General features: G+C 60.0%; 110 protein-coding genes and 1 tRNA gene (2 of these 111 cut by a window edge). 43 read left to right on the forward strand and 68 right to left on the reverse strand.

What is annotated here, in order from left to right; all coding sequences use genetic code 11:
- Positions 1-757: the 3' portion of a LysR family transcriptional regulator gene (locus tag AEQ67_RS04145; RefSeq protein WP_059402625.1), read on the forward strand. It extends 155 nt beyond the left edge of the window; only the last 757 of its 912 coding nucleotides appear in the window; its start codon lies off the left edge, out of view; its stop codon occupies positions 755-757.
- On the opposite strand, the gene AEQ67_RS04150 is transcribed toward AEQ67_RS04145, so the two are convergent.
- The 10 genes from AEQ67_RS04150 to AEQ67_RS04190 all read right to left on the reverse strand — a co-directional run bounded on the left by AEQ67_RS04150 (position 677) and on the right by AEQ67_RS04190 (position 9,648).
- Complete coding sequence (locus AEQ67_RS04150; RefSeq protein ID WP_059402626.1) at positions 677-1,921, reverse strand: MFS transporter; 1,245 nt, start codon at positions 1,919-1,921, stop codon at positions 677-679. The two genes, AEQ67_RS04145 and AEQ67_RS04150, sit on opposite strands and share 81 nt — an antisense overlap.
- Positions 1,922-1,949: 28 nt before the next feature.
- The gene (locus AEQ67_RS34725; protein ID WP_152974796.1) at positions 1,950-2,231 is read right to left on the reverse strand and encodes a hypothetical protein; all 282 of its coding nucleotides are present in this window, start codon (positions 2,229-2,231) and stop codon (positions 1,950-1,952) included.
- 116 nt (positions 2,232-2,347) lie between these two features.
- Complete coding sequence (locus AEQ67_RS04155) at positions 2,348-3,565, reverse strand: YbfB/YjiJ family MFS transporter (RefSeq protein ID WP_236710271.1); 1,218 nt, start codon at positions 3,563-3,565, stop codon at positions 2,348-2,350.
- Between the two features lie 128 nt (positions 3,566-3,693).
- Complete coding sequence (locus tag AEQ67_RS04160; protein WP_059402627.1) at positions 3,694-4,995, reverse strand: MSMEG_0569 family flavin-dependent oxidoreductase; 1,302 nt, start codon at positions 4,993-4,995, stop codon at positions 3,694-3,696.
- Between the two features lie 51 nt (positions 4,996-5,046).
- Positions 5,047-5,382, reverse strand: a complete 336-nt coding sequence (locus AEQ67_RS04165) for an MSMEG_0570 family nitrogen starvation response protein (protein WP_059402628.1) — start codon at positions 5,380-5,382, stop codon at positions 5,047-5,049.
- A 1-nt stretch (position 5,383) separates the two neighbouring features.
- Positions 5,384-6,415, reverse strand: coding sequence for a sll0787 family AIR synthase-like protein (locus tag AEQ67_RS04170; RefSeq protein ID WP_059402629.1), 1,032 nt, complete (start codon positions 6,413-6,415; stop codon positions 5,384-5,386).
- Positions 6,408-6,968: an MSMEG_0567/Sll0786 family nitrogen starvation N-acetyltransferase gene (locus AEQ67_RS04175; protein ID WP_059402630.1), complete on the reverse strand. Its 561-nt coding sequence runs from the start codon at positions 6,966-6,968 to the stop codon at positions 6,408-6,410. Before AEQ67_RS04175 ends, AEQ67_RS04170 begins: the two co-directional genes overlap by 8 nt.
- 14 nt (positions 6,969-6,982) lie before the next feature.
- On the reverse strand, positions 6,983-8,065 hold the full coding sequence (locus AEQ67_RS04180) for an MSMEG_0568 family radical SAM protein (RefSeq protein WP_059402631.1): 1,083 nt from the start codon (positions 8,063-8,065) through the stop codon (positions 6,983-6,985).
- Positions 8,052-9,029, reverse strand: coding sequence for a Nit6803 family nitrilase (locus AEQ67_RS04185; protein ID WP_059402632.1), 978 nt, complete (start codon positions 9,027-9,029; stop codon positions 8,052-8,054). Before AEQ67_RS04185 ends, AEQ67_RS04180 begins: the two co-directional genes overlap by 14 nt.
- 136 nt (positions 9,030-9,165) lie before the next feature.
- A complete protein-coding gene (locus tag AEQ67_RS04190) occupies positions 9,166-9,648 on the reverse strand; it encodes an MSMEG_0572/Sll0783 family nitrogen starvation response protein (RefSeq protein ID WP_025859346.1) in 483 nt (160 codons plus the stop codon).
- A 254-nt stretch (positions 9,649-9,902) separates the two neighbouring features.
- On the opposite strand from AEQ67_RS04190, the gene AEQ67_RS04195 reads away from it, so the two are divergent.
- From AEQ67_RS04195 to scpA, 3 genes are all read left to right on the forward strand, one after another.
- Positions 9,903-11,804 (forward strand): sigma 54-interacting transcriptional regulator, encoded by a 1,902-nt coding sequence (locus tag AEQ67_RS04195; RefSeq protein ID WP_059402919.1) that lies wholly within the window; start codon positions 9,903-9,905, stop codon positions 11,802-11,804.
- A gap of 426 nt (positions 11,805-12,230) precedes the next feature.
- A complete protein-coding gene (locus AEQ67_RS04200; protein WP_063854411.1) occupies positions 12,231-13,085 on the forward strand; it encodes a Pnap_2097 family protein in 855 nt (284 codons plus the stop codon).
- Positions 13,082-15,178 (forward strand): methylmalonyl-CoA mutase, encoded by a 2,097-nt coding sequence (gene scpA, locus AEQ67_RS04205; protein WP_059402634.1) that lies wholly within the window; start codon positions 13,082-13,084, stop codon positions 15,176-15,178. The genes AEQ67_RS04200 and scpA overlap by 4 nt, the downstream gene beginning before the upstream one ends.
- An 8-nt stretch (positions 15,179-15,186) precedes the next feature.
- On the opposite strand, the gene AEQ67_RS04210 is transcribed toward scpA, so the two are convergent.
- From AEQ67_RS04210 to AEQ67_RS04285, 16 genes are all read right to left on the reverse strand, one after another.
- On the reverse strand, positions 15,187-16,329 hold the full coding sequence (locus AEQ67_RS04210) for an acyl-CoA dehydrogenase family protein (protein ID WP_059402635.1): 1,143 nt from the start codon (positions 16,327-16,329) through the stop codon (positions 15,187-15,189).
- A 12-nt stretch (positions 16,330-16,341) separates the two neighbouring features.
- Positions 16,342-17,535 (reverse strand): acyl-CoA dehydrogenase family protein, encoded by a 1,194-nt coding sequence (locus AEQ67_RS04215; protein WP_059402636.1) that lies wholly within the window; start codon positions 17,533-17,535, stop codon positions 16,342-16,344.
- A gap of 171 nt (positions 17,536-17,706) precedes the next feature.
- The gene (locus AEQ67_RS04220) at positions 17,707-18,792 is read right to left on the reverse strand and encodes a Zn-dependent alcohol dehydrogenase (RefSeq protein ID WP_059402637.1); all 1,086 of its coding nucleotides are present in this window, start codon (positions 18,790-18,792) and stop codon (positions 17,707-17,709) included.
- 29 nt (positions 18,793-18,821) lie between these two features.
- Positions 18,822-20,174 (reverse strand): coniferyl aldehyde dehydrogenase, encoded by a 1,353-nt coding sequence (locus AEQ67_RS04225; RefSeq protein WP_059402638.1) that lies wholly within the window; start codon positions 20,172-20,174, stop codon positions 18,822-18,824.
- Positions 20,175-20,349: 175 nt separating this feature from the next.
- Positions 20,350-22,533, reverse strand: coding sequence for a LuxR C-terminal-related transcriptional regulator (locus AEQ67_RS36555; protein WP_059402639.1), 2,184 nt, complete (start codon positions 22,531-22,533; stop codon positions 20,350-20,352).
- 135 nt (positions 22,534-22,668) lie between these two features.
- Positions 22,669-24,036 carry a DUF1329 domain-containing protein gene (locus tag AEQ67_RS04235; RefSeq protein ID WP_059402640.1) on the reverse strand — a complete coding sequence of 456 codons (1,368 nt, stop codon included), beginning with the start codon at positions 24,034-24,036 and terminating at the stop codon, positions 22,669-22,671.
- A 26-nt stretch (positions 24,037-24,062) separates the two neighbouring features.
- Positions 24,063-25,895: a DUF1302 domain-containing protein gene (locus AEQ67_RS04240; protein WP_059402641.1), complete on the reverse strand. Its 1,833-nt coding sequence runs from the start codon at positions 25,893-25,895 to the stop codon at positions 24,063-24,065.
- Between the two features lie 166 nt (positions 25,896-26,061).
- The gene (locus AEQ67_RS04245) at positions 26,062-26,850 is read right to left on the reverse strand and encodes a crotonase/enoyl-CoA hydratase family protein (protein ID WP_059402642.1); all 789 of its coding nucleotides are present in this window, start codon (positions 26,848-26,850) and stop codon (positions 26,062-26,064) included.
- An 11-nt stretch (positions 26,851-26,861) separates the two neighbouring features.
- Entirely contained in the window at positions 26,862-27,863 is a 1,002-nt protein-coding gene (locus AEQ67_RS04250) for an acyl-CoA dehydrogenase family protein (protein ID WP_059402643.1), read from the reverse strand.
- A gap of 26 nt (positions 27,864-27,889) precedes the next feature.
- A complete protein-coding gene (locus tag AEQ67_RS04255) occupies positions 27,890-29,047 on the reverse strand; it encodes an acyl-CoA dehydrogenase family protein (protein WP_059402644.1) in 1,158 nt (385 codons plus the stop codon).
- Positions 29,044-30,252 carry a lipid-transfer protein gene (locus tag AEQ67_RS04260; protein WP_059402645.1) on the reverse strand — a complete coding sequence of 403 codons (1,209 nt, stop codon included), beginning with the start codon at positions 30,250-30,252 and terminating at the stop codon, positions 29,044-29,046. Before AEQ67_RS04260 ends, AEQ67_RS04255 begins: the two co-directional genes overlap by 4 nt.
- Positions 30,253-30,282: 30 nt before the next feature.
- Positions 30,283-31,422 carry an acyl-CoA dehydrogenase family protein gene (locus tag AEQ67_RS04265; RefSeq protein ID WP_059402646.1) on the reverse strand — a complete coding sequence of 380 codons (1,140 nt, stop codon included), beginning with the start codon at positions 31,420-31,422 and terminating at the stop codon, positions 30,283-30,285.
- 856 nt (positions 31,423-32,278) lie between these two features.
- On the reverse strand, positions 32,279-33,811 hold the full coding sequence (locus AEQ67_RS04270; RefSeq protein WP_059402647.1) for an acyl-CoA synthetase: 1,533 nt from the start codon (positions 33,809-33,811) through the stop codon (positions 32,279-32,281).
- A gap of 4 nt (positions 33,812-33,815) precedes the next feature.
- A complete protein-coding gene (locus AEQ67_RS04275; protein WP_059402648.1) occupies positions 33,816-35,372 on the reverse strand; it encodes an acyl-CoA synthetase in 1,557 nt (518 codons plus the stop codon).
- Positions 35,373-35,425: 53 nt separating this feature from the next.
- Complete coding sequence (locus AEQ67_RS04280; RefSeq protein WP_059402649.1) at positions 35,426-36,229, reverse strand: enoyl-CoA hydratase/isomerase family protein; 804 nt, start codon at positions 36,227-36,229, stop codon at positions 35,426-35,428.
- Between the two features lie 52 nt (positions 36,230-36,281).
- Complete coding sequence (locus AEQ67_RS04285; RefSeq protein ID WP_059402650.1) at positions 36,282-37,436, reverse strand: CaiB/BaiF CoA transferase family protein; 1,155 nt, start codon at positions 37,434-37,436, stop codon at positions 36,282-36,284.
- 198 nt (positions 37,437-37,634) lie between these two features.
- Between AEQ67_RS04285 and AEQ67_RS04290 the strand changes: the two genes are divergently transcribed.
- From AEQ67_RS04290 to AEQ67_RS04330, 9 genes are all read left to right on the forward strand, one after another.
- Complete coding sequence (locus tag AEQ67_RS04290) at positions 37,635-40,454, forward strand: LuxR C-terminal-related transcriptional regulator (protein ID WP_059402651.1); 2,820 nt, start codon at positions 37,635-37,637, stop codon at positions 40,452-40,454.
- 319 nt (positions 40,455-40,773) lie between these two features.
- Positions 40,774-41,874, forward strand: a complete 1,101-nt coding sequence (locus AEQ67_RS04295; protein ID WP_236710277.1) for an acyl-CoA dehydrogenase family protein — start codon at positions 40,774-40,776, stop codon at positions 41,872-41,874.
- A gap of 26 nt (positions 41,875-41,900) precedes the next feature.
- Positions 41,901-43,085 carry a lipid-transfer protein gene (locus tag AEQ67_RS04300; RefSeq protein ID WP_059402653.1) on the forward strand — a complete coding sequence of 395 codons (1,185 nt, stop codon included), beginning with the start codon at positions 41,901-41,903 and terminating at the stop codon, positions 43,083-43,085.
- Positions 43,086-43,114: 29 nt separating this feature from the next.
- Positions 43,115-43,555, forward strand: coding sequence for a MaoC family dehydratase N-terminal domain-containing protein (locus AEQ67_RS04305; RefSeq protein ID WP_059402654.1), 441 nt, complete (start codon positions 43,115-43,117; stop codon positions 43,553-43,555).
- A 14-nt stretch (positions 43,556-43,569) separates the two neighbouring features.
- Complete coding sequence (locus tag AEQ67_RS04310) at positions 43,570-43,986, forward strand: MaoC family dehydratase (RefSeq protein ID WP_059402655.1); 417 nt, start codon at positions 43,570-43,572, stop codon at positions 43,984-43,986.
- A 29-nt stretch (positions 43,987-44,015) separates the two neighbouring features.
- The gene (locus tag AEQ67_RS04315) at positions 44,016-44,840 is read left to right on the forward strand and encodes an SDR family NAD(P)-dependent oxidoreductase (RefSeq protein ID WP_059402656.1); all 825 of its coding nucleotides are present in this window, start codon (positions 44,016-44,018) and stop codon (positions 44,838-44,840) included.
- Between the two features lie 183 nt (positions 44,841-45,023).
- The gene (locus tag AEQ67_RS04320) at positions 45,024-45,671 is read left to right on the forward strand and encodes a TetR/AcrR family transcriptional regulator (protein WP_059402657.1); all 648 of its coding nucleotides are present in this window, start codon (positions 45,024-45,026) and stop codon (positions 45,669-45,671) included.
- On the forward strand, positions 45,668-46,300 hold the full coding sequence (locus tag AEQ67_RS04325) for an SDR family NAD(P)-dependent oxidoreductase (protein ID WP_059402658.1): 633 nt from the start codon (positions 45,668-45,670) through the stop codon (positions 46,298-46,300). Before AEQ67_RS04320 ends, AEQ67_RS04325 begins: the two co-directional genes overlap by 4 nt.
- A gap of 868 nt (positions 46,301-47,168) precedes the next feature.
- Positions 47,169-48,755, forward strand: a complete 1,587-nt coding sequence (locus AEQ67_RS04330; RefSeq protein ID WP_059402659.1) for an arylsulfatase — start codon at positions 47,169-47,171, stop codon at positions 48,753-48,755.
- A 68-nt stretch (positions 48,756-48,823) separates the two neighbouring features.
- On the opposite strand, the gene AEQ67_RS04335 is transcribed toward AEQ67_RS04330, so the two are convergent.
- From AEQ67_RS04335 to AEQ67_RS04355, 5 genes are all read right to left on the reverse strand, one after another.
- A tRNA-Gln gene (locus AEQ67_RS04335) sits at positions 48,824-48,898 on the reverse strand.
- A gap of 311 nt (positions 48,899-49,209) precedes the next feature.
- Entirely contained in the window at positions 49,210-50,328 is a 1,119-nt protein-coding gene (locus AEQ67_RS04340; protein ID WP_059402660.1) for an agmatine deiminase family protein, read from the reverse strand.
- 26 nt (positions 50,329-50,354) lie between these two features.
- The gene (locus tag AEQ67_RS04345; RefSeq protein ID WP_059402661.1) at positions 50,355-51,452 is read right to left on the reverse strand and encodes an extracellular solute-binding protein; all 1,098 of its coding nucleotides are present in this window, start codon (positions 51,450-51,452) and stop codon (positions 50,355-50,357) included.
- Between the two features lies 1 nt (position 51,453).
- The gene (aguB, locus tag AEQ67_RS04350; protein ID WP_059402662.1) at positions 51,454-52,362 is read right to left on the reverse strand and encodes an N-carbamoylputrescine amidase; all 909 of its coding nucleotides are present in this window, start codon (positions 52,360-52,362) and stop codon (positions 51,454-51,456) included.
- A 4-nt stretch (positions 52,363-52,366) separates the two neighbouring features.
- Positions 52,367-53,419 carry an agmatine deiminase family protein gene (locus tag AEQ67_RS04355; RefSeq protein WP_059402920.1) on the reverse strand — a complete coding sequence of 351 codons (1,053 nt, stop codon included), beginning with the start codon at positions 53,417-53,419 and terminating at the stop codon, positions 52,367-52,369.
- A 148-nt stretch (positions 53,420-53,567) separates the two neighbouring features.
- Here AEQ67_RS04355 and AEQ67_RS04360 point away from each other — a divergent pair, with 148 nt between their 5' ends.
- Positions 53,568-54,434 carry a LysR substrate-binding domain-containing protein gene (locus AEQ67_RS04360; protein WP_059402663.1) on the forward strand — a complete coding sequence of 289 codons (867 nt, stop codon included), beginning with the start codon at positions 53,568-53,570 and terminating at the stop codon, positions 54,432-54,434.
- Positions 54,435-54,612: 178 nt separating this feature from the next.
- Here AEQ67_RS04360 and AEQ67_RS04365 read toward each other — a convergent pair whose 3' ends face one another.
- The 7 genes from AEQ67_RS04365 to AEQ67_RS04395 form a co-directional block, all read right to left on the reverse strand.
- Positions 54,613-55,443 carry an alpha/beta fold hydrolase gene (locus AEQ67_RS04365; RefSeq protein WP_059402664.1) on the reverse strand — a complete coding sequence of 277 codons (831 nt, stop codon included), beginning with the start codon at positions 55,441-55,443 and terminating at the stop codon, positions 54,613-54,615.
- A gap of 289 nt (positions 55,444-55,732) precedes the next feature.
- Entirely contained in the window at positions 55,733-55,912 is a 180-nt protein-coding gene (locus tag AEQ67_RS04370; protein ID WP_059402665.1) for a hypothetical protein, read from the reverse strand.
- Between the two features lie 70 nt (positions 55,913-55,982).
- Positions 55,983-56,378 carry an SDR family NAD(P)-dependent oxidoreductase gene (locus AEQ67_RS04375; RefSeq protein ID WP_082377777.1) on the reverse strand — a complete coding sequence of 132 codons (396 nt, stop codon included), beginning with the start codon at positions 56,376-56,378 and terminating at the stop codon, positions 55,983-55,985.
- Positions 56,379-56,543: 165 nt separating this feature from the next.
- The gene (locus AEQ67_RS04380) at positions 56,544-57,887 is read right to left on the reverse strand and encodes an MFS transporter (RefSeq protein WP_059402667.1); all 1,344 of its coding nucleotides are present in this window, start codon (positions 57,885-57,887) and stop codon (positions 56,544-56,546) included.
- Between the two features lie 191 nt (positions 57,888-58,078).
- Complete coding sequence (locus AEQ67_RS04385) at positions 58,079-58,909, reverse strand: SDR family NAD(P)-dependent oxidoreductase (RefSeq protein ID WP_059402668.1); 831 nt, start codon at positions 58,907-58,909, stop codon at positions 58,079-58,081.
- An 89-nt stretch (positions 58,910-58,998) separates the two neighbouring features.
- Entirely contained in the window at positions 58,999-60,627 is a 1,629-nt protein-coding gene (locus AEQ67_RS04390; RefSeq protein WP_059402669.1) for a flavin-containing monooxygenase, read from the reverse strand.
- Positions 60,628-61,039: 412 nt separating this feature from the next.
- Positions 61,040-61,735, reverse strand: coding sequence for a Crp/Fnr family transcriptional regulator (locus AEQ67_RS04395; RefSeq protein ID WP_063854414.1), 696 nt, complete (start codon positions 61,733-61,735; stop codon positions 61,040-61,042).
- A 141-nt stretch (positions 61,736-61,876) separates the two neighbouring features.
- Here AEQ67_RS04395 and AEQ67_RS04400 point away from each other — a divergent pair, with 141 nt between their 5' ends.
- The 5 genes from AEQ67_RS04400 to AEQ67_RS04415 all read left to right on the forward strand — a co-directional run bounded on the left by AEQ67_RS04400 (position 61,877) and on the right by AEQ67_RS04415 (position 65,677).
- Positions 61,877-62,500, forward strand: coding sequence for an HD domain-containing protein (locus AEQ67_RS04400; protein ID WP_152974798.1), 624 nt, complete (start codon positions 61,877-61,879; stop codon positions 62,498-62,500).
- Positions 62,469-62,600, forward strand: coding sequence for a hypothetical protein (locus AEQ67_RS36645; protein ID WP_442965629.1), 132 nt, complete (start codon positions 62,469-62,471; stop codon positions 62,598-62,600). The genes AEQ67_RS04400 and AEQ67_RS36645 overlap by 32 nt, the downstream gene beginning before the upstream one ends.
- Before the next feature lie 29 nt (positions 62,601-62,629).
- Positions 62,630-63,388, forward strand: a complete 759-nt coding sequence (locus AEQ67_RS04405; protein WP_059402670.1) for a class II aldolase/adducin family protein — start codon at positions 62,630-62,632, stop codon at positions 63,386-63,388.
- Positions 63,389-63,601: 213 nt separating this feature from the next.
- Positions 63,602-65,068 (forward strand): DUF726 domain-containing protein, encoded by a 1,467-nt coding sequence (locus AEQ67_RS04410; RefSeq protein WP_059402671.1) that lies wholly within the window; start codon positions 63,602-63,604, stop codon positions 65,066-65,068.
- A gap of 126 nt (positions 65,069-65,194) precedes the next feature.
- Positions 65,195-65,677: a hydrolase gene (locus AEQ67_RS04415; RefSeq protein WP_059402672.1), complete on the forward strand. Its 483-nt coding sequence runs from the start codon at positions 65,195-65,197 to the stop codon at positions 65,675-65,677.
- Positions 65,678-65,762: 85 nt separating this feature from the next.
- Here the strand turns inward: AEQ67_RS04415 and AEQ67_RS04420 are convergent, their stop codons facing one another.
- Both AEQ67_RS04420 and AEQ67_RS04425 read right to left on the reverse strand, forming a co-directional pair.
- On the reverse strand, positions 65,763-66,428 hold the full coding sequence (locus tag AEQ67_RS04420; protein ID WP_059402673.1) for a hypothetical protein: 666 nt from the start codon (positions 66,426-66,428) through the stop codon (positions 65,763-65,765).
- Positions 66,429-66,448: 20 nt separating this feature from the next.
- Entirely contained in the window at positions 66,449-67,099 is a 651-nt protein-coding gene (locus AEQ67_RS04425; RefSeq protein ID WP_059402674.1) for an HNH endonuclease, read from the reverse strand.
- A gap of 277 nt (positions 67,100-67,376) precedes the next feature.
- On the opposite strand from AEQ67_RS04425, the gene AEQ67_RS04430 reads away from it, so the two are divergent.
- Positions 67,377-69,077 carry an amidase gene (locus AEQ67_RS04430; RefSeq protein ID WP_059402675.1) on the forward strand — a complete coding sequence of 567 codons (1,701 nt, stop codon included), beginning with the start codon at positions 67,377-67,379 and terminating at the stop codon, positions 69,075-69,077.
- Positions 69,078-69,517: 440 nt separating this feature from the next.
- Here the strand turns inward: AEQ67_RS04430 and AEQ67_RS04435 are convergent, their stop codons facing one another.
- The 5 genes from AEQ67_RS04435 to AEQ67_RS04455 form a co-directional block, all read right to left on the reverse strand.
- Positions 69,518-70,843: an OprD family porin gene (locus AEQ67_RS04435; RefSeq protein WP_059402676.1), complete on the reverse strand. Its 1,326-nt coding sequence runs from the start codon at positions 70,841-70,843 to the stop codon at positions 69,518-69,520.
- Positions 70,844-71,002: 159 nt separating this feature from the next.
- Positions 71,003-72,352, reverse strand: coding sequence for a GntT/GntP/DsdX family permease (locus AEQ67_RS04440; protein WP_059402677.1), 1,350 nt, complete (start codon positions 72,350-72,352; stop codon positions 71,003-71,005).
- A gap of 372 nt (positions 72,353-72,724) precedes the next feature.
- A complete protein-coding gene (locus AEQ67_RS04445; protein WP_059402922.1) occupies positions 72,725-73,036 on the reverse strand; it encodes a hypothetical protein in 312 nt (103 codons plus the stop codon).
- A gap of 353 nt (positions 73,037-73,389) precedes the next feature.
- The gene (locus AEQ67_RS35845) at positions 73,390-73,845 is read right to left on the reverse strand and encodes a pentapeptide repeat-containing protein (protein ID WP_059402678.1); all 456 of its coding nucleotides are present in this window, start codon (positions 73,843-73,845) and stop codon (positions 73,390-73,392) included.
- A 261-nt stretch (positions 73,846-74,106) separates the two neighbouring features.
- Positions 74,107-74,523, reverse strand: coding sequence for an organic hydroperoxide resistance protein (locus AEQ67_RS04455; RefSeq protein WP_059402679.1), 417 nt, complete (start codon positions 74,521-74,523; stop codon positions 74,107-74,109).
- Positions 74,524-75,091: 568 nt separating this feature from the next.
- Between AEQ67_RS04455 and AEQ67_RS04460 the strand changes: the two genes are divergently transcribed.
- The gene (locus tag AEQ67_RS04460; RefSeq protein WP_059402680.1) at positions 75,092-75,364 is read left to right on the forward strand and encodes a hypothetical protein; all 273 of its coding nucleotides are present in this window, start codon (positions 75,092-75,094) and stop codon (positions 75,362-75,364) included.
- 190 nt (positions 75,365-75,554) lie between these two features.
- On the forward strand, positions 75,555-75,782 hold the full coding sequence (locus tag AEQ67_RS04465) for a DUF6555 family protein (protein WP_059402681.1): 228 nt from the start codon (positions 75,555-75,557) through the stop codon (positions 75,780-75,782).
- Between the two features lie 877 nt (positions 75,783-76,659).
- On the opposite strand, the gene AEQ67_RS35935 is transcribed toward AEQ67_RS04465, so the two are convergent.
- Genes AEQ67_RS35935 through AEQ67_RS04475 form a run of 3 tightly spaced genes read right to left on the reverse strand, consistent with a single transcriptional unit; the run spans position 76,660 to position 77,888 of the window.
- Positions 76,660-76,818: a hypothetical protein gene (locus tag AEQ67_RS35935; RefSeq protein WP_177333628.1), complete on the reverse strand. Its 159-nt coding sequence runs from the start codon at positions 76,816-76,818 to the stop codon at positions 76,660-76,662.
- A gap of 60 nt (positions 76,819-76,878) precedes the next feature.
- Positions 76,879-77,190, reverse strand: a complete 312-nt coding sequence (locus tag AEQ67_RS04470; RefSeq protein WP_177333631.1) for an AzlD domain-containing protein — start codon at positions 77,188-77,190, stop codon at positions 76,879-76,881.
- A complete protein-coding gene (locus tag AEQ67_RS04475; RefSeq protein WP_059402683.1) occupies positions 77,190-77,888 on the reverse strand; it encodes an AzlC family ABC transporter permease in 699 nt (232 codons plus the stop codon). The genes AEQ67_RS04470 and AEQ67_RS04475 overlap by 1 nt, the downstream gene beginning before the upstream one ends.
- 159 nt (positions 77,889-78,047) lie before the next feature.
- Here AEQ67_RS04475 and AEQ67_RS04480 point away from each other — a divergent pair, with 159 nt between their 5' ends.
- The 4 genes from AEQ67_RS04480 (at position 78,048) to AEQ67_RS04495 (ending at position 81,598) form a co-directional block, all read left to right on the forward strand.
- A complete protein-coding gene (locus AEQ67_RS04480; RefSeq protein WP_059402684.1) occupies positions 78,048-78,983 on the forward strand; it encodes a sensor domain-containing diguanylate cyclase in 936 nt (311 codons plus the stop codon).
- Between the two features lie 283 nt (positions 78,984-79,266).
- Positions 79,267-80,142, forward strand: coding sequence for a 4-hydroxy-tetrahydrodipicolinate synthase (dapA, locus tag AEQ67_RS04485; RefSeq protein ID WP_059402685.1), 876 nt, complete (start codon positions 79,267-79,269; stop codon positions 80,140-80,142).
- 60 nt (positions 80,143-80,202) lie between these two features.
- A complete protein-coding gene (locus tag AEQ67_RS04490) occupies positions 80,203-80,577 on the forward strand; it encodes a DUF2784 domain-containing protein (RefSeq protein WP_059402686.1) in 375 nt (124 codons plus the stop codon).
- A gap of 103 nt (positions 80,578-80,680) precedes the next feature.
- Positions 80,681-81,598 carry a LysR family transcriptional regulator gene (locus AEQ67_RS04495; RefSeq protein ID WP_059402687.1) on the forward strand — a complete coding sequence of 306 codons (918 nt, stop codon included), beginning with the start codon at positions 80,681-80,683 and terminating at the stop codon, positions 81,596-81,598.
- 14 nt (positions 81,599-81,612) lie between these two features.
- Here the strand turns inward: AEQ67_RS04495 and AEQ67_RS04500 are convergent, their stop codons facing one another.
- From AEQ67_RS04500 to AEQ67_RS04525, 6 genes are all read right to left on the reverse strand, one after another.
- The gene (locus AEQ67_RS04500; RefSeq protein ID WP_059402688.1) at positions 81,613-83,190 is read right to left on the reverse strand and encodes a sensor domain-containing diguanylate cyclase; all 1,578 of its coding nucleotides are present in this window, start codon (positions 83,188-83,190) and stop codon (positions 81,613-81,615) included.
- A gap of 172 nt (positions 83,191-83,362) precedes the next feature.
- Positions 83,363-84,130: an ABC transporter ATP-binding protein gene (locus AEQ67_RS04505; protein WP_059402689.1), complete on the reverse strand. Its 768-nt coding sequence runs from the start codon at positions 84,128-84,130 to the stop codon at positions 83,363-83,365.
- A gap of 158 nt (positions 84,131-84,288) precedes the next feature.
- The gene (locus tag AEQ67_RS04510) at positions 84,289-85,002 is read right to left on the reverse strand and encodes an ABC transporter permease (protein ID WP_059402690.1); all 714 of its coding nucleotides are present in this window, start codon (positions 85,000-85,002) and stop codon (positions 84,289-84,291) included.
- Positions 84,999-85,688, reverse strand: coding sequence for an ABC transporter permease (locus tag AEQ67_RS04515; protein ID WP_059402691.1), 690 nt, complete (start codon positions 85,686-85,688; stop codon positions 84,999-85,001). Before AEQ67_RS04515 ends, AEQ67_RS04510 begins: the two co-directional genes overlap by 4 nt.
- A gap of 69 nt (positions 85,689-85,757) precedes the next feature.
- Complete coding sequence (locus AEQ67_RS04520) at positions 85,758-86,546, reverse strand: ABC transporter substrate-binding protein (RefSeq protein WP_059402692.1); 789 nt, start codon at positions 86,544-86,546, stop codon at positions 85,758-85,760.
- A gap of 47 nt (positions 86,547-86,593) precedes the next feature.
- The gene (locus AEQ67_RS04525) at positions 86,594-87,763 is read right to left on the reverse strand and encodes a M20 aminoacylase family protein (RefSeq protein WP_059402693.1); all 1,170 of its coding nucleotides are present in this window, start codon (positions 87,761-87,763) and stop codon (positions 86,594-86,596) included.
- Positions 87,764-87,849: 86 nt separating this feature from the next.
- Between AEQ67_RS04525 and AEQ67_RS04530 the strand changes: the two genes are divergently transcribed.
- Positions 87,850-88,839, forward strand: a complete 990-nt coding sequence (locus tag AEQ67_RS04530; RefSeq protein ID WP_161807458.1) for a LysR family transcriptional regulator — start codon at positions 87,850-87,852, stop codon at positions 88,837-88,839.
- A 180-nt stretch (positions 88,840-89,019) separates the two neighbouring features.
- On the opposite strand, the gene AEQ67_RS04535 is transcribed toward AEQ67_RS04530, so the two are convergent.
- Complete coding sequence (locus AEQ67_RS04535; protein WP_059402695.1) at positions 89,020-89,547, reverse strand: DUF3087 domain-containing protein; 528 nt, start codon at positions 89,545-89,547, stop codon at positions 89,020-89,022.
- A gap of 212 nt (positions 89,548-89,759) precedes the next feature.
- Between AEQ67_RS04535 and ppnN the strand changes: the two genes are divergently transcribed.
- Positions 89,760-91,133, forward strand: a complete 1,374-nt coding sequence (gene ppnN, locus AEQ67_RS04540) for a nucleotide 5'-monophosphate nucleosidase PpnN (protein ID WP_059402696.1) — start codon at positions 89,760-89,762, stop codon at positions 91,131-91,133.
- A gap of 79 nt (positions 91,134-91,212) precedes the next feature.
- Positions 91,213-91,653 (forward strand): NUDIX hydrolase, encoded by a 441-nt coding sequence (locus AEQ67_RS04545; protein ID WP_059402697.1) that lies wholly within the window; start codon positions 91,213-91,215, stop codon positions 91,651-91,653.
- 329 nt (positions 91,654-91,982) lie between these two features.
- Here the strand turns inward: AEQ67_RS04545 and AEQ67_RS04550 are convergent, their stop codons facing one another.
- Positions 91,983-92,240 (reverse strand): DUF2790 domain-containing protein, encoded by a 258-nt coding sequence (locus AEQ67_RS04550; protein WP_059402698.1) that lies wholly within the window; start codon positions 92,238-92,240, stop codon positions 91,983-91,985.
- 202 nt (positions 92,241-92,442) lie between these two features.
- Here AEQ67_RS04550 and AEQ67_RS04555 point away from each other — a divergent pair, with 202 nt between their 5' ends.
- From AEQ67_RS04555 to AEQ67_RS04580, 6 genes are all read left to right on the forward strand, one after another.
- Entirely contained in the window at positions 92,443-93,183 is a 741-nt protein-coding gene (locus tag AEQ67_RS04555) for a response regulator (RefSeq protein ID WP_059402699.1), read from the forward strand.
- 307 nt (positions 93,184-93,490) lie between these two features.
- Complete coding sequence (locus AEQ67_RS04560) at positions 93,491-94,522, forward strand: alpha/beta fold hydrolase (protein WP_177333629.1); 1,032 nt, start codon at positions 93,491-93,493, stop codon at positions 94,520-94,522.
- 3 nt (positions 94,523-94,525) lie between these two features.
- On the forward strand, positions 94,526-95,461 hold the full coding sequence (locus AEQ67_RS04565; protein WP_059402700.1) for an MBL fold metallo-hydrolase: 936 nt from the start codon (positions 94,526-94,528) through the stop codon (positions 95,459-95,461).
- 161 nt (positions 95,462-95,622) lie between these two features.
- On the forward strand, positions 95,623-95,961 hold the full coding sequence (locus AEQ67_RS04570; protein ID WP_059402701.1) for a hypothetical protein: 339 nt from the start codon (positions 95,623-95,625) through the stop codon (positions 95,959-95,961).
- 238 nt (positions 95,962-96,199) lie between these two features.
- Entirely contained in the window at positions 96,200-96,934 is a 735-nt protein-coding gene (locus AEQ67_RS04575) for a substrate-binding periplasmic protein (RefSeq protein ID WP_059402702.1), read from the forward strand.
- A gap of 108 nt (positions 96,935-97,042) precedes the next feature.
- The gene (locus tag AEQ67_RS04580) at positions 97,043-97,267 is read left to right on the forward strand and encodes a hypothetical protein (RefSeq protein WP_059402703.1); all 225 of its coding nucleotides are present in this window, start codon (positions 97,043-97,045) and stop codon (positions 97,265-97,267) included.
- 86 nt (positions 97,268-97,353) lie between these two features.
- On the opposite strand, the gene AEQ67_RS04585 is transcribed toward AEQ67_RS04580, so the two are convergent.
- A complete protein-coding gene (locus AEQ67_RS04585) occupies positions 97,354-98,760 on the reverse strand; it encodes a purine-cytosine permease family protein (protein ID WP_059402704.1) in 1,407 nt (468 codons plus the stop codon).
- 325 nt (positions 98,761-99,085) lie between these two features.
- Between AEQ67_RS04585 and AEQ67_RS04590 the strand changes: the two genes are divergently transcribed.
- The 5 genes from AEQ67_RS04590 to AEQ67_RS04605 all read left to right on the forward strand — a co-directional run bounded on the left by AEQ67_RS04590 (position 99,086) and on the right by AEQ67_RS04605 (position 103,136).
- The gene (locus tag AEQ67_RS04590; RefSeq protein ID WP_056740501.1) at positions 99,086-99,571 is read left to right on the forward strand and encodes a flavin reductase family protein; all 486 of its coding nucleotides are present in this window, start codon (positions 99,086-99,088) and stop codon (positions 99,569-99,571) included.
- A 165-nt stretch (positions 99,572-99,736) separates the two neighbouring features.
- Positions 99,737-100,780 (forward strand): LLM class flavin-dependent oxidoreductase, encoded by a 1,044-nt coding sequence (locus AEQ67_RS04595; protein ID WP_059402705.1) that lies wholly within the window; start codon positions 99,737-99,739, stop codon positions 100,778-100,780.
- A 63-nt stretch (positions 100,781-100,843) separates the two neighbouring features.
- Positions 100,844-100,996, forward strand: a complete 153-nt coding sequence (locus tag AEQ67_RS35940; protein ID WP_177333630.1) for a hypothetical protein — start codon at positions 100,844-100,846, stop codon at positions 100,994-100,996.
- Positions 100,997-101,088: 92 nt separating this feature from the next.
- Positions 101,089-101,766, forward strand: a complete 678-nt coding sequence (locus AEQ67_RS04600) for an isochorismatase family cysteine hydrolase (RefSeq protein WP_059402706.1) — start codon at positions 101,089-101,091, stop codon at positions 101,764-101,766.
- A 5-nt stretch (positions 101,767-101,771) separates the two neighbouring features.
- Positions 101,772-103,136 (forward strand): purine-cytosine permease family protein, encoded by a 1,365-nt coding sequence (locus AEQ67_RS04605; RefSeq protein ID WP_059402707.1) that lies wholly within the window; start codon positions 101,772-101,774, stop codon positions 103,134-103,136.
- A 479-nt stretch (positions 103,137-103,615) separates the two neighbouring features.
- Here the strand turns inward: AEQ67_RS04605 and AEQ67_RS04610 are convergent, their stop codons facing one another.
- On the reverse strand, positions 103,616-103,951 hold the full coding sequence (locus AEQ67_RS04610) for a hypothetical protein (protein ID WP_059402708.1): 336 nt from the start codon (positions 103,949-103,951) through the stop codon (positions 103,616-103,618).
- 57 nt (positions 103,952-104,008) lie between these two features.
- The gene (locus AEQ67_RS04615; protein ID WP_059402924.1) at positions 104,009-104,227 is read right to left on the reverse strand and encodes a hypothetical protein; all 219 of its coding nucleotides are present in this window, start codon (positions 104,225-104,227) and stop codon (positions 104,009-104,011) included.
- Positions 104,228-104,397: 170 nt separating this feature from the next.
- Between AEQ67_RS04615 and AEQ67_RS04620 the strand changes: the two genes are divergently transcribed.
- Positions 104,398-104,637, forward strand: coding sequence for a hypothetical protein (locus tag AEQ67_RS04620; RefSeq protein ID WP_059402709.1), 240 nt, complete (start codon positions 104,398-104,400; stop codon positions 104,635-104,637).
- A 13-nt stretch (positions 104,638-104,650) separates the two neighbouring features.
- On the forward strand, positions 104,651-105,001 hold the full coding sequence (osmE, locus tag AEQ67_RS04625) for an osmotically-inducible lipoprotein OsmE (RefSeq protein WP_059402710.1): 351 nt from the start codon (positions 104,651-104,653) through the stop codon (positions 104,999-105,001).
- Positions 105,002-105,081: 80 nt separating this feature from the next.
- Here the strand turns inward: osmE and AEQ67_RS04630 are convergent, their stop codons facing one another.
- Positions 105,082-105,273, reverse strand: coding sequence for an SPOR domain-containing protein (locus AEQ67_RS04630; protein ID WP_059402711.1), 192 nt, complete (start codon positions 105,271-105,273; stop codon positions 105,082-105,084).
- A 217-nt stretch (positions 105,274-105,490) separates the two neighbouring features.
- On the opposite strand from AEQ67_RS04630, the gene AEQ67_RS04635 reads away from it, so the two are divergent.
- The gene (locus AEQ67_RS04635) at positions 105,491-105,853 is read left to right on the forward strand and encodes an NUDIX hydrolase (protein WP_059402712.1); all 363 of its coding nucleotides are present in this window, start codon (positions 105,491-105,493) and stop codon (positions 105,851-105,853) included.
- Positions 105,854-105,858: 5 nt separating this feature from the next.
- Here AEQ67_RS04635 and AEQ67_RS04640 read toward each other — a convergent pair whose 3' ends face one another.
- The 8 genes from AEQ67_RS04640 to AEQ67_RS04675 all read right to left on the reverse strand — a co-directional run.
- Positions 105,859-106,632, reverse strand: coding sequence for a 1,6-dihydroxycyclohexa-2,4-diene-1-carboxylate dehydrogenase (locus tag AEQ67_RS04640; protein WP_059402713.1), 774 nt, complete (start codon positions 106,630-106,632; stop codon positions 105,859-105,861).
- Between the two features lie 186 nt (positions 106,633-106,818).
- Positions 106,819-107,832, reverse strand: coding sequence for a benzoate 1,2-dioxygenase electron transfer component BenC (gene benC / locus AEQ67_RS04645; protein ID WP_059402714.1), 1,014 nt, complete (start codon positions 107,830-107,832; stop codon positions 106,819-106,821).
- A gap of 10 nt (positions 107,833-107,842) precedes the next feature.
- Positions 107,843-108,331, reverse strand: coding sequence for a benzoate 1,2-dioxygenase small subunit (benB, locus tag AEQ67_RS04650; RefSeq protein ID WP_059402715.1), 489 nt, complete (start codon positions 108,329-108,331; stop codon positions 107,843-107,845).
- The gene (benA, locus tag AEQ67_RS04655) at positions 108,328-109,692 is read right to left on the reverse strand and encodes a benzoate 1,2-dioxygenase large subunit (RefSeq protein ID WP_059402716.1); all 1,365 of its coding nucleotides are present in this window, start codon (positions 109,690-109,692) and stop codon (positions 108,328-108,330) included. Before benA ends, benB begins: the two co-directional genes overlap by 4 nt.
- 242 nt (positions 109,693-109,934) lie before the next feature.
- The gene (locus tag AEQ67_RS04660; protein ID WP_059402717.1) at positions 109,935-110,894 is read right to left on the reverse strand and encodes an AraC family transcriptional regulator; all 960 of its coding nucleotides are present in this window, start codon (positions 110,892-110,894) and stop codon (positions 109,935-109,937) included.
- A 216-nt stretch (positions 110,895-111,110) separates the two neighbouring features.
- Positions 111,111-112,040 carry a catechol 1,2-dioxygenase gene (gene catA / locus AEQ67_RS04665; protein ID WP_059402718.1) on the reverse strand — a complete coding sequence of 310 codons (930 nt, stop codon included), beginning with the start codon at positions 112,038-112,040 and terminating at the stop codon, positions 111,111-111,113.
- 55 nt (positions 112,041-112,095) lie between these two features.
- Positions 112,096-112,386 carry a muconolactone Delta-isomerase gene (catC, locus tag AEQ67_RS04670; RefSeq protein WP_059402719.1) on the reverse strand — a complete coding sequence of 97 codons (291 nt, stop codon included), beginning with the start codon at positions 112,384-112,386 and terminating at the stop codon, positions 112,096-112,098.
- Positions 112,387-112,396: 10 nt separating this feature from the next.
- Positions 112,397-113,025, reverse strand: partial view of a muconate cycloisomerase family protein gene (locus AEQ67_RS04675; RefSeq protein WP_059402720.1) — the 3' portion only. Its footprint extends 520 nt past the window's final position; 629 of the gene's 1,149 nt are visible here — the last part of the coding sequence; its start codon lies beyond the right edge, outside the window; the stop codon is at positions 112,397-112,399.

Below are 113,025 nucleotides of genomic sequence, written 5' to 3' on the forward strand. Positions count from 1 at the left end.
CCGAGGCGTGCAAGTCACAGCGGCCGGGCGCCGGATCCTGCCCTTTGCCGCACGTCTTTCCAGGCTCCTGTCCGATGCGTCTTGCGCCGCGCGCGACGACGGGCATCCAAAAGGTGTGTTTGAAATCGGTACGCTGGAGACGACGCTGGCGCTGCGTCTGCCACGGCTGATCGCAAAGTTTGCCAAGGCTTACCCGGACGTTCGCCCGGTGATTCGCACCGGCACCACCTGCAGCCTGATCCAGGGCGTCATCGACAGTAAGCTTGAGGGCGCGTTTGTCGTCGGCCCGGTCAATCATCCGGAATTGCAGAGTGAGCAGGCCTTTCGCGAAGAGCTCGTATTGGTCACGTCCTGCGCCATTAGCAGCCTGGACGCAGTCGCGTCGGTCGACAATCTGAAAACGGTGGTCTTTCGAATCGGGTGCTCCTACCGCCAGCGCCTGGATTCTTTGCTGGCTAACCTCGGCATCCTGGCGCCTGAGCCGCTGGAGTTTGGTTCGATCGAAGCGATCATTGCCTGCGTTTCCGCTGGCGTCGGGGTCACGCTGTTGCCCAGAGGCGTCGTTGCAAGCGCATTGCGCGAGGGGTTGGTCAACGTGCATGAACTGGCGCCCGAAATCGCCGACGTGGAGACGGTGTTTGTCAGGCGCATTGATGGCTATTTTTCCAGCGCGTTATCAACCTTTCTCGACAGCGTTCGTCTGGACGGTGTCGCCCAGGTAGCGATTCCTCACCCAGCCGTTCATCCCGGCGCATAGCACCAACAATGCGGCCGTCACCAGGAACACGTGATGCAAGCCGAGATGCGCGCCAATCTGGCCACCGATCAGTGGCCCGATAACCTGTCCAGAGAACTGCGCCGATTGCAGGTAGCCGAGTATCTTGCCGGTGTTGTGCTCTTCAACCGAATGCCGGATCAGCTTGGCAATCGATGGCAGCAGTCCCGCAATGGTCATGCCCATGAGCCCGCGCAACACTGCCAGTTGCCACCATTGCGTGACGAACGCCTGGGGCACCATGACGACAGCGGTCAGCAACAGACACCCGACAATAACGTTCCAGCTGCCCACCCGGTCTGCCAGCGCACCCAGTTTGGCGGCGGTCAAAATACTGCCCAACGCTGAACAGGCCATGACGATGCCGGCGATACGCGCCTGACTGTCAGACGCGACACCGAGGTCGCCGATGTAGACGGTGATGATCGGCTCGATCGACATGTTGGCTAGCAGCACCATCATCGCGGTAATCAGCAGTGCACCGATGATTGGCCATTTGGCGTCAGCACCTTCAGGCCGGGTTTTCTGCTTGCGTTGTTTAGCGTCCGCCACCCGATCGAAATCCTCGCGAATGAACAGGATTGTCGTCATCGCAGCGACGGCAATCATCCCGCCCCCCACGAAAAAGGTGCCGCGAATACCGACGAGCTCGGGTAAGAATCCACCCACCAGCGGCCCGATCAGATTGCCGGACAAGGCGCCCGTGGACAGAACGCCGAGTGCCCACCCGGCCTTTTCGCGCGGGACCTGAGAGCCAATCATGACGATGGAAGCGGAGGCGTAGCCACCGATGAGGCCGGCGATCAGACGCAGTGCAACCAGGTCGGTCACGTCCCGGGCCAGCCCGATCAGTGACATCACCACAGCCATGCCGATGGCCGCCCTGACCAACATCGGTTTACGGCCATAGCGGTCGGCCAGGCGTCCCCAGAGCGGCGCGGTAATCGCCGTACCAAAAAAAGTCGCGCCGAATGCCACGGCTGACCATTGCACCACGTCCGCCTGGGCAGTAACGCCCAGTTGCTGGACGTACAGCGGTAGAAACGGCAGCAACATGCTCAGGCTTACCAGGGTGGTGAACGAACCGAAGACACACACGGCCAGGTTTCGGCGCCAATACATCAGGTTACGATCGGAATAATTCACGGTGTCAGAGGCTCCGGCGATTGTTCACTTACGGGGTTTTTGGATAGGGGCTGCAGATCAAGATCAAAAGCCACGGCAACGGCAAGATCAAAAGCTGAAAACCACAATCCCCTGTAGGAGCTGGCTTGCCAGCGAAGCACTCAAATGCGCCACGTTTATCCTGTTGAAAACCGTCATCGTTGACGTCCTTCGCTGGCGAGCCAGCTCCTACAGTTGATCGAGTTGTCTGGGCGAACGCGGTCGAAGGTAGGAGCTGGCTTGCCAGCGAAGGATTCGGATGCACCACGTTTATCCTGTTAAAACGCGTCATCGTTAACGTCCTTCGCGAGCAGGCTCGCTCCCACATTTGAATGCGGTACGCCTGCGGGAGATTGGTTGGCTGTCAGGCCGTCTTCGCTGGCAAGCCAGCTCCTACAATGAACAGCATCACGCCAATGGGCAGCGCTTTTTCGCCACCGCCACCACATCAATCACAAACGCGATCACCATCGCCGACGTGCCAATCACGAAGAGCAAGGCGTAATTCCCATCGCTGTAAGAAAACAGGAACGACAACCCATAAGCGGCCACCGCTTGAAACAACGCAAACCCCACCGTCGCTGTTTGCCAGGCCGAACTCTGCTGCGCGGGGTGATGGGCGAGAATCTCATGCACCCGCCCTAACACCAGTGGCACCGTACCGGTGACAAACGCCCCGACGATGACGCTGGACATCATCAACCAGACGGTTCCGAGCCCAAGGGCTGGCACTGCGACGCTGATGGCTTCCACGAGGAACGCCAGCCGTAAGGCGCGACCGAATCCAATCCGGTCAGCCACTACCCCGGCAAGCAGTGGTCCGACGGTGGCACCAATGCCGAAAAGCACCCAATACTGCGCCCCCACTTGAAGACCTTCGCCCCTGCCCCGCGCGACGAAATCCACGAGAAAAATCATGTGCGGCACCCACCCGGCTGCGTTGAGCGCGTACTCGACATACAGCGCCTTGAGCGTGCCGTTCGGCGTCGCGCGCTGAGCGTGCGTGGCTTTGGCCGCCGGAGCAGCGCCTCTCGGCCATCCCCGCCAGGCAATGGCAGTCAGCACCAGGGAAATCACCCCAAGCCCCATCCAGGTTTCCCCGAGGCCCTGTTGCAGCAAGAGCGGCACCAGTGTCCCGGAAGCAGCAATGCCCACACCCACGCCCATGAAAATAATCCCGGCGACCAACCCGCGCCGGGACGGCGGTACATGGGCCAAAACAGTCGGAGCGGCCAACACCATCAGCGCGCCACCCGCGGTTCCCGAAAGGAAACGCCAGGCGAAGAACCACGCGAACGACACAGGCCAGGCACAGGCGAAAAACGCCAGACTGGCCAGCAACATCATGGCCCGGAGCATGAACACCGTTGAGGTTTTCGCCGCCATCGAGCGACCGAAAATGGCGCCGGCCAGATAGCCGGCCAGGTTGGCTGCACCGAGGTAGGCAGCCTTGGAAGGATCAAACCAGTGGGCGCCGATAATCGACGGCAGCAGCGGCGTATAAGCAAACCGCGCCAGGCCGATGCCAACCAGGCTTGCAGCAAAACCGGCCACCGTTGCCCACCCGGCACTGGCTGGCCGCAGCGTCGGCTGCGCAACGGCGATTGTTGGATTCACCCTTGTCATCATCTGCCCTTCTGTTCTTCAGACAGGGCAGACACTACGCGCGCGCCTATATCTTAAGAAGCGCATTAATACGATCACAGCTATCTGTAATTAAGATAACCAAGGTCTACCAGAGACTTTGACGTTGCCTAGCCAGCAGCCAAACGACGTCGCTGTGATGCGCTCTCATGCGCGCCTTCGACAATGTGCTCAACCAGATACTCCGCGTCCCGCGCCACCCCAGAGAAACGCCCCGAGCCCCACGTATACAGCCACGGCAATCCGAGGAAGTACAAACCCGCCTGCGCCGTCACCCCGCGCTGGTGCCCAGGATGCCCTCGCCCGTTGAAGACCGGCGCCTCGACCCAGGTAAAGTCCGGGCTGAAGCCGATGCACCAGATGATGCTGGTGATGCCTTCGGCGTCGAGGTCCAGTTCGCTGCGCTCCTGCTCTGGCACCCAGGTAGGCTCATAACGCTCACCCACCGGGGCGTCGATCGCGTGCTGTTCGATGTACTTGTCGATCGATGCATTGATTCGGTTGTAGACCGCGTCGGCACTGTCCAGGCTTTCACCCAGATTGTTGGCAAACTGCAAGCGAGTGCCCTGCAACCCGTCAAGACGACCAAACAATTCCATGCCTTCGCGAGCGAAGTTGCGCAAGTCGATATCCCGCCCGCCATCACGACCGGTGACGTAGTGGTTGGTGTTATCGCGCACGCCTTCACGCAGCGGATGCGTGTCGACGCCTATCTCGTAGTAGCCCATTTCAGCCAGCCAATCGACCACGTCCTTGCCCCGGTAGAAGCGGGCGCAACGCGGCGCATCACCGACGGCCAGATAGACTTTGCGCCCGGTCAGGTGCAAGTCTTCGGCAATTTGCGCACCCGACTGCCCGGAGCCAACCACCAGCACATTGCCGGCGGGCAAGGCCTGCGGATTGCGGTATTGCTCGGAATGAAGCTGATGAATGCCCGATGGCAAGCGTTCGGCCAGGCGCGGGATGATCGGCGTGTGATACCCGCCCGACGCGACAATCACCTGATCGGCGCTGAATTCGCCTTGCGAGGTGTGTACCTCGAAACCACCTTGGCTGCGCGGCACCACGCGTTGCACCGTGACGCCTTCACGGGCCGGGGCGTTGACTGATTTGACGAAGCCGGCCAGGTACTCGTTGATCTCGTCCTTCTTCATGAACCCATGAGGATCGCTGCCGTTGAAGCCGTCGGTGTAGGTGTAACCCGGCAAGGCGCATTGCCAGTTGGGCGTGACCAGACTGAAAGCATCCCAGCGCTGGTTGCGCCAGGTGTGAGTCAGGCTGTGTTTTTCCAGGACCAAATGATCGATGCCCTGTTGTTGCAGGTAGTAGCTGGCGGATAACCCGGCCTGGCCGCCGCCGACGACGATCACGCTGTGGTGTGGAGTTTTGATTGAAGTGAGGTGGCTGGTCATGGGGTGCTCCGGTACTGGGTAACGAACAGGGTTAAGGGAAAAATCGATGAATCAGAATGAGCTCCAGCCCGCCCCGATCACCTGGCCGGCGCCTTCGGTGCGCATGCTCAGAATGTCCACCGGGCCATCGGCGAGGCCTGGATCGACCAGGTAACTGGCCTGGCCCTTGAGCGAACTCAAGGTGTCCATCGCCGAACTGCAATAGAAACCCTTGACCTGCTTGACCCGTTCCGAGGCATTGTTCAGTGCGCCTTCGATGCGTTGCAGAAAGTCTGTCAGCGGGTAACTGGCGCCCTCCTCCAGGTATTGATAGATCACGGTCGAAGGTGAATAACCGGTCGCTTCCCGGCCATTGGGCCAGCGAATTTTGAAATTGACGGCGGGCATGTCAGTGCTCCTGTTGATTAAGTTTTAAAGGGCTCAGATCGAGATGGGGATAGCTGAAGCCGGTGAACGATTGCTCGCGCAGGTTCCAGAAGTCGCCGTGTTGTGCGCCGGACTGGACACGCAACGTGCCACTGGCGTTGACCTGGCCAATGCGTTCGCAGCGCACGCCTTCGAAGGCAAAAGCGCTCTGCACCTGCGGCCAGTCACGCTCATCCAGCGTCATTAAAAAGCCGTAGCTGGGAAACACCTGTAGCCAGCGCGCGAGGTCGGCATCCGCAGGACCGGGCAGCGCGGATAAATCGATGGTCGCGCCGCAGCCGGTGGTTTCCAGCAGCATCAACAGGCTGCCGAGAATCCCCGCGTTGCTGATGTCTTTGGCCGCGTGCAGCAGTTGCGCTTCGGCCAGGCGTGGCAGCACGTCGAGCTTGCTGCGCAGGCGCTCGGCCGGTACACCTTCGAAGGCTTTCCAGTACGTGCTGTCGGCATGCCAATGCCCTTCAAGGTCCACCGCCATGGCGATGACCTGACCGGGCGCGACATGCAAGGTCGACAGTAATGTTTGCGCGATGCCGGTAATCGCTACCGCCAGCGCCGCCGGATTACCCGCCATGAGGCTGGTATGCCCGCCGGCCAGCAGCAATCCGTAGGCGTCGCACGCGGCGCGAATACCTGCCAGTAATTGCTGCGCGGATTCATCGTCGTGATGCCAGTAAGCGTTGACCACTGCCGTGGCACGACCGCCCATGGCGGTGATGTCGCTGACATTGGCCATGACCGCAGACCACCCGGCAAACCATGGTGCAGTCTCGACGAACGCCGGCAACATGCCTTCGATGGCCAGCAGCTGAAAATGATCGCCACAGGCAATCGCTGCCGTGTCATCACCGGGCAAGGCGTAAAGCTGTTCGCGGGTCAGCGCTTGTTTCGCCTTACCGATAACGGCCGCAGGCTGCTGGATCGCCTGTTTCGAACGCATTGCCGGCGTAGCGCGCAGGCTGTCGAGCAGCGCCGCCAAATCAAAACATTCAGTCATGGCGAGCCACCTTCAGCGCGCGCAATGAAACCTGGCGCGGCATCAACGGGTAGCTCGGCAAATCCGCCTGCATCAAACAGTGCGGCTGACCGAGCAACGCCAACTGTTCGAGGGTTTGCCAGCACAAGCCGTGAAAATAGACTTCGTTCTGCGCCTGCACGGTCGCGCGAAAAACCTCGCAGCCCAACTCCTTGGCCCGTGACACCGCTTCGTTGACCAACGCCTTGCCGATCATGCTGTGCCGCCGATACGCCGGGGCCACACACAAGCGCCCGCCAAACCACAGGCCCGGCTCCGGCTGATAGATGCGCACCGCGCCCACCACTTGATCGGCGATCCCGCAATTGCCGGCCAGGGCGACGATGGCGATCGCCTGGAAATCATGGCGGTCCTTGTCCTGCACCAGCAGTTGTTGCTCATCGGAAAACACCGAGCGCCGCAGGGCGAAATAGGCCTGCTTTTCCCAGTGCTCACTGGCGGGTTTGACCACCAGTTCACCGGCGCGAAACGGTTCGAAGGTGCTGTCGACCAACGCAAAGGCGAGATTCGGCATGGACATTCTCCGGTTTATTCGTAGCTTTTCAGGGCCGAGCACGCGCCGCATTTGGCGCAGCCGGCGTTGATCTGATCGGAGTGCAAACCGTGACGACGCAGGCTGGCGCCGATCTGCGGATACAGGCGGGCCATCATCGCGCTGTCGGGTTTCGGATGATTGGCCAGCGGCGTGCCGTCGATAGGCACGAAGGGCACCACGAACGGGTACACACCCAGCGCACACAAACGCTCGCTCATCTCACTGATCGCCGCTTCGCTGTCCCCCAGTCCGGCCAGGATGTAGGTGCTGACCTGGCCCCGGCCGAACACTTCAACCGCCGCACTGAAGGCGTCGAAATAGCGGCTCAGCGGCACTTCGGCCTTACCCGGCATGATTCGCTGGCGCACTTCATCGGTGACCGCTTCCAGGTGCATGCCGAGCGACACCACGCCGCTGTCCGCCAGGCGTTGAAACCAGCGATCATCGTCTGGCGGCTCGCATTGCGCCTGGATCGGCAGAGCGACCGCAGCCGTCACCGCCGCGGCGGACTCACACAAAATCGCCGCACCACGGTCCGGGGTTTGCGGGGTGCCGGTGGTCATCACCATGTGCTTGACGCCGTCGAGCTCCACCGCGGCTTTCGCCACTTCGGCCAATTGCTGCGGGCGTTTGCGGGCAATGGTCTTGCCCGCCGCCAGCGACTGGCCGATGGCGCAGAACTGGCAGGAACTGCCGCGATCATTGAAACGAATGCAGTGCTGCAACACCGTGGTCGCGAGCACATCGCTGCTGTGCAGCGTGGCGATTTTCCAATAGGGAATGCCGTCAGCGGTGCTCAAACCATAGAACTTCGGCACGCCGGGCATCTGCACCTGACCGACCTGCAAGCCTTCGCGAAAGATCAGCGCCTGGCTGCCATCGGCGCTGGGCTGCGCTTGATAGGGTGAACCCTGGGACGCTTGATTGAGGATCGGCACCATCATGGTCCGGCTACCAACACTCAGCGCCTTGTGATCCGAAGGCCCGGCGCCACCTTGGCGCGACAAGCCGTTTTGCGCCGCAGGCCAACGCACGCCATGGCATTGCAACTCGGCGAGCAATTCATTGGTTTGCATGATCGAGCTCCTCGGCGGCAACCGCCACAACGTGCGCGCTGCGTTCATGCACGTGCGCCGTGGGTGTGCGGTCGATCAACAGGCTGAGCAGTTCCGGACGGCTGTAATGCCCGACCGAATCCATCATCCGTTTGCGCTTGTCGATCAGTGCCAGATCGAGGTCGGCAATCACCACGCCTTCGCCGGAACGCAGCGGTTCACCGAGCAATTTGCCCTCGGGTGAGACGATGGCAGTGAAGCAGCCACCCGAGATCGGGCCGAGGCCACAACCGGTGTCCTGCATGATCTGACCCTGCTGATCGGCATCCAGCCATGCGGTGGCGTTGACCACGAAGCAGCCGGATTCCAAGGCGTGATGGCGAATGGTGACTTCAATCTGCTCGGCGAAAATGTCGCCCACCAGGGAACCGGGAAACATCGCCGCGTGAATCTGCTCACCGTCGGCCATCAAGGCAAAACGGGCCAGCGGGTTGTAATGCTCCCAGCAGGCCAGCGAACCGATGCGTCCGACGGCACTGTCAATGGCGCGCAGACCGGAGCCATCGCCCTGCCCCCAGACCATGCGCTCGTGGTAGGTCGGGGTGATTTTGCGTCGATGCTGAATCAGGCTGCCGTCGGCATCGAAGAGCAATTGCGCGTTGTAGATCGTGCCGCCATCGCGCTCATTGACGCCGATGGAGACGACCATCCCCGCTTGCTTGCAGGCCTCGCCAATCGCCAGGGTGGCGGCGGACGGCACGGTGACCGATTGATCGAGCAATTTGAGGTGTTGTGCGCCCATGGCAAACGCCGGCTGCACAAACGAAAAGTACGGGTAGTAAGGCACCACCGTTTCCGGGAACACGGCGAACTGCACGCCTTGTCGACCGAGGGCGATGATCTGTTGGCAGACCTTGTCCACGGTGCCTTCGCGGCTGTAAAGCACCGGGCTGATCTGTACGGCGGCTGCGCGAATAATGGCCATGAAGAGTCCTGAAGTCAGTAGTGTTGGCAAGATCGACAACGGTCCTGTGGGAGCTGGCTTGCCTGCGATGCGGGCGACGCGGGGTGTCAGACACACCGCCTTCGCCGGCAAGCCGGCTCCTACAGGGTGGTGGTAATCAGGCAGTCCAGGTATCGATGATCATCGCGCCTTCACGGCGCATCAGCAGGCGCAGGTCCATCACGTCCAGCGGGTTGATCGGGCGAATCCCTTCGATCAGGGCTTTTTCGGTCTGGCCGTACAACGCTTGCAGGGCGAAACGGCAGGCGTAGACCTCGCCGCCTTCTTCCATGAACTGGATGAGTTGTTTGTTCACCGCCAGGTGGCCGGGAAACGCTTCGGCACCCAGGGTCGGGAAACCGCGCTGCACGCCCAGTTGCACACCTGGCCCGTAGAGCAGGATTTTGGTTTCGAAGCCTTTACGCAGCAGACGCTTGGCCTGAAGCATATTGACCAGGCCAATGGAGCCTTCGAAGGCGATGGTGTGGAAGGTGATCAGGACTTTTTCGCCAGGCTCGGCCTTGACGTCCTCGAAGACTTTTTCTTCGTAATTGACCAGGAAGTCGCCGTCTTTGTAATGGGGGATGTCCACGGTTGGCATAGTGTCGCTCTCCAGTTGCTTCGTGCTTGAACGCCAGCCTGTGTTGGCTGCCGGGTGACAGGAGAGAGAGCGAACGCCGTGCCAGGAAAATAAATTATTTTCTGTGCAATGCTAAGTAATTGATTAGATTACGAATGGCCATCTGATCCGCTTTTACATGGCGTATCTGATGCTATCGGTGAATCACGCATTCCCGTAGAAATACGAATATTCGTAGCGGTCAAACACGAGATTTCGTAGCAATGAACGAAGCCATGAACGAAACAGACTCTCTCAGCGGCTGGGCCGACCTGGCCTATTCGTCGCGGCACATGGTGTTCGAGCATTGCGCCGAAGCCATCGCGCTGCTCAATCCGTTTTCAGATCGCCTGGGCGACCTGAATATTGCCGCCTGCAAGCTGCTCGGTTACCCGCGCCAGGAATTGCTGGAGCTGCCGGTGAGCAAACTGTTCGGCCATCAATTGGCCGACCTGATCGTGTTCACCCAGGCGGTCATGGACAAAGGTCGCGGCTGGACCGAAGAGCTGAGCTGCAACTGCAAGAGCGGCGAACGCATCGAACTGGAAATCTCCGCCACCACCTTGCAGATCAAGGGCGAGCAACAGTTGATTCTGGTGATGCGCGAGCTGAGCCATGAGAAATACCAGCGTGACCAGGCCCATACCGAGCGCACCATGCGCGGCGGGCTGATCGAGTGGCGCAACATCCTCAACCTGTTCCAGGAAAGCGAGCGCGATAACCAACTGTTGCTCAGTTCCGTGGGCGACGGCATCTACAGCATCAACAGCGAGGGCCTGGCCACCTTCGTCAACCCGGCCGGCGCGCGCATGCTCGGCTGGGAACCGCAGGACATGATCGGCAAAAACATCCATCGCATTCACCACCACACCCATGCCGACGGCAGCCATTACCCGGTCGAAGAATGCCCGATCTACAAAGCCGTGCGCGACGGCGTGGTTCATGAAGGCCGTCAGGAAGTGTTCTGGCGCCGCGACGGCAGTTCGTTCCCGGTGGAATTCACCAGCACCCCGGTGATTTCCGACGGTCGAATCGTTGGCGCGGTGGTGGTGTTTCGCGACATCACCGAGCGGCGCAGCACCGAAAACCAACTGCAAAATGCCCTCGATGAACTCAAGGTGCTCAAGGACCGCCTGGAGGAGCAGAACGCCTACTGGCAGGAAGAGATCCATATCGAACACAACTTCCGCGAGATCGTCGGTCAGAGCGAGCCGATCCTGAAAATCATCCGGCAGATCGACGTGGTCGCCCCCACCGATGCCAGCGTGCTGATCAATGGCGAGTCGGGCACGGGCAAAGAGTTGATCGCCCGCGCGATCCATCAGGCCAGCCGCCGCAATGCCAGCCCGCTGATCCGGGTCAACTGCGCAGCGATCCCTGCCGAACTGTTTGAAAGCGAGTTCTTCGGGCACATTCGCGGAGCCTTCACCGGTGCTGTGCGAGACCGCGTCGGGCGCTTTGAACTGGCCGACGGCGGCACGCTGTTCCTCGATGAAATCGGTGAAATTCCGCTGGAGCTGCAAAGCAAACTGCTGCGAGTTCTGCAGGAAGGCCAGTTCGAACGGGTCGGCGAAGAACGCACGCGCAAGGTCGATGTGCGGATCATTGCCGCGACCAACCGCGATCTGCGCCAGGAAGTCACCGCTAAGCATTTTCGTGAAGATCTGTATTTCCGGCTCAACGTTTTCCCGATCCAGTCGCCGGCGTTGCGTGAACGTCCGATGGATATCGCGCCTCTGGCGGCGCACTTCCTCAAACAGACCGGCAAGCGTCTGAACATGCCCGGGCGGCGCCTGCGCAACAGCGATATCGAGCGGCTGCAAAGCTACTCCTGGCCGGGCAATATCCGCGAGCTGCAAAACGTCATTGAACGCGCACTGATCACCTCGAACGGCGCCGACCTGAACCTCGACCTGCCCGATGAACCTAAAACCACCGTCCCTCACCAGCCTTCTCCTTCGTCGACGATCATGACTGACGCACAGATTCGCGAACTGGAGCGCAACAACATGCAGGCCGCGCTCAAGGCCGCCGACGGCAAACTGTTTGGCAAAGGTGGCGCCGCCGAACTGCTGGGCCTCAAACCCACGACATTGGCTTCAAGATTCAAGCGCCTGGAAATCAAACTGGACGAATAGCCCCAACACACCCCTTGTAGCAGCTATCGAGCCTGCGAGCCTGTGTTCGGCCCTGTAGGAGCTGTCGAGCTTGCGAGGCTGCGATCGGCTGCGAAGCAGTCGTGAAATCAGGCAACGCGGTGTATCAGGAAAACCGAGTGCGCAGGGTTTACGACTGCTGCGCAGCCGAACGCAGCCTCGCAAGCTCGACAGCTGCTACAAGGACCGTATTAGGGCTTGGTGTTAAACAGGGGCACGCAATTTCGTGAAACTTTCTACGAAGATTCGTGTTTCTACGTAATTGCGTAGTGTCGCTTCACCTTCAATGACACATCGCATAACCAATATTTACGTTTTAAATCAAACAGTTAAAGCAAAAATAAATAACCGCAACAAACTGGTACGGCATTCGCTACGGGTAATACACCAGCCTGACGGATACCGACCATGCCGACATTCATCGCCTCGCGCTCAGAAACCTACCTGGCTTCGATGCCCAACCTGGCCTTCACCGGACTGTCGGAAAACTGGTTGCTGAAAGAGTGCGGCCATCAACATTGGCTCGCATTGGCCCAACTGCACAATCGGCCGCTGCCGGATTTCGTCGATGAACAAGGGCGCATCGCCTATGCCGCGTTCACCGCGGTAAAAACCTGGAATCTGAAGCTGGAAGCGATCATCGAGAATCGCGCGTTCCAGATCCACACCCGCATCGGTCGCGGTGGGCAGGCGCGGCATTACAGCGAACACGAGGTCAGGCTTGGCGACCGTATCGTGGGGCAACTGGCGTTACTGTCCACTTTCGTCAGCCGTCACGTACCGGGCGACAATCGCAGTGTCAGCAAGGCTTGCCTTAGGGGCACTCAGGCCCCCGTAACCGCGCTTCCGGACGTGTTGCAAGAACTGCACGGCGACAACCGGCGAATCCGCAGCGGCGACTGGCACACTCATTACGGCATTGACCGACAATCCACCGAGGCGGCGCTCGAGTTTGATTTCACACCCTGCCCTGACATCGACTTCAACGGTGCCGACCTCCTGTACTTCGCCAACTTCCAGGCCATGGTCGAGCGGGCGGAATGGGCCTTGTCGGGTTTGCGTCGCCCCGGCCACATCCGCCAGCGCGAGCTGCACTTCTACGGCAACCTCAATATCAACGACAGCCTTCAGCTCAGGCTACATATGGGCGAGCCAGGCCATCGAGAATTGCACTGGTGTGAAGTGTATCGGCGCAGCGACCACTTCAAGCTGGCCGACGTGTTCACCCGCAAAATCCATCTTTCGAATTGCAGCCGACCATGAGCCATCCTCCTCTCTGGCGGCCCGAAGGCCTGCGACTGAAACCGGTGTATCACAGCAGTGATCTGGACGGTCTTGAGCACCTGCATAGCCTGCCCGGCAAAGCACCGTTTGTACGCGGCCCCTATTCGAGCATGTACCCGGAAAAACCCTGGACCGTGCGCCAATACACCGGATTCGCCGGTGCCGACGCCAGTAACCAACGCCTGCGGCAACGCTTGGCCGAGGGCGCCACGGGTTTATCACTGGCGTTCGATTTGCCGACCCATCGCGGCTACGACTCCAGTGATCCGCAATGGCAGGCTGATGTCGGCAAGACCGGTGTCGCCATCGATAGCGTCGAGGACATGGCTGAACTGCTGGACGGTATTGCCCTGGACCAGATCTCGGTGTCGCTCACCATGAACGGCGCCGTACTGCCGGTGCTGGCAGCCTTCATCGTTGCCGCCGAAGAATCCGGCGTCGCACCGGAACAGCTCAGTGGCACGATCCAGAACGATATTCTCAAAGAGTTCACGGTCCGCAACACCTACATTTTTGCGCCGCAACCCTCGATGCGCATCACCACGGACGTGATCGGCTACCTGAACGAACACGTGCCGCGGTTCAACCCGATTTCGGTGTCCGGTTACCACTTTCAGGAGGCCGGTGCCGACGCGGTGCTGGAGCTGGCACTGACCCTGATCAACGCCAGAACCTATGCCGAGCAGGTGCAAAAAAGTGGTCTCGACCTGCACCGCTTCTGTGAACGAATCAGCTTCTTTTTCGGTATCGGCAGCGACTTTTTCAGCGAAATCGCCAAGTGTCGTGCGGCCCGCCTGCTCTGGTCCGAAATCACCCAGGCCCTGGGCATCCGGAGTGAAAAAGGCCAGGCGTTGCGCATGCACTGCCAGACATCAGGCTGGTCGCTGTCAGCCCAGGACCCGCTCAACAATGTCACGCGAACCACCGTCCAGGCCATGGCCGCGGTATTCGGCGGTACGCAGTCCCTGCATACCAATGCCTGGGACGAAGCGTTGACGCTACCCAGCAAGGCGTCATCAAGATTGGCCAGCAACACTCAACATATCCTTCAACAGGAAACCGGACTCTGCGATGTGGTCGACCCGTGGGCAGGGTCTTACATGATGGAATCGCTGACGGCACAAATGGCCGCGCAGGTTCGTCAACGGATGGTGGAGATTGATACCCAGGGCGGGGTGTTGCAGTCGATAGAATCGGGCTGGATCAGCCAAACCATCCACCTCCAGGCCATGGCCACCCAGGCCCGACTTGATGGCGGAACTCAACGGCGTGTCACTTCAAGCGAGGCAGCGCAAGAAGCGGTCTCAGCCATCGACAGTCAGGCCCTGCGTGCCCGCCAGTGCCAACGCCTGAGCCGCTTGCGACTGAGGCGCGACACCGCTCGGGTTGAAGCGCTTCTGGATTCGATCACAGAATGCGCACGCTCGGGTCAGGGCAATCTGCTGGAAGTGACGGTGGCAGCCATCAGGGCGCGGGCGACACTGGGCGAATGCACCCAGGCACTGGAAAAGGTATGGCCGCGTTTCAAGCAGGATCTGAACTTTCGCGCAGGTCACTACGGCCCCTCCCTCAGCGAGCAACCGGGCTGGGCGTCGCTGAGTGCGCGCCTTTCGACCTTCGTCGCTGACCATGGCCGAGCGCCGAGGATTCTACTGACCAAGCTGGGACAGGACGGCCATGACCGAGGGATTCGGCTGATGGCCGCAGCGTTGGCCGATGCCGGCTTCGAGGTGCACCTTCTGCCGCTGTTTCAAACGCCGATTCAGTTACTGCAATCCCTGGATGACGAACGCCCGGTAGACCTGATCGGGGTGTCGAGTCTGGCCGGGGCGCATAAAGAACTACTCACTGAATTGTTGAGCCTGTTGAACAAGCGCGAGCTCGACATTCCAGTGGTGGTGGGAGGCATCATTCCGCAGGCCGATGCGAACCAGTTGCGGGGCCTGGGAATCAAGGCGTGTTTCGGTCCGGGGCAGGAGGTCATTGAAATCATCGAACAGCTGGTCGATCTGCTCACCCCGGCTCAATTGCAGGGGGCCCCCGCCAGTCACCGGGCCGCGAAGCCCGGCTAAAAACAGGCTCAGGCCACGTGCAGCAGCTTCGCATAAGCCTGCAAATGGTGATCGTCATCGCCGAACTGGCGAGCGACCATCAGCAGGTGCTTGGCGTGATGCGACAGAACATATTCCCAGGTCAGGCCGATGCCGCCATGCAACTGGATGCTTTGGTCGGCAATAAACCGGCTGGCGCGACTGACAATGAATTTGGCGGCGGCCAGGACGCGGCTGCGCTCGTCACTGTCTTGCTGATCAGCGACGCAGGCCGCAAGCATGCTCATGGAAGTGGCCTGATCCAGTTCAATGCGCATATCGACCATACGGTGCTGCAACGCCTGGAATTTACCGATCGGCTGGCCAAACTGTTTGCGCGTCTTCAAGTAATCGAGGGTCAGCTTGCAGGCTGCTTCTATGCTGCCAACGGCCTCGGCACATTGTGCGGCGATGCAGCGACCTTGCTGGTATTGCAAGGCAGGCAAGGCTCGCCCCACTTCACCGAGTACCGCACTGGCGTTGACGAACACATCCTCCAGGTACAGCTCGCAGGCCATCCGCCCGTCCATGGTGGCGAACGAGCGCCGGCGCACCCCGCGCGCTCGCGGATCGAGCAGAAACAGGCTGATGCCTTTCTCGTCACGAACGCCATGGCTGGTACGTGCCGAAACGAGGATCAGCCCGGCACTCTGGCCGCCGACAACCACCGACTTGCGGCCATTGAGTTTCCAGCCGCCGGTCACCGGTTCGGCGATGGTTTGTACGTCGTGCAATTGGTAATGACTCTGCGGTTCATCAACCGCGACCGCCATCTGCAGGCTGGCGTTGCCCAGTTGCGGCAGCAGCGTTTCTTTTTGCGCCTCGGTTCCCGATTGGGCGACCAAACCACCGGCGAAAATCACCGAAGGCAGGAACGGCTCAAGGCACAAGCCGCGTCCCAATTCGGTCATGATCAGCTGAGTTTCCACACCGCTGCCGCCGAATCCACCGTAGGTCTCGGCGAATGGCACGGCGCATAGCCCGAGCTCACCCAACTGCTGCATGAACGCACGGCTGAAGCCGTGTTCACTTTGGCCGAACTGCTCGCGTTGCTCGAAACCATAAGTGTCGCGCACCAGCCGCGCGGCGGTGTCTTGCAGCATCAGCTGCTCTTCTGTCAGTTTGAAATCCACGGTGCGTGCCCCTTACAGTTCGAGAATCATTTTGGCGATGATGTTCTTCTGGATTTCGTTGGCCCCGCCGTAAATCGAAGCCTTGCGCGCATCCAGATACTGGTAGGTGGCGGCGCTGCTGTAGTCGGTATAGAGCAATGGTTCACTGCCGTAACCCAACTCATCCTCAATGAACGGCAGGGCGTAAGGTCCCACGGCTTTGCTGATCAGGTAGGTAATTGCCTGACGAATCTCGGTGCCCTTGATTTTCAAGAACGAGCTCTGCGCACCCGGCGCAGCGCCGTCGCGAGCCGCGGCCAGGGTACGCAGGCTGCTCATTTCGGCGGCCATCAATTGCATCTCGACCTCGGCAATCTGCGTCCGGAACAGGGGCTCTTCGATCAATGGCCGACCGTCGCGCAGTTCCTGGCTGGCGATGCGTTTCAGACGGCTGAGCAGCGCCTTGTTCTGGGCAATCCCACCAATACTGGTGCGCTCGTGGGTCAGCAAATACTTGGCGCAGGTCCAGCCCTGGTTTTCCTGGCCGACCAGGTTCGCCACCGGGACGCGCACGTTGTCGAAGAACACTTCGTTGACTTCATGCTCGCCGTCGAGGGTGATGATGGGGCGCACGGTGATGCCCGGCGTCTGCATGTCGATCAGCAAAAAGGAAATGCCGCGCTGCTGTCGAGCCTCGGGGTCGGTGCGCACCAGGCAGAACATCCAGTCGGCAAAGTGCGCCAGGGTGGTCCAGGTCTTTTGACCGTTGACCACGTAGTGCTCGCCCTCGCGCACGGCGCGAGTCTTCAACGATGAAAGATCAGAACCCGCGCCCGGCTCGGAATAGCCCTGGCACCACCAGTCTTCACACGTAAGGATGCGCGGCAGAAAGTGCGCTTTCTGCTCGACCGTACCGAACTTGATGATCACCGGGGCGACCATTTTCAGCCCGAAGGACGACACTTTCGGCGCGCCGGCAGCGAAACACTCCTCGTCGAAAATGTGCTTTTGCACGTCGCTCCAACCGGTGCCACCGAACTCGACCGGCCAGCCCGGGGCCAACCAGCCTTGTCGGTTCAACGTCTGCATCCACTGCACCTGGTGCTCTTTGCTCAAACGCTTGCCCAGCGCAATACGCTCGGCGAACTCGCCCGGCAGGTGATCACGAAGAAACGTGCGCACGTCTTCGCGAAACGCCAACTCGTCCGGCGTGAATTTAATGTCCATCAATCAACTCCAAATACGCTTGGGTGTGCCCTAATTCGAATAACGCAACACCCCTTTTTGTAGGAGCTGTCGAGTGAAACGAGGCTGCGATCTTTTGATCGTTAAAAGCAAAGATCGCAGCCTCGTTTCACTCGACAGCTCCTACAGGGATATCGAAAAAAACGCGTGGGTTTATTCGTCGAAGATGATTACCGAGCGGGCCAGTTCACCACGGCGTAGCTCGTCGAACGCCTCGTTGATCTGTTCGAGCTTGATGCGTTGGGAAATCATCTCGTCGAGCTTGAGCTTGCCGGTCATGTAGAAATCCACCAGGCGCGGCATGTCGACCGGGAAGCGGTTGGACCCCATCAACGAGCCCTGAATGCGCCGCTCGTGCAGCAACTGCAACGGGTCGACCTCGATTTTCAGGCCAGGCTTGAGCATCCCGATCACGGTGGCGGTGCCGCCGCGCGCGAGCATGGCGAAGGCCTGCTCGGCGGTCTGCTTGAGGCCGATGCATTCGAAAGCGTGATGCACTCCGCCCCGGGTCAGCTCCAGCACTTGCTTGGCAGCGTCACCGTCCTTGCCGTTGATTACATCGGTGGCGCCGAATTGCCGGGCCAATTGCAGTTTCGAATCGAGCATGTCGATGGCGATGATCCGCCCTGCCCCGGCCAGCGCCGCGCCGTTGATGGCGGCCAGACCGATTCCGCCGCAGCCGATCACGGCCACGGTCTCGCCCGGACGCACTTTGGCGGTATTGAACACTGCGCCAGTGCCGGTGGTGACGGCGCAACCCAGCAGCGCGGCGCGGTCCAGCGGCATGTCACGGCGAATCGCGACACAGGCGTTTTCGTGCACCAGCATCTGTTCGGCAAAACCGGACAGGTTGACGAATTGCGGTATCGGCTTTTGCACGTAAGTCAGGCGCGACTCTTCATCCTTGCCGCGCTTGGTTTCCGGCGACACGCAGCGCGCCAGATGGCCGGTCACGCAGTGATCGCAATGGCCGCAGAACACGGTGAGGCAGGTGACCACATGATCGCCGGGCTTGACCGAACGCACTTCGGAGCCGACCTGCTCGACCACGCCGGCCGCTTCGTGGCCGAGCACCAACGGGCCCGGATACGGGAACGAACCATCGATCACATGCAAATCGGAATGGCAGACGCCGACGGCTTTGGTGCGGATCAGCACTTCACGCGGACCCGGCTTGCTGATGCCCACTTCTTCAATGACCAGCGGGGCTCCAACCTGATGGAATACGGCAGCTTTCATGGCAGTTCTCTCAAGAATGAAGTGGAGGTTCAGGTCGGGTTAGCCGCGATGCGCAGCACCGCTTTGGCATGACTGAAGGTGCGGAAACCGTCGATGCCATGGTAGGCACCCATGCCGCTCTGGCCGACGCCGCCGAATGGCAGGCCCTCGGTGCTGGCATGGCTCATGACACCGTTGAGGGTCACGCCGCCGGAACAGGTTCGATTGAGGACCAACGCTTCTTCGGCGGCGTCGTTGCCGAAGTAATACAGCGCCAGCGGCCGTGGGCGCGCGTTGATGAATGCGATCACTTCACTCAGGGTTTCGTAGGGCTTGATCGGCAGCAGCGGGCCAAAAATCTCGTCCTGCATCACCTGAAGATCGTCGCCGGGATTGCACAACAGGGTCGGCACGATCTTGTTGTGCGCCACGTCTGTGAAATCCTCACCGGCCGGGTTCAGCTCAATCAGCTCGACACCGGCGTTGCGCGCTTCACTCAGGTGGCCCTGCAAACGCTCGAAATGCCGGGCATTGATGATCGAGGTGTAGTCGGGGTTGTCCTTGAGGGTCGGTAAAAACCGTGCAACCACTGCTTTGGCGATACCAATGAACGCCTCCACCGACTCCTGCGGCACGAACACATAGTCGGGTGCCACGCACAGCTGACCGGCATTGAGCAACTTGCCGATGACGACTTTCGCCACCGCGTCCTTGAAGTCGGCCGTGCGGGAAATGATCGTCGGGGATTTTCCGCCCAATTCCAGGGTCACCGGCACCAGGTTTTCCGCCGCTGCGCGAAGCACGTGTTTGCCGATGCTGGTGGCGCCGGTGAACAGCAGATGGTCGAACGGTTGGCCGCAAAATGCTTGGCCGACGTCAGCGCCACCCAGGACCACCGCCACTTCCTCTTCGGCGTAGACCGAGCGGATCAGCCGGGCGATCAACGCCGAGGTGTGCGGGTTGAACTCCGAGGGTTTGATCATCACCCGGTTGCCGGCGGCCAGGGCACCGGCGAGTCCGCTGAACAGCATGTAGCCGGGCACGTTCCAGGCGGTCACGATGCCCACCACGCCGAGCGGCTGATACTCAACCCAGGCCTCGCCAGTTCTGGCCTGACGTGTTTCGGGGCGCATCCATTCGGCGAGTTCGGCCTTGGTCTGCTTCAGCGTCGCCAACGGCGAAAGCACTTCACTGCCCTTCGAGAATCCCGGGCTGCGATGGCCGAAGTCGGCCGTCAGGGCATCGATGATTTCCTGTTCATGGTTGACCAGCAGGCTGATCGCCCGGTCGAGCAATTCACAGCGTTGCTCGACGGTATAGGGTTCGCTGGCCAGGAAGGCCGCCCTCTGTTTTTCCAGGATTGTGCGGATGTCACAGCTCGTCGAGCTCTCGATGGCGCTCATCGCTACCTCTCTTGTTTTTGTCTGACCGCGGCCGCCACAAGGTGAAATCGCATGGGTGGGAAGCGAATTCACACATGTCCAGCAGGCAGCGATGTGTGGGGACTGACTGCATGGTTGACCATCACTCGTGCGCTGCCGCCACCCGGATCAGGTGGCGGCGGCAAACGATGCGTTTTCAGGCAAGAATGCCCATTGCCTTGGCGCTATTAATGGCCTGGGTGCGACGGCAGGCCCCGAGCTTGACGTTGATGTTCTTGGCGTGGGTCTTGACGGTATTCACCGAAATAAACAGGCGATGGCCGACCTCGCGCACCGACATGCCTTCGGCCAGCAACTTGAGCACCGACACTTCGCGGGGAGTCAAACCATCCTGGTAATCCGGCACACCTGCGACGGGCGAAAGCACGGTTTTATCAGTGTCATCGGGTTGTTCACGCGCCACAATTCGGGCTTTTTGCAGCGCGATCGGACGCTCGTAGCAAGCGCTGTCGATCTTGCCCCAGTGCATGCGCCGCTCGGCTTCGTACAACAGCCAATGAGCCTTTTCGATGTCACCGTTACGCGAGGCCATCTCGGACAACAGCAGATAGGCATTCAGCACGAACGGCGCGCTGCAGTCGCGCACTTGCAAAAGCCCGTCCTGCACGACCTGCCCGGCTTCAATCATGTTGCCTTGTTGCAACAACAACTCGCCTTGCAGGAACAGCAGCCGACCGAGCAACGGATAAGGCCGGGTTCGGCTGACAGTCAGTTGCGCAAGCTCCGTGCGCAACAACGCTTGCGCCAGACCCGGTTGTCCCTGGAGCATCATCAACCGCACCCGGTCAGTGTTGACCAACACCTCGGCTTCACGGCTGCCCCGACGCCGGGCAAGCTCCAGCGAATGCTCCAACAGCACGTGCGCCTCGGTCAGCTCGCCAGTGTTCATGGCGATGCGCGCCAGTGTGCAATGGCACAGCAACACCGAAAGCCAATCCCGAACCGTCAGATAACGCAGGGCTGCGTGACAATGCAGTCGCGCCTGTTCGGCGTTACCGCGCAACGCCTGCAAGGTGCCGTACAGCGCCTGCCAGTTCGCCAGCAGACGCTGACCGCGTTGCGGATCAGGCAACGGCAGGAAGTGCCCGAGGCGTTGCAGGCATTCCTCGGCCTCATCCAGTCGACCGCTGAACAACAACGCCTTGGCGCACAAATAGATCAAGCGCGAACTGCTTTGTAGCAGCTGCGGTTCAATGCGTTCACGCCAGTCCATGAACCGGTCCAGATGCCGCTCGCTCAGAATCCAGCTCAGCCACAACCGCTCCATGTAGGTCGCTGCGACTTCGGGTTGATCGGCACTGAGCGCCTGCTCGACCGCATCATCGACATGCCCCAGCACACCGAGCAACTGACAGGCGCGCAAGCGCAGCCGATTCAACGCTACACCGCTCAACCGGTCTTGCAGGGCCTGCGCCACCGCGGGCAGCAACCGGAACCAGCCGGGCTGGTTGTCGATCGGGAAGAGAAAGGCCTGGCTGTCGAGCAAGCGCTTGAACACCCGCGCGCCCTGCTGTCCTTCCCAGAGTTGATCGCAGAGTTCAGCGCTGGCCTTGGACAAATGCGCCAGTCCATAGAGCACTTCCCGCTGCTCTTTGCTCAGGCGCGACAACAGCTCACGTTCAAGGTATTGGCCGAGTAACGCTGATGGCAGCAGGCGCACACCCGCGCACCACCCGCCCGTCTCGTGCCACAGTTTTTCCCGTGAGGCGCTATCGGTTTGCGGCGCCAGCCCGTTGACCAGCGACTCGAACTCGTCGGGGCGCAGCGCCAGTTGCCGGGCATCCAGTTCCAGCAAATTGCCGGTGAGCATCAGATCCGGCAGGTTCCAGTCCGGGCGCTGGCGGCAGGTGACCAGCACTTGCAGGTGTGGGTTCTCGAGGGCCAGGAGTTGGTCGAACCAGTGGTTCAGGTCTGCCGGCATTTCGGATGGCAAGTCGTCGAAGACGAGGCGAAGGTTTGAATATACGTTGCCTGGAAGGGACTCTTCGCTGGCAAGCCAGCTCCTACAGTTACGCGCATTCCCCCGTAGGAGCTGGCTTGCCAGCGAAGACGCTGGTCCAGTCACCACACCCCTCAAGCCGAAAAACCTCAACAATGCATCGGGCGCAGTATCAGACGCCAGCCCCAACGCATCAGCCAGCCTAACGCTCAATCCACCCAGCGTCTGCGCCTGTCCGCCCAGACTCAGCCATACCGCGTCACCGCGCAAATACTCACGCAGCAACACCGTTTTTCCGTAACCCGCAGGCGCACAAAGCAATTGCAAGCGGCGTTGCTCGCGCTTGAGTACGTCGCACAGATGCGGCCGTGGCACAAACATGATGGACCTCGCGGGTAGTGTGAGGATGCCATCATTGAGCGAGCCAACGGTGAATGCGCCACCCGCATCAGGTGGTGGCCCTCTGAAACGCACAACGCCCTGCGAACAGGGCGTTGTTTGAAGCGCGACAAACGATCAGCGGATACCGGCGTTACGCAGCGCAGACGGCGTGAAGTCAGTCATCTTGGCCGTCATGCCATAGGTCGTCGCGTGCTTGGCCTGGTTGGTCATCGCCAACACGTTGTAGCGACCGGCGATCAGATCGTAGATCCCGAGCATGGCGAAGTTAGGCGCGCCGCGCTCGTAATCGTTGATCGCATAACCTTCTGCCACACGCCACAGCTGGCCACGGCCATCGTAGTGATCGACCTCGGCAAGTTGCCAGGTGTCTTCGTCGAAGTACATGTCGCGCTTGGCATAGACATGACGCTGACCCGGTTTCAGCGTGGCCTCGACATGCCACACTCGATGCAGCTCATAACGGGTCAGGTCCTGGTTGATATGCCCAGGCTTGATGATGTCGTCGTACTTGACCTTCGGCGACTGCAACTTGTAGTTGTTGTACGGGATGTACAGTTCCTTTTTGCCGACCAGCTTCCAGTCATAACGATCCGGCGCGCCGTTCATCATGTCGGTGTTGTCGGCGGTGCGCATGCCGTCCGAGCCATTGCCCGGGCCATCATAAGCCACCTGCGGCGCACGGCGAACGCGGCGCTGACCGGCGTTGTAGACCCACGCCAGGCGCGGCTCCTTGACCTGGTCAATGGTCTCGTGAATCAGGATTACTGAACCGGCCATGCGCGACGGCGCGGTGATTTCCTGTTTGTAGTAGTACAGGACGTTGTCGCCCTGCCCGCCTTCGACGCCTTCCATCAATTGCGGGAACGCCAGCTTGTCGTCGTACTCGACGATGGAATACGAGCCGTTGGTTTGCGGCGCGGCCTGAGCGGCCTGGCGCTCCATGTTGCCGCCGCGATAACGGTTGGTGTGGTTCCAGTAAACCTCGACGCCGTTCTTGGGAATCGGGAACGGGTAGTAACGGGTTTGGGTGAAATTAAGCAGGCCATTACCGTCAGGGGTCAGTTCGGTGGTCACCGCACTTTTCCTGGCAATGTCATAGATGTTTTGGGGCACAGCGGCGGTGCGTTGGGTCTTGTACACCGGGATCTTGTAGCTGTCCGGATAGCGTTTGAACATCGCCAGTTGGCCAGGGGTCAGCTTGTCCTTGTACTGCTCGGCGTTGGCGGCCGTGATGACCAGCTGCGGCTTTTCGTCGGCAAACGGATCACCAAGAAAACCGTTGTCAAGCGGCGCCGCGCCGGGTTTCAAACCCCCGGTCCAGGCGGGAATGCTGCCGTTGGCATTGCCCTCTTTCTGCGCGCCCAAGGGCGTCAGCGTGGTGCCCAGTTGCGCAGCTTCCTGCGGCGAGACAGCCGCCATCACGCTGCAAGACAGCAGCGAAAGCGTCAACGCGCCAATGCGCAGGATCGAGATGTTGTTCATTGTTGTCGTCCTCTTCCCAGGGTGCATCAGAAATTCACGCCAAAGCTGAGCGCAACGTAGTCGCGGTCGACGTTGGTATTGAAATCGCCACCGAAGTAATTGGTGTAACTCAGGCTGGCGTTGTAGGTGTTCAGGTAGTCGGCATCCACACCGAGGCTGACCGCTTTGGAGCCTTCATCGAAGTTCGGCCCGTAACCGGAAACGTCATGGGACCAGGCGATGTTCGGCGACAGGTTGATACCGGCAAACACGTTCTGGTAATCCAGCTTGCCGCGCAGTCGATAGCCCCAGCTGTTGCTGGTGTAGAAGCCGTCGTTATTGCATTCCTGTGCAGGGTTGCTGGCCGTTGGAGTGCCTACGGCGGTGCCTCGGCAGGTGGCCAGGCCCGCTGCGCCCGGCAGTTCACCGGAACCGAAGGCCGGGCTGCGACCGAAGCGCAAATCCGAGCCGTCGGCCTTGCCCAGGCCATTGATGTGGTTGTAACCCACTTCGCCGACCACCGTCAGGCGACTGGCCCCGAGCACCTGATCAAAGAACTGGGTCGCGGTCACTTGCGCCTGGGTCACCGGCATGCGCTTGTAGCCGTTGACTTCGGCGCCGAGGTTGCGCCCAGCGAAACCGGTGGTGATCAGTGGCGAGGTCGCGCCGAAGGTGGCTGCCGACAGCAGGTCAGCGGTGTTCAATTGCAGCGGCATGTTCGGCCGGTAGCTGACTTCGCCCCCCAGTGACACGCCCTCGACGTTGGTCTGGAAACTCAGGCCATAGAGGCGGATATCTTCCGGGGAGTCGATGAAATAACGGGCACTGCGCGCCGAGGCCAGGCCACCAGCGGCGTTGCTCATCTGATTGATGCTCAGGTACGGGTTGCGGCTGTGATAGTTCATCGCGTAGGCACCGAACTCGGTGTCATTCGCCTCTGGCACGAACCAGCGCAACGCCAGGCCGTACTGGCCGCTGTCACGCGCATCATGGTCTTTCAGACGCGGAATGAACGCGTCGTCAGTGCCCGCGCCGACGGCAGCCAGACTGCCGGTGTTCTGCGCCACACCCGGTGGCAAGTCGAGGCCGGCCACCACCAGGCGGTCGTTACAGCCTTGCGCTACGCCGTCGCTGCCGAAGAACGTGCCGCAGTTATCGACCACCGACTTGTCCCACTCCAACTGATAGAAGGCTTCAGCGGTAATGTTGTCGGCCAGGCCCTGGGACACGTAGAGCAGGTTGACCGGAATCAGGCCTTCCTTCACTTCCGCACCCGGGCGACGCAACGCGGCGACGTCGATCGGGTTGATGCTGTTGATCGAGTTGCCGATGAACGTGCTCTCGCCCCAGCTCACCACTTGCTTGCCCAGGCGTACGTTGCCGACCTGATCGCCGATGCTGTAGTTGTGATAGACGAAGCTGTCGAGGAACATCGCCCCGGACGACTTCGCCGCGCGGTCGCGCCCCGTGTCGTCGATGTCATAGAACGGGCGATGCTCGTCCATCAGCTCGAAGTCATACCAATACTTGCCACGCACAAAGGCACCGCTGTCGCCGTACTTCAGCTCCAGGTCGTGCACGCCCTTGAAGATCTTCGAGAAGGTTTCACCCTTCTTGAAGTCCAGGCGGTTGTCGTCGGTGGTCCGCGAGGCGGACTCGCCCCCGGGGACGCCCTGTGAGTTGAAGTTGGAAATGAACTGCTTGTCCGGGTCCGCCGCCGACCAACTGGCCCCGATCGACAGCGACGAATCGAACTTCGCCTCGATTTCCCCGATATTGAAATCCACTGCGTGAGCGTGAGTGCTCGCGCAAGAGGCAATCATTACAGCTACGGCCAGCAGACTTGGCTGGAAGACTCCGCGCATTGTTGTTTTTGTCATGCGGTTTCTCCGGTTAAGGATGACGTGGTGAGAGCCCATGCTAGCGAGGCTCCCGTGATGTCCTCACACCCGAACGGGTGATTTGGATGAGGTGTTTTCGGGCGGATTTTTTACGGCGTAACGACCCGGTTGAGATGCGCTCACCGGGCGTTACCCTCGGTGACATTCACCCGCTAAACGTCGGCGCTCGTTTGTCGATAAAGGCCGCCACGGCTTCGCGGTGATCGGCGGTCTGGTGCGACAGCACCTGGAACGTGGCGGACATTTCCAGCAGCGTGTCGAGTCGGGTATGCAAGGCTTCGCGCAACAGTCGCTTGGCCAGGCGAACCGCATGCGGCGGGTTGGCGGCAATCGCCGCGGCGATTTCCCGGGCGCTGTCCAGCAGCTGTTCGGCGGGCACGACGCGGGACACCAGGTTCCATTCCGCAGCCTGGCGCGCGTCGATCATCTGCCCGGTCAGGGTCAGCTCGGTGGCGCGCGAGAGGCCAATGATCCGTGGCAACAACCACGCACCACCGTCGCCCGGAATGATCCCCAACTTGACGAAGCTCTCGGCAAACTTCGCTTGCTCGGAGGCCACGCGGATGTCGCACATGCACGCCAGGTCGAGGCCGGCGCCGATGGCCGCGCCATTCACAGCAGCAATCACCGGCACTTCCAGATTGAACAGCGCCAGAGGCAGGCGCTGAATGCCGGTGCGGTATTCCTGACGCAGTTGCATGCCGGACATCTGCGCATAGCGGTCCATGTCGCGGACATTGCCACCGGAGCAAAACGCGCTGCCGGCGCCGGTGATGATCACGGCACGGACGCTGCTGTCGCGCTCGATCCGCTCGATGGCTTCGAGGAACTCGGGCACGGCGCTATTGCCGGTCAGCGGGTTGCGCCGCTCGGGGTCATTCATCGTCAGGGTGACGACGTGACCGTCTTGTTCGTACTTCAGAAAGTTGCTCATGGCGGTGGTCCTTAAGCGGATTGAGGCAGGTTGACGTGGCGCACGAATTCACTGGCGGTAACGCCCGGTTGCGCCAGCAACGCCTGGCCGACGATGCCGTTCCAATAGGTCTCCGAGCCTTCGCTGACGCGCCACTCGTGCAGGCGTCGGGTGAACAGCTGCAAGTCCAGTTCTTCGGTCACGCCGATGGCACCGAACAATGCGTGAGCGGTGGCGGTCACTTGAGGCACCGCCATGCTGGTACGTGCTTTGGCGATGGCCGTCGGGATCAATGCCGGAACCGGCTGATCGCTGGCGAAGGCCAGTTCAGCGGCGATTCGCGAGGCGGCCACCTGCTCCGCCATGACGCTGAGCTGATGCTGAACCGCCTGGAACTTGCCGATGGCCTTGCCGAACTGAACCCGGTCGTTGCAATACTCCAGCGTGGTGTCGAGCGCCCGTTCCATGGCCCCGGCGATAGCGGCTGCGTGGATCGCGGCATTGAACTGCCGGACCTCTTCACCGTTGTCGCCCAGTGCTGCGCCGACAGTGTCTTGCGGCCAATACAACGTGGCGCACTGACTGGCGTGAACACCGCAGGGCTGGCGCCGTGCCTGGCTGCAATCGAGCAGCAGCATTGCACCGTCCAGGTTGACCAGGGCAAAGTCGGCCAGCAGGCCATAGGCCAATCGCGGCACACACAGCGAGCCATCGGCTTCGCGTCGGGCCGTGCCGGAAAGCGTCAACATCCCGGCCGGCGGCAGCTGCGGGCAGTCGCGCAGCAATGCCCGGGCGGCGATGCTCTGGGCCGCCGGAACGGGCAGCGCATAACGACCGAAGGCGAGGAAAATCGGCAACAGCGCCTCCAGCGAAAGCCCCGCCCCACCCATCACTTCCGGGGTCAGCAACTCAAGAAAACCGCCGTCTTCCAGAGCGCTCCATAACGCCTTCACGCCATCACCGTGTTCAACCGCGCGGACCCGCGCAGGCGTGCACAAGTCGATGAGGATTTTTTCAATTGCTTCAGTGAACATGACCTTGTTTTCCTATTCGATGGGCATCAACGCAGGCCGAGGCCGCGGGCGATCATGCCGCGCAGGATTTCCCGGGTGCCGCCGCGCAACGAGAAGGTCGGCGCCACCTGGTTCAGGTAAGCGACGGTGCGGTACAGCTCGTCATCGGCCGGCGCATCCGGATGGGCGCTGATCGCGGCGGCAATCGCCGCCGGGATCGCCTGTTCGAATTCGGTGCCGATGTCCTTGACCAGCGCGGCTTCCACCACCGGGCTTGCGCCGCGCGCAAGCAACGCCGTCAGCGCCACCGAGAGGTTGCGCAGGCTGCTCAGCTGAGTGAGGAAACTGCCAAGCAACGTGGCTTCGGCGGCGCTGGCACCGTTGCGACGCAGGGTGTTGGTCCACAGATCGAGCAGCACCACGCTGGAGTAGAAGCGTTCCGGGCCGCTGCGCTCGAACGCCAATTCGGCATTCACCTGTTTCCAGCCACTGCCCTCCTCGCCCACCAGCGCGTCCTCGCCCAGCAGCACGTCGTCGAACGCCACTTCCGAGAAATGCGCATCGCCGGCCAGGTCAACGATGGGCCGCACGCTGACACCCGGTTGCTTGAGGTCGATGATGAATTGCGAGAGCCCGTTGTGCCGGTCCTCAGGCGCGCCGCTGGTGCGCACCAACGCGATCATGTAGTCGGCGTGATGCGCATTGGTGGTCCAGATCTTGCGCCCGCTCAAGCGCCAGCCACCGTCGCAACGTGTGGCGCGACTGCGCACGCTGGCCAGGTCGGAACCGGCGTTCGGCTCGCTCATGCCGATGCAGAAAAACGCCTGGCCGGCGCAGATGCGCGGCAAGTAGAAATCTTTCTGGGCATCGCTGCCGAACTTGAGGATCAACGGCCCGCTCTGGCGATCAGCGATCCAGTGCGCAGCGACCGGCGCACCGGCTGAGAGCAACTCTTCGACCAGCACAAAGCGACTGAACGCATCCAGCCCCGCGCCACCGTAGGCGCCGGGCAAGGTCAAGCCGACCCAGCCACGCGCTGCCAGTTTGCGGCTGAACACGGCGTCGAAACCGGTCCAGCTGCGCGCCCGCACATCGGCCGAAACCGCCGGCAGATGCTCATCCAGAAAGCGTCGCACCTCAGCGCGAAAGGCCTCTGCGTGTTCAGGTAACGCCGTCAAACGGAAAGCCTCCAGCAGACTGCTCACTGGCCACCTCCACTGACTTTTCCGTAGAGCGTCACCACACAAGCGCCGCCCAGGCCAAGGTTGTGCGCCATGGCCAGGCGTGCGCCATCGACCTGGCGCTGATCGGCGTTGCCGCGCAATTGCTGGGTCAACTCGTAGCACTGCGCCAGACCGGTAGCGCCCAGCGGATGCCCCTTGGACAGCAGGCCGCCCGACGGGTTAATCACGATTTGCCCGCCGTAGGTGTTGTCGCCGTCCATCACGAATTTTTCCGCGCCACCCTCCGGGCAGAAGCCCAAGGACTCGTAGCAGATCACTTCGTTTTGCGCGAAGCAGTCGTGCAGTTCGCACACGTCGATGTCCTTCGGGCCGACACCGGCCTTTTCGTAGACCTGGCCCACCGCTGCGTGGGTCATGTGGGTGCCGACCCAATCGAGCAGCGACGGTTTTTCAAAGTTGAAGGACTCGGCGGTGTCGGTGGTCATTGCCTGGGCAACGATTTCCACGTCGCGGCGCAGGCCGTGCTTTTTCGCGAAACGCTCGGACACCAGGATCGCCGCGGCGCCGCCACAGGTCGGCGGGCACGCCATCAGACGGGTCATCACGCCTGGCAGAATCACCGGGTCGTTCATCACGTCTTCAACGCTGAGCACCTTGCGAAACAGTGCCAGCGGATTATTGGCTGCATGGCGGCTGGCCTTGGCGCGCACAGCGGCGAAGGTTTGCATTGTGGCGCCGTATTTGTGCATGTACTCGCGCCCTGCACCGCCGAAGGTGCGGATGGCCTGAGGCATACCCTCCATGTCGGCGGTGAGGCCACGCAGGATTGGCAGGAAGCGCTCGCGAGTCGGCGGTCGGTCATCCCAGTGGGATTTCAGCGCGCCGGCCTGCATCTGTTCGAAGCCCACCGCGAGTACGCAGTCCACCGCGCCGGACTCGATGGCCTTGCGCGCCAGGAATAGCGCGGTAGAACCGGTCGAGCAGTTGTTGTTGACGTTGACCACCGGAATCCCGGTCATGCCGACTTCGTAGAGCACGGTCTGGCCGCAGGTGGAATCGCCGTAGACGTAGCCGGCGTAGGCTTCCTGGATCAAGCTGTAATCGATCGCGGCATCGGCCAGGGCGCGGCGCACCGCTTCCGCGCCCATCTGCACATAGGTCGGGCTTTCGCTGGGCTTGCGGAACGGAATCATGCCAACGCCGGCTACCAGTACTTTTTCGCTCATGGAGTCACCTGAAAAAATGAGGGGAAAGGATCACAACTGGCGCGCGATGAGTTCGCGCAGCACTTCGCTGGTGCCGCCGAAAATGCGCGTCACACGCATGTCGACGAAGGCGCGGGCAATCGGGTACTCGAGCATGTAGCCGTAGCCACCGTGCAGCTGGACCATGTCGTCGATGCACTTGCACAAGGTCTCAGTGGCGAAGAGTTTGGCGATGGCCGACTCCTGCACCGTGAGGCGCCGACGCATGTGTTCGCCAATGTAGTGATCGATGGTCAGGCGCACGGCGGTGGCCTGGGCCTTGATGTCGGCGAGTTTGAATTTGGTGTTCTGGAAGTCCCAGACGGTCTGGTTGAAGGCCTTGCGGTCCTTCACGTACTCGACGGTCTGCTCCAGCAGGCGTTCGAGTTTGGCGGCGCTGTACAGGGCGATGACCAGGCGCTCTTGCGGCAGCTCTTCCATCAGGTGCATGAAGCCTTTGTTTTCTTCGCCTAGCAGGTTGCCTACCGGTACGCGCACGTTGTCGAAGAACAGTTCTGCGGTATCGGCGGCCGCCTGGCCAACCTTCTCCAGCTTGCGGCCACGACGGAAACCTTCACGGTCGCACTCGACCATGATCAGGCTGCAACCCTTGGCTCCGGCGCTCGGGTCGGTCTTGCACACCACCACGACCATGTCGCAGGTCAGGCCGTTGCTGATGAAGGTTTTGCTGCCGTTGATCACCCATTCGTCACCGTCACGCACGGCGGTGGTGCGGATCGCCTTGAGGTCGGAACCGGTGCCCGGCTCGGTCATGGCAACGGCCAGGACGGTTTCGCCGGCGCAGATGTTCGGCAGCCATTTGTGCTTTTGCGCTTCGGTGCCCAGGCGCACGATATACGGCGCGACGATGTCGGAATGCACACCCAGGCTCCAGCCCGAAACACCGGAGCGGTACAGCTCTTCGATCAACACGGCCGAGTGCCCGAAGTCACCGCCGCCACCGCCGTACTCGGTCGGCACGGTGAGGCACAACAGGTTGTGGCGACCGGCCTTGAGCCAGGTTTCCCGGTCGACCTGCCCGGCCTCGTCCCACTGAGCCTGCTTGGGAAGGCATTCACGCTCGAAGAAACGCCGCGCGGTTTCACGCAGCATTTCGTGGTCTTCACGGTAGACGGTACGGTTGATATGCATCGGGATCTCCAGTGGATTGCCAGGCTGACGTGCGCCTGGTTCGTGGGATCAATGTATTGGCGTGGGGGGGTGTTGAATCCACCCGGATCGGGTAGCAAATTTCGACAGAATCAAACACCGCCCTTGTAGGAGCTGGCTTGCCAGCGAAAGCGTCCTCCTAATCGCCGCAAGGCTTGAGGGCCCCTTCGCTGGCGAGCCAGCTCCTACGGATTTGGGGGGGCGCGGAATGTGCAAACGACTTCAATTCCTTGTAGGAGCTGGCTTGCCAGCGAAGGCGTCCTCCTATTCGCCGCAAGGCTTGAGGGCCCCTTCGCTGGCAAGCCAGCTCCTACGGTTTTGGGGTGGTCGCGGAATGGGTAAACGCCCTCAATCCCCTTGTAGGAGCTGGCTCGCCAGCGAAGGCGTCCACATAATCGCCGCAAGGCTTGAGGGCCCCTTCGCTGGCGAGCCAGCTCCTACGGGCTTGGGGCGGTCGCGGAATGTGCAAACGACCTCAATCCCCTTGTAGGAGCTGGCTTGCCAGCGAAAGCGTCCTCCTATTCACCGCAAGGCTTGAGGGACCCTTCGCTGGCAAGCCAGCTCCTACGGGCTTGGGGCGGTCGCGGAATGGGTAAACGCCCTCAATTCCCTTGTAGGAGCTGGCTCGCCAGCGAAGGCGTCCTCCTATTCGCCGCAAGGCTCGAGGGACCCTTCGCTGGCAAGCCAGCTCCTACCGGTTTGAGGGCGATCGCTGGATGTGTGAATGACTTCAATCCCTTGTAGGAGCTGGCTTGCCAGCGAAGGCGTCCTCCTATTCGCCGCAACGCTGGAGGGCCCCTTCGCTGGCAAGCCAGCTCCTACGGGCATTTTGGTGACGTCACGAGGGCTGTTTGCGCAGTTGGCGTTTCAGGACTTTGCCGGCGGCGGAGAGCGGTAATGCGTCGCGGAACTCGATGCTTTTCGGGCATTTGTAGCCGGCGATGAACTGGCGGCAATACCGGCGCAATTGTTGTTCATCGACGTGGGCGCCGGGCTTGCGCACCACGACGGCGTGCACCGCTTCGCCCCATTGCTCATGCGGGATGCCGATCACCGCAGCCATCGCCACCGCCGGATGCCGCGCGAGAATGTTCTCGACCTCGGCCGAATAGATGTTTTCGCCGCCACTGACGATCATGTCCTTCAGCCGGTCAACGATGAACAGGTAACCCTGCTCGTCCATGTAGGCGCCATCCCCGGTATACAGCCAGCCATTGCGCAGTGCTTTCGCGGTTTCCTCGGGTTTGTTCCAGTAGCCCTGCATGATGTTCGGTCCGCGCACGATGATCTCGCCCACCGTGCCACGTGGGACTTCATTGCCTTGCGGGTCGACAATCTTCACGTTCACACCCAGGCCACCACGCCCGACCGAACGCGACAATCCGCTTTGGCGTGCTTGCTGTGTGTGATTCCACGGCAGATTGCTCGACACCACCGGGCAGGCTTCAGTCAGCCCGTAAGAGTGGGAAAGCTCGATCTGCGGAAGCCGCGCGAGCACCTGTTCGACCATCTCACTCGCACTGGGCGATGCGCCGTAGGTCAAGCGTTTGAGACTGCTGAGGTCATAGCGATCAAAATCGGGATGGGCCAATAGTGCGAGGATCATCGTCGGCACCAGCAGCGTTTCGGTGATCTGTTCACCCTCGATGATTTGCAGCAGTCCTTCAGCGTCGAAGCTCGGCACCAGGACATGGGTTTCGCCGGCCAGGAACTGAATCAATGCGCGCGCCATGCCGGCGACATGGAACAGCGGCGCCACGTGCAACAACCGTCCATTGCGCACCGGAGGCATATCGACCATGCGCGGCATGCACGCCGACCACAGATTCAGATGCGATTGCATGACACCTTTGGGGAAACCGGTGGTGCCACCGGTGTACATGATGCAGGCGAGGTCGTCACCGCCACGACCGGCATCCTCGACCGGTACAGCGTCGGCAATCAGTGGCTCGAAGCCAAGCATGCCCGCCGGTACTTCACCCTCCCCGGCGTAGATAAACACCGGGACACGGTGAACCGTGGCACGGATGCCGTCGGCCAGCGCTGCAAAATGCTCATCGACAATCAAAATGCCGGTCGCGCAATCGTCCAGCGAGTAAACGATCTCGGGCACGCTCCAGCGGATGTTGACCGGGTTCAACACCCCGCCGCCCCACCAGACACCCATGATGTATTCGAGATAACGGTCGGAATTGAGCGCGAGCATGCCGACCCGATCACCCGGCGCCATGCCCAGGTTCTGCAAGGCACCGGCCAACCGAGCGACGCGGTCGCCAAACTGGCGATAGGTCTGGCGGCGCTCACCGAAGATTGTCGCCATGTGTTCCGGGTTCTGCTGCAGCGTTCGCTGCAAGCATTGAGTCATGTACATGGCGTCAACTCACCCCCCGATCCTTGCCACTCCAGAACGGCTCGCGCAGATCACGCTTGAGCACCTTGCCTGCACCGGACAACGGCAATGCGGCGCGGAACTCGACCGATTTCGGGGTCTTGTAGCCCGCAATCTGTCGACGGCAGTGCTCGATGATCTCGGCACCCACGGCTTCGGTATCGGGCTTGAGCACAATCACCGCGTGCACAGCTTCGCCCCACTGCACACAGGGAATGCCGATCACCGCACATGCAGCGACGGCCGGGTGACTGGAAATCGCGCTCTCGACTTCACCGGAATAAACGTTCTCGCCACCGCTGACGATCATGTCCTTGAAGCGGTCGACGATGTAGAGGTAACCGTCTTCATCCATGTAGGCGCCGTCGCCGGTGTGCATCCAGCCACCCCGCAGCGCCTGGGCAGTTTCGTCGGGTTTGTTCCAGTAGCCGAGCATGATGTTCGGGCCGCGCACGATGACTTCGCCGACAGTCCCGCAGGGAACTTCGTTGTCCTGCTCGTCGACAATGCGCACAGTCACGCCGAGCCCTGGGCGCCCGGCCGAGCGCAGGCGGCCATTGGCGATACCTTCAGCGCTATGGTTTTGCGGACCGTTGGCGCAAATCGGTGGCGCGGCTTCGGTCATGCCATAGCCCTGGGTGAACTCGACATTCGGCAAGGCCTTGAGCGCGAGTTCCAGCAAAGGAACGGCAATCGGCGAGGCGCCATAGGTCAAGCTGCGCAGGCAGCCGAGGTCATGCCGGGCAAAATCCGGGTGCATGATCAGCGCCTGCAACATGGTCGGCACGATCAGGATGTCGGTGATCCGCTCGCTTTCGATGGTGCGCATGACGTCCAGCGCATCGAAGGCTGGCACGAAGATGCTGGGCAAACCCAGCAACGAGATCAGGATCACCCGCGACAGCGCCGCCAGGTGGAACATCGGGGCGATGTGCAGGGTCAGCGCATCCGCCGGCACTGGAACATCGGCCGCGCGGGCCACGGCCGCCGACCACAAATTCATGTGCGACTGCATCACGCCCTTTGGCCGGCCGGTGGTGCCGCCGGTGTACATGATGCTGGCCAGGTCGTCGCCGCCGCGAAAGGCATCATCAACTGGCTCTGCGTCACGGATCAGTTGTTCGTAGGACAGCATGCCCTCGGGCGCCGGCCCGTCGCCAACGTGGATCAGCAGCGGCCGCACCTTGGCCGTACCGGTAATAGCTTCGGCCATGGGCAGGAAAGCGTCATCGATCATCAGGATGCGGGTATCGCAGTCGTCCAGCGAGTAGACGATTTCCGGCACGCTCCAGCGGATGTTGACCGGGTTGACCACGCCACCGCCCCACCAGGTGGCCAGGAAATATTCGAGAAAACGGTCGGAGTTCAAGCCAAGCAGGCCAACGCGATCGCCGGTCTGCATCCCCAGTTGCTGCAAGGCGCCGGCAAGACGGGCCACTCGGTCGGCCAGTTCGGCATAGGTGCGACGCCGGTCACGAAAGACCGTCGCCAAGGCATGAGGTCGTTGCTGCAGAACCCGGTGCAGTCCTTGGGTCAGATACATGAAGGTTTTCCTGTGAATTATTGTTGTCAGGCAAAAACGAAAGTCTTGGAGCATCAGGCTCCGGTGTATTTGGGCGTGCGCTGCTCGGCCAGGGCCATGCGCCCTTCCGCGTGGTCCTCGCTATCGCGCAACAAGCCCCAGTGAAGATGGGCCTGGATGACGAAATCCCGAGGTGCCAGGTGGGCGGTCTGCACCGCCAGTCGCTTGATCGACTGCACCGCCAGCGGGCCGTTGGCCGCAATGCGTTCGGCCAGGTTGAGCGCCGCAGACAGGAGCCGATCCTGAGGCACAAGGTCGATGATCAGCCCGATGCGCAACGCCTCCTGCGCGCAGACCGATTCGCCGGTCAACGCCATTTTCATGGCGTGGGCCGCTGGCACGGCGCGCAGCAGGTACTGCACGCCCCCCGCAGCCGGAATGGTCGCGTCGCCGACTTCGGGCAAGCCGAACGTGGCGCTGGCCGTGGCGATACGCAGGTCACATTGCAGCGCCAGTTCAAGACCGCCGCCCAGGCAATCGCCATTGATGGCCGCGATAATCGGCTTCCAGATCTCCAGGTCACTGAGGTCGAACAAGCGCATGAAGCCACCCTCCTCGGCTTCGGTCTCACGGCTTTTCATTGCCCCGGCGACAAAACCGGACGCGGGTCGTAACGGCTCCTTGAAACTCGCACCGCAGCAAAACGCGCGTTCCCCGGCACCGGTGAGCACGATGACCCGCACCTGCTCGTCATCCTGGCAGGCGCCCAGTGTCTTGCGCAGGTGCATCAGGTCGCTGACCGTCAGCGCGTTGTGCGTTGTGGGCGCATCAAGTGTGATGAGTGCCACGTGATCGATGATCTTGAACTGAATGGCCATGGGCTGATTCCTGCGCTCCGGTGGTTTCTTTGTTGTTTTTATGGGGCGGCAATCAGACCTTGAAGCCCAGGCCCAGCTCACGCAAACGCTCGATGGTCGGGGCGTCGAATCCCCAGTCGCGAAGCGCATCGCCGCCATGTTCGCCGCGCTGTGGCGCAGGTCGCGGAGGTGTCGAAGGTGTGGTGAGAAAACGCGGTGCCGGGACCGGTTGCACTACGCCGTCGACCTCGATGAAGCTGCCGCGCGCCAGGCTATGGGGATGCTGCGCCGCTTCGGCGAAACCCAACACCGGCGCGACGCAAGCATCGCTGCCGTCGAATGCTTCGGCCCACTGTTCGCGTGTGCGGCTGAGGAACGCCGACGTGAACGCTTCCCGCAGCCGTGGCCAACCGCTCCGGTCGTGCTGGCCGGGCAGATCAGCGTTGGCCAGGCCCAGAATCTCGAGCATTTGCGCATAGAAACGCGACTCGATCGGCCCGATCGACATGTGCTGCCCATCGCGGGTTTCATAGGTGTCGTACCACGGCGCGCCGCCGTCGAGCAGGTTGCTGCCGCGCTGTTCGTTCCAGTGACCGCCAGCCAACAGCCCCCAAATCACCGAGCCCAACTGCGCCGCCCCCTCGGTCATCGCCGCGTCGACCACTTGCCCGACCCCGCCGCGCTGCACATTGACCAGCGCTGCCAGTACGCCCATCGCCAGCAACATGCCGCCACCGCCGTAGTCGCCCACCAGGTTCAGCGGCGGCACCGGACGCCCGCCGGCCGGGCCGATGGCGGACAGCACGCCTGACAGGGCGATGTAGTTCAGGTCATGGCCCGCGCGCTCGGCCAGTGGCCCGGTCTGGCCCCAACCGGTCATGCGCGCATAGACCAGGCGCGGGTTGCGCGCCAAAACAACGTCCGGCCCAAGCCCGAGACGCTCCATCGTTCCCGGGCGAAAGCCTTCGATCAGCACATCGGCACGCTCGATCAGCTCCAGCGCTGCGGTGACACTTTCCGGACGTTTCAGGTCCAGGGTCACCGAGCTTCGATTGCGTCCGGTGATGTCCTTGCGCTGGCCTTCGAACTTCGGGCCCAGGTCACTCGCGGCGACCGGACGGTCGATGCGCACCACGTCGGCGCCCATGTCTGCCAACAGCATCGTGCCAAAAGGCGCCGGGCCGATTGCCTCAAATTCCACCACTCGAATGCCGCTCAGTACACCCATCGCAACCGCTCCACTGATCTGACGGAGCGCCAGGCAGCACCCCTGTTTTTGTGCCATCCAGTAGATCAATCCGTTCTCCATCGACCACCACCCGCATCGGGTGGCGGGCGCCAAACACAGGGTCATGACTTTCCAGCTCTGGGTTACACTCGGGTGGATTCATTGCACTCTCAAAAACAAAAAGATTCGGACAGCCCCATGGACAAACCCCGTAAGTCCAAAGCCTCGGACACGCCCGCCAACCGGGCCTTGAATCCGACACAGTCGCCCATCGTAAGCACCAAGCTGATCCCGCCACGCAGTGCCGGACGGCTGATTTCCCGCGAACGGCTACAGGAACAAATGCTCAAGGCACGCCGCCAGCGTTGCATCGTGCTCAAGGGGCCGGCGGGCTGCGGCAAGACCTCGACGTTGATCGCCTGGCGCCAGGCGCTGTTACCGCTGGGCTTCGATGTGGCCTGGCTGACGCTGTCGGCCGACGACAATGAGCTGACGCGGTTTATCGACTACTTGCTCGCCAGCCTGGGGCAAATCGACCCCGCGCTCGTGCACGAAGCCATCCAGCTGGAAGGTCGCGGCATCGACAGCGAGGCGGTGGAACGCACGGTCATCACGCTGGTGCGCAGCATTGCCAGCCACGCCCGTGAATGGGTGCTGGTGCTCGACGACCTGCACCACCTGACCGACGTCGGTATTCATCAGGCCCTGCAATGGCTGATCGACTACGCACCGGCCAACCTGCACCTGGCGCTGGTGTCGCGCAGCGCTGTGCCCTTGTCCCTGGCGCGGTTGCGCAGCCAGGACCTGGTGCTGGAGCTGAACCTGCGCGACTTGCGTTTCACACCGGTTGAGTCCGAACAATTTCTCAAGGCGCAGTTGGGCGAGATCAACGCCCGCGACGCCAAACTGATGCATGAATTGACTGACGGCTGGGTAGCCGGACTGCAACTGCTCGCGGTCAGCCGAAAAAAGAATCGCCCGGCCGCCTCCACCGCCGACCAGATACAGGTTCGGGACGATCAGGCTTTCGCGAAATTTTTCGAGATCGAGGTGTTGTCTCATCTGTCGCCGACGGACCTCGATTTAATGCTGCTCATGGCCGTCTGCAATCGCTTTTGTGCCTCGTTATGCGCCGCCCTCAGCGGCAATTCGGACGCGGTCGGCAACGCCAACGCCTTGCTGGCGCGTTTGGAGCGGGACAATCTGTTCTTGATTCCAGTGGACAGTGCCGAGCGGGAAACCTGGTATCGCCTGCATCCACTGCTGCGCGAAACGCTGCTCAAGTACTTCGACTCACGCAGCAAGGCCGAACAACAAACGGTGCACGCGCGGGCGTGGGCCTGGTTCCGTGACCACCACCACCTGGATGAAGCGGTGCACCACGCAGTGATGGCGGGCGACCCTGATGCCGCCGCCGATCTGGTAGAGCAAAACGCCGAAGCGCTGTACGCGCACGGCGACCTGCGCATGTTGATCGAGCTGGTCCGGCTGCTGCCGGTCGAGCAAGTGCAGGCGCGGGTCAAACTGCGCATCCTCAAAGCCCGGATGCAACTCTATGCCCGGGATTTCACGGCCTGCGCCGATAGCCTCGATCGACTGTTCCATGACGTCCCGGAAACTGACGTGCATGATCGGTTCATGATCGCGCTGCTGCGGGCATCCCTGGCGTTGCAACGGGATGACACGGACGCCGCGATGACCGTCCTGCCGCAACTGCTCAACCCGCCGCCCGGCAGCAACAGTGTCGCCATTGGCTCCTGCGCCAACATCCTGTCCTGGCTCTACATGCACCGGGGCGAATACGAAAAGGCCCGCCAGGTGCAACTCGACCGCCCTGCGCTGCTGATCAATGGCGAGCCGCTTTTGGGAACGACGGCTGGCAGCCTTCAGGGTCGCTGCATGATTGGCTTGAGCCACGCTCTCGAAGGCCAGATGAAGCAGGCGGAAAGGGTTTACCGCGACGTGCTGCACGAAGCCACTCATTGCGGCAAGGCCGGGGCTGACGCGACCTATCTCTCCGCTGCGCTGCTGGGCGAGGTGCTGTACGAAACCAACGATGTCGACGCGGCGTTCAAACTACTGTCGGGCTGGATCGACATTCTGGAGCGGATCTCGATTCCCGACTCGGTCCTGCGCGTGCTTCAAGTGCTATGGAATGTGCAATGGCTGGCGGGCAACCATCAGGAAGCCCTGGCCTTTGTCGAGCGACTCGATGAGTACGCGATCAAACTCGGCCTCGACCGCCTGCAAGCGTACTGCCTGACCTGGCAAGTCCGCTGGCTCTTGATACTCGGCGAACCCGCGCAGGCGCAAGCCAAACTGGCACGCCTGGAAACCATCGATGCTCGCCACCCGGATGCCGGGCAAAGTGCGCTCAAGGAAATCCACATCCTGACCGAGAATGCGCGGGCGCGCTGGCAGTTGGCCCAAGGTGATCTGGACGGGGCGTTGAAGCGCATTGAACAACTGATCGAAACCTGTGAACTGCACCGCCGCCAACTCGGCACGGTGCGTCTGCTGGTGCTGAGTGCGGTGATCGAATCCCAGCGCGGCAACCCGCACGCTGCGCGAGAAAAAGTCATGGAGGCACTGCGGCGTGGGCAACGCTTTGGGCTGTTGCGCAGTCTGCTCGATGCGCACCCGGATGCGCTGAACCTGATCTCTGAGATCACGAGCAAAGAAACCCTGGACCCGGTGCTTGCGTTTTATGTGGAGCGATTGCAAGCGGCGCAGGTGACTGCGCTTGCCGTACCGACCGACAAACCTTCGGCTGCCCCAACGGGCAAACCGCTGGCCGCCGGTATGGAGCCGTTGAGCGAACGTGAAATCGAAGTCGTGCGCTTGCTGGCCCAGGCCCTGCCCAACAAGAAAATCGCCCGCGCGTTGGGCCTTTCACCCGAAACCGTGAAATGGCACCTGAGCCATATCTACAGCAAGCTCGGCGTCAGCAGCCGCGATGAAGCGGTGGCCCGGGTGCGCGATATCGAATCGCAAGACGACGCCAGCACACCCAAATAAACCCCTCAGGCAAACAAAAAAACCTGTGGGAGCGGGGCTTGCCCGCGATGGCGGTGTATCAGTCGACATCAATGTTGCCTGTCACACCGTCATCGCGGCAAGCCCGCTCCCACAGGGGTTGTGTCGCTCCCTCTGTCAGTGAATTTTGCCCGTGCCACCCGGCTCGGGTGGCGTTTGGCCGATGGGCCGCAGCCTATCGTAACCCTCAGTTCAAAGGCGTAACTCGCGCCTTGGGCCCCAGGCGAACAGCCGTCGGCCTACGATCATTGAGGAGTCTTGCGTGCATATCGCCCGAACCGTTTTCCGCGACGACCATGAAATGTTCCGCACCACCGTGCGCCGTTTTTTCGAGCGTGAATGTCTGCCACGGCAGGCGGCCTGGGATGAAGCCGGTCAGGTCGACCGTGAAACCTGGCTCAAAGCTGGCCGCGAGGGCTTGCTGGGTATCACCCTGCCCACCGAATACGGTGGTGGCGGCGGCGATTTCGGTCACTGCGCGGTGTTCAACGAAGAGTTCGCCCGGGCCGGCGTGAGTGGCGCCTACTTCGGCATGCACTCCGACGTCATCGCCCCGTACATTAATCGCTGCGGCAACGACGAACAGAAGCAAAAGTGGCTCCCAGGCATCTGCTCCGGCGAGACCATCCTGGCCATCGCCATGACCGAACCCGGCACCGGCAGCGACCTCAAGGCCGTGCGCACCACCGCCGTGCGCGACGGCGACGAGTACGTGATCAACGGCAGCAAGACCTTCATCAGCAATGGCCTGACCGCCGACCTGGTCATCGTCGTGTGCAAGACCGATCCGGCTGCCGGCGCCAAAGGCATCAGCCTGATCGCCGTGGAAGCCCACCGTGCCGGCTTCAAGCGTGGGCGCAAACTGGACAAGGTCGGCCAGCCCGCGGCGGACACCGCCGAGCTGTTCTTCGACAACGTCCGCGTGCCGGTCGGCAACCGTCTCGGCGAAGAAGGCCTGGGTTTCAGCTACCTGATGGGCGAACTGCCGCAGGAGCGCTTCTCCATCGCCGTGTCCGCCGCCGCCAAACTCGAGCGCCTGCTGGAGCAGACCGTCGACTACGTGAAGGACCGCAAAGCCTTCAACCAGACCGTCTGGGACTTCCAGAATACAAAATTCAAACTCGCCGACATCAAGGCCCAGGCCACTGCCCTGCGTGTGATGGTCGATTACTACCTCGGCGAGCACATGCGCCGTCGCCTGACCCTGGAAGAAGCGGCGATTGCCAAGCTCTACACCACCGAAACCCTGTGGAAATGCATCGACGACATGGTCCAGTTGCATGGCGGCTACGGCTACATGCTGGAGTACCCGATCGCCCGCGCATTCGTCGACATGCGCGTCAACCGCATCTACGGCGGCACCAGTGAAGTCATGCGCGAGATGATCGCGCGCAAGCTCTGACCCTCAAAACAAAAAGGAAAAATACAATGAGCCATAAAGTGTTCGTTGCTGGCGTCGGCATGATCCAGTTCAAGAAACCGGGAACCAACGAACCCTACGACGTCATGGGTGAACAGGCGATTCGCCAGGCCCTGGCCGACTCGGGCCTGGACTTCAGCGACATTCAACAGGCCTACGCCGGCTACGTTTACGGCGACTCCACCTGCGGCCAGAAAGCCTTGTACCGCGTGGGCATGACCGGCATCCCGCTGATTAACGTCAACAACAACTGCGCCACCGGTTCCAGCGCGCTGTTCCTTGCTCGCCAGGCCGTGGCCAGCGGTGCGGTCGACTGCGCCTTGGCGTTCGGATTCGAACACATGAACCCGGGCGCGCTGAAATCGGCCTGGAGCGATCGCGCCCCGGCGACCGAACGTGCCCTGGTGCTGGCCGATGAATTGATTGGCATGCATGAATTGCCCAATGCGATCCGCCAGTTCGGCGGTGCCGGTTACGCGCACATGCAAAAGTACGGCACCCAACTGGAAACCTTCGCCAAGATCCGCGCCAAGGCCAGCCGTCACGCGGCCAATAACCCGTTGGCCGTATTCCGCAACGTGGTCAGCACCGAAGAAGTCATGGCCGCGCCGATGCTGTGGGAAGGCGTGATGACCCGCCTGATGGCTTGCCCGCCGACCTGTGGCGCCGCCGCCAGCATCGTGGTCTCCGAAGCATTCGCGAAAAAGCATGGTCTGCGCACCGATGTGCTGATGGCCGGTCAGGCACTGACCACCGACCTGCCGAGTACCTACGACGCCAAGGACATGATCCGCGTGGTCGGTTTCGACATGACACGCATGGCGGCGGACATCGCCTACAACCAGGCCGGCATCGGGCCAAAAGACATCGACGTCATCGAGTTGCACGACTGCTTCGCGCAGAACGAGCTGCTGACCTACGAAGGCCTGGGCCTGTGCGCCGAAGGTGCGGCCGAGCAACTGGTCAACGACGGCGACAACACCTACGGCGGCAAATGGGTCACCAACCCGTCCGGTGGCCTGCTCTCCAAGGGCCATCCGCTGGGTGCCACCGGCCTGGCCCAATGCTACGAGCTGACCCACCAATTGCGCGGCACCGCCGAGCAGCGCCAGGTGCAGAACGCGCGCATCGCGGTCCAGCACAACCTCGGCCTGGGCGGCGCCTGCGTGGTGACCGTGTACCAGAAAAACTGACGCGGCCGGTAATCAAAGGAGCCATTCAGATGATTGACAAGAAACACATCGGCAGACAACTGCCCACGTTCCTCGCCACCGCCGAAGCCGGGCAACTGCGCTTCTTCGCCAAGGCGATCGGCGAAACCAACCCCATCTATTTCGACGAACAAGCTGCGCGTGATGCCGGCTATCCGGGTCTGCCGTTACCGCCGACCTTTCTGTTCTCGCTGGAATTCCAGATCCCGTCCAATGCCTGGCGTGACGAGCTGGGCATCGTCACCGCGCGCATCCTGCACGGTGAAGAGTCGTTCCGTTATCACCGCATGGCCTACGCCGGGGACACGTTGCGCTTCGATGTGCGCATCGCCGACATCTACGACAAGAAAGGTGGCGCCCTGGAATTCGTGGTGCGCGAAACCCGAGTCACCAATCAGCACGGTGAGCACGTCGCGGACCTGCGCAGCGTGCTAGTGCAGCGCAACAGCTGAAGCGGAGAACCCTGATGAACGCGATAAGCCTGGAAAAAATCAACGTCGGCGAGACCCTGCCACCACTGGCCCTGCCCCCGATCAACCGCACCACCCTGGCGCTGTTTGCCGGTGCGTCGGGCGATCACAACGCCATTCATATCGACACCGACTACGCGCGCAAGGCCGGCATGGCCGATGTGTTCGCCCACGGCATGCTGTCGATGGCCTACCTCGGGCGCCTGCTGACGCAGTGGGTCGATCAGTGCCAGTTGCGCGAGTTCGGCGTGCGCTTCCTCGGCATCACTCACCTGGGCCATCAGATCACCTGCACCGGCACCGTCGTCGACCGCTTCGAGGTCGATGGCGAGCAACGGATCAAGGTCGAAGTGCGCACCACCAATCAATACGGCGAAACCAAGATCGTTGGTGACGCCGTGATCGCTCTGTAAACAAACCCGAGAATTGAGGAGCAACACCCATGGCAAAACTCGAAGGCAAAGTCGCACTGGTCACCGGTTCCGGCCGTGGCATTGGTCAGCAGATCGCCCTGAAGCTGGCGAGCGAAGGCGCGCGCATTGTGATCAACGACCTGGACGCCGATCCGGCCCACGAGACCGCTGAAATGATCCGCAAGCTGGGTGGCGAAGCCGCCGTGTGCCACGGCAACGTCAGCGCCCCGGACTTCGGTGACCGCTACATCAAGACCGCGATGGACAACTTCGGCGGCATCGACATCATCGTCAACAACGCCGGTTACACCTGGGACGACGTGATCCAGAAGATGAGCGACGAGCAGTGGTACGCGATTCTCGACTGCCACATGACCGCGCCGTTTCGCATCCTGCGTGCCGCCTACCCGATCATCAAGGCCCAGGCCCAGGCGGACGCGGCAGCACAGCGCGAAGTGTTCCGCAAAGTGGTGAACATCTCTTCGGTTTCGGCCCTCAATGGCAACGCCGGGCAGATGAACTATTCCTCGGCCAAGGCCGGTGTGATCGGCATGACCCGTGCGCTGGCCCGTGAATGGGGGCGTTTCAAGGTCAACGTCAACGCCGTGGCCTTCGGTTTCATCGAGACCCGCATGACCAAGGCTGACGCACATGCCGGTGCCACGGTGAACATTGAAGGTCGCGACATCCGAGTCGGCATCAGCCCGGAAGCGGCCAAGTCGTTCGCCCAGCGTAACCCCTTGGGCCGTCCGGGAACCGTGCAGGAAGCGGCCGACGCCGTGTACCTGTTCTGCTCGCCCGAGTCGAACTACATCACTGCGCAAACCATCGCAGTCGCCGGCAATCTGCAATAAGCAAACAGCCCTGTGGTGAGGGAACTTGTGGGAGCGAGCCTGCTCGCGATGGACGTCACCGATAACGCGCCTCATCTGAATGACCGCGGTGCCCGGACATTTTTCGCGAGCAGGCTCGCTCCCACAACAAGCTCCCTCGCCACAAAAGCTGTGTTTGCGTTTTGATGACCGCAGGATCAGACCATGAACATGACCGAAATCAATATCCGCCTGGCCGCCATCAAACTGATCTCGCGCAACGGTTACGGGGCAATGAGCCTTCGCCAGCTCGCGGCTGAGGCAGGTATCAACGCTTCGACGCTGTACATCTACTACAAGAGTAAAAACGAACTGCTGCTGGAACTGATTCTGGATTACTTTCAGGGTTTGTCCCGAGAATGGGCACGTTGCCGGCCAAACAAGGCTTCCACTGCCGATGTGAAATTGCTCGCCTTCATTGCTTGCCACGTGCGCTACCACCTTGAGCATCAGGACGAATCCCGGCTTGGCAATCTGGAGTTCAGAAGCCTGGACGAAGAAGACCTGGAGTTGGTTCGCCAGGCTCGTCGCCTCTATCTGAAAGCCTTGCAGGAACTTCTTGAGCAAGGCGTCAAGGAGGGTTCGCTCAGTTGTGCCGAACCCAAACTGATGGCGCGCACGCTGTTCAATATGCTCACCCACGCCTGTGTCTGGTACAGGACCGATGGCCGCTTTGGTGTTGATGACCTTGTTCGCCATTACTCGGATCTGGTACTGAAAATGCTCGGTGCCGTGCCTATTCCATCGCCTCGGGTTTGCGCCCCGCGAACGGTAATAACCCGCCGAAGCGCGCCGATGGAGGTCCATCCATGAGCCATCTCATGCAGCCTTTTTCCATGACCGGCAAGACCGTTCTGGTGGCCGATGCCGCCACACAACTGGGCGCGCATTTCGCCCGACTGATCAGCGGTGCGGGCGCGCGCGTGGCGCTCGGCGCGCAACATCCCTCGCAATTGGAGCAGCTCGCCGCAGACTTGCGCTGGGAAGGTGGCGAAGTCCTGATCGTCGCGCTCGACAGCGCCCGCAGGCCCAGCATCGAGGCTGCACTGGACACCGTGCAGGAACGCTTCGGCAGTGTCGATGTGCTGATCAACAACAGCGCCGAGCGCGAGCACATCGCGCTAAACAACCACATTGTCCACTGCACCAGCCTGCACATGATCAGGGCCGAGCGCGGCGGCAGTATCGTCAATATTGATCCGCCACCGCGCCCCATCAGCGAACCAAATCCCTGCCTGCGACCTAACAGCAGCCTGATCCGCATGAGCCGCGCCATGGCCCAGTCACTGACGCCACATCGTATTCGCGTCAACGTCATCGCCCCCGGGCGCGGCAAGGACGCGGGGCTGCAACAACTCAACGGCCCGCTATTGCTGCTGGCCAGCGGCGCAGGAGCCAGCGTGACCGGGGCCGTGCTGCATATCGACAATCCTGGCACCTGACACGACTTTTATGTCGACCCGAAACCTGTAGGAGCGAGCTTGCTCGCGAAAAACCGAAGGGCGACGCAGCGCATCCGGTTTAACGCGTCATCGTTTACGACCTTCGCGAGCAAGCTCGCTCCTACAGGATTTGTGTGATTTGTCAGTGGCGCGGGCGCCAGCGTGACCGGGGCCATGCTGCATATCGACAATCCTGGCACCTGACACCGCTTTATGTTGACCCGAAACCTGTAGGAGCGAGCTTGCTCGCGAAGAATTTGAATGCGCGGAGTTTCTCCTGCTTAAACGCGTCATCGTTGACGACCTTCGCGAGCAAGCTCGCTCCTACAGGATTTGTGTGATTTGTTAGTGGCGCGGGCGCTAGCGTGACCGGGGCCGTGCTGCATATCGACAATCCTGGCACCTGACACGGCTTTTTATGTCGACCCGAAACCTGTAGGAGCGAGCTTGCTCGCGAAGGACATGAATGCGCGGAGTTTCTCCTGCTTAAACGCGTCATCGTTGACGACCTTCGCGAGCAAGCTCGCTCCTACAGAATTTGTGTGATTTGTCAGTGGCGCGGGCGCCAGCGTGACCGGGGCCGTGCTGCATATCGACAATCCTGGCACCTGACACCGCTTTTATGTTGACCCGAAACCTGTAGGAGCGAGCTTGCTCGCGAAAAACCGAAGGGCGACGCAGCGCATCCGGTTTAACGCGTCATCGTTGACGATCTTCGCGAGCAGGCTCGCTGCCACATTTTGATCGGGGTTCGCCGCCAGGATTTATGTGATTGGCCACCTGATATGGGGGGCGTGTTGTCACTGACGACGCTCGAACATGGCTGTGGGTCGCTCTTCGCGACGCCCGTCAACAAGGAGCCAGTCAGATGACTCGCATAAAAAAGTGGCTGCCGAAACTCGCCCTGGTGGCGGCTTCGGTACTGGCGATTTCGGCAACTGCCGGGGCCGCTGAAAAACCCAACATTCTGGTGATCTTCGGCGATGACATCGGCCAGACCAACATCAGCGCCTACTCCATGGGCGTGGTCGGCTACAAGACGCCGAACATCGACCGGATTGCCCATGAAGGCATGCTGTTCACCGACTACTACGCGGAAAACAGCTGCACCGCCGGACGCTCGTCGTTCATCACCGGCCAGTCACCGCTGCGCACCGGCCTGACCAAAGTCGGCGTACCGGGCGCGCGGATCGGTATTCAAAACCGCGACATCACCATTGCCCACGCGTTGAAATCCCAGGGCTACGCGACCGGCCAGTTCGGCAAGAATCACTTGGGTGACAAGGACGAATTCCTGCCGACCAACCATGGTTTCGACGAGTTCTTCGGCAACCTCTACCACCTCAACGCCGAAGAAGAACCCGAACGCCCTTACTGGCCCAAGGATGACCCGGACTTCGTCAAATCCCGAACCCCGCGCGGTGTGATTCACAGCTATGCCGACGGCAAGATCGAAGACACCGGTGCGCTGACCACCAAGCGCATGGAAACCATCGACGACGAAACCACGGCTGCCGCGCAAGCGTTCATCGAGAAACAGGCCAAGGCGGACAAACCGTTTTTCGTCTGGATGAACACCACCCGCATGCACCTGTTTACTCATGTTCGCGATTCGATGAAAGGCCAGAGTGGCATGCCCGGCAACGACTATGCAGACGGCATGCTTGAGCATGACGGTGACGTCGGCAAACTGCTGAAGACCCTCGACGACCTGAAAATCGCCGACAACACCATCGTCGTCTACACCACCGACAACGGCCCGAACCAGTTCTCCTGGCCGGACGCGGCGACCACGCCGTTTCGCAACGAGAAGAACTCCAACTGGGAAGGCGCCTACCGCGTGCCGGCGATTGTCCGTTGGCCGGGCAAGATCAAGGCCGGTGAAGTCTCCAACGAGATGTTCTCGGGCATGGACTGGTTCCCGACCTTGCTCGCGGCGGCTGGCGATGCCGATGTGAAAAACAAACTGCTCAAAGGCTGGGCACCGACTTCCGGCGGCAGCAACTTCAAAGTGCACCTGGACGGTTTCAACCAACTGCCTTACCTGACCGGCCAACAACCTAAAGGCGAGCGCAAGGAGTTCTACTACTTCAACGACGACGGGGTGTTGGTTTCCATGCGTTACGACAACTGGAAAGTGGTCTTCGCCGAGCAACGCGAACCGGGCGGTTTCGCGGTGTGGAGCAGCCCTTTCGTGCCGCTACGAGTGCCGAAGCTATTCAACTTGCGAATGGACCCTTATGAACGCGCGGACATTGTCTCTGACCAGTATTACGACTGGACCGTGAAGAACTCTTACTTGCTGGCAGCGGGGGTGGCCAAGGCAGCGAGGTTCCTGCAGACCTTCGTCGAGTACCCGCCGAGCCAGAAACCGGCCAGCTTCAGCATCGATCAGATCCGGGCTGCGGTAGACGCGAAAATCGAAGAGAAAAACAAAGCCCAGACCAAACCGTAAGACGCGGCCGCCGTCCACTGCTCAGTGGGCGGCGCTGTTCTAGAGCAAAGAAAGGATTGTAAGGAAAATGGCAGGGGCGGCTGGATTCGAACCAACGCATGGCAGGATCAAAACCTGCTGCCTTACCGCTTGGCGACGCCCCTGTAGGTGTTGCGACGAGTGCCTGGCACTCTCTTGCTGATTCTGCAGTTGGCGAGCAGCTTGGAATGCTGCTTTCGCTACAGGCCCTGTAATGGCCTCTGCAAGAACGGGCGGGAATTTATCAACTTTTGCTCCCGCTGAAAAGCCCCTTCAAAACATAAATTTGTTTTAAAACAGCCGCTTACCATTACCTGAAATCAGATACAACCCTCTCCGAAGTTTTTCTGCAAACGGTGCGCAACCTAAGGCACTGCAACGAACAAGGCGCTCTAAAGGCCTTGTCCGTTCCCGGCGGGCAACATGTTGATCCTGACTAAACCAGCGGCTGGTGGCTGGTCACACAGTGGATACCGCCGCCCCCGGCGGAGATGGCGTCGATGTTGAGCTGCACCACCTCTCTGTCCGGGTAGAGTTCGGACAACAGATCGAAGGCCTTGGCATCGGCGGCCTTGTCGCCAAACTCCGGCGCAATCACCGCCCCATTGATCACAAAGTAATTGATGTAGCCGGCGGCAAAGTCCGGGTTATTGCGGCTGAACGAGCTCTGGCGCGGCTTGAGTGGCGGCGACACGGTGTGCACCTGTAGCGCGCGGCCATCGGCGTCCGTGGCAGTTTCCAGAATCGCCAGATGAGCACGGGTGACGGCGTAATCGTATGACGCGGGGTCGTTATCGAGGTTGGCGATCACAACGCCTGGCTTGACGAAACGCGCATAGAAATCGACGTGGGCGTCGGTGATGTCCTTGCCCTTGATTCCCGGCAGCCAGATGATTTTGCGCAGGCCCAAGCGAGCTTTCAGCTCTTGCTCGACCTCGGCCTTGCTCCAGTCGGGGTTGCGGTTGCTATTGATCCAGCTGCTCTCGGTCATGATCCCGGTGCCCAGACCGTCTACTTCGATACCACCGCCCTCACCCACCAACTCACTGCGGATGTGACGGGCATCTACCGTGTCGGCGACCAACGCGGCCACCTGGGCATCCTCGCTGTGCTGCTGTTTGTTACCCCAGCCGTTGAAATTGAAATCCACGGCACCCAGCTCGCCTTTCCCGTCGACGACAAAGTTGGCGCCGGTATCGCGCATCCAGATGTCGTCGAGTTCGGTGCTGATGTAGGTGATGTTCGCCGCGCCGCAGTGCTCTTCAGCCAGATCCCGCTCGCGCTCCCGACAGAAGACGGTCACCGGCTCATAACGGGCGATGGTGCGAGCGATCAGGCCAATGGCGGCTTGCACGTCAGCGGTGGAATCCTCCCAGATGTCCTCCTGTGCGCCAAAAGCGATGAAGGCCCTTTGGTGTTTATCGCCCTCGTCCGGCATGCGCCAATTGCCCGATGAAGCCGCCTGCACCCGCAACGAAGTCAGGCCCAGGGTCACTGCCGCCCCCAGACCGGCAACGACCGATACCTGCTTGATGAACTGACGACGCGTCGACATGTGTTGATCCTTGACTGTATCTGCATTCATTTCGCGGTGGCTGTCTTGAACTTGGTCCAGGTGCGCATGCGCGCTCGCATATCGGACTGTGGAATGTCCTTGCCGGGAATCAGCCGTGCATACGTGGCGTCGTCGAGGTAGATATCCGGGTTGTTGCGCATCGCGGCGTCGACGCTCGGGCGCGCCTTGGCGTTGGAGGTGGGATAGCCGGTGAAGTTGCTGATGGCGGCCATGCTCTCCGGGCGCATGACGAAATTGATGAACGCATAGGCGTACTCCGGATGCCTGGCGTCGACGGGAATGGCCATGGTGTCCATCCACACCGTGGTGCCTTCACGGGGAATGCGGTACTGGAACATGGTTTTCTTGCCGGCGCTGTCCGCCGTGCGTTGCGCCTGAGTCATGTCGCCGCTGTAACCGAGGGACAGGCACAGGTTGCCATTGACCAGATCGGTCACCGGCTGCGACTGGAACTTGCGGATGTAAGGTCGCAGTTTCAGCAGCAGGTCACTCGCCGCCGCCAGGTCTTCAGGCTTGGCGCTGCGTGGCTCACGCCCCAGGTAATTGAGCACCACCGCCAGCACTTCGTCCGGCGAATCGATCATCGAGATGCCACAGTCGGCAAATTTGCCCGCCAGTTCCGGTTTGAACAGCATGTCCAGGCTGTTCACCGGGGCATCCGGCACGCGCTGTTTGATCTGCTCATCATTGTAGGTCAGGCCGATGGTGCCCCAAGTGTAAGGAACGGTGGCCTGGCTCGAATGCTCATAATGCGAACGCAGCTTCTGCAAACCGGGTTCGACGTCATCCAGGGCGGTGATTTTTGCGCGGTCCAGCGGCAGCAGACTGCCGGCGCGCATCAAGCGCTCGGCAACGGTGTCGCCGGGGAAAATCAGGTCGTAACCACTGCCACCGGCGAGCATCTTGGCTTCCAGCGTTTCGCTGCCATCCATGACGTCGTAGATCACTTTGATCCCGGTTTCGGCGGTGAATCTGGTCAGCGTGTCTTCGGCGAAATAGTCGGCCCAGTTGTACAACCTGAGGGTTTTCTCTTCGGCGTGCAGCGACGGCAAGACGCAGCAAAGTGCCAAGGCACCGGTCAACCATTGGTTGGACATGCGCATATCAAATCCCCTGATTCGCCCAGCGTGCATTGATGTGACGACCGTCCTGGCTTAACAGCGCCCCGTACATCTCCGGGCGACGGTCGCGGTAAATCCCCCAGCTCAAGCGGTCTTCGCGCATGGCGCTCAGGTCCAGGCTGTGCACCAGCACGCCGGTGCTGTCACGGTCGGCCTCGGCGAGCAATTTGCCCTTGTGGTTGCAGATAAAGGACGAGCCGTAGAAGCTCATCTGCAGCAGCGGATCGGTGGTCGCCGCTTCCCGGCCGACACGATTGGCCGCTACCACCGGCAGGAGATTGGCAGCTGCATGGCCGCGCATGGTCATTTGCCAATGGTCGCGTGAATCCAGGGCCGCGCAGCCCGGTTCAGAACCAATCGCGGTGGGAAACAGCAAGACTTCGGCGCCCATCAACGCCAGGCAACGCGCGGTTTCCGGGAACCACTGATCCCAGCAGATCCCCACACCGATGCGCCCGAATGCCGTGTCCCAGACACGAAAACCGGTATCGCCGGGGCTGAAGTATTCCTTCTCCTGATAACCGATGGCGTTGGGGATATGAGTCTTGCGATACACGCCCAGCAGGCGCCCATCGGCATCGGCCACGCTCAAGGAATTGAAGTACGCATTGCCGGCCTTCTCGAACCAGCTCAGCGGCAGCACCACACCCAGTTCCTTGGCCAGCGCAGCAAAGCGTTTGAGCACGTGACTGTCTCGATACTCTTCCGCTAGCGCCAGGTGTTTGTGGCTTTGCTCGATGCAGAAATACGGCGTGGCAAACAGCTCCTGCAACAGGATGACCTGCGCCCCTTTGGCCGCCGCCTCACGGACTAGCTGTTCAGCTTGATCGAGGTTGTGTTGCAAGTCCCAGGTGCAGGGCATCTGGGTGGTGGCAATCGTCAACAAGGTCATGGCATCAACCCTCCACCGGCCAGGCGGGCTGTTGCTGGGTGATGCAATGCACACCGCCGCCGCCATGGGCCAGATGATTGATCCGCACCGGCACTACCTCGCGTCCAGGGAAGGCCTGCGCCAGCACTTCGGCCGCCGCGTGGTCGGCGTCGATGCCGTAGGCCGGCATGATGATCGCGCCGTTGGCGATGTAGAAGTTGGTGTAGGAGGCGCAGAACACTTCAGCCTCGGTGTCCACGGCGTCGGTGGCTTCGTACAGTTCGATCAGTTCGAACTTCCGCCCCTGGGCATCAGTGGCCAACTCCAGGGCACGCCGGTTTTCCCGGGCCACTTCGGCGTACACCGACTGTTTGTCGTGGGTCGCGTCCACCAGCAAAACACCGGGGCGTGCGAACGCACAGACACCGTCGACATGGCCGTCCGTCATGTCGCCCGTCACATAGTCCGGATCACCCGGCAGCCAGATGGTTTTCTTCACACCCAGCAGGCGTGCGAAGAGGTCTTCCATCTCGGCCTTGCTCATGCCCGGGTTGCGATTGGGGTTGAGCAACACCGACTCGGTGGTGATCAGCGTGCCCTCGCCGTCGACATGAATCGCCCCACCCTCGTTGCTCAGCGGTGTGCCAAAGCACGGCATGCGCAGATGATTGAGTGCGCGGCGTGCCAGGCTTTCGTCCAGGTCATGGGCCGACTTGCCGCCCCACGCGTTGAAGCGCCAACTCACTCCGGCCAGGCCTTGTTGCGGGTGGCAGATGAAGCTCGGGCCGGAATCACGGCACCAACTGTCGTTCACTGCCAATTCGATCAGTTCGATGTTGGCTCCGCACAGTGCTTTGGCACTGGCGACAGCGGAGGGATCGACGACCATTTTCACCGGCTCGAAACGGGCAATCGCGTTGGCCACGCGAGCGAAGTCCTCTTGCACCAGCGGCAAGGTGACGCGCCAACCCGACTCCCAAAGTGCCTGGTTGTGTGGCCAGACCATCCACGTCGCGGCGTGCTTGACCCACTCTGCCGGCATCAACCAACCACTGTTTTGAATTTGATCCTGCTGCATGACATGCCCCATGATAAAAAGCTCTTTGAGTTAAGACATTGTGTTCAATGAGAACTGCCTTGATTGGCTTGTTATCCATGCTACGGCTGGCTAAACAGACAAACAAACGATGGATTTTGTGGAAAACTGATTAGAGGAACTTATCAATATGCTCAAGCACTGGCCGCCACTCAGCACCCTTCGCGGCTTTGAAGCCGCCGCTCGGCTCGGCAGTTTCCACAAGGCTGCCGCCGAGCTGCACCTGACCCAGTCGGCCATCAGCCAGCAGATCCGCAGCCTCGAGGCGTACCTTGAGCAGCCCTTGTTCTTTCGCAGTGGCCGCAGTGTCAGCCTGACCGATGCCGGTCACGACCTGCTCAGCACCACCCAGGCGTTGCTGCAACAACTGGCCGTCGGCATTCGCCGCCTCGGGCAATACCAGAAACCCAACCAACTGGTCCTAAACACCACTCCCGCGTTCGCCCGTCACTGGTTGCTGCCACGCCTGGGGGATTTTCGTCGTCAGCATCCGGAGGTTGATCTGTGGATTTTCAGTACCGATGAAGTGCCGGACATGACCACCCAGACCATCGACCTCGCGGTGCGCGACGACATCAGCTCCCAGGCCGAATGCAGCTTCAAGGTGCTGCACGCCGATCGCCTCTACCCGGCGTGCCACCCGAACCTGTTGGCGTTGGCACCGGAACAGCGCACCACCCTGCACGGCGAGCGGGAAATGGACTGGAGTCACTGGGCGGTGGAAGCCGGCATCGATGTCGGCCAGCACGATCAGGGGCTGAACTTCTCCGACCCCGGCCTGCTGCTCGACGCCGCCTGCGCCGGCCTCGGCATCGCCCTGGTCAGCGAGCTCCTGAGCCGGCAGGCACGCGCCCAAGGATTGCTGCAACCCTTGGTCGAGCAAACCATTCGCGGACCGAATTGGGCATTGCTGACGCACCGTGACAGCGAGAACAATGCGCGAAGTTTTAGTGAGTGGTTGTTGAGTAATCTGGAGGAGGCAAGCCCGACGATGTAGCGATTCGGGGGCAGGTTTTTCGCCTTGGTTTGATAGTGACTGGCAATAATCGGCTGTGGATTCCACCGGTCACTCAAGGCTGCCTACGGGAACGCGGGTGTGAAAAAAGGGACAGATCCATTTTCTTCGAAAACAAATCGTCCCCTTATCTTGTGCCGCCGCCATCACGACGCAGTGCTCAACCGCGAATAAACGCCAACAAATCAGCATTGATCTGATCCGCGTTGGTCGTCGGCATTCCGTGAGGAAAGCCTGGGTACGTCTTGAGCGTGGAATGTTTCAAGAGTTTGGCCGAAAGCGGCGCAGAGTCTGCAAACGGCACAATCTGATCATCCTCGCCATGCATGACCAGCGTCGGCACCTGAATCGCCTTCAAGTCTTCGGTGAAATCGGTCTCGGAAAACGCCTTGATGCAGTCGTAATGAGCTTTTGCACCGCCCATCATGCCTTGACGCCACCAGTTGTCGATGACGCCTTGCGAGACCTTGGCCCCCGGTCGATTGAAGCCGTAGAACGGCCCCGCCGGCACGTCCACGTAAAACTGCGCACGACTGGCAACCAATGCCGAACGGAACCCGTCGAACACTTCCAGAGGTAAACCTCCAGGATTCTTCTCCGACTTGACCATGATGGGCGGAACCGCGCTGATCAGTACGGCCTTGGCAACGCGTCCCGGCTTGGCTCGCGCGGCGTAGCGTGCGACTTCACCACCACCGGTCGAGTGGCCGACATGGATCGCCCCCTTGAGGTCGAGCGCATCGGTCAACTCGATGACATCGGCGGTGTAGGTGTCCCTTTCGTTGCCCTCCCACGTCTGGGTCGAGCGCCCGTGCCCGCGGCGATCGTGCGCGATCACCCGATAGCCTTTGAGCAGGAAGAACATCATCTGATTGTCCCAGTCATCCGCGCTCAATGGCCAGCCGTGGTGAAACACGATGGGCGTCGCGTCTTTCGGCCCCCAATCCTTGTAGAAAATCCTGGTGCCGTCTTTGGTCGTAATTGCGTTCATGGCGTGTGTCCCCTCGCGACCTGGTTGGTGTGGGGTTGCAGGGTGCTTATCAACGCCTGCGTCAACCGCAAAGCCTGGAAAGCATGACCGGCAAACGTGCAAAAGGCAGTGGGCCCGAGGTCGTGAGCTACGGGTCACGAGCGGGCTTCGTCAGTGTAGAAGACGCACAGCAAGCAACACTTTCAAACGATAGATGGAGCTGCCAGTTACAAATCGGCCATTAATGACCCTGCCAGGCATGCAGAATGCGGCCGAAATCGAAGCCCATGATGTTTTCAAGCGTCAGGATTTAGAAACAGTTTTCCTTCAAGGTATCGAGCGTGATGTGTTTGATGCCGGCTGCGCGGCGTGCGACCGCCAACGTCGCATCGCGTATCTTCTCTTGCGCATTCATCGGATTGACGGCGCTCAATTCGTCCGGACGGTTACGTGCGGTATCGACGATGCCCGTCTGCGAAACGAACGGCATGTGCGCTCCTTCAGCGACGACCGAGCCGACATCAATGAAGCCGACTCGGGATGCCGCGTTTCAGGTCAACTCAAGTCGCGAGGTAACCGCCGTCCACGGGAATCGTCACGCCATTGACGTAGCGCGCCGCTGGCGACGCCAGGAAAATCGCCGTGCCGGCCATGTCCTCGGGCTCAGCCCAGTCGCCGGCGGGAATGCGCGAGACGATCTGAGCGTTGAGCTCGGTAATCTCACGGCCGGCACGGGTCATCTCAGTCTTGGTCCATCCCGGCGCAATGGCGTTGACCCGGATGCGGTCCTCGGCGAAGGAAGCCGCCAGCGACTTGGTGAGGGAGACCACGGCTGCCTTGGCTGCACCATAGGCGGGCACATTCGGGGCACCCAGATAGGAGTAAAGCGAGGCGATGTTGATCAGGCAGCCTCTGCTCGCCTTGAGGTGTGGGCGAAAGGCGTTGGCAAGCCGCAGGTGATCAGGACGTGCTTGCTCGCTACGCTGAAGTCGGGGGTGTTAGACATTGCATTATTCCTGGTTGGTTGAATCATGGATCTGGAACGCGGAGTGGGATCAAGGTGAAGCGATGGCCGAAGTTTTTGTTCTTCACCCCCCCGTTTGTGGTGTGCAGTTGCGGGGTCAGTCCGCCCCCGTGCCTGGACGGCGCGCCTCCAGGCAGTGAGCCGGAATCGCAATCAGCAGCAATAGAGCCCCGATCACCAAAACGGCGGCGATCACATCAAAAGCCATATACAGATTGCCTGTTGCAGACTTGATCGCGCCGACCGCCATTTGGCTGACCACTCCGGCGAAGTTGCCCATGGTGCTGATCAGGGCGATGCCGCCGGCAGCCTTGGCGGGTGTCAGCAAGGCGGGTGGAATGGTCCAGAACAGCGAGATCGCGGAAAAGGTCGTCGCCGCCCCCAGGCTCAGGAGCAGTACCGTGAGCGGCAGGCTGGCTTGTGCGAAGCCGAGCAGGAAGAAACTGATTGCGCTTGCCAGCATCGTCAATCCGACATGCCAGCGCCGCTCCTGGCGCTTGTCCGAGCTGCGAGCCAGCAGGTACATGCCGCACAAGGCCCCGATGAAAGGGAGACTGGACAGCATGCCGATGGTTTTCATGTCCTCCACACCGAAGCCGCGGATCAGCGTCGGCATCCAATAGGAGACGGTGTGCGAGCCGCAGTTGATGAAAAAGAACGTCAGCCCGGCGATGTACACTCGCGGATCGCGTAATACCTCACTAAAACCGCCACGCGCACTGCTCTTGGCCGGCTCGACCTCCACCGCGCGAATAATGGCCTGCTTTTCCGAATCGCTCAGCCAGGTGGCCTGAGAAGGCTTGTCGGTGAGCCAGAACCAGCCGAACAGACCAAGCAACACCGCTGGAATGCCCTCGAGCACAAACAACACTTGCCAGTCGCGCAGCCCCATCCAGCCGTTGAAGCTGGTCATGATCCAGCCCGCCAGCGGGCCGCTGATGATTCCGGCAACCAACGCTGACATATAGAATATCGCTGTGATGCGGCCCCGCAGCGCGGAAGGGAACCAGTAGGTCAGGTAGAGGATTACGCCGGCGAAGAAGCCGGCCTCCGCGGCCCCGAGCAAAAAGCGCACGGCAATCAGCTGGTTCGGCGTGGTGACAAAGGCAATCGCCACCGTGATCAAGCCCCACAGCACCATGATCCGCGTCAGCGTGGCGCGAGCGCCGACGCGCTGCATATACAGGTTGCTGGGGATCTCAAACAGGATGTATCCCAGGTAGAAAATCCCCGCGCCGATACCGTAGGCGGCGTCACTCAAGCCGATGTCCGCCGCCATGTTCAGTTTGGCGAAGGAGAGGTTGATGCGATCGATAGCGTTGAATACAAAGGCGATGAGCAGGTAGGGCATCAGCCGCCAGATGACCTTGCGATAGAGGTTCCTCGCTTTCGTGGTCGCGTGTTCCGAGGTTGTCGGCAGAACCTGTTCAATAGGATTCATATCGCTTCTCTGAAGTTGGATTTTTTTTATTCTTGGGTAGAGGTCGTCGGGCCCCTTTTTCTTCGAGGCGTCGCCGTCCTTGACACGAATATCGAGCCAGAACGGCGGTCCCGTTACGGTGTCATAGGCGGTTGGATAGACGAGGGCGTCGACTGGGTACTCGCCTTCGGTGATGTGTAATCCCTTGAGTATCAGCCTGAAATTTTGCTTGGGCTGCGCTCGTCAAGAATGTCGCGCATGCGCGTTTCAACCCAACCTTTGATGTTTTGATGCGGCAGGATGTAGAAACGGTTTTCCTTCACCGCGTCGAGCGTGATGCGCGCGATGTCGGCGGCGCTGAGCGTGCCTGCCTGCGTTGCCTTGCGTAACCTGTCCTCGTATTTCGCATTTGCCGGATTGACCGCGCCGAGTTCGGCCGGACGATTGCGCGCAGCATCGGCAATCCCCGTCGACACAAAAAGTGGACATAACAACGACACACCAATCGTCGCGTTTTGTTCCTGCAATTCAAGCTGCAGGCATTCGGAGATCGTTGTCACCGCATGCTTTGCCGCGCAGTAGATACCAAGACCTGGCGCCGACGTCAGCCCGGCACCCGACCCGGTATTGACGACATGGCAGTCGTCATTTTGTGCCAGCATGCGAGGCACAAAGCTGCGGATGCCATTCGCAACCCCCTTTACGTTGATGCCGAGCATCCATTCCCAATCCTGCTCTGTAGCCGTCCACAATGGGCCGCCAACAAAGACTCCGGCATTGTTGAACAGCAGGTGCGCGGCGCCGAAGCGTTCGTAAGTTGCCACTGCCAATTGCTCGACCTGCTCGGCCTTGGCGACATCGCATTTCATCGTCAGCGCTTGCGTGCCTGGCGGTAGCAGTTCGACGGTGCCTTGCAGGTTCTTTTCGTCGATATCGGTCAGCGCAAGGCGCATGCCTTCTTTGGCGCAGGCAATGGCCAGTTCGCGGCCGAAGCCGCTGGCGGCGCCGGTAATCACGGCGACTTTGTTGTGCAGTTGCTTCATGTTGGTTTCCACGTCTTATACTTATTTTTGTTCGCAGTGCGGTGGTGGACCCTCCCGCGTAACTGAGTCAAGGCAACTATGATTCACGCTCAGGCCTGTACCGCCTCTGCATTGGCATTGGCGGGGTAAGGTGTGAGGGAGAAGCCCTCATAGCCATTCGCCTGGACCTTGTCGCAGATCCCGCGATAGACGCCGACACCCGCGACATAGACAGGGAATGTCATATGCTTGCCCTCGATGTTCGCCCCCGTCCAATAGGATTCGCCTTGCGAGAACAGGGTCGCGTCCGAGACTTCCTTGCAATGCTTGCTCCATGCCTGTTCGGCTTCGACATTGCTTTCGATGCTCTCGAGCTTGTGCTCGCGCAGGTAACGGATACAGTCGGTGATCCATTCGACGTGCTGCTCGATGGAGATCGCGTTATTACTCAACAGGGCCGGGCTTTGCGGGCCGGTAATCATGAAGAAATTCGGAAAGCCGGAAGTGGCGATGCCGAGATAGGTCTGGATGCTGCTGCCATTGGCCCACTTATCCTTCAGCGCCACGCCTTCTTTGCCACGAACATCGAGCCTGAACAGCGGTCCGGTAACGACGTCATAGCCGGTTGCAAAGACCAGGGCATCGAATTCGTAGTCGCCTTCGGTGGTGCGCAATCCGTTGGCCGTAATCTCCACCACGGGCGCGCTTTTCACGTCCACCAGGGTGACGTTGTCACGGTTGAAGGTCTCGTAGTAGCCGGTGTCCAGCACCGGGCGCTTGGTGCCGTAGACGTAAGAAGGCGTCAGCGCTTTAGCGACCGCAGGGTCGCGGACGATCTCGCCGATCTTGTCGCGAATGAATTGGCCTGCGGTCGCATTGGCGTCCAGATTTGTCATCAGATCCTTGAATGCTGACAACAACTGACCGCCGTCCTGCCACACGGCTTCATAGGCACTGCGGCGTTCTTGCTCGGTCGCGTCCAATGCCGAACGTTCCGGCGGCTTTTTGGGGGTGCCTGACCAGGACTGCAGCATTTGCTGTTTGATCGCGCCGTAGTTCGCCTTGGTGTCGCGAATGAATGCTTCGTCGTAAGGACGATTGCCTGCCGGTATCGTGTATTGCGGCGTGCGCTGGAATACGTAGAGATGCTGCGCTTGTTTGGCGATGACCGGGATGGCCTGAATACCGCTTGAGCCGGTGCCGATGACGCCGACGCGCTTGCCTTTGAAGTCCACCGGCTCATGCGGCCAGCTACCGGTATGGAAGCATTCGCCCTGGAAGCTATCCAGCCCTTTGAACTTCGGCGTGTTGGACGAGGAGAGGCAACCCACGCCGGAGATAAAGTACTTTGCCGAGACCGTCTTGCCGTCGTCGGTCTGCACCAGCCACCTTTTGCTCTTCTGGTCGTAATGGGCACTGGTGACGCGCGTCTTGAACTGTATGTCCCGACGCAGATCAAAGCGGTCCGCCACATGATTGAGATATTTCAAGATGGCGGGTTGATCGGGATAGCGGTTTTCCCACGTCCACTCCTGGAGCAGCTCCGGGGAAAAGGTGTAGTTGTAATACACGCTTTCGATATCGCACTTGGCGCCGGGGTAGCGGTTCCAATACCAAACCCCGCCGACGTCATCACCGAGCTCGAAAACGCGGGTGGACAAGCCTTCTTCGCGTAAACGGTGAAGCATATAGAGGCCGGAAAACCCCGCCCCCACGACGATCGCATCAATCCTTTCCATCCGTATCACCCCTTGTTCGAAAAAAGCCAACCGCCCTACGGATGCGAATCGCCCCGATGAACTTTCATGGCGTGCGGGTCTGTTTTATACGATGCAATCCAATGCCGTCCCCCTCGCTTGGAGGGGGCGTATCTCAACAAGCGGTAATGAATATGGCTTCAGGCACTTGCTGCCTGGCCCACCCGGCGAAAAGAACAAGAATGAGTACAAAAGTGCTGAGCCCTGTTTCCTGAGGAGTACACATGTCCGATCTGCAGGGTAAAGTCGCCATCGTCACCGGTGGCGCTTCAGGGGTGCGCATTACATGGTCGGCGGTGGCCGGACGGCATAGCTGACCTGGTTCGTGCCAACAATGAGACTTGAATCGGGAGAACTGTATCCGCGACACCGCACAAGGTCGTGCTGGTTGCAATCAAGTGTTTTGCTCTATTTCCCTCAAAGCATCCATCGACCTGATCCTGATCCGTCCATATTCAATGGCAAGGATGCCTCGAGCGGCCATCTCCTTGATCTCCAGCGCAAGGGTCTGGCGTGTGATGCCGAGCATCATTGCCAGCATCTCTTGAGTAATGGCGATGACATGGCAGCCACTGCCGCTTGCCGCCGTATCTGCTCGCGCCAACCTTTGCAGCTGACGCGCGACCCGGGCCCTGGTTGACCGTAACATCGCGTCCTCGATCAATTCATAGAGGGAACGCATGCGCGTCGCCTGCAGCAGTGCAATCGAACGAGCGAAACTGCTGCGCAGCATCAGGTCAGTAAAGATTTCCATGCCGATACGAAGCACCCTTGAATCGTTGAGCGCCGTTGCGTCATGAGACCTTGGCAGGCCATCAATCATCGACGCTTCACCGAACCAAATTCCCGGTTCAAGCACTCCCAGAATGGCTTCCTTACCATTTTCCAGCAACGTCGATCCCTTCACGGCCCCCTGGACCACGGCATAGAAGCCGTCAGGGCGATCACCTTGGCGGAACACGTATTCGCCTGGCCCAAAGTGCAATGGTGTGGCTTCTGAAAGAAGCACTTTTCGTTCCTGCAGGTCCAACGCCCCGAACCACGGCGCTTTAGACATGTGCGTGAACAAGTTGTCCTGGACGGAGTACATCAAACGTCAACCTTTCCTGACTGGATAGATCCAAGGATTGCAAGATTTCTTGCAGTTCGGCTTCGAGCAGGTCGGCAGAATGTTGCTTCACAGGCCTGCTTGCCAATGTCGAGCAGACTCCAACCCGACCTCGGAGCCATCATGAATAGTCGTGCAACCTTCACCAGTTTTCAAAATAGCACCAAGAAAGACTGGCAACTGATCAGTAACGAGTTCCTTGCCTCCTCGAAACAACTTCCAGACCGCGTGATGGCTCACCTTCGTTTGCTTGAGGGAGATTGCGGCGGCTTTCCCATCGATCGATTCGCCCATTCGCTGCAAACGGCCACTCTAGCGCTTCAAGATGGGCGTGACGAAGAATACGTCGTCTGCGCGCTACTGCATGACATCGGGGACACGCTCGGCTTCGCGTCCAATCATCCCGACATTGCAGCCGCAATACTCAAGCCTTTTGTCAGTGAAGCCAACCACTGGATGGTGCTGAACCATGGCATTTTCCAGGGCTACTACTACTTCCATCACCTCGGTGCGGACAGGAACATGCGCGAAATGTTCAAAGACAGCCCGCACTACGCTTACACCGAAGAGTTCTGCGAACTCTACGACAGCAAGGCATTCGACCCGGACGCCGAGACTCTTCCACTTAGTGTGTTCGAACCTATGTTGCGCCGCGTGCTGGCGAAGCGGCGCAACTGCAACTGCACTCCGCCAATGGCGGCCAAAGGGGATACTGATCAGCCTTTCCCGAGGGTCGGTCGTGGATGAAACAGCATTAATCGAGATGCTGGAGCAAGGTGCGTCGAACCTATGCCGCTTGCACGACATTGGTAATGCAAAGAGACACAGGCATAACGACGCAGCCTGAACATCACGTCCATACAAAAAGGAAACGCTATGAATATCCCATCACTGCAGGACGTGGTTAGCCAGGAAGAATGGCAGCTGCGCTGTGATCTTGCCGCCTGCTATCGACTCGTCGCGCTGTATGGCTGGACAGACTTGGTCTTTACCCACATCAGCGCACGGATTCCCGGGCCCGAGCACCATTTCCTCATCAACCCCTATGGGTTGCTGTTCGACGAGATCACTGCATCATCGCTCATTGTGGTTGATCAATCCGGCAACAAGGTCAGCGACTCGCCTTTCCCGGTAAACCGCGCCGGATTTGTGATTCACAGCGCGATTCATGCAGCGCGTGAGGATGTCCAGTGTGTTCTGCACACCCATACCCGCGCAGGCGTGGCGGTAAGTGCCCAGAAGGCGGGCGTGCTGCCGATCTCGCAGCAATCGACGGTCGTGTTGGCATCGCTCGGATACCACGACTACGAAGGCATTGCGCTTCGCGACGACGAGAAGCCTCGCCTGGCAGCAGACCTTGGCGACGCGAGATTCCTGATGCTGAGGAATCACGGATTGCTGACCGTGGGGCCGACGATTGCCGATGCGTTCCTCGGGATGTACGGCTTCGAGACGACCTGCCAGATCCAGCTTGCCGCGCAGTCCGGCGGGAGCGAGTTGACGGTGGTTGCCCCTCACATCATCGAAGGCGTAGAGGAGGCGTCGCGCTATCAAACAGGAGGACTGGGCGGTATGTTCGTCTGGCCGGCCCTGCTGCGTAAGCTTGACCGCATCGACGATAGCTATCGGATGTAATGGACGCCGGGGCGCACGCTTGCGCTATTCGATCGGTTCCCCTGGATTTGGCCCGTTTCAATTTGGGCCATCTCCAGGAACTACAGAAGGCTCGGACCACTATCACCGCATCGCCACTTCCTGGGACACTTGCTTACTGTCCAAGCATCCGTTTACAAGAAAATAGCCCGATGCCATCATTCACTCATCTACAACCCCAGACAAGGACGTTGCGTGAACCACCCGTTCAAATTTACGACCCTCCCCCACTGCTCCGGGGAGGTCGCAAACGTCTTCATCCACGGCTACTCAGCCGGCCACGACATAGAAGACCGGTGTGCGCTGCGCAAGCACATCCCGTCATCCCTGCACAACTGCATCAACATCTTTGCCTACTGGCCGTCGGGGCACTGGAGCCAGTTCGACAAGTTATCCAGCAGTGGTGTGTCAGCGATCGCCCGGTTCAACATCCTGGCAGGCACAGCGGCAGCAGTGGTCGATCGCGCCGTACACTTCAACACCAGTCGCAACCGTGCCACAGACATGGGCAAGACCCTGATCTCACAACTTGAGAGCTACCTTCTCAAACATCATCCCTACGTTTCGAAGGTCAATCTAGTCGGACACTCGCTTGGCGGGCGGGTAGTGGTGAGTGCACTACTCGATCTGCTGGACAAGCCAACTCAAAACGACCTCGACATTGGCGATGTGCTTTTGATGGCTGCTGCGGTCGAACTGTCGGGAAACGACGCCAGAGCCATCCGCAAGCGCACAAACTGTAAGCTCTACAATGCTTACTCAAAAGACGATGACATTTTGCGGTTGAATGCTGGGGAAAGCAGCGCAGGTCGCCGGCCAGTTCCCAACTGCAAAAACGTACGAATGGCGTCTTTCGGTCATACCGACTATTGGTCGCATCTGGAGCAGGTACTGCGGGCATCAGGCTTCCATGGCTACAAAAGTGGCCTCCCCGTCTCAAGTCAGCCCCTTCCAATCATCAAGAATCCTGACCCCGTCGTGGCCGACCACTTTTTATACGACCTGCTCGAACTGACCAGCGATAGAATCCGCAGCCAAGTCGCCAAACACCTGCGCAGCAGTAGCTGGACGACCCTTGAAACCGACCATTCGCTGTATCTGCTGACCAGGGAGTTCCAACTATTGGGCGGCCACTGCCTGATCAATCTGGCGCGTGGACGCGGTCTTAAGTACGTACAGATCTTGCTCATGCTGGCCGAACATTACGATCTGGAGAGCGAGTTGCACGATTGTGTGAGGGTGATTGAGATGGAGGAGCTGCTGATCAGCAAGTGCTTCCACTCTTCTTTCGGTGAGGGTCATGTGCTCGCTTCAAAGCAGGACATTGCCCAGCATTTGGATGCAATGTCCGAGAAAGGTTACTTCGCGCAGGTTGATGCTCTGGCAGCAAGCCTGACCGTTACGTCCTACTTCTCGACCTCTGAGGCACCTGCGCCCGAGTATCGTAAGACAACCCCAGCCTCGACCAGTGGGAGCAAGGAATTAGTGCTTGAAGCTGCATCGGCACTGCCAACCCTGACTAATCTGGTTTCGACCAAGCGCATCAGGGCAGCTGTCACGAATCTGAAAAGCGCGGTGAAACCAGGCTATTCGGCCTTGATTCCAGCTGTCGCAATTCTCTTCTACGCGCGTTTGAAGTTGAATAACCAAGGGCTGCTCTAAAGCTATCGCCAACGTCAGCAAGGGGGCGAGTGCCCCCTCTTCGCAACAGGCAACGATCGGTCAAAAACGGACACTACCGTGATGCCTTGATATTCTCTGTAGCCGATCAATGATGGACACCGCCACATGGAAGTAGCAGCACAATTCATCATCCATGAAACTGCGCACTGGATACTCAATCATCATATGTCGTCCGCGCTTCCTGGTTATCTGATGCTGGGATCGAGGGCTCACGTCAGCTCGCTGGCCGAACTTGCGGGCGAGGCGCTGGCGGAGTTGGGTGGCCTGCTCGCAACAATCCAGAAAACCCTTGAGTCGCAGCTAAAACCGAAATGGCTCTACATCAGTCGATTCGGTCACGATCCGGGTTATCCCATCCACTTCCACTTCATTCCTGTCTATCACTGGGTTGAAGAACTTTTCTGGAAGGATGCGCGATACAGACTCCTGGAAACCTTCGCCACAAACGAAAATGCCCAGTCACTGACCGATGGGGCGGAACTGACGCTGTTCATCTGGCGCGAGTTTGGAGAGCGCCCTGAACCACCGGCAATCCAGGGACCTTCGATCACCCAAGTCATTGATGATTTACGCAGGGCATTCAAATAGGACGAGGAGTCTATCCGCTCTGGGTCTTCCTGTTCATCGCGGTCGCCCTACGTTGGTGATGCCTGGAAAAGCCAGGCCCCTTCACTTATTCCTGGATTTCCACCACGATCCCCTCCACCAACAGGCGCTCATGGCGCTCATCTGTAATATTGCAAAGCCCGCTGACTGGATCACTCAACACCAAGTCGCCTGTCGCTGCGCGGATCATGAAGTTGCTGGCACCAAGATCCATGGCGATGTCGCTATGCGCGATGTATTCGGGAAACAGGCATCGCATGGCTTCGACGGCCTGTCGTGTGCAAGCCTCGATTGGGACATCGTCGAGCTTTGCCAACAGAGCGTGCTTTTCTTGCGGCGTAGCGAGCAAGTCGCCGTCGTCGCTGTCGGTCAGATGCAGCAAAAGTCGCGCGACGGCAGCTTGCTGAACGGGGTACGCCTGCAGAACTTCCAGATGTTCCAGGTGGGCCAGCCACAGGTAATCGGGATTGAAGGCGTCGTCGTGATAGAGCGCGACGGCACCATAGTCGGCCAACAGTCGGACGACGCCTGGCAAGCCGAGCTTTTTCGCCTTCGCGGCGAAGTCATGGGTGGCGTTGTCGGCAGACAAACGGTACACCGAGGCCGGCGTTTCCCCCTCGAACAGCACGCTAAACGAACCTAGGTCGATCATCTGTTTTCCAGCCAAGGGCGAGCGAGCGCAGACCGCTTCAAACACCTCCCCCACCAACACCTGCTGATGCGCAAAGTCCATCCACCTACCCTCCTGAGTCACTAGATCCGATTACCCTTGGACAGATTGCAAGGTTCACAGAGTAATTGCAGGTTTCTGACCGTGTTACTCCCGCCCAGGGAAAACGGGACGATATGGTCGAAACACAGCAGCTGTCGCGATGCACACTCAACGCACGCGCCGCCATCTCTTTGCCAGACTTCACGCTGCACGGCCCGCGGGATTGCTTCCCGGCGGGGAGCGACAGGCTTGGGGGCGGGCATACTGTTCAAATCGACGGGGATCAAGGTGCCTTCGGTGCCAGCTTCGAGTGTGGCAACCCGTGGTGTTGCCTTCACCGCAGGCAAAGTAGCATTGCTGGTATGGGCCTTGATATAAGCCACTACGTCATTGAGTTCAGCATCGGATCTCACTATCAACTTGAGCGCTGGCTGTCCTTTTTCCAGGCCCGCAGAAGCATAGGTGCCGCTATGTCGTCCTGAGTCCCCTGCGTATTCCAGGGCAATTTCCGGGACGGGTTGATCGTCTGGTGGGTATGGCAGCCAGACAAATGCAGCATCCTCGCGATTGGGTTGGTCAGTCTGAACAACGACTCCAAGCGCTCCGGCATTGAAGGCGGTGACTTTTGATCTGACTCGGTCCGGGTTGCCGAACTCCTGGTGAAACCGCTCGATGACCTGATCTTTAAACACTCGACCTTTCCTTTTGCCAATAGAGACGACATTCGCTTGAACATAGTCTTGCGCAGACAGACTTACTGCTACAACTACTGGATTGGTTTGGTCGATACTATGTCGCTAAACCTGAACCTTTTTTTTGCCTCATTCCTCGCCCCTTGTTCAGCAACAAACGTGCTTAAGGTAGAACCGTTATGCGAACCCATTTTGAGATAAGTGATGTCCCTGAACCCAAGACACAACGTGAAGGAACCACTCACTACATCCCCCTTCAGCAACCGGTGGTAACAGCATGATCGAGGTCACCGAAGTTTCCATTGCCGAACTGCGTGCGGCGCTCGAAGCCGGCCAGACAACGTCGGTTGAGCTGGTCCAGGCTTATCTCGCCAGGATCGATGCCTACGACGGTCCCGACACGCCCACCGCCCTCAATGCAGTGGTGGTTCGCAACCCCGAAGCGTTGAAGGAAGCACAGGCCTCCGATGCCCGTCGGACCAAGGGCGAGACGCTGGGGCCGCTGGATGGCATCCCTTACACGGCCAAGGACAGCTATCTGGTGAAGGGGTTGACGGCAGCCTCTGGAAGTCCCGCTTTCGCCAATCTGATTGCGTATCGCGATGCGTTCACCATCGAACGGCTTCGCGCCGCTGGAGCAATCTGCCTGGGCAAGACCAACATGCCGCCCATGGCCAACGGCGGCATGCAGCGCGGGGTCTACGGCCGTGCGGAGAGCCCGTACAACGCTGACTATCTCACCGCACCCTTCGCCTCGGGCTCATCGAACGGCGCAGGGACGGCGACCGCCGCCAGTTTCGCGGCATTCGGCCTGGCTGAAGAAACCTGGTCGAGCGGACGCGGTCCGGCATCGAACAATGGTCTGTGCGCTTATACGCCTTCGCGCGGTGTGATCTCGGTGCGCGGGAACTGGCCGCTGACGACGACGATGGACGTTGTCGTGCCGTTTGCCAGAACCATGGCCGATCTGCTCGAAGTGCTCGATGTGGTGGTCGCGGAAGATCCCGACACCCGCGGCGATCTGTGGCGACTGCAACCCTGGGTGCCGATTCCGAGTGTCGCATCGGTGCGCCCCGCGTCCTATCAGGAACTCGCCGCGAAGCCCGAGGCACTTGTCGGAAAGCGTCTCGGCGTGCCCCGCATGTACATCAATGCGGACCCCGAGGCCGGTACGTCTGAATCGCCGGGTATCGGTGGTCCGACGGGCCAGCGGATTATCACTCGCCCTTCGGTGATCGGGCTCTGGGAAGAGGCTCGCAAGGCACTTGAAGCCGCCGGTGCGGAAGTGGTCGAAGTGGATTTCCCGCTGGTCTCCAATTGCGAGGGTGATCGTCCCGGTGCGCCGACCGTGTTTACCCGTGGCCTGGTGTCGAAAGAGTTCCTGCATCATGAGTTGTGGGACCTGTCGGCCTGGGCGTTCGATGATTTTCTGCGGGCCAATGGCGATCCCAAATTGAATCGCCTGGCGGACGTCGACGGACCGCTGATTTTCCCCCACGACCCGGGGACGCTTCCCAACCGTGAGGACGACCTTGCGGCCGGCATGGACGAGTATGTGAAGATGGCCCAGCGCGGCATTACGCCGTGGGACCAGATCACCACGGTGCCTGACGGCCTGCGCGGGCTTGAACAGACCCGGCGCATTGATCTTGAGGACTGGATGGATCGGCTCGGGCTCGATGCGGTGCTGTTCCCGACGGTGGCCGATGTTGGCCCGGCGAATGCCGATGTCGATCCGGCGTCTGCGGATATTGCGTGGAGTAACGGCGTGTGGGTCGCTAATGGCAACCTTGCGATCCGGCACTTGGGCGTTCCTACGGTCACGGTGCCGATGGGTGTCATGCCCGATATCGGTATGCCTGTGGGGCTGACATTTGCTGGGCGTGCCTATGACGATTCGACGCTGCTGCGCTTTGCTTCGGCGTTTGAGGCGACTGGTTCGAAGCGATTGATTCCGCCTCGGACGCCTGTGCTGTAGCTTTTGAACGCCAAGATACGTTTGGGGTGGGATTGGGGCATATCCGTTGCTGCGGTAACGGCGGCTGGTGGTTTCGCTCTACGCCTGCGTTCGGCCTCTGGGGAAGGGGCGGCAGATCTGAAGCAACAGCAAAGCAACGGCAAGATCAACAGATCGCAGCCTTCGGCAGCTCCTACAGGTGTACGCAATCCCCTGTAGGAGCTGGCTTGCCAGCGAAGGACTCAAAGACGCCACGTTTATCCTGTTGAAAGCCGTCATCGTTAACGACCTTCGCTGGCAAGCCAGCTCCTACAGGTCGTGCGTTAGCTCGCGTTCAGCTTTTGATTTTGACGCACCGCCCCTTCACGCCCTGAGCCTGTCCGTCAACCTGTGACCACCTCCATCGGCGCCGCAACCACAAAAACGGATACACCCCCAAACCCCCGGCCAGCCCCGGTCGATTACAACAACGACAGCGTGTAGTTGATGATAAAGCGATTCTGATCCACGTTGCGCCCAGCGTCAGTATTCGACTTACCATTGCGCAAGCTAAAACCAACGCCTTTGAGCGCGCCCGATTGCAGCACGTAATCCAGCGTCATATCACGCTCCCACTCAGACTGATCCGCCGCGTTCCGGGCTTTGATGTCCGTCCCCTTCAAATACGCGATAGTGGCTTTCAAACCCGGTATGCCCAAAGGCGCAAAGTCATAGCTGTACTGACCGAAATTGGTCTGCTCACCCGCACGCGCAAAGCTCTGGATCATGCGGTCGGTGGGCAGGTAAACGCTGCCGCCGCCCGCGCCTTTATCGACCAGGCTGCCCTGATTGGGCTGGACGAAATTGCTGCCATCCCCCACTTGCTGATGCCCCAGCGACACCGCGTGACCACTGTTGGCATAGGTGATCATCGCCACCCAGGTGTTGTTGTCGATTTCACCATTGTCGTCATCGGTGTAACCCGAGACCCGATAACCTTGGGCCCTGCCCGCAGCGGAGCTGTTTGCACCGGTTGACGTGGTGCGAAAGTAACGCAGGTCGGTGGTAAAGGAGCTTTTGCCGTCGATGGGCAGAACGTGGGTCAGGCCAAAGAAGTTCTGGTTGTAGAAGTCTTCCAATTGCGCGAAATAATACTGAGCCTTCAGGTCCTTGGTGAGGTTGTAGTCACCCCCGGCGAAGTAGAACTTGTTGCTGTCCTGAGTGCTGCCCGCCACCGACAGACCGGTGCGATCAGTCGAGGCGCGACCGACCGCATGCTCAAGCACACCACTCGTTAACATCAGGCCATCGATGTCGTTCGAGGTGACCTGCGCACCGGTGAACGATTGCGGCAATACACGGGCATCGTTCGACAGCAGGATCGGCAGTTTGGGCAGCAGCGTGCCGTAGCGGAACTCGGTCTTCGCGATACGCATCTTCGCGGTGGGGCCGAAACTGCTCCAGGCATCAGCCGCACCGTCGCCGTCAGTCGGGATCATGCCGCTACCGACGTGGCGGCCGGCACCGCTGTCCAATGTAACGCCAAGCAGAGCCTGTGCATCGAGCCCGAACCCGACCGGGCCTTGAGTAAATCCGGACTCATAGCGCAGCACAAAACCCTGCGCGGCTTCCTCGGTTTTCGAAGGATCAGCGCTGCCGTCGCGGTTATCGCTGTTGAAATACAAGGTACGCATCGAGAGGCTGGCTTTGCTGTCTTCCAGAAAACCATGCGCGACAGAGTCTGCTGCCTGTGCGCACAGCGAACCGGTGGCCAGCAAAAATGCGGTGGGGATTGCTCGCTTCAACATACGGTGCTCCAGTGTTTTTATCTTTTTTATGAGTTTTAAACGACCGCTATCCGCCACTGGCACCCAACACCGGCGCGCACAATGACGCGCCCGATGGGTGACCATGAGCATTGAATTTCGCAAGCGATCGGAGTGTTCGAGCGGTTAACGCTCTATGAGCTAAATCAGGTAAGAGAGGCCCACGGTCAGACCGAAAGCGACGACCGAGATGATGGTTTCGAGTACCGTCCAGGTCTTGAAGGTCTGGGCGACGGTCATGTTGAAATACTCTTTTATCAACCAGAAACCACCGTCGTTGACGTGGGAAAAAATCACCGAGCCCGCGCCCGTCGCCAGCACCAGCAACTCCGGATGCGGATAGCCCAACCCCACGGCCACCGGCGCGACAATCCCCGAGGCGGTGGTCATGGCCACCGTCGCGGAACCGGTGGCGATGCGCATCAACGCGGCGAACAGCCAGCCCATCAACAGCGGCGACAAGTGAAAGACCTGGGCCAGGCTGACGATCTGGTCGGTGACGCCGGCGTCCACCAGAATCCGGTTCAAGCCGCCGCCCGCGCCGACCAGCAAGGTGATGCTGGCGGTCGGGGCCAGGCATTCGTTGGTGAACTTGAGGATCGATTCGCGGTTGAAACCCTGGGCCAGGCCGAGGGTCCAGAAGCTCAGCAGGGTCGCCAGCAGCAAGGCAATCACCGAGTTGCCGATGAACAACAGAAACTGGTTGAAACCGCTGCCCGGCGTGGAAATCAGGTTGGCCCAGCCGCCGATCAGCATCAGCACCACCGGCAACAGAATGGTCGCCATGGTGATGCCGAAACCCGGCAGGCTGTCGCGCGGTTCGCGGTCGAGAAACTGCCGCTCCAGCGGGTTCTCCGCCGGCAGTTGAATGCGCGGCACGATGAACTTGGCGTACAAGGGACCGGCGATGATCGCGGTCGGAATCCCGATCAGAATCGCGTAGAGCAAGGTCTGCCCCACGGACGCCTGATAGACCTGCACCGCCAGCATCGCCGCCGGGTGCGGCGGCACCAACGCATGCACCACCGAAAGCCCGGCGACCATCGGCAAGCCGACCATCAGAATCGACACGCCGACGCGCCGCGCCACGGTAAAGGCGATCGGCACCAGCAGCACAAAACCGACTTCGAAGAACAGCGGCAGGCCAACCAGGAAGGCGATGCAGACCATCGCCCAATGCGCGTTTTTCTCGCCGAAGCGGGCGATCAAGGTCCGCGCCACCTGCTCGGCGCCCCCGGACTCGGCCATCATCTTGCCGAGCATGGTGCCCAGCGCCACCACCAGCGCGATGTGCCCCAGGGTCTTGCCGACGCCGGCCTCATACGCGCCGACCACCCCGGACGCCGGCATCCCGGCGAGCAAGGCCAGGCCGATGGAGACCAGGGTAATCACAATGAACGGATTGAGTCGGTAACGGGCGATCAGCACGATCAGCGCAATGATGGCGATGGCGGCATACACCAGCAGCCAATAGCCGAAGGACAGGGTCATGCGGTACTCCTCGAGAGGGTCACGTCGAAAATTTGTGAAACTCTTAAAACATTTCGAGGCGTGATTATCAAACGAGGCGAAAGTAATTTTCGTAGAGGGATAAGGGTTGTCGCACAGAGGCATGGGCAGTCGTGGTTTTTGAAACTCGGTCAGGCGGATTTACATCATCTCTGCCCCGCTCGGTCAGGTCCGAGAAGCGATATTTCAGCCGCAATGCCTACTTTGTAGCAGCTGGCGAAGCCTGCGTTCGGCTGCGCAGCAGTCGTAAAATCAGCCAACGCGGTCCGTCAGACCCACCGGGTTTTCAGGATTCACGACTGCTGCGCAGCCGAACGCAGCCTTCGGCAGCTGCTACACCGGTTGTGTTATGGCTTAAATGGATGCCCACTTTTGCCCGAGGGTTTCCAGACCGGCCTTTTGCAGATCCTCCGGGCTCAGCACAATGCGAAATTTGCAGGTGGCGTTGAAGTTGAGAAAAAAGGGTTCGGCAAAAGCGGGGATATCGGATGAGTCTTGTACGTCGACCAGAAAGATCCCGCCGCGCCTACCATCCTGCTCGGTAAAGTACACCGCCTCCGGTTTGATGCTTACCAGGATGCGCTCAATAACCTCGCCCACCGTCCCGGCTTTGATCAGGGAGTTGAAGGGCTCATTAGGGCATTCGACCATCAGTAACATCTTCATCATGGCATCCTCTATTCAACGTACAACCCTGTAGGCCGCCGGCCAAATAGTCGACAACTCTTGCGGTGCGTGTCGTCAAGAATAGCGAAACGTGAGCCAACCCTCGGGCAGGGTTACGGGCGGTCGTGAAGCAGTTTCGGAGGCAGGGTTGTCGACCTATACTGCTTCAGTTGGTTTTCCGCGCGTCATGTAATACGTCGACACCCGTGCGCCTGTGCGGTGCACCCGTGCCAATCGTCAACGTATGTAATCCCGAGCCGAATGAATCGTGTTGCCAGGATCAGATGATGGGCTGTGCTCGATTGTTTCGTGACCAACGGGTGCTGGAGAAGATCATGAAACTCAAGTTTTTTTCAGGTGTTGCACTCGCAGTCGCGGCAACGGTCGTCATGCCAACTGTCCTGACGGGTGCCTGGGCTGGAAATGTCCCTGCGGTGGCATCGGACGGCGCTGATCATGTGGGTGCCGGTCAGGTTGCCTCCGATGGCGCCGATCATGTCGGCGCGGGTCAGGTGGCCTCCGATGGCGCCGATCATGTCGGTGCCGGTCAGGTGGCCTCCGATGGCGCCGATCATGTCGGTGCCGGTCAGGTGGCTTCTGATGGCGCCGATCATGTCGGTGCCGGTCAGGTGGCTTCTGATGGCGCCGATCATGTCGGCGCGGGTCAGGTGGCTTCTGATGGCGCCGATCATGTCGGCGCGGGTCAGGTGGCCTCCGATGGTTCCGATCATGTCGGTGCCGGTCAGGTCGCCTCCGATGGCGCCGATCATGTCGGCGCGGGTCAGGTGGCTTCTGATGGCTCCGATCATGTCGGTGCCGGTCAGGTGGCTTCTGATGGTTCCGATCGCATAGGCGCCAATCGACTGGCAGCCGATGGCTCTGAACGTGTGGGCGCCTCTCGTCTCGCGTATGCATCTCGCGTTGGCGTGGGCTCGGATAGAGTCGCGTCCGATGCCATGAGCGGCAGCTACACGGACCAGTTCAATAGATAATCTCAGTCGTCACGCAAGGATGGAGCATTGCGCTTCACCCTTGCGCTGACAGAAACCGTTTAGGCGTCGAGCGCCCGCTCAGACCAGGTTGATCTCGACGTTGATGTTGCCCCGCGTGGCTTTCGAGTACGGACACAGTTCGTGCCCTTTATCCACCAGCGCCCGAGCCGTTTCGCGATCCATCCCCGGCAGGCTGATGTTGAGGCGAGCCTGCACGAGGTAGCCGCCTGCGTTCGTGCCCAGGTCAACTTCGGCGTCAATGCTCAGGTCCGACGGAAGCTTGATCTTCATTTGACCGGCCGCCACCTGCAATGCACCGATGAAACAGGCGGACCAACCGGTGGCGAACAACTGCTCAGGATTGGTGCCATCGCCCGGGGCGCCAGGGGATGAAAGCTTGACGTCGAGACGACCATCGGAGCTGCGTGATGCGCCATCCCGCCCGCCCGTGGTATGGACCTTGGCGGTGTAAAGTACTTTGTCGAGTTGCTTCATGATGATCTCCTGATTGAAATTGCAAAAAACTGGCTTTAAAACGCATCCGATCAGCGTCGGATGATTTAAAGAGGTCGTTTATTCAACTCAGGTGAACCAGAAAACCGCCTGCTCATCGGATCAGGCTCGGTTTCACCGCATGCGTGACAATTTCGACCAGCCCATCTTGCTCGATGGAACGACGCAGAAGCGGACTGGATCTCTCAATATAGACGTCGTTGCTCGACAACGTGGCCCTGGCCGCCAGCCGGACCGGGAGCCGATTGTTCGGCGGGGATCACTGATTGATGAGGTTATCGATATCGACAGCAATACAGACATAAATAACAACGATATATAAATACTCAGCACTTCAACGTTACACACAGTGTTTCAACAAAGAGACACTTGTATAGTGTTCCATCCATAAGCGCGTCAACCGCCTGTCTGACACTTGGGGCCACCATGCATACTTTTAGAATAACTACGGATAGCATGCGCGCCGCGTTTCCCTCGGCATCACCCAGTTGACCAAAGAGTCAGCAAACTAAGGAAATCCCAACAACTACAAGCCTTGCAGAGAACCCAATTGCGCGACGATTATGCAATTAATCAAGTCGGTGGTCTGGCGTGCGTTTATCTATCGACGACAGAACACTTCCAGCTCGACTGTTTTATCAGCCAATACATACAAACCCGAAACCTGCGTTCAATTCTCGATATCAACAATCTCCTGCGTTCTACCCTCAAAGGCTATCCGGGCAAACCTCCGGTCATGGTCAACGAGCTGAACGCCTGGATCGACAAAACCTTGGGTTATCGGGCCGAACACCCTGATTTCGTGTCGCTGGAAGACGTTTGAAACGATGCGCGGGGACTGTTCAGCAAAAGAACTGAACGAACCTGAAGTCGGCACACTCTCAATAGCAGAGGCTCATTGAGCCTCGTGTTTTTTCAGCTTTCGTATTTCGGCACGTTGTTTGCGCCGCAGTTTTCTCTGAGTTCCCTATTCGACTATTGAGCCCATGTCCTGCCGACGTCTGGAGGAATATATGAGTGAACTCGTTCCTTATGCGGTGCATTACCTGTTTGAGGGGGTGCGGCAGCATTTTTTCAAGTTGGCGGTGCAGTTTTCAGATGTCGAGGCCATCCATTCGGCTTCTGCGCATGCTTATCCGCGGGCTGGGCGGCAAATTGCTGCACATGCGAGCCTCGAAACGGCGCGGGTTCAGGCTCAGCGATTGGGGATTACGCAGATTCGCTGGAATGTTTCGATCTGATTCAAACTTTTGCCTTCGCAATAAAGCCCTGCTCGATGGCTTACTTTTAATGTTTTGGGATTGGGGGCATATCCGTTGCTGCGGTTATGGCGGCTGGCGGTTTCGCTCTTACAGCGAGTCCCTTTTGCAAACGCCCAAAAGGAACCAAAACGCTTTGCCCCTCCATTCGGTGCCTCGCTTAGGCTCGGCATGCCCTCACTCCGGCATTGCTCCGGGGGCCCGCCGCCATCGGCCATCCATGGCCGGGGGCGGCTAACCCGGCATCCATGCCGGGTTGCCCCCTACGCAACGCCTGCGTTCGGCCTCTGGGAAAGGGGCAACAGATCAAGATCAAAAGCCAAAGCAAAGCAAAGCAAAGCAAAGCAACGGCAGGATCAAAAGATCGCAGCCTTCGGCAGCTCCTACGGGGGTGTGTGTGACGCGGATTAACGCGTCGCACACGGTCAATGTAGGAGCTGCCGAAGGCTGCGATCTTTTGATCTTGCTCATCTGAAACACTACCCACTGTAGGAGCGAGCTTGCTCGCGATAGACCCACAGGCACCGCGTTTACCCTGTTAACACGCGCCATCATTGACGTTCTTCGCGAGCAAGCTCGCTCCTACAGGGGAATGCATACGCAGAAATCAGGCCGGCCCGTAGGCCGCCGTGCTTTTGATTTTGACGCACCGCCCCCGGCCATGGATGGCCGATGGCGGCGGGCCCACGGAGCAGGACCGGAGCGAGGGCATGCCGAGCCACAGCGAGGCACCGAACGAAAGGGGCAAGAGCCCTTGGTTACTTGGGGCTTTTCCAAGTGACTCGCCGTAAGGGCGAAACCCATAGCCGCCACACCCAAAAAAATGGATATGCCCCCAACCAAAGAAGCCCCGACCAACTCAGGGCTTCAGCGGACGCTCCTGGTCCCGGTCTGATAACTCTTTACCATCGTCAGGATGTTTCCAGTCCGGTATCGAACGCCTCTGCCGCTCGATCTCTTCTTCCGTAGGTTCATCCACATCTTCATCCTGGTCAGGACGCTTCGGATCATTTGCCATGTTCGCCTCTCTTCCTGAAGGGATCTCCTTAAAGCGTAGAACAGTTTCACCGCCAACGACTCACAGCCACCAACGCAACAAAAAGAAAAACCCCATGCTCAACAACATACTGAGCAAGGTATTGCGGGTGTAAAGCACCAACCCCACTGCCACCAGCGAACTGAGCAGATACGGGTTATCCCACTGCAGATTCAACTGCTTGTCCGGCATGAACACGATCGGCCCACAGATCGCAGTCAACATGCCCGGCACCGCAAAACCCAAAAACTGCCGCGCATTGCTGCTCAGCCGCACCGGCAGTCGCGGTTCGAGAAACACATAGCGGTTGAGAAAAACCAGCACACCCATCCCGATAATCACAGCCCAGACGATCATGACCGCCCCCCATAGAACTTATTGCAGACAAAGCCTGCGGTCATGCCCGCCAACCCCGACAGCACCAGCGCCGAGCCCCATTGCCAGTAGCTGAACAACACTGAGCAAAACAGCGAAACCGCCACGCACACCACCGTCGGCACGTTGCGCACTACCGGGGTGATCAGGGCGATGAAGGTCGCCGCGATGGAGAAATCCAGCCCCAGATGCTCCAGGCCCGGAATGCTGCTGCCCAACACGATGCCAGCCAGCGTAAAGAGGTTCCAGGCGATGTAAAACGTCAGGCCGACACCCAACGCATACCAGCGGTTGAACTGCTGTTTGTCATGCTGACTGGTCAGCGCGAACAGCTCATCAGTGAGCAAGAACCCGAGCCCTACGCGCCAGCGCCCCGGCAATGGCGAAATCACCGAACGCATACTCATCCCGTAAAGCAAATGCTGGGAGGTCAGCAACAAGGTCGTCAGCAGAATCGAAAAAATCCCGGCGCCGCCCTTGAGCATGCCGATGGCCACCAGTTGCGCGGCACCGGCAAACACAATGCTCGACAGGCCCTGGCCTTGCAGGGGCGTCAGATTGGCCTCGATGGCCATGGAACCGGCCAGCAATCCCCAGGGCGCAGTCGCCAGGGACAACGGCATGATCGCCGCGGCGCCGCGAAGAAACGCACTGCGCGGCATGAGTGAGTTGGACATAACGCTCTACAACCAGGGAAAGACCTCAGACTCTGCCAGCAGTCGCCGCCGATGGCTTGAACAATCTTGCGCTGTTTGCCATTCATCGGCTGCACGCTTGATTCGTCGCAATAGTAGCAACATGATGGCGCAGTATTTTTCCTTGAGGCCCGGCCACGCATGAGCTCAGTCGAAACCGACAGCGACGTCTACAAAACCCTGCTTGAATCGACCAAGGCGATTCCATGGCGGATCGACTGGAAAACCAGGACCTTCAGCTACATCGGCCCACAGATCGAACGGCTGCTGGGATGGAAGCAGGACAGTTGGGTCGGTGTAAATGACTGGGTCGAACGCATGCACCCGGATGATCGCGACTACGTGGTGGAATTCTGCGTCTCGCAATCCCGGGCCGGCGTGGACCACGAGGCCGACTATCGGGCGCTGACCCGCAACGGCGACTACGTGTGGATTCGCGATGTGGTGCACGTGGTGCGCAAGGACGGCGAAGTGGAAGCGCTGGTGGGCTTCATGTTCGACATCAGCGAGCGCAAGAAAACCGAAGAACACCTGAAACGCCTGCAGAAGCAGCTCGAAGAGTATTCATTCCAGGACGGGCTGACCGGCATCGCCAACCGACGCATGTTCGACACCGTGCTCGAACGCGAATGGACCAGTGCCCAGCGCACGGGCTCGCCGTTGTCGTTGATCATTCTGGATATCGATTACTTCAAGCAGTTCAACGACCACTACGGGCACATCAAGGGCGACGAATGCCTGCGCCGTGTGGCCCAGACGCTGTCGCTGGCGGCCAACCGGCCACGGGATTTCATCGCCCGGATCGGTGGTGAAGAGTTCGTCTGGCTGCTGCCCGAAACCGATGCCGAATCCGCCAGGCTGGTGGCGCACAAATGCCTGCACCTGATTCGCCAGCAGCAGATCCCTCACGAATTTTCTGCGGTGTCGCCCCTGCTCAGCCTGAGCCTGGGCGTCGCTACAACCACCGCATCGCTGCACGCAACGACACTGGAATTCGTCGAACAGGTCGATAAATTGCTCTATCAAGCCAAGCGCAATGGCCGGATGCGCGCCGAGTTCGCTGATTTTCGCAATTGACAAACGCCGCGCCGGCTTTTAAAACTGAGCGCCTCATTCAGGGTGTCAGCAACATGTGCGCAACCTTCAACCTCAACACTAACGTCATTGGCTCGATTGCCAAGGCGCAAGGTTGTGTTGCGCGCACCCTCAAATCGAAGAAACAGTCGCTCATGTGACCGGGGCGCGCTGTCCCGTCAGATGAGCTGACAGGACATTGAGCGCGACGGACCACCCTCCCCTTGCTTACTGCCTACTACGCTTCTGACGGTGACGAATTCGGTCAACCATCAGGAGAACGTGCATGTCATCGTTTCAAGGTATCTGGGTTCCACTCGTTACACCGTTTAATAACGGCGCCATCGATTTCGTCGGGTTGCGGCGGTTGGTCGCTCACCTGCTGGAAAAAGGCGTCGATGGCCTTGTGGTCTGCGGCACCACGGCGGAAGCGGCGGCCCTGAGCAAACAGGAACAACTGGCGGTGCTCGACGCCGTGCTGGAACAGGTGCCGGCGCAACGCGTGGTCATGGGCCTGGCCGGCAACAACCTGACCGAACTGCTGCACTTTCAGAGCGAAATTCTCAAACGCCCGCTGGCCGGTTTGCTGGTGCCGCCGCCGTATTACATCCGCCCTTCCCAGGCTGGCCTCCAAGCGTTTTTCAAGACAGTCGCCGATGCCTCCAGCGTGCCGATCATTCTCTACGACATTCCTTACCGCACCGGCGTAGCTTTTGAACAGGCGACCCTGCTCAACATCGTCGGCCATGAGCGCATCGTCGCGATCAAGGATTGCGGCGGCAATCAGGCCAACACCCTGGCACTGCTCGCCAGTGGCGACGTCGACGTGCTGTGCTGTGAAGACCATCAGATCTTCAACGCCTTGTGCCTGGGCGCCAAAGGCGCGATTGCCGCCTCGGCGCATGTCCATCCCGAACGGTTCGTGGCGCTGTATCAACAGCTGCGCGACAACCAGTTGGCGGCCGGTCGCGCGACTTTCTTCGAGCTGCTGCCGCTGATCCAAAGCCTGTTCATCGAACCCAACCCCGCTCCGGTGAAAACCGCCCTGGCCCTTGAAGGCTTGATCGGTGACGAACTGCGCGCGCCGATGCAGCGCAGCAGCGAAACTATGGTGGCGCGTTTGCAGGACGTGCTCGCGGCGCTGAACCGCAACAATCGATAGAGCGCCGGCAACCAGCCCGAGTACCATGGAGCGATTCGCAGAGCGCATCAGGGAGGCGACATGCTTTACCGAATCGCCGCCGACGGGTTGGTGCTGTTCCACCTGCTGTTCATATTGTTCGTGCTGTTCGGCGGGCTGCTGGTGCTCAAATGGCGCCACCTGATCTGGTGGCACCTGCCTGCCGCTGTATGGGGCGTATCAGTAGAAGTCTTCCACCTGATCTGCCCGTTGACGGACTGGGAAAACCGTATGCGCCATGCGGCCGGGCAAACCGGCTACGGCGGCGGTTTTATTGAACATTACGTGTGGCCGATCATTTATCCGGCCGGGCTGACTCCCGCTATTCAGCTAGGGTTGGCCGGTGTGGTGCTGGTGTTCAACGTGCTGGTCTATCTTCGAGTGATCAAGCAGTGGAATTTACGCCGTGCTGTCTAAAAAGATCGCAGCCTTCGGCAGCTCCTACAGGGAAACGCAGACCCTGTGCAGGCGCTGCCGAAGGCTGCGATCTGTTGATCTTGCTCGTTTGAGGAGTTAGACCATGCTGTCGCTTGAAGACATGGCATTGCTTGAAGCCATCCGCGAAACCGGCAGCCTGTCGCGGGCCGCGGCGCACCTGGGCAAGGCACCTTCGACCATCTCCTACGCGGCGCGACAACTGGAAGAGCGCTTCGACGCCTTGCTGTTCGACCGCCGTCGCTACCGCTTGCAACTCACCCCGGCCGGCGAGTTGCTGGTGAATGAAGCGGCGCGGCTGATGCAGGACGTTTCACGCCTGACCCAACGGGTGCAGCAAGTGGCCAATGGCTGGGAGAGCCGGCTGTGGATCGTCACCGACGAGTTGCTGGAATTCGAAGCCTTGATCCCGGTGATTCACGAGTTCGACGCGCTGCAATCCGGCGTGCCGCTGCGCATCACGCAAGAGGTGCTCAAAGGTGTTTGGGAAGCCCTGCGCGAAGGCCGCGCGGATCTGATCATCGGTGCCACCAACGAGCCACCGGCGATTCCCACATTGCGCTGGATGCAACTGGGGGAAATGGAGTGGGTGTTCGCGGTCTCACCGAAACACCCGCTGGCCAAGGCCAAAGAACAGATATCACGCGCCATGGTCGCGCAGCACCGGGCGATTGTCGTGGCCGATTCGTCCAGGGTCACCGAGGGCAGCACCTATGGCGTCTCCGGTGGGCAACCGGTGCTCGCGGTGCCGACCATGCGCGCAAAAATCCTCGCCCAGTGCGACGGTTTGGGCGTCGGCTGGTTACCGAAGCATCGGGTCGGTTCGCTGTTGAAGAACGGTACGCTGGTTGAAAAACAGATGGCCGACCCGCGCGAGCCGAACATTCTGTATGCCGGCTGGCGTGGCGATCATGACGGTCGCGCCCTGGGCTGGTGGCTGGAAAAACTCAAGCAATCGTATCTGTCGACCAAACTGGTTCAGGGCAGCGACCGCTTTGTCTGAAGACGATTCAGTCCTCAGTTGGCGATGACGCTCATGTTCCGGCCGCTGGCCTTGGCCACGTACAGCGCCTTGTCGGCGGCACCGATCAAGTCGTCAGGCTGGGCTTGCGCCGCCGGGTCGTAAGCGCAGACCCCCAGACTGACCGTTACCGTGCCTTCCGGGCTGGTACTGTGCGCAATGCCCGCCTGCTGAACCGCACGGCGGATTTTTTCCGCCACCAGGAACGCTCCCACATAGTCGGTCCCCGGCAGTACCACCGCAAACTCTTCACCCCCATAACGGGCGGCCAGATCGCCGGGCCGCTTGATGTTGTCGGTGATGATTGCGCTGATTTTGCGCAAACACTCATCACCGGCCAAATGACCGGATTGATCGTTGAAACTCTTGAAGTGATCGACATCGATCATCAGCAACGCAAGGCTGGTCTGGGTACGCCTGGCGCGGCCCATTTCCGCGAGGATGAACAAGTCAAACTGACGGCGGTTGGAAAGACCGGTCAGTGCGTCTTCCAGCGCCAGCAACTCAAGGCTGCGGTTGACCTCGATGAGCTTTTCCTGCGCGTCCAGCAAGACGCTTTGAACCTGATTCTGCTGCTTCATGAGCCGGATGAGGCGAAAACCCAGGAAGCTCAAAAACCCCAGCAGCAGAGAGACGATACCCGCGCTCAGCATCGTCTCCGCACGCCAGCCGGTCAGGACTTCCTCCTTGTCGAGCGCGGCGAAGATCACCAGCGGATAACCCTCGACCCGTCGAAACCCCACCACCCGCTCGACACCATCCACATAAGACTTGACCGTTGCCGTACCGGAATCACCCTTGGGCAACAGCTGCGTGAACAGCGGTCCCTTGGCAACGCTACTGCCGATTTCAGCTTCGTTGAACGGCCGGCGAACCACGATGCTGGCATCGTCGGCAATCAGGTTGATCACACCGTTGCGGCCCATGTCGATGTTGTCGTAGAGCGTAAGGAAGTGGTTGAGGTAAATGGTTGCCAGGGCCACACCGGCAAAACGCCCATCCGGGTAATTAAGGCGGCGCGACACGGTCATGATCCATTCACCGCTTGATCGGCTCTTGATCGACGGGCCGATATGCGGCCCGCGGTCGGGGTGATCGCGATGGAAGATGAAATATTCACGGTCGGAATTGTTGGCGTCGGGCAGGTTGGCACCGTTGGAATTGGCGAACCATCGGCCTTTTTCGTCAAACACGAACAAGCCATGGAGCTGGCTCAGTTCGCTGCGCTGCGCCATGAGCAAACGTTGCAATCGGGGTAACTGCGCCGGACCCATGCCATCGTTTTCGAGGCGGTCTACCAGGGCAAACAGCAACGTATCGGCTTGCTTTATCGACGCCCGCGCTTGCGACGCCAGGGTCTGCGCGAGGTTGGACATCGCCACTTCTTTGTCATGCAGATGGTACTGGCGCGAGTTCCAGGCTTCCCAAATCGCGATCGCGGTCATGGACAAACAGACCGCCACCAGCAGCACCACGGCAGAACGAACCTTGAGCTTCGCCCCGGTCTGCTCGGTCAACATCGACACGGCGGACCGGGATTTTTCAATGCGATCTTTAACGGATGGATTACCCATGACGTTCCCTGATTCCTGATGACATGGCGAATCTTCCCGTTCGCCCTTTTATGACCCATGACGGGTATCAGCCGCCCGGAGCAGGCGACTATGCCTCATCACACACCCGATAGGGTGATTTACCCGATAAGTATCCGCACGATTGTCCCGACCGGCGGCTGGTGTTTTTCCGTTACTTGAGGCTCCCCGCCAGAAATTGCTGCAACCGCTCGCTGCGCGGCTGTTCAAGAACAGTAGACGGTGCGCCCTGTTCTTCCACCCGGCCCTGATGCAAAAAGATCACGTGGTTAGACACCTGCCTGGCAAACGCCATCTCATGGGTGACCACCACCATCGTCCGGCCTTCTTCGGCAAGCTGCTGCATGACTTTGAGCACTTCACCCACCAGTTCCGGGTCGAGGGCAGAGGTCGGTTCGTCGAACAACATCACCTGCGGCTCCATGGCCAGCGCACGAGCAATGGCGACGCGCTGTTGCTGGCCTCCGGACAAATGGACCGGGTACTGAGTCTCGACCTTTTGTGGCAGGCCGACCTTGGCGAGGTAGTGGCGCGCCCGTTCCAGCGCCTCTGCGCGGCCGATCCCCAGCACACTCATCGGGCACTCGATGAGGTTTTCCAGCACGGTCATGTGGCTCCACAGATTGAAGTGCTGAAAGACCATCGACAGCTTGCTGCGCATGGCCTGCAACTGCCGCGGATCAGCCGCACATAACTCGCCCCGTGCATTCTTGCGGGTCAGCAGTTCTTCGGCATTGACGATGATGCGCCCGGCCGACGGTTGTTCGAGATGGTTGATACAGCGCAGGAAGGTACTTTTGCCCGATCCCGAGGAGCCGATGATGCTGATCACGTCCCCCGCCCTGGCCTTGAGTGAGACCCCCTTCAAGACTTCATGACTGCCGTAGTTCTTGTGTACGTCTTCAACGATCAATTTATACATTCGAGCGTGTCCAAAAAGGGTCAGTGCGTGCTGATACCTGTAGGAGCGAGCTTGCTCCGGGCGGCGTTCCGACGAAGGACTTGAGGGCGACGCGTTTATCCAGCAAACACGCGTTAGCGTTAACGTCCATCGCGAGCACGCTCGCTCCTACAAATGAGTCAGTGCGTGCGGGGTTTTAGGTAGGCCAGCCAATGCAGTTCGCCGCGACGAAACAGCCAGATCAGCAAAAACGCGCTGCCGGCATACAGCACCCCGGCAATCCCGAACGCGGTGAAAGAGGCGTAGGTCGCCGAGTTGACGTCCCGGGCGATCTTCAGCAAATCGGGGACCGTGGCGGTGAACGCCACCGAGGTCGAATGCAGCATCAGAATCACTTCGTTGCTGAAAAACGGCAGGGCCCGGCGCAACGCCGAGGGCAGGACGATCCGCCGATAGAGGGTGAACCGGCTCATCCCGTAGGCGCTGGCGGCCTCGATTTCGCCGTGCGGAGTGGCCCTGATCGCGCCGGCAAAAATCTCGGTCATGTAGGCACAGGTATTGAGCCCGAACGCCAGCACCGTGCAGTTGAAGCCGTCACGGAAAAACGCGTTGAGAAAATCCTGGGAACGCACCACATGCAAGCTGTACACCCCGGTGTAGAAGAACAGCAACTGGATGTACAACGGGGTGCCGCGAAACACGTAGGTGTAAGCCCAGACCGGCAGGCGCAGCAACGGGTTGCGGCTGACCCGGGCCATCGACAACGGCACCGCCAGCAGGAAGCCGCTCGCCACCGCAAGAATCAGCAACCACAAGGTCACCGCCAGCCCGGAAAAGTGCGGCCCGTCACTCCACAGGTAAGCTTGCCAATACTCTTCGAGAATGCCGGTCATAGCGCCGCCTTCCTGACACCCACCGAGTAACGGCGCTCAAGCCACATCAACACCCCGTTGGAAACCGTGGTAATGGCGAGATAGATCAAGCCGCCGACCAGGGTGAAATAGAAGAACTGCATCGAGCCTTTGCCCGCGTCCTGGGTGGCTTTGATGACATCGGTCAGGCCGATGATCGACACCAGCGCGGTCGACTTGATCAGCACTTGCCAGTTATTGCCGATGCCCGGCAACGCGTGACGCAGCATTTGCGGGAAGAGAATTTTGCCAAAGGTTTTGCCACGGCTCATGCCATAGGCCCTCGCCGCTTCGATCTGGCCCGCCGGGACCGCCTGAAACGCACCGCGAAAGGTCTCTGTAAAGTAAGCCCCGTAGATAAAGGACAGGGTGACGACACCGGCCAGGAACGGGTCGATGTCGATCTGCGCGATGCCCAGCCAGTCAGTCATGCGGTTGAGCAGCATCTGCAAGCTGAAGAACAGCAACAGCATGATCACCAGGTCCGGCATGCTGCGAATCAGCGTCGTATATCCGGTGGCCAGCCCGCGCAATAAACGGTTGGAGGACAACTTGGAACTGGCGCCGAGCAGCCCGGCCAGGACGGCGATCAACAATGACCACAGCGCCAGTTTGAGTGTGGCCAGGGTGCCCAGCAGAATCTGCGGGCCAAAGCCTTCCAGAAGCATTTCACTCTCCTTGTTTTTATTAGGTTGAGGTGAAGGGGAACGAGCGACGCGTTTCTTGAGCGAGGGGCGTTATTTCGCGCCGTAGACGTCGAAATCGAAGTATTTTTTGTTGATCCGCTCGTAGGTGCCGTTGGCGAGAATCGTTGCCAGGGCCTTGTTCAGGTCTTCGCGCAACTCGACATCGTTCTTGCGCACGCCGATGCCGTCACCGACGCCGAAGAAGGCTGGATCGTCGAGGGTCGCGCCGGCGAATTCATAGTCCTTGCCCTGCGCCGTGTTGAGGAACCCGTAACTGGCCTGGATCGAGCCCTGCAACGAAGCATCGAGTCGTCCCACCACGAGGTCGGCGTATACCTGGTCCTGATTCTGATAGGACAGAACGTCCACACCTTTCGAACCCCAGGCGGCTTTTGCATACGCCTCCTGAGTCGAGCCCTGCTCTACGCCAATGCGTTTGCCCTTGAGCGATTCGAGGCTCGGCAGCAAGCCCGATCCGCGCCTGACCACCAACCGGGCCGGCGCATTCGACACCTTTTCGGTAAAGGCAATCTGCTCCTGGCGCTTGGGCGTCACGGTCATCGACGACGCCACCGCATCGAACTTGCGCGCCAGCAGCGCCGGGATCATCCCGTCCCAGCTGCTTTCGACCCAGATGCATCGGGCTTTGAGCTCTGCACAAAGCGCCTCGGCGATATCGACCCCGAAGCCGGTCAGCGTGCCGTCCTGGTTTTTGTACTCCAGCGGCGGATACGTGGGATCGACCCCCAACTTCAGGACTTTGCCCGACCAGTCGGCCGCCCCGGCGAGGCTCGACGCCGTTAACAAAACCAGTGAAACGGCAGCAATCATCTTGTTCATTGTTATTTTTCCTCTCCAGACCCTGCGTGACGCTGAAAATACGATTCTCAACGCAGAAAACGTTCGACCAACTTGACCCAATAGCTCGCACCGATTGGCAGGCATGCATCGTTGAAGTCATAGCCGGGGTTGTGCAGCAGGCAGCCGCTATCGCCGTCGCCGTTGCCGATCACCAGGTAGCTGCCGGGGCATTTTTCGAGGATGAAGGCAAAGTCCTCACTCGCGGTGAAGGGCCGCAGGTCGTCGATCAACTGCCCTTCTCCCAACCATTCGCGCGCAACCTCTCGGGCAAACGCGGTGGGCTCGGGATGGTTGATCAACACCGGATGACAATGCTGATAATCGATCTCGGCCCGGGCGCCAAAACTGGCTGCCTGACCGTTCACCAATTCGGTGATCCTGACTTCGAGCAACTGGCGAATCTCGGGGGTCAGGGCGCGTACGCTCAGGCTCATCGTGGCGCTGGAAGGGATGACATTCGAGGCGCTGCCGGCATGAATCGAGCCCACCGTGATAATCGCCATGTCCTGCGGATTGACGTTGCGCGAGACGATGCTTTGCAGGGCAATCACGATGGAGGAACAGACCACCACCGGGTCGATGGCCTTGTGCGGCACCGCACCATGGCCACCGTTGCCGATGATGTTGATGGTCACCGTGTCGGCAGACGCCATGAACGGTCCGCTGTAAAAGCCCAGGTGCCCGACGGGGTAACCCGGTACGTTGTGCATGGCGAATATTGCGTCACACGGAAAGCGCTCAAGCAGGCCCTCTTCCAGCATTTTCCGCGCACCGCCCAGCCCTTCTTCCGCCGGTTGGAAAATCAGCTGCAGCGTGCCGTTGAAGGCGCGGGTTTGCGCGAGGTATTTAGCGGCTGCCAGCAGGGTTGCCGTGTGTCCGTCGTGGCCACAGGCATGCATGACGCCGTCGATCCGGCTGGCATAGGGCAAACCGGTGGCTTCCTGAATCGGCAGTGCATCCATGTCGGCGCGCAAACCGATGGACCGGCCCTCGCCGTTTTTCAAGGTGGCGACCACCCCGGTCTTACCCACGCCAGTGCTGACCTCGAAGCCCCACTGCGTCAAACACCGGGCAACCCGTTCACTGGTGACGAACTCTTCAAAGCCGAGCTCGGGGTGCGCGTGAAGGCTGTGGCGCAAGGCGATCATTTCGTCCTGCATCTCTGCAATACCCGGCAAGACAGCGTCTGTGTTCATTGTTGTATTCCTTTCGCTAAGACCTGAGCGGCTGTTGAGCTGGATCTTAGGCAACGGACGCTGGGCTGGGGAGGCCCAGTTTGGTTATGATGACAACCCTGAGTTGTCACCAGGGTGAGCAGATGAAACTGCATCAATTACAAGCACTGATTGCCAGCGCCGAAACCGGTAGCATCCGGGCGGCGGCACGTTCGCTGGACATCTCCCAGGCGGCCGTGACCAAAGCGTTGCGCGAGCTGGAAACCGCCCAGCAGCTACCGCTGTTCACCCGAACGCCCAGCGGCCTGAACTTCACTGAATACGGGAAAGTGTTGCTGACCCACGCCCGGCTGGTGATCAAGCAACTCGAGCATGCGCAAGCCGAGCTCGACCATATGCGCGGCAAGGCTCAGGGCCGGCTGTGTGTCGGGATCACGCCGTGGATCGCCCTGACGTTCTTGCCTGAAGTGGTGCTGGCCTTCCGTGAGCGGATGCCGGAAATCCGCCTGGAGCTGTTCGAAAGTCTGATGGCCGTGGCCCAGCCACTGTTGCGTGATGGCAGCATGGATTTCGCCATCGGCCAGCTTCACCCTTCACAATCCACTCAGGAATTCGCCTGCGAAACCTTGCTCGATTACCAGACGTCGGTGCTGGTCCGCGAGGGTCATGCGCACCAACATGCTCGATCGATTCATGAGCTGCTGGAGCAGAACTGGACGCTGAACTATGCGCCGGACGGCCACGATGGACTGATGCAGGAATTGTTCTGGAAACACGGCGCGCAGATCGATGAAAACCGCATCGTTCGGGCCCATTCACTGGCCATATTGCAGATGATGGTCGAGCGCGCCGACATGTGCACCTGGGGGCCGTCCATCGTCAGTATCGCCCCTCCCTTCCTCGGCCGCGTGGTTTCACTGGGGCTGAGCGAACAGTTCGAACCCCGGCAGCTGAGCATCGTCACCCGACGCAACGGCTCGCTGAGCAATGCGGCACTGTGCTTCACCGATTGCCTGTTGCAGGTCATCCGCCGCCATGCCCGTTCGGCGAAAAAGGAAGACCGGGAACTCTTTGAAACCTTGCGCCTTCGGGTTTAGCCGATCCCTGTAGCAGCTGCCGAAGGCTGCGTTCGGCGGCGAAGCCGTCGTAAAACCTGCGTGCTCGGTGCCTCTGACATACCGTGTTGTCTGATTTTGCGACGGCTTCGCCGCCGAACGCAGCCTTCGGCAGCTGCTACATTAGGGATCGCGTTGGCTGATCGGCATCGATCCAAGGTTTTACCGTGGCGTCTGCTTTATCGCCTCCAGCCACGCCGGATTCAATTGCGTCTGTTCAGTGTCGATGCCCAGCGCTTCCATTCGCGCCTTGTGTTGATCCATTTCCCGGGTCAATTGGCTGTGATCACTGGAGTTGCCGTCCAACTCATGCATCTGGCTCAACCCCAGATGATAGAAGCGCAACAGCTTCATAGCGGTCGGATCACCGGCCTCCACCGCTGCCGTGACCTGATGCATGATGTTGGTGACGCTCATCAGGCTGCGCTTGAGCCTCCAGCCGTAAACGGCGGGCGCCATCCATTCCTGGCTCCAGAATTTACCGCGCATCAACGCGACCATCAGCAACACCGCGACAAACACGCCGCCGACGTTAAACCGCAGGTTGTCGCCGCCGGGCTCGCCGAACAGGGCCACCGCCGCGGTGGACAAGACCATGGCCAGCGCCAGGAAAATCAGGGCGATGATGAAAGTGCTGCGTCGTGTCTGCTGCCGGTAGGTGGCGGCATTTTTCGGCTGGATTTCGAACATCGCGGCAGGATTCCTTGGGGGCATGAACAAAAAGAGTGCGGGGCATTATCGCCTCTGCGAGCGTTTTAGCTATGCTGAGGCTCCTTTTCATCTTTTCATCGTCAAACGGGGAACATGGCGATACAGCGCAGTTCGTGCCATCTTCTTTCTTGGATACATACTATTCGGATGCCATTTGCCTGTATGAACGGCATCGTTTTAAGGATCATTGAATGACCCAACGACAAGTAATCAACGCCTCGGTCAGCCCGAAAGGCAGCCTGGAAACCCTCTCTCAGCGCGAAGTCCACCAACTGAGCGAAGCCGGTTCCGGCAGCACCTACACCCTCTTCCGCCAGTGCGCCCTGGCCATCCTCAATACCGGCGCCCACGTTGATAACGCCAAGACCATCCTCGAAGCCTACAAGGATTTCGAAATCCGCATTCACCAGCAGGACCGTGGCGTACGCCTCGAACCGCTGAACGCCCCTGCCGACGCCTTCGTCGACGGCGAAATGATCGCCAGCACCCGGGAAATGCTCTTCAGCGCCCTGCGCGACATCGTCTACACCGAAAACGAACTCGACGCCCAGCGCATCGACCTGAGCACGTCGCAGGGCATCAGCGACTACGTCTTCCACCTGCTGCGCAACGCCCGCACCCTGCGCCCCGGCGTCGAGCCGAAGATCGTGGTGTGCTGGGGCGGCCACTCGATCAACACCGAAGAATACAAATACACCAAGAAAGTCGGCCACGAACTGGGCCTGCGCAGCCTCGATATCTGCACCGGTTGCGGCCCCGGCGTGATGAAAGGCCCGATGAAAGGCGCGACCATCGCCCATGCCAAGCAACGCATTCACGGCGGGCGCTACCTCGGTTTGACCGAGCCCGGCATCATCGCCGCCGAAGCGCCGAACCCGATCGTCAACGAACTGGTGATCCTGCCGGACATCGAAAAACGTCTGGAAGCGTTCGTGCGCGTCGGCCACGGCATCATCATTTTCCCGGGCGGCGCCGGCACGGCCGAAGAGTTCCTGTACCTGCTCGGCATCCTGATGCACCCGGACAACGCAGGCCTGCCGTTCCCGGTGGTCCTCACCGGGCCGAAACATGCCGCGCCGTACCTGGAACAACTGGATGCCTTCGTCGGCGCCACACTGGGTGACGCCGCGAAGCAGCACTACGAAATCATCATCGACGACCCGGCGGAAGTCGCGCGCTACATGACCCAGGGCCTCAAAGCGGTGAAACAGTTCCGCCGCGAGCGCAACGACGCGTTCCATTTCAACTGGTTGCTGAAAATCGACGAGGGCTTCCAGCGCCCGTTCGACCCGACCCACGAAAACATGGCCACCCTGAACCTGAGCCGCGATCTGCCGGCCCACGAACTGGCCGCCAACCGGCGCCGCGCGTTCTCCGGCATCGTCGCCGGCAACGTCAAGGACAAGGGCATCCGCCTGATCGAAGAACACGGGCCGTACCAGATCCGCGGCGATGCAGCGGTGATGCAACCGCTGGATCAACTGCTCAAGGCGTTCGTCGCCCAGCACCGGATGAAACTGCCGGGTGGCGCGGCGTATGTGCCGTGTTATCAGGTGGTTGCGTAACAAAGCTAATGTAAGCCGTTGCGCCACGTGCCGAAGCAATCGCTTCGGCACGCCGCATTCTATGGAAAGAGAAACGACGATGCGCCAACGCAATGCCGCCAGGCTCCTGGTCCTCAACCCATCCAATCAGGTGCTGCTGTTTCGCTTCCAGCACAAGGGCGATGCCCTCGACGGTCGCGATTATTGGGCGACGCCTGGGGGTGGCCTGGAAAAAGGTGAAACCTTCGAAGCCGCCGCGATTCGCGAACTGCTCGAAGAAACCGGTCTGCACGTCGACACCGTGGGCACGAGCGTGCGTGAGCGCAGTTTTCAGATGATGTTGCCCAGCGGCGAATCGGTCTTGGCCGTGGAGCGCTATTTCGTCGTCCGGGCGAACAGTGAGCAACTGACACGCGATGGATGGACGGAAGATGAAGCGCGAGTAATGACAGAGCATAAATGGTGGTCAGTGGCCGAACTGCAAGAAACCGGCGAAACCGTGTGGCCAGAACGTTTGATTGAAATGCTTGAAAACGCCTGACCGTTCCCGATCTACAGAACACCGCAAATCCCCTGTGGGAGCGAGCCTGCTCGCGAAGGCGGCGTGTCAGCCAACACCAAGGGTGACTGACAGCCCGCCTGTGTACATCTGCCAGGGACTGGTTAGTTGTCAGGCCGTCTTCGCTGGCAAGCCAGCTCCTACAATGGGTCCACCCCCTGTGGGAGCGGGCTTGCCCGCGATGGGACCGTCACATCCAACATCACCCCCTGTGGGAGCGAGCCTGCTCGCGAAGGTCGTCAACGATGACGCGTTAAAACAGGATAAACGCGGTGCCCATGGGTTCATCGCGAGCAACACCGGGTAGGTACTCAACCCCCCTGATTGCCACAATCTGCAAACTTGCTGTAATCCAGCACCTTCTGCACACCGCTGGAATCCAGGTAAGTCATCCGGGCATTGACGATGCCGCAATTGGCGCCGCCCTCTTCTACAGTAGAAATAACCTGCTTGATATCCAGATGGGAACCATAAGCGTGCGTCTGCGGCTGGGTATCGGCGTGAGCCGAAACGGCTGCAACGCTCAGCACAGCGAAGAAGCTTGCAGCGAAGAGTTTGTTCACGTTCATGATGATGTCCTCAGGGTTGCAATGGGGAGTGGTACGAGGCAAGTCGTCCTGTCTCGATGGAACCCATTCAATCAACCCGAGGTATCTGCCATGTGTCGTAAAACCGCCGCTATTAAGGCGTAAGGTGTCACACAGGAGCCTGGATACAGTTCGGTACATACGCACCGGAAAAACACCGTGCGAATAATAAGAGGGTTGAGCAATGGAACACGTGAACCACATCCTGATCGTCGACGACGATCGTGAGATTCGCGAACTGGTGGGAAATTACCTGAAGAAGAACGGCCTGCGCACCACCGTGGTCGCCGACGGCCGGCAAATGCGCAGCTTTCTCGAAGCCAACACCGTGGACCTGATCGTGCTCGACATCATGATGCCCGGCGATGACGGCCTACTGCTGTGCCGCGAACTGCGCTCGGGCAAGCACAAAGCCACGCCGATCCTGATGCTCACCGCGCGCAACGATGAAACCGATCGCATCCTCGGCCTGGAAATGGGCGCCGACGATTACCTGACCAAACCCTTCGCCGCCCGCGAACTGCTGGCGCGGATCAACGCCGTGCTGCGCCGTACCCGGATGCTGCCGCCCAACCTGCTGATCACCGAAACCGGCCGGCTGCTGGGTTTCGGCCGCTGGCGCCTGGACACCACCGCCCGCCACTTGCTGGATGAAGGCGGCACCATGGTGGCCCTCAGCGGCGCTGAATACCGATTGCTGCGGGTGTTCCTCGATCACCCGCAACGGGTGCTCAGCCGTGACCAATTGCTCAACCTGACCCAGGGCCGCGACGCCGACCTGTTCGACCGTTCCATCGATTTGCTGGTGAGCCGCCTGCGCCAACGGCTGATGGATGACTCCCGGGAACCGACCTACATCAAAACCGTGCGCAGCGAAGGCTACGTGTTCTCCTACCCGGTGGAATTGCTCGGCGCGGAGTCATGACTCAGCTCTGCGCCGCCCCCGATACCTGTAGCAGCTGCCGAGCCTGCGAGGCTGCGTTCGGCGGCGAAGCCGTCGCAATCCGGTAAATGCGGTCCGCCTGATACAACGTGGTCACAGGTTTTACGACGGCTGCGCCGCCGAACGCAGCCTCGCAGGCTCGACAGCTGCTACAGGGTCTTGTGTATTGCAGTGTGTCTGGGAGGCCTTGGGATACAAGCGCTTTAACTCGACGGAAATTTTGAAACAGGCCAGATACGTCGCTGCGCTCAACTGTGCACATTGCCCATCACAGGTTGAGTGTTCCCCCATGACAGACCCCATCAACACCAAACGCCGGCATTTCCTGCAAATCGCCGGTATCGGTGCGGCGAGCCTTGCCGCGAGCAACTTGCTCAGCATCGGTACAGCCCAAGCGGCAACAACGCCGGCCAAACCCGCTGCTGCACTGACACCGATCAAGCAGATCCGCGCTGGCGTCCTCGACATCGGTTACTACGAGGCCGGCCCGAAAACCGGCCCGGTGGTGCTGTTGCTGCACGGTTATCCGTACAGCATTCAGAGCTTCGAAGAAGTCGCACCGATTCTCGCTGCTCGCGGTTTCCGGGTGATCGTGCCGCACCTGCGCGGCCATGGCACCACCCGTTTCATCGGCCCGGCCACGCCGCGTGCCGGCCAGCAAGGCGCCATCGGCGACGACGTGATCGCCTTGATGGACGCCCTGAACATCAAGACCGCCGTGTTCGCCGGTTTCGACTGGGGCGGCCGCGCAGCCTGTGTCGCCGCCGCGCTCTGGCCGGAACGCTGCACCGGGCTGGTGAGCGTCAACAGCTACCTGGTGCAGGACATCGCCCACGCCACGGCGCCGATCCCGGCAAAAATCGAATCGGGCCTGTGGTATCAGTATTACTTCCAGACCGAACGCGGCCGCCTCGGCCTGACCGCCGATCCGTCCGGCATCGCCAAAGTCATCTGGACCCGCAACTCGCCGGCCTGGGCGTTCGACGACGCGACCCTGGCGCGCACCGCCGTCCATTTCAACAACCCGGATTACGTCGATGTGGTGATTCACTCCTACCGCCATCGCCTCGGCCTGGCTGACGGTTATCCGGCCTACGTCGACATCGAAAAACGCCTGGCCGCCCTGCCGCCGATCACCCAGCCAGCGATCACCCTCGATGGCCTCACCGACGGCAACTACCCGGCCAGCGATGGCTCGGCCACGGCCAAGCGATTCACCGGCAAACGTATTCCCCGTCAGGTGCCGAATGCGGGGCACAACCTGCCCCAGGAAGCACCACAAGCGTTTGCCGATGCGGTGATTGATGTCGCGGCGCTGTAAGCGATGATTTCCCTGTCCGACTTGCTGCGGTTTGCCATGGGGTTGTTACTGGCGGCGGTGCTTTGCGTCAGTGTCGACACCAAAAGTGCCCGGGCGGCGGAACCGGGCCAGGCGCCGCTGGAGTTACTCGTGCTCGGCTCGGGCGGGCCGGGCGCTGGCGGCCGGGCCGGCGCCGGGTACGTGGTGCTGCTCGACGGCACTCCGCGAATTCTGCTGGATGCCGGACCGGGGACGTTCGTGCGATTGGGTGAAGCGCAGCTCGATATTCGCTACCTGGACATCGTGCTGCTGACGCACCTGCATGTCGATCACGTGGCGGAACTGCCGGGCATCGTCAAGGCGCGGGCCGTGGCGTCACGGTCCGCTATCGATTTCCAGGTCTTCGGGCCAGGTGCTGCTCCCCCCTTCCCTCCCACCCGCCATTACATCGACCTGATGTTCGGCAAGGACGGCGCCTTCAGTTACTTGCAGGATTTCGCCGGGACCGTGGCGTTCGACACCACTGACATTGATAACGCCACGACCGCCAAAACCATTCTCAGCGAGGACGGCCTGCTGATCACTGCGGTGGCCGGCCATCCCCGCGACGCCCCGGCCGTGATCTATCGCGTCGACTACAAAGGCAAAAGCATCACCTTCAGCGGTGACATCGACGCCCATGGCCACGCCGCGCTGACGCGCATTGCCAAGGGCTCGGATTTACTGGTGTTCAATGCCGCTGTACTGGATCCACCCGACTCGCCGCCAGCGCTTTACGCGTTGCACACAGCGCCGGGCGACATCGGCAACATCAGCGCCGCCGCCGACGTGTCGAGCCTGTTGCTCAGCCATCTGTCGCGAGACATCGATGAGTCCCGTGACGCCGTGACTCAATCCATCCGCCACAGCTACCACGGTCCGGTGCAGTTCGCCGAGGATGGCTTGCGCATTCAGCCGTAAACCGTTTTGTATCCGTCTGTATAAGAACCCGCGACAGATACGCAAACCCCGATTTCGTGGCATTCGCGCACACATCAGCGATACACCCGAGCGTTTAACTGTGAACACCAGATAGCAGCAGCTACTGACCCACTCAAACTAAAGCGCACGGAGAATCACCCATGTTCAACTTCTCGAAAGTCTCGTCCCTGGCACTCGGCTTGGCACTGGTAGGCGGTCTCGGCCTGTCGAACCTGGCCACGGCCAGCACTGAATCCCACAGCCCGGTCCAGCAACTGCTGGTGGAAGGCGGTGCCGATCGCCTGCAAGAGCTGCGTGAACGTGTCGCCGAAGGGGGTTCCGACCGCCTGATCGAGAACCGCGTTGCCGAGGGCGGTGCCGACCGTCTGCAAGAACTGCGCGAACGTGTCGCCCTGACCAGCCCGAGCAACGCCGTACGCGGCGGTGTGATCGTTGCCGAGAACCGCGCCGAGTTCGGTTCGAAATATCAGCGGTACTGATCACGAAGCCACCAAGATCAACTGTGGGAGCGAGCTTGCTCGCGAAGGCGGAGTGTCAGCAGACATCCATGCTGGATGTCACACCGCTTTCGCGAGCTTGCTCGCTCCCACAGGGGTTATTTGTCGGCCGGGCAATCACCGGCAGTCCTGAGATCTGACGCAATAGTCCGACAATTTCTCGGGACAGGTGCTGCACGCTCGTACTAAGATTTGCGCTTCATTTCATCAAGGACGATTCATGAAGCGCTATGTCGGTTGCCTGTTGTTCTTCCTGACATTCACCGCGGTCGCCGCCGATCTGAACATGCTCACCGACAACCATCCTCCCCTGCATTTTCAGCAAGGCAGCGAGTTGGTGGGGTTTGGCGTGGATGTGGTGCACGCGCTGGCCGAACGCGCCGGCGACCAGGTGCATCTGCAACAAGTCCCGTTGCTGCGCGCCTTGCACATCGCCACGACCGAACCTGCCACCGGCGTGTTCACCGTGATGCGCACGCCCGAGCGCGAGGCCCAGTACCAGTGGGTCGGACCGCTGATGGACGTGGAAACCGCGCTCTATTCCGCTGACAATGCTCAGCAACCCGTACGCAGTTTGCAGCAAGCCGCGAGCCTTGGTCGTATCGCCGTCCCGCGAAAATGGCTGGCCTACGGTTACTTGCAACAGCAGGGTTTGAACAATGTCTACGGCGTGGAAACGCCCGAGCAAATGATGCGTCTGGCGCGACTGGGCCGCACCGAATTTGTGGTGGCCGACACCCTCTCCATCGCCACCCTGGCGCGCGAAGAAGGGTTGGCGCCCAGCCAGTTGCACTATCAGATGCCGCTGATGAAACAAGGCACGTACATCGCGTTTTCCCCGCAAACCGATGCGCGACAGGTGGCGCGTTGGCAACAGGCACTGGACGAGATGAACCGTGACGGCCGTCTGGAACAACTCAAGCAGCGCTGGCTAAGCGACAACACGCCGCGCTGACGGTGGATCAACGCGCTCGATAACAACTATGCGCAAGGGTGCTTTTTCATTGCGACGCGCCAGCCCTAGAGTGGCCACATCTTCTCCCCACTCTTCTGGAGCAACATCATGAAAAGCATCATCGGTCTTGGTTTCGCCCTGTCGGTTCTTGGCGCTACATCGGCCATTGCCGCACCCCACGCCACCTCGCAAGTCGTGGCAGCCGTGAAAGTCAGCCAACCGGCCACGCTGAACGTGAACACCGTCGGCGTTGATCACAAAGACAGCCAGGCAAGCAAACTGTACGTCGCTGAAAATCGTCCTGAGTTTGGTTCGAAGTATCAGCGTTATTGATTAACGGCTTTGTGCCGCTATCAACAAGAACCCCCGGGTAGATCCTGTCTATCCGGGGGTTCTCGTTTGTGAAGCCGAGGCAGGACTTAGTCGGTGTAACCCAGCCGCACGGCCCGGCTTTCCTGCGCCTGGCCACGGGTCGCCAGGCAATAGTAGAGCGGACACGTCACCAGCAACCCTACCAGCCACGACAGGTCCGCGCCGTCGACAAGGTTGGCGTAAGGCCCGACATATAACGACGTATTGGCAAACGGCAGTTGCACGATAATCCCGATGAAATACGCAACAATCGCATGCAGGTTGAAACGCCCGTAAATCCCGCCGTCCGCACGGAAAATCGAGGCGATGTCGTAGCTGCCGCGCTTGATCAGGTAGAAGTCAATCAGGTTGATCGACGCCCAAGGCACCAGCACCAGTAACAACGCCAGAATCAACCCGATGAACTGCGAGATGAAATCCGCCGAAGCGCCCAGCGCCACCACACAGCACCCCGCCAGCACCCCACTCGACAACACCACGCGAACCTTGATGCTCGGCGTCCACTGGCTGGCGAAGGTCTGGATCGAGGTGATGATCGACAGCACCGCGCCGTACAGATTCAAGGCGTTGTGGCTGATGATATTGAGCAAAAACAGCACCATCAGAATAGGCCCCAACCAGCCGGTGGACTGCTTCACAGCAGCCATTGCCTCGGTGCCTTCCGGGGTCGCCAGCACCGCGACCGCGCCAAAGGTAAACGACAGAATAGTACCCAGCGTTGCCCCCAGATAAGTGGCAAAAAACGGACGGGCAATACCGATATCCGCCGGCAGGTAACGCGAGTAATCCGACACATAAGGCGAAAAGCTGATCTGCCAGATGATCCCCAGCGATACCGTCGCCAACCAGCCAGACAGATTGAAACCGCCACGACTGAAAAAGTCCGCCGGCAGATCATGGGCAAAGATGTAAAGGAAGCCAGCGAGCAAGGCGCTGCCCATGACCCAGGTGCCGATACGATTAAGGGTGTGAATGAAGCGGTAGCCGATCACCCCGATTGCAGTGGCGCCGAGGGCGCCCATGAGGATGCTCGCGGATACCGGAACTGAAGGCGCGATGCCGACAATCGACTTGCCCGCAAGCACGATGTTGGAGATGAAAAAACCGATGTAGATGATCGCCGCGAAAAACACGATCAGCAGCGCACCAAAACGACCGAACTGGCCACGGCTCTGGACCATCTGCGGAATCCCCATGCGCGGGCCTTGTGCCGACGCGAGGGCAATCACCAGGCCGCCGACCATATGCCCGAGCGCAATCGCCAGCAATCCCCAGAACAGGTCGAGATGAAACACCTGAACCACCATGGCACCGGTGACGATGGGCAGTGGCGCGATGTTGGTGCTGAACCATAAGGTGAAAAGATCGCGGGCCTTCCCGTGGCGCTCTGCGAGGGGGACGTAGTCGACCGTGTGATTCTCGATCAGGGGGTCTTGCCGGGACATCTCGGACATGTGCGTGAACTCTAGTTTGTCTGATCTTATAGTTGTACGAAGCCAAACCGGGGGTACTCGATGGCACCCGCTCAGATGCGAGCCATATTATGGTATTCCAACATTTTCACAAGACTGATCCGGTTTTTTAACACCCCGCTGATCGGCAATCCTGCCGCCTAAAAGCACGCCATGCCTAGCGTAAAGCCCCGTAAACATTGACTTTAAGACCGAATATGCACGTTTATCGGTTCACAGAAAAAGCCCTTGCAAACTATGTATTACGGTATACCATCAGACCTACAAACCCATAAGAATTCACGTTACATCGCCAGAGGACCGTCCCATGATCGATGCCGCCATCTACAAACAAGTGATGGGTTCGTTTCCGTCCGGTGTGACCGTGATCACCACGCTGGATGACGACGGTCAAATCGTCGGCCTGACCGCCAGCGCCTTCAGTTCGCTGTCCATGGACCCGGCCCTGGTGCTGTTCTGCCCCAACTACAGCTCCGATTCCTACCCGGTGCTGATCAAAAACAAACGCTTTGCCATTCACGTCCTGTCCGGCGGCCAGCAGAGCGAAGCGTATGCGTTCGCCCGTAAAGGCAAAGACAAGGCCCAAGGCATCGAATGGACCTTGAGCGAACTGGGCAACCCGATTCTGGCCAATGCCACCGCAGTGATCGAATGCGAGTTGTGGCGCGAATATGAAGGCGGCGACCACGCCATCATGGTCGGTGCAGTGAAGAACCTGATCGTGCCCCAACAGAACGCCGGGCCACTGGTGTATTGCCACGGCAAAATGGGCGCCCTGCCCGTTCTCGCCTGATTCGACAACAAAGATCGCAGCCTGCGGCAGCGCCTACAGGTGTACGCCGCTAGAATGCAGGAGCTGCCGCAGGCTGCGATCTTTTGATCTTTCCAAGATAACCCTTTTGCAAATATGCCGTGTTAGGGCATACCAACAAAACAACAAAGATCCGAGGTAAGCGTCATGAAGTTTTCCCTGTTCGTGCACATGGAACGTTGGGACGAAAGCGTCAGCCACCGTCAGCTGTTCGAAGACTTGACCGAACTGACCCTGATGGCCGAGGCCGGTGGTTTCAGCACGGTCTGGATCGGCGAACACCACGCCATGGAATACACCATCTCGCCTAGCCCGATGCCGCTGTTGGCTTACCTCGCAGCCAAGACCACCACCATTCACCTCGGCGCCGGCACCATCATTGCGCCGTTCTGGCACCCGTTGCGGGTGGCCGGCGAGTGCGCGTTGCTCGACGTGATCAGCAACGGTCGCATGGAAGTCGGCCTGGCCCGCGGTGCCTATCAGGTCGAATTCGACCGCATGGCCGGCGGCATGCCCGCCTCGTCTGGCGGCCAGGCATTGCGTGAGATGGTTCCGGTGGTCCGCGCGCTGTGGCAAGGCGATTACGCCCACGACGGCGATATCTGGAAATTTCCGACCTCCACCAGCGTGCCCAAGCCGATCCAGAAGCCCAATCCGCCGATGTGGATCGCCGCGCGCGACCCGGACTCGCACAACTTTGCCGTGGCCAACGGCTGCAACGTCATGGTCACGCCGCTGATGAAGGGCGACGAAGAGGTCCTCGACCTGAAGAACAAGTTCCAGACCGCCCTGGACAACAACCCGGACGTACCGCGCCCGCAACTGATGGTACTGCGCCACACTCACGTTCACGCCGTCGATGACCCGGAAGGCTGGAAAGTCGGGGCCAAGGCGATCTCGCGTTTCTACCGCACCTTCGACGCCTGGTTCGGCAATAAGGAAGTGCCGGTCAACGGCTTCCTGGCGCCAAGCCCGGAAGAGAAATTCGCCGCGCGCCCTGAGTTCGAACTGGAGAGTCTGCACAGGACCGCCATGATCGGCACCCCGGAAGAAATCATTCCGCGCATCAAGTATTACCAGGAACTGGGCGTCGACGAATTCAGCTTCTGGTGCGATAACAGCTTGCCCCACGCGGAGAAGAAAAAATCCCTGGAGCTGTTTATCAAACACGTGGTGCCAGCGTTTCGCTGAGTCCATCACCCTGCCCCCGGACGCGAAGCCTGGGGGCCTGACTGACGTGTAGGGTCGATTCCCATGCTGAACGATCGCCGCCCATCACTCGCCCCTTCCTCCGGCGCCGAGCAGGCTTACCTGCGCGGCGAATGGAGCGCTTCGCACCTGCATTTCAAGCGCCTGCGCGCCAGCGTTTCCGCCAAGCAGAACGGCTTCTGGCAAATAGTTCACTGAGCCCACCCGAACAGAACTCCACGCACCTCAGGTCCCGTCATCGCGGGGCGTGTGCGGTGCATTGTGCTTCGGCTCATGATCAGGTTTGCTCAATGAACAATAAAAACGCGCTGTTGATCATCGACATGCAACAAGAGGACGGTTTCGTCCTGGAAAACCTCGACACCGTGGTCAGCCATACGGCCGCCCTGCTCGATACCGCCCGCCGTCAGCGGGTGCCCGTCATCTATACCCGCCACATCAATAAAGCCGACGGTCGTGACCTGCCGCGTGGTGAACCGCGAGCGGCCGACGGCGGCCCGAGCAGTTATCGCGCCGGCACCCGGCAAGTGCAAATCATCGAGTGCCTGGCACCGCAGCCGGATGAGCTGATTATCGACAAGGGCCGCTACAGCGCCTTCCACCGCACCGACCTCGATGCCCGGCTGAAGACACTTGAAATCGACACCCTGATCGTCAGCGGCGTGTTGACCGATGTCTGCGTGCTCAGCACGGTGTTCGATGCCTTCGCCCTGGGTTATCACATTCGCCTGGTCAGCGACGCCTGCACCACGACCACCCTGGCGGGACACTACTCGGCGCTGTTGATCATGGCCAACTGGGTCTATTCCCTGGAAATCCTAAGCTGCGCCCAATGCCTGCGAGCCCTGGAAAGCCGCGACTATCTGAGCCTGGCTCCCGACTGCCCGGACGCTTTCGCCCATCAGCCCCACGAGTTCGAAAACACCATCGCCCGTTTGCACACCCACCTCGCCCGGACTCAGGAGTGATCGCCATGCAAGTCGAAAAAAGAAGCATCGATTTCATTCCTGAAGCCGAGCGTCATGGTCAACCTGGCTCGCTGTTTTTCATCTGGTTCGGCGCCAACATGAACATCACCACTATCGCCTCTGGCGTGTTGCCGGTGGTCATGGGGCTTAATCTGTTCTGGAGCGCTGTGGCGATCATTCTCGGCTCGCTGCTGGGGGCGATTTTCATGGCCTCTCATTCGGCCCAGGGACCGAAACTCGGCATCCCGCAGATGATCCAGAGCCGGGCCCAGTTCGGCGTACTCGGGGCGGTGTTGCCGCTGCTGTTCGTGATGCTCATCTACCTGGGCTTCTTTGTCAGCAACACCTTGCTCGCCGCCCAGGCGCTGGAGTCGGTCAGCCCGCTGCCTGCCACCGGCAACATCTACCTGATTGGCGCGTTGTGCTTCGTCGTCGCGCTGTATGGCTATCGCCTGATCCATCGGCTGCAGAAGTTGCTGTCGCTGCTTTCGCTGTTGGTGTTCATCGCCGCAACGGTGCTCGCCTTGCAACTGCCGATCCCGGCCGAACAATGGCTGCCGACGGGTTTCTCTCTGTCGAAGTTTCTGGTGGCCGTGAGCATTGCCGTCACCTGGCAACTGTCCTATGCGCCGTATGTCGCCGACTATTCACGCTACCTGCCAAGCAGCACGCCGACCGCCCAGGTGTTCTGGTACAGCTACGCCGGCACGGTCAGCGGCGGTGCATGGATGATGATTCTCGGGGCGATCCTCAGCGTCGGGATCGGCGACTTTTCCAGCAACGTCGGCAGCCATGTCGCCGGGCTGTTTGGTAGCGGCGCGCTGCTGCTGTTCGCGTTCATCCTCTATGGCCAGGTGTCGATCAATGTCTTCAACCTGTACGGCGCTTTCATGTCGACCATCACCGTGATCGAACCCTTTGCCCGACTCAAAGTAACGCCTCGGGTACGCGGCCTGTTCATGCTGGTGATTAGTCTGGTCGCCACGGCCTTGTGCACCATCAGTCAGGACGATTTCATCAACTTCTTCCTCAACTTCATTTTCTTTATGAGCTACTTCCTGATTCCCTGGACGGCGATCAATCTGGTGGACTACTACTGCCTGCGCAAAGGTCAGTACCGGATCGAAGACATCTTCGACCTGAACGGGATTTATGGGCGCATCAACTGGATTGCCTGCGGCAGTTTCGTGCTGGCGATTGCCCTGGAAATTCCGTTCATGAACACCACGCTGTACGTCGGCCCGGTGGCTACCGCGCTGGACGGTGTGGACCTGGCATGGATCGTCGGGCTGCTGGTGCCGGCCCTGAGCTACTACGGATTAATGAAGCTCGCCAAGCGTGCGCCGGCGGTGGGCCAAGCGATGCCGTAGATCAGGCATCTGATCGCGTGCCTGTTCCGAGATCATCAGCGGTCCACTGACAGTGTGCACGGCTGAATGTCAGGCAAAAAAAAATCCCAGGCAGCTGATGGACGCCTGGGACTTAAAAATGCATAAACCGTGGTGGTGAACGCGGGGCGAATATTACGGAATATTTCGGCGTGTAACAAGATATTTTGATTCACCATTCAGTTACTTAATCTTCTAACCTATTAAATATCCACACTATTTTTAAGGTTGACCTGCATAAACGCAAACAATCCCGTCCACGAAGCTCAGGACGGGATTGTTAGCAAGCCAGCCGATAGTCAGGCAACAGGAATCAACGGATCCGCAGAAGCCAGCGCAGATACACGGTCAGCTGCCGGTGGGTAAATCGGATGAGCGATCGTCGGGAAAAGAAAGGCAGCACCCACGAGCAGGCCAATGGCGACCCGCTCATTCAGGTGACAGATCTTTCCGGCTAGTGCTTACAAACAGTCGCGCACGGCCTTGCGCATTGCGTCTGATTTGGCCCAGGGCGGTCCCTGATACAGTGACACCCGGCTGCCATCCTTCGACTTCACGATATCCACAATTTCGTCGGCCGTGATGATGCTCGGTGCCGTGATTCTGTAACCGTTGGAAATCGCGGTCTGCGCCGTTTTGGGGATTTCCTTCTGCCACGCCGGCAGCACACACGCGGCATATTCTTTGGGCGGTTTCTCGCTGTACTTGCTGACATTCGGCTCACCTGGCACCAGTGAGGCGGGCAACGAACAACCCGCCAGCAAAGCAAGCAGTGCTCCCCCGATCAACATCCGCATAACGCTTCCTTATCCCGAAAACCGAAAATGTAGCGCGTCGCCGCCCAGACATCCATCTCAGCGAGGGGCATTAACGTCGCCGGGATCCGGATATGAGCGCTCGTTCAAATAAGTCATCCATCTTTCGTACGCTTCATGCTGCCATTGCGTGACACGCTCCCATTCCGGGCCGCTCAGTTGATGTGCAGAAATCAGTTTCATCATTTCCGTCGTGGCCGCGTCCAGATCAACCATCAGCTCATGAGCGTGAAACCGGAAGTCATCGGTAGTCGTCATTTGAAGTTGCCTCGCCCTAGCGAACATTCACTACTTCAGTACGACATCAGATCTGCGCGTGTGCGCTGATCTTTCCGACAGAAGGCACGAGCGGCGGATCAGACGAACATCACGGCCTATCCGGCGAAATGGGACTACTATTTTGTAGCAGAGATTGGCAGGAGGTCATCATGTGGCTTAACGAATCCGAAAACGAACTTCGGCGCGACCTGCAAGGCGTGGCGTCGGATCTGCGATGGTCGGCGGGAGAGCTTTTGCGCATCGCGGAGCAATTGCGCCTGGCCGGTAATGAAGTGGATGCGCAAGCAGCGATGAAGCTATGCGATTTGTTTCAGGGAGATGAAGATCGACTGAAGGGTTATGCCGAGGAAGTGAAGGCCAAGGCGATAACTCGAAACAAGGCTCACTAGCGGGAGCGCTGCCATGAACAAGCCTCTGTGCGCGCTGATCGTCGTACTGACAGCGGCGGGTGGCTGCAGCACCGACTCAAGCGTTTATCGAAACCAGCCGCTGGTCGCGAAAGTCGAGAGCGGCATGAGCAAGGAGCAAGTCCAGCAGATCGGCGGTCAGCCTCTGTCCGTGACGGATCGTACAGTGGAACCGGGCACGTGCTTTGACTACAAGCTGACCCAGGCTGGCCAGCACAAGCCATTCAACGTCAGCTTCAATGGCCGGGGCCAGGTCGACCATACCAGCTTCATGACCTGCGCGGAATGGAGTGCGACGCAGCAAAGAGCCAGAGAGCCTTCGCGCAGCGGCGGCGGTGGTTATTGACCGGCAGGGAGAACGCTTTCTCGCTCCCCCAGGCACAAAAAAGCCCCGGACATACCGAGGCTAACAAGCGGGCTCAGCCATTACTGACTGCGTGACGGTTCACTCATCCTGGCTCTGTAGGCAGGAAGGGACGCGGCATAGGCCAGTGCTTCCTCTCTGCTGCGAAAAGCCCCCAGCCGGTCACCTTTGGTGCAGACCCGCCACGGGCCGTTGTTCACGCTGAGTACGTCATAGCCGTTCATGTGCATCTTGTTCAGAATCGGAACGCTCATAGTCACCTCCATTTCGGCAGTGATATCCAGTATCGACTCGCCTACCTTACACCTACCCTTCGCCAAGGTGCAGACCAGACGTCGCGACAGGATTCTGGCATTCGATCGCACTTTTCGCCCCTCTTCCCCCTCCAACTACCCAAATAGCGCTAAAAATAGCCGGCCTGAATATTGCATTTTTATGACAATACCGTGACAAACGCCAATCAGGTAACACATGAAAGTACGCGCAACCGTTATTTGCGAGCACGACCGGCATATTCTCCTGGTGCGCAAGGCCAGGTGTCGCTGGACGCTGCCCGGCGGAAAGGTCGAGCGCGGCGAAACCATTGCTGATGCCGCCATTCGGGAGCTTCGCGAAGAAACCGGGCTGTTGGTTGACGGATTGCTGTACCTCATGGAACTGGAGTCAGGCGACACTCGGCACCACGTTTATGAGGCATCGGTGGTGAATCTGGATCAGGCACAGCCGCTGAATGAAATCTTCGATTGCGTGTGGCACCCGCTGGACACGGTACACAATCTGAAGCCCGGCGACGCCACGCTCCAGATCGTCAAAGCGTTTCGGCGTCGCTTGTAGGCGGTTCAGCCCTGGTCCCCACCACCGACGGGCATGATCATGCCGGTGATGTAGGACGCTTCGTCACTGGCCAGAAACAGAATGGCGCTCGCCTGTTCACCCAGTGTGCCGTAGCGCTTCATCAAACTGCTGTCGAGTGTCTGGTCGACGATCTGCTGATCCCAGACCTTTTCCTGCGCGCTTTGCTCGGCGCTGTTGCGCGGAATGACCCGTGGCGGCGCCTCCGTGCCACCGGGCGCAGTGGCATTGACCCGCACGCCACGACCGGCGGTTTCGAAGGCCAGGCATGCGGTCAACGCATTGACCCCGCCCTTCGCCGCGCCGTACGGCACGCGATTGACGCTGCGCGTGGCAATCGACGAAACGTTGACGATGGCGCCGCTCCCCTGCTCCAGCATAAAGGGCAGCGCGGCATGGCAGCACCACAACGTCGGGAACAGCGAACGACGGACTTCGGCTTCGATCTGCTCGGCTTCGTAGTGTTCGAACGGTTTGGTCCAGATCGCCCCGCCGACGTTGTTGACCAGCACATCCAGGCGACCAAAACGCTCGACGGCGGTTTGCATCACGCGGCTGCATTCGCTGTATTGCTCAAGATCGGCGGTCAGGGCGGGCACCCGGCTCACCGCCGACAACTCCTTTTGCACCTCGAACACCCGCTCGGAGCGGGCGACCAGGATCAACTGCGCGCCTTCCGCTGCCATGCGTTCGGCCACCCGCCGACCAATGCCTTGGGCGGCTCCGGTGATCAGCGCAACTTTGTCTTTGAATCTGTTCATACCAACCTCGTGACGGATGATTACCAGGCGAAACACGGTCCTGTGGGAGCGGGCTTGCCCGCGATGGCGGTTTGGCAGTCGACATTGATGTTGAACGTTCTGGCCTCTTCGCGGGCAAGCCCGCTCCCACAGGATTTGTCGCCAGATTCAACATTGATGTATGACGCCCCCCCACAACAGCGCGATTCAAGCCGCGCTGGCGGCAAATTTTTCGTAGTAGAAATTCGCCGGGGCGATGCCTTGCTCGCGAATGAACTGGCTGACCGCTTCGACCATCGGTGGCGGGCCGCACAGGTAGACATCGACGTCGCCCTCGTTCAAATGCTGCGGCTCGATGTGCTGGGTCACATAACCCTTGAGCGGATGCTGGCTGTCCGGATTGGCCACGCAGGCGCTGAAACTGAAGTTAGGAATCCGGGCGGCCAGTGCTTCCAGTCGATCCATTTCCACCAGGTCGAAATCGTTGGTCACGCCGTAGATCAAATGCAACGGATGCGCACTGCCCTGCTCGGCGATTTTCTCGAGCATCGCGGTGAACGGCGCCAGCCCCGTACCGCCCGCCAACAGCAACAGCGGTCGACGGATATCGCGCAGGTAGAAACTGCCCAACGGCCCGGCCAGGTTCATGCTGTCGCCAGCCTTGGCCATGCCGGTGAGGAAGCTACTCATCAAGCCGCCGGGTACGTTGCGAATCAGGAAACTGACTTCACCATCGCGCTGCAGCGAGCTGAACGAGTAAGCGCGAGTCTGCTCGCTGCCGGGAATCGCGAGGTTCACGTATTGCCCCGGCAAGAACGCCAATTTGCTCAGCGCTTCGCCCTTGATCGACAACGCGATGGTGCTGTCGGACAACTGGCGCACGGCGCTGATGGTCGCGTCGTAACTGGCCTGACGGGTGCGGCAAACCTCCGAAGACGTTGGCACGCGAACCACGCAATCACTCTTGGCGCGCATCTGGCAGGTCAGGACAAAACCTTGCTCGGCCTCTTCCGCGCTGAGTGCATCTTCGATGTACTCCTCGCCCAAGTCATAGCGGCCGGCCTCGGCGAAACACTTGCAGGTGCCGCAGGCGCCGTCGCGGCAGTCCAGCGGAATATTGATGCCCTGGCGGTAGGCGGCATCGGCCACGGTTTCGCCGGCGTTGGCGTCGATGAACCGAGTGACGCCGTCTTCAAAATTGAACGCGATCGAATGAGTCATGACGGCTGCCTCACAAGTGGTAAACATCGATGACCTGGCGAACGTAGTCGTTCTTCAGGATCACTTTCTTGGCCTTGATCAGCGGGTTCTCGCCGCGCACATCGAGGGTGTAGAAACTGCTGCCGAAATAGCTGTCGACGGTCTTGTAGCGAAAACTCAGGGTGTGCCAGTTGAAGCGCACCTTGCACAGCCCGTCGGCCTGTTCCAGCAGCTCGATGTTGCTGATGTTGTGGGAGGTGCGGGTGTCCGGAATGCTCGCGCTGGAGCGTTCGGTCTTGATCCGGAAGATGCGGTCTTCCAGGCCGGTGCGGTTGCCGTACCAGATCAGCGAGATTTCGCGTTGCGGGTCCTCGGTCAACTCGTCGTTGTCGTCCCAGGACGGCATCCAGTAGGTGGCGTCCGGCGCGTACAGCTCCAGCCAGTCGTCCCATTGCTTGTCGTCGAGGTAGCGCGCTTCGCGGTAGAGAAAATCGCGTACGGCGTCATAGGTGATGGTCATTGCACGGCCTCCACTGCAATCAGTTCGGGCTGTTCAGCGGCCAACGCCTTGAGCATCGTTTGCTGCCAATACTTGTGTTGCAGCACGAACAACCCTTCGTCTTCGGTGCGCACGCCGCTGAGCAGCGGATGCAAGTCGATTTCCTTGGCCGCTTCATCAGCGCCTTCGACCCAGTGCTCGGCGCCACGGGACATGTCGTTCCACGCGGTCACGCTGCCTTCGTAGCTGGTCTGGCAGGAGCGGAATTCTTCCAGATCATCCGGAGTGGCCATGCCGCTGACGTTGAAGAAATCCTCGTACTGACGAATCCGGCTCGAACGGGCGTGGTCGCTTTCGCCTTTGGGGGCGATGCAATAAATGGTGATTTCCGTGCGGTTGACCGAGATCGGCCGGGCGATGCGAATCTGCGAACTGAACTGGTCCATCAGGTACACGTTCGGGTACAGGCACAGGTTGCGCGAGTTCTCGATCATCCAGTCGGCGCGGGCGCGGCCGAAGTCTTGCGCCAGTTCATCGCGACGCTCGTACAGCGGACGATCCTCCGGGTTGGCCCAACGGGTCCAGAGCAGCATGTGGCCCTTGTCGAAGGAATAGAAACCACCGCCCTGCTTGGCCCAGCTGCCGGCGCTCATGGTCGGATTGCTGTCGCCGGCCTCGCGCTGCTTGCGCTGGTTCTGGGTGGCGGCGTAGTTCCAGTGCACCGAGCTGACGTGGTAACCATCGGCGCCGTTTTCAGCGGTGAGTTTCCAGTTGCCTTCGTAGATGTAGCTGGAGGAACCGCGCAGCACTTCCAGGCCATCGGCGGACTGGTCGACAATCATGTCGATGATCTTGGCCGACTCGCCGAGGTGCTCGACCAACGGCACCACATCGGCCTTCAGGCTGCCGAACAGGAAGCCGCGATAGGATTCGAACCGTGCGACTTTGGTCAGGTCGTGGGAGCCTTCGCAGTTGAAGCTCGTCGGGTAGCCGGCCGCCGCCGGGTCCTTGACCTTGAGCAGCTTGCCGGAGTTGTTGAAGGTCCAGCCGTGGAACGGGCAAGTGTAGGAGCTTTTGTTGCCGGACTTGTGCCGGCACAGCGTCGCGCCGCGGTGGCTGCAGGCGTTGAGGAAAGCGTTGAGCACACCATCCTTGTTGCGCGCGATGAAGATCGACTGGCGCCCCATGGTGGTGGTGTAGAAATCGTTGACGTTGGGGATCTGGCTTTCGTGGGCCAGGTACAGCCAGTTGCCTTCGAAGATGTGTTTCATCTCCAGGTCGAACAGTCGCGGGTCGGTAAACATCTCGCGCTTGCAGCGATAGATGCCCTGTTCTTTGTCATCTTCGAGCAGGGAGTGAAGGTATTCGGGTCGCAGGGACATGGCCGCCGCCTCCATTGTTTTTATTCAGGCAGGGCCATGCTAGGACGGGGGGATGCGGTGGACTATCCGCGGGGTGCAGACCTGTATCCGTTTACTGCAAAACCCACACCCCCCCTGTAGGAGCTGTCGAGTGAAACGAGGCTGCGATCTTTTGATGTTGTTTTTTTCAAAGCAAGATCAAGAGATCGCAGCCTCGTTTCACTCGACAGCTCCTACGAGGGCGGGGGCGGTGGTTGGGTGGTTCAGTGGCGGCGTTTGAGGGTGTCGGAGGGCAATTCGCCGAACTGTTTGCGGTAGCTGTCGGAGAACCGTCCCAGGTGGAGGAAGCCGTAATCCATCGCCACTTCGGTGACGTTGCGCACGTTGCAGGTCGGGTCGCTCAGGCAAGCGTTGATGCGTTCCAGGCGTTTCTGCCGGATATAGTTTTGCGGTGAGGCACCGGCGTTGCGCTCAAACAACCCGTACAGCGAACGCACACTCATCCGCGCCTGGCGCGCCAGTTCTTCGCTGTCGATGTCCTGCTTGAGGTTACGGGCGATGTAATCGGCAATCACCTCGAACGTGGCGGTCTGCGAGCCCAGACTGATGCGGCTGACATTGGTCTTCATCAGGCTGAGCATCTTGCTGACGATGATCTGCGTGTAATGCTCCTGCACCTTGGGCATTTGCTCAGTGGCTTCGGCTTCCTGGCAAATCATCGCCAGCAGACCAACAAAACCTTCAAGCTCGTTGAGCTGATAACGGTTCTCCAGAAACCGTACGCCCTGCCCCGGATACCGCCAGCGCTGCTCGTCGCACACAGACGTCAGCAACGGCGTGGGGATTTTCAGGATGAATTTTTCGCAGTCGTCCGAGTAGGTCAGGTCCACCGGATCGTCGGGATTGATCAGCAACAACTCGCCTGGGGCGAAGTAGTGTTCCTGACCGTGGCCGCGCCACAGGCAGTTGCCGCGCAGCAACACTTGCAGGTGATAAATGCTTTCCAGCGCGCCCGAGGTCACCCGCACGCTGGCACCGTAGCTGATGCGGCACAGGTCGAGACTGGCGAACTTGCGATGATCGAGGCTGGCCAGCGGACGGCCGGTGCGGGGCATCAGAATGCAATGATTGCCGACGTGCTGATTGACGTAGCCCGACACCGCATAGGGGTCGGCCTGGTCGAATACTCTGCTGCGCTGACTCAACAGTTGCGCTTGCATCATCGGGTCACTCTCGTTGTTGTTATCGATGGTATCGGGTCATTCTAGGTCAGTCCCTATAGCGGTGTGTCAGTGGACCGACATGTGGAAGGCTGTCAATGAACCCTGTAGGAGCGAGCCTGCTCGCGATGGACTTGAGGACACCGCGGGGCATCAGGCACCCAGCGTCATCGTTGACGTCCATCGCGAGCAGGCTCGCTCCCACAGGGGGTCGTGTGATCAGTCTTCCAGTGCGCGAACCCGCTCGTGGCGCTGCTGTTCATCGGGTTGGGCGGAGGTCTGCAAGGTGAAATCGAATTCGATTTCGGCAAACCGACCGCTCACACCATGGGCCGCGGCACGCGCTTGATCGTCGCTGAAGGTGATTTTGGCGATCAGCTCGTCACGGGTGGCGTAGGCGAAATCGTCGTGCAGGTATTGATCGCCATCAAGGTTGATCTGGGTGGTCAGGTGACGATGGTCCGGCGCGGAGATGAAGAAGTGCACGTGCGCAGGGCGTTGACCGTGACGGCCCAGTTGATCGAGCAGTTGCTGGGTCGGACCATCCGGCGGGCAGCCATAACCCGACGGCACGATGCTGCGGAAGCGATAGCGGCCTTCGGCATCAGTGACGATGCGCCGACGCAGGTTGAATTCCGATTGCGTGGTATCGAAGTACGAGTAGGTGCCGCCGGTGTTGGCGTGCCAGACATCCACCACGGCGCCAGCCAACGGTTCGCCCGCCGTGTTGAACACCCGGCCTTGCATGAACAGCGTGACGCCCGGATCGACACCGTCATCGAGACGCGCTTCGCCTTGCGACAGCGGCGCACCCGCCACGTACAGCGGCCCTTCGATGGTCCGCGGCGTGCCGCCCGCCTTGCCGGCCTGCTCGTCTTCGGCGTCCATCAGCAGGTCCAGGTAATGCTCCAGACCGAGTCCGGCTACCAACAGACCTGCTTCCTGGCGCGCGCCCAGCACGTTGAGGTAATTGACGGCTTTCCAGAATTCTTCCGGGGTGACGGCCAGGTCTTCGATGATGTTTACCGAATCACGCAGGATGCGGTAGATCAGGGCCTTGGCACGCGGGTTACCGGCATCGTTGTGCAGGCCGCTGGCCTCTTCGAGAAATTTCTGGGCACTGGCAGTGTGGGAAATCTTGACGTTCATTTTGATGGGTTCCTCATCTTGTAATTATTGGCGTAGCGAACTGAACAGGCTGGGCTCAGTGGTCATTCTCGCGAATCGAAGAAGGATGCCGGCACATCGCGTCGATCTCGATGGCCATGTACGGAAACAGCGGCAATTGCATGAGCAGGTTGTGCAGTTCCTCGACGCTGTCGACATCGAAGACGCTGTAGTTGGCATAGTGCCCGGCGATGCGCCACAGGTGACGCCACTTGCCTTGCTCTTGCAGGCGCTGGGCCAGGGCTTTCTCGTCGGCCTTCAATTTGGCCGCTGCTTCAGGATTCATGTCGACCGGCAGGTTCACGGTCATTTTTACGTGGAATAGCATGATGCACTCCTCAGACTTGATGAAGGACAGTGGATGTCTTGTCGCGACGGTAAAACGCCAGGCGTTCTTCATCCAGGCTCAAGCCCAGGCCCGGTGTTTTCGGAACGTGCAGCTCGAAATCGCGATAGACCAGCGGCTCGCTGAGAATGTCTTCGGTCAGCAGCAGCGGACCGAACAGCTCGGTGTCCCACGCCAGTTTGTTCAAGGTGATAAAGGCATGGGCCGAGGCCAGGGTGCCGATTCCACCTTCGAGCATGGTGCCGCCGTACAGGCCGATACCGGCCGCCTCGGCAATCGCGGCGGTACGCAGCACGGCACGTGGGCCGCCGTTTTTGGCGATCTTCAGGGCGAACACTGACGCCGCGCCATCCCGCGCCAGATTAAAGGCATCCTCAACGCATTCAATGGATTCATCGGCCATGATCGGCGCCGGGCTCATGGCATTCAAGCGCACCATGCCCGAGCGGTTGTTGCGCGAGATCGGCTGCTCGATCAAGTCGATGCCGTTGGTTCCGAGGATCCGGCAGGCACGCAATGCGACGGCTTCATCCCAGGCCTGATTGACATCGACCCGCACGCTGGCGCGGTCGCCCAGGGCTTTCTTGATCGCAATGACATGCGCCAAGTCGCGATTGACTT

The organism is Pseudomonas sp. RIT-PI-q (genome assembly GCF_001297125.1).
Taxonomy (GTDB): domain Bacteria; phylum Pseudomonadota; class Gammaproteobacteria; order Pseudomonadales; family Pseudomonadaceae; genus Aquipseudomonas.

What these genes read in the sequence shown, in the direction of transcription:
- AEQ67_RS34725 (WP_152974796.1), bottom strand. Translation starts at nt 2,231, where the DNA reads ATGACGCGTTTTAACAGGATAAACGTGGTGCATCCGAATCCTTCGCTG.
- AEQ67_RS04155 (WP_236710271.1), bottom strand. Translation starts at nt 3,565, where the DNA reads ATGACAAGGGTGAATCCAACAATCGCCGTTGCGCAGCCGACGCTGCGG.
- AEQ67_RS04160 (WP_059402627.1), bottom strand. Translation starts at nt 4,995, where the DNA reads ATGACCAGCCACCTCACTTCAATCAAAACTCCACACCACAGCGTGATC.
- AEQ67_RS04165 (WP_059402628.1), bottom strand. Translation starts at nt 5,382, where the DNA reads ATGCCCGCCGTCAATTTCAAAATTCGCTGGCCCAATGGCCGGGAAGCG.
- AEQ67_RS04170 (WP_059402629.1), bottom strand. Translation starts at nt 6,415, where the DNA reads ATGACTGAATGTTTTGATTTGGCGGCGCTGCTCGACAGCCTGCGCGCT.
- AEQ67_RS04175 (WP_059402630.1), bottom strand. Translation starts at nt 6,968, where the DNA reads ATGCCGAATCTCGCCTTTGCGTTGGTCGACAGCACCTTCGAACCGTTT.
- AEQ67_RS04180 (WP_059402631.1), bottom strand. Translation starts at nt 8,065, where the DNA reads ATGCAAACCAATGAATTGCTCGCCGAGTTGCAATGCCATGGCGTGCGT.
- AEQ67_RS04185 (WP_059402632.1), bottom strand. Translation starts at nt 9,029, where the DNA reads ATGGCCATTATTCGCGCAGCCGCCGTACAGATCAGCCCGGTGCTTTAC.
- AEQ67_RS04190 (WP_025859346.1), bottom strand. Translation starts at nt 9,648, where the DNA reads ATGCCAACCGTGGACATCCCCCATTACAAAGACGGCGACTTCCTGGTC.
- AEQ67_RS04195 (WP_059402919.1), top strand. Translation starts at nt 9,903, where the DNA reads ATGAACGAAACAGACTCTCTCAGCGGCTGGGCCGACCTGGCCTATTCG.
- AEQ67_RS04200 (WP_063854411.1), top strand. Translation starts at nt 12,231, where the DNA reads ATGCCGACATTCATCGCCTCGCGCTCAGAAACCTACCTGGCTTCGATG.
- scpA (WP_059402634.1), top strand. Translation starts at nt 13,082, where the DNA reads ATGAGCCATCCTCCTCTCTGGCGGCCCGAAGGCCTGCGACTGAAACCG.
- AEQ67_RS04215 (WP_059402636.1), bottom strand. Translation starts at nt 17,535, where the DNA reads ATGGACATTAAATTCACGCCGGACGAGTTGGCGTTTCGCGAAGACGTG.
- AEQ67_RS04220 (WP_059402637.1), bottom strand. Translation starts at nt 18,792, where the DNA reads ATGAAAGCTGCCGTATTCCATCAGGTTGGAGCCCCGCTGGTCATTGAA.
- AEQ67_RS04225 (WP_059402638.1), bottom strand. Translation starts at nt 20,174, where the DNA reads ATGAGCGCCATCGAGAGCTCGACGAGCTGTGACATCCGCACAATCCTG.
- AEQ67_RS36555 (WP_059402639.1), bottom strand. Translation starts at nt 22,533, where the DNA reads ATGTTTGTGCCACGGCCGCATCTGTGCGACGTACTCAAGCGCGAGCAA.
- AEQ67_RS04235 (WP_059402640.1), bottom strand. Translation starts at nt 24,036, where the DNA reads ATGAACAACATCTCGATCCTGCGCATTGGCGCGTTGACGCTTTCGCTG.
- AEQ67_RS04240 (WP_059402641.1), bottom strand. Translation starts at nt 25,895, where the DNA reads ATGACAAAAACAACAATGCGCGGAGTCTTCCAGCCAAGTCTGCTGGCC.
- AEQ67_RS04245 (WP_059402642.1), bottom strand. Translation starts at nt 26,850, where the DNA reads ATGAGCAACTTTCTGAAGTACGAACAAGACGGTCACGTCGTCACCCTG.
- AEQ67_RS04250 (WP_059402643.1), bottom strand. Translation starts at nt 27,863, where the DNA reads ATGTTCACTGAAGCAATTGAAAAAATCCTCATCGACTTGTGCACGCCT.
- AEQ67_RS04260 (WP_059402645.1), bottom strand. Translation starts at nt 30,252, where the DNA reads ATGAGCGAAAAAGTACTGGTAGCCGGCGTTGGCATGATTCCGTTCCGC.
- AEQ67_RS04265 (WP_059402646.1), bottom strand. Translation starts at nt 31,422, where the DNA reads ATGCATATCAACCGTACCGTCTACCGTGAAGACCACGAAATGCTGCGT.
- AEQ67_RS04270 (WP_059402647.1), bottom strand. Translation starts at nt 33,811, where the DNA reads ATGTACATGACTCAATGCTTGCAGCGAACGCTGCAGCAGAACCCGGAA.
- AEQ67_RS04275 (WP_059402648.1), bottom strand. Translation starts at nt 35,372, where the DNA reads ATGTATCTGACCCAAGGACTGCACCGGGTTCTGCAGCAACGACCTCAT.
- AEQ67_RS04280 (WP_059402649.1), bottom strand. Translation starts at nt 36,229, where the DNA reads ATGGCCATTCAGTTCAAGATCATCGATCACGTGGCACTCATCACACTT.
- AEQ67_RS04285 (WP_059402650.1), bottom strand. Translation starts at nt 37,436, where the DNA reads ATGGGTGTACTGAGCGGCATTCGAGTGGTGGAATTTGAGGCAATCGGC.
- AEQ67_RS04290 (WP_059402651.1), top strand. Translation starts at nt 37,635, where the DNA reads ATGGACAAACCCCGTAAGTCCAAAGCCTCGGACACGCCCGCCAACCGG.
- AEQ67_RS04295 (WP_236710277.1), top strand. Translation starts at nt 40,774, where the DNA reads ATGTTCCGCACCACCGTGCGCCGTTTTTTCGAGCGTGAATGTCTGCCA.
- AEQ67_RS04300 (WP_059402653.1), top strand. Translation starts at nt 41,901, where the DNA reads ATGAGCCATAAAGTGTTCGTTGCTGGCGTCGGCATGATCCAGTTCAAG.
- AEQ67_RS04305 (WP_059402654.1), top strand. Translation starts at nt 43,115, where the DNA reads ATGATTGACAAGAAACACATCGGCAGACAACTGCCCACGTTCCTCGCC.
- AEQ67_RS04310 (WP_059402655.1), top strand. Translation starts at nt 43,570, where the DNA reads ATGAACGCGATAAGCCTGGAAAAAATCAACGTCGGCGAGACCCTGCCA.
- AEQ67_RS04315 (WP_059402656.1), top strand. Translation starts at nt 44,016, where the DNA reads ATGGCAAAACTCGAAGGCAAAGTCGCACTGGTCACCGGTTCCGGCCGT.
- AEQ67_RS04320 (WP_059402657.1), top strand. Translation starts at nt 45,024, where the DNA reads ATGAACATGACCGAAATCAATATCCGCCTGGCCGCCATCAAACTGATC.
- AEQ67_RS04325 (WP_059402658.1), top strand. Translation starts at nt 45,668, where the DNA reads ATGAGCCATCTCATGCAGCCTTTTTCCATGACCGGCAAGACCGTTCTG.
- AEQ67_RS04330 (WP_059402659.1), top strand. Translation starts at nt 47,169, where the DNA reads ATGACTCGCATAAAAAAGTGGCTGCCGAAACTCGCCCTGGTGGCGGCT.
- AEQ67_RS04340 (WP_059402660.1), bottom strand. Translation starts at nt 50,328, where the DNA reads ATGTCGACGCGTCGTCAGTTCATCAAGCAGGTATCGGTCGTTGCCGGT.
- AEQ67_RS04345 (WP_059402661.1), bottom strand. Translation starts at nt 51,452, where the DNA reads ATGCGCATGTCCAACCAATGGTTGACCGGTGCCTTGGCACTTTGCTGC.
- aguB (WP_059402662.1), bottom strand. Translation starts at nt 52,362, where the DNA reads ATGACCTTGTTGACGATTGCCACCACCCAGATGCCCTGCACCTGGGAC.
- AEQ67_RS04355 (WP_059402920.1), bottom strand. Translation starts at nt 53,419, where the DNA reads ATGCAGCAGGATCAAATTCAAAACAGTGGTTGGTTGATGCCGGCAGAG.
- AEQ67_RS04360 (WP_059402663.1), top strand. Translation starts at nt 53,568, where the DNA reads ATGCTCAAGCACTGGCCGCCACTCAGCACCCTTCGCGGCTTTGAAGCC.
- AEQ67_RS04365 (WP_059402664.1), bottom strand. Translation starts at nt 55,443, where the DNA reads ATGAACGCAATTACGACCAAAGACGGCACCAGGATTTTCTACAAGGAT.
- AEQ67_RS04370 (WP_059402665.1), bottom strand. Translation starts at nt 55,912, where the DNA reads ATGCCGTTCGTTTCGCAGACGGGCATCGTCGATACCGCACGTAACCGT.
- AEQ67_RS04380 (WP_059402667.1), bottom strand. Translation starts at nt 57,887, where the DNA reads ATGAATCCTATTGAACAGGTTCTGCCGACAACCTCGGAACACGCGACC.
- AEQ67_RS04385 (WP_059402668.1), bottom strand. Translation starts at nt 58,909, where the DNA reads ATGAAGCAACTGCACAACAAAGTCGCCGTGATTACCGGCGCCGCCAGC.
- AEQ67_RS04390 (WP_059402669.1), bottom strand. Translation starts at nt 60,627, where the DNA reads ATGGAAAGGATTGATGCGATCGTCGTGGGGGCGGGGTTTTCCGGCCTC.
- AEQ67_RS04395 (WP_063854414.1), bottom strand. Translation starts at nt 61,735, where the DNA reads ATGTACTCCGTCCAGGACAACTTGTTCACGCACATGTCTAAAGCGCCG.
- AEQ67_RS04400 (WP_152974798.1), top strand. Translation starts at nt 61,877, where the DNA reads ATGAATAGTCGTGCAACCTTCACCAGTTTTCAAAATAGCACCAAGAAA.
- AEQ67_RS04405 (WP_059402670.1), top strand. Translation starts at nt 62,630, where the DNA reads ATGAATATCCCATCACTGCAGGACGTGGTTAGCCAGGAAGAATGGCAG.
- AEQ67_RS04415 (WP_059402672.1), top strand. Translation starts at nt 65,195, where the DNA reads ATGGAAGTAGCAGCACAATTCATCATCCATGAAACTGCGCACTGGATA.
- AEQ67_RS04420 (WP_059402673.1), bottom strand. Translation starts at nt 66,428, where the DNA reads ATGGACTTTGCGCATCAGCAGGTGTTGGTGGGGGAGGTGTTTGAAGCG.
- AEQ67_RS04430 (WP_059402675.1), top strand. Translation starts at nt 67,377, where the DNA reads ATGATCGAGGTCACCGAAGTTTCCATTGCCGAACTGCGTGCGGCGCTC.
- AEQ67_RS04435 (WP_059402676.1), bottom strand. Translation starts at nt 70,843, where the DNA reads ATGTTGAAGCGAGCAATCCCCACCGCATTTTTGCTGGCCACCGGTTCG.
- AEQ67_RS04440 (WP_059402677.1), bottom strand. Translation starts at nt 72,352, where the DNA reads ATGACCCTGTCCTTCGGCTATTGGCTGCTGGTGTATGCCGCCATCGCC.
- AEQ67_RS04445 (WP_059402922.1), bottom strand. Translation starts at nt 73,036, where the DNA reads ATGAAGATGTTACTGATGGTCGAATGCCCTAATGAGCCCTTCAACTCC.
- AEQ67_RS35845 (WP_059402678.1), bottom strand. Translation starts at nt 73,845, where the DNA reads ATGATCGGAGCCATCAGAAGCCACCTGACCCGCGCCGACATGATCGGC.
- AEQ67_RS04455 (WP_059402679.1), bottom strand. Translation starts at nt 74,523, where the DNA reads ATGAAGCAACTCGACAAAGTACTTTACACCGCCAAGGTCCATACCACG.
- AEQ67_RS04465 (WP_059402681.1), top strand. Translation starts at nt 75,555, where the DNA reads ATGAGTGAACTCGTTCCTTATGCGGTGCATTACCTGTTTGAGGGGGTG.
- AEQ67_RS35935 (WP_177333628.1), bottom strand. Translation starts at nt 76,818, where the DNA reads ATGGCAAATGATCCGAAGCGTCCTGACCAGGATGAAGATGTGGATGAA.
- AEQ67_RS04475 (WP_059402683.1), bottom strand. Translation starts at nt 77,888, where the DNA reads ATGTCCAACTCACTCATGCCGCGCAGTGCGTTTCTTCGCGGCGCCGCG.
- AEQ67_RS04480 (WP_059402684.1), top strand. Translation starts at nt 78,048, where the DNA reads ATGAGCTCAGTCGAAACCGACAGCGACGTCTACAAAACCCTGCTTGAA.
- dapA (WP_059402685.1), top strand. Translation starts at nt 79,267, where the DNA reads ATGTCATCGTTTCAAGGTATCTGGGTTCCACTCGTTACACCGTTTAAT.
- AEQ67_RS04490 (WP_059402686.1), top strand. Translation starts at nt 80,203, where the DNA reads ATGCTTTACCGAATCGCCGCCGACGGGTTGGTGCTGTTCCACCTGCTG.
- AEQ67_RS04495 (WP_059402687.1), top strand. Translation starts at nt 80,681, where the DNA reads ATGCTGTCGCTTGAAGACATGGCATTGCTTGAAGCCATCCGCGAAACC.
- AEQ67_RS04500 (WP_059402688.1), bottom strand. Translation starts at nt 83,190, where the DNA reads ATGGGTAATCCATCCGTTAAAGATCGCATTGAAAAATCCCGGTCCGCC.
- AEQ67_RS04505 (WP_059402689.1), bottom strand. Translation starts at nt 84,130, where the DNA reads ATGTATAAATTGATCGTTGAAGACGTACACAAGAACTACGGCAGTCAT.
- AEQ67_RS04510 (WP_059402690.1), bottom strand. Translation starts at nt 85,002, where the DNA reads ATGACCGGCATTCTCGAAGAGTATTGGCAAGCTTACCTGTGGAGTGAC.
- AEQ67_RS04515 (WP_059402691.1), bottom strand. Translation starts at nt 85,688, where the DNA reads ATGCTTCTGGAAGGCTTTGGCCCGCAGATTCTGCTGGGCACCCTGGCC.
- AEQ67_RS04520 (WP_059402692.1), bottom strand. Translation starts at nt 86,546, where the DNA reads ATGAACAAGATGATTGCTGCCGTTTCACTGGTTTTGTTAACGGCGTCG.
- AEQ67_RS04525 (WP_059402693.1), bottom strand. Translation starts at nt 87,763, where the DNA reads ATGAACACAGACGCTGTCTTGCCGGGTATTGCAGAGATGCAGGACGAA.
- AEQ67_RS04530 (WP_161807458.1), top strand. Translation starts at nt 87,850, where the DNA reads ATGATGACAACCCTGAGTTGTCACCAGGGTGAGCAGATGAAACTGCAT.
- AEQ67_RS04535 (WP_059402695.1), bottom strand. Translation starts at nt 89,547, where the DNA reads ATGTTCGAAATCCAGCCGAAAAATGCCGCCACCTACCGGCAGCAGACA.
- ppnN (WP_059402696.1), top strand. Translation starts at nt 89,760, where the DNA reads ATGACCCAACGACAAGTAATCAACGCCTCGGTCAGCCCGAAAGGCAGC.
- AEQ67_RS04545 (WP_059402697.1), top strand. Translation starts at nt 91,213, where the DNA reads ATGCGCCAACGCAATGCCGCCAGGCTCCTGGTCCTCAACCCATCCAAT.
- AEQ67_RS04550 (WP_059402698.1), bottom strand. Translation starts at nt 92,240, where the DNA reads ATGAACGTGAACAAACTCTTCGCTGCAAGCTTCTTCGCTGTGCTGAGC.
- AEQ67_RS04555 (WP_059402699.1), top strand. Translation starts at nt 92,443, where the DNA reads ATGGAACACGTGAACCACATCCTGATCGTCGACGACGATCGTGAGATT.
- AEQ67_RS04560 (WP_177333629.1), top strand. Translation starts at nt 93,491, where the DNA reads ATGACAGACCCCATCAACACCAAACGCCGGCATTTCCTGCAAATCGCC.
- AEQ67_RS04565 (WP_059402700.1), top strand. Translation starts at nt 94,526, where the DNA reads ATGATTTCCCTGTCCGACTTGCTGCGGTTTGCCATGGGGTTGTTACTG.
- AEQ67_RS04570 (WP_059402701.1), top strand. Translation starts at nt 95,623, where the DNA reads ATGTTCAACTTCTCGAAAGTCTCGTCCCTGGCACTCGGCTTGGCACTG.
- AEQ67_RS04575 (WP_059402702.1), top strand. Translation starts at nt 96,200, where the DNA reads ATGAAGCGCTATGTCGGTTGCCTGTTGTTCTTCCTGACATTCACCGCG.
- AEQ67_RS04580 (WP_059402703.1), top strand. Translation starts at nt 97,043, where the DNA reads ATGAAAAGCATCATCGGTCTTGGTTTCGCCCTGTCGGTTCTTGGCGCT.
- AEQ67_RS04585 (WP_059402704.1), bottom strand. Translation starts at nt 98,760, where the DNA reads ATGTCCGAGATGTCCCGGCAAGACCCCCTGATCGAGAATCACACGGTC.
- AEQ67_RS04590 (WP_056740501.1), top strand. Translation starts at nt 99,086, where the DNA reads ATGATCGATGCCGCCATCTACAAACAAGTGATGGGTTCGTTTCCGTCC.
- AEQ67_RS04595 (WP_059402705.1), top strand. Translation starts at nt 99,737, where the DNA reads ATGAAGTTTTCCCTGTTCGTGCACATGGAACGTTGGGACGAAAGCGTC.
- AEQ67_RS35940 (WP_177333630.1), top strand. Translation starts at nt 100,844, where the DNA reads ATGCTGAACGATCGCCGCCCATCACTCGCCCCTTCCTCCGGCGCCGAG.
- AEQ67_RS04600 (WP_059402706.1), top strand. Translation starts at nt 101,089, where the DNA reads ATGAACAATAAAAACGCGCTGTTGATCATCGACATGCAACAAGAGGAC.
- AEQ67_RS04605 (WP_059402707.1), top strand. Translation starts at nt 101,772, where the DNA reads ATGCAAGTCGAAAAAAGAAGCATCGATTTCATTCCTGAAGCCGAGCGT.
- AEQ67_RS04610 (WP_059402708.1), bottom strand. Translation starts at nt 103,951, where the DNA reads ATGCGGATGTTGATCGGGGGAGCACTGCTTGCTTTGCTGGCGGGTTGT.
- AEQ67_RS04615 (WP_059402924.1), bottom strand. Translation starts at nt 104,227, where the DNA reads ATGACGACTACCGATGACTTCCGGTTTCACGCTCATGAGCTGATGGTT.
- AEQ67_RS04620 (WP_059402709.1), top strand. Translation starts at nt 104,398, where the DNA reads ATGTGGCTTAACGAATCCGAAAACGAACTTCGGCGCGACCTGCAAGGC.
- osmE (WP_059402710.1), top strand. Translation starts at nt 104,651, where the DNA reads ATGAACAAGCCTCTGTGCGCGCTGATCGTCGTACTGACAGCGGCGGGT.
- AEQ67_RS04630 (WP_059402711.1), bottom strand. Translation starts at nt 105,273, where the DNA reads ATGAGCGTTCCGATTCTGAACAAGATGCACATGAACGGCTATGACGTA.
- AEQ67_RS04635 (WP_059402712.1), top strand. Translation starts at nt 105,491, where the DNA reads ATGAAAGTACGCGCAACCGTTATTTGCGAGCACGACCGGCATATTCTC.
- AEQ67_RS04640 (WP_059402713.1), bottom strand. Translation starts at nt 106,632, where the DNA reads ATGAACAGATTCAAAGACAAAGTTGCGCTGATCACCGGAGCCGCCCAA.
- benC (WP_059402714.1), bottom strand. Translation starts at nt 107,832, where the DNA reads ATGACTCATTCGATCGCGTTCAATTTTGAAGACGGCGTCACTCGGTTC.
- benB (WP_059402715.1), bottom strand. Translation starts at nt 108,331, where the DNA reads ATGACCATCACCTATGACGCCGTACGCGATTTTCTCTACCGCGAAGCG.
- benA (WP_059402716.1), bottom strand. Translation starts at nt 109,692, where the DNA reads ATGTCCCTGCGACCCGAATACCTTCACTCCCTGCTCGAAGATGACAAA.
- AEQ67_RS04660 (WP_059402717.1), bottom strand. Translation starts at nt 110,894, where the DNA reads ATGATGCAAGCGCAACTGTTGAGTCAGCGCAGCAGAGTATTCGACCAG.
- catA (WP_059402718.1), bottom strand. Translation starts at nt 112,040, where the DNA reads ATGAACGTCAAGATTTCCCACACTGCCAGTGCCCAGAAATTTCTCGAA.
- catC (WP_059402719.1), bottom strand. Translation starts at nt 112,386, where the DNA reads ATGCTATTCCACGTAAAAATGACCGTGAACCTGCCGGTCGACATGAAT.